Source organism: Paenibacillus sp. 102, from assembly GCF_039549175.1.
Taxonomy (GTDB): domain Bacteria; phylum Bacillota; class Bacilli; order Bacillales; family Bacillaceae_G; genus Bacillus_A.
The window spans coordinates 1-115,343 of the sequence record NZ_JBCGHT010000006.1 but is presented as its reverse complement, the minus strand read 5'-3'; the positions used below and the strand labels follow the sequence as shown (position 1 = coordinate 115,343).

The following is a 115,343-nucleotide window of genomic DNA, read 5'->3' as shown; positions in this document are numbered from 1 at the left end:
ATCTTCTCATCTTTATCTAAACCTAAATCAAAACCAATCTCTCCAATATTTCCTTTCATGCACTGGTCTAAAGTAGAACTTAATTGTATGGCTACATCCGTTAATTTATTTGTGATTCGAACACGCTCTGTCGCATCAGGAAAAATATCTTGGAGTAGTTTTACTTCTCCGCCACTATTTATATGAGTTGTCATACTGCCTTTTCCAGCGATTTTCGCAACGATGGCACTGACTCTCCAATAACCAAACCGATTTTTATTTGTATGAACTCGAAAGTCTACCGGTTGCCCACCTATACGTAATAATACAATTCCTTGCTGGACGATAAATTCTTTTAAATCCTGTCCTTGCATAACGTGATTGATCAATGTTTCTAGAGAGTGATACTTTCGTAATTTGTTTTGTGTCCCTTCACGGTAACGGCAATAATAACAGTTTTCCGTAGTAGAATAAAAAATTTGATAAATGTTTCGCCCAAAACTCCCATGCACAGGTTTCATATAAACGTGTTTGTATGATGATAAGAAATGTTCTACTTGCTCGAAGTGCTGAAATGTTTCTGTTTGAGGTAACAGAGAAGCAACCGTTTTTTCATTTATAAGAAGCTGGTGTATATTCCATTTGTTGAAAAAACCTGGATTGAACCATGGAATGCCGTACTTTGTTTGTAATCGTTTTTTTGCCCTGATAATAGGTTTATAAAGTTCTGCATCTCGATTAGGGAGCCGATCGTAAATAACATTTGGAAAAGGAACTTTACATTGCACCCAGCTTTCCTCTTTGAAAAAGTATCCATCAATCGTTTCTTCGTCCCAGTTGATATGTTGTGCACCAAATAAGAAAACGAATGGATGTAAAGAGTCGGATGGAGTTATTAAATCCTTGAAACCGATAGAACGATTGCCGATGGGATGGGAAGCGGATTCCGTAAAACCTGTTGTAAAAATACCGATTAGTGGTCCAAGTATAAGGGTCTGATTTTGAATGAAAGCATGCATGACGGTTGAAGGTGGAAGCAAGAGTTCTTTCGCAATCTGTTCGCCTATTATAATTTCGTGAGCATAAGTATAATGAATTTCAATATTTTCACATGCCGTATGTCGCGATCCAAAGGAAAGAAATGTAAGGGAAGAAGTACTAGAAAATATATAAGGCAATGTTAGCGACCTTGGATGATCGGTAGAAATTTGTAATGTGTAAATATGATCTTTCAATATAGTCGTCACTCCTTTTTCAGTTACGGTGTAAATAGGTTAAACCGTAATGGGCTGTAGGTAGCTTCTTTGGCCAGTGAATAATCATGCTATTTTCGGATTCGCATGTATAATCTTACGTGCTCTATTCCATCCACTATGTAAAAAGAGAAGAGATAACTGCTTAAACGTTTTTTATTTCTAATGTAAAATTGCGTGATAATGGTTTCAGAGCGGTTTCGTTATATACGTTACAAACATGCTTCCATATCATTATACTGTTGCCTGTATAGCGATATTCTATTTTTGGAGGATCAATGTGTTAGGTGGCAAGTTGAAAAACGAGCAGAAACCCTTTTCTTTTTTGGTGGGAGAGAGAATCCGGCCATGGATAGAAGCGGTCAGAGCCTTTTTTTCCTATGCCAAGTGAAAACAAAGGGGGAAAGTGAGTGTATCTCAAAATGAATGGCTAGTTGCGTATTGTCCTTGTAATAAGTTGTAGTAAGATATAGATATATATTTGGAGAAATGGAAGGCTGGTATTGGAATGAATATGTGGTTAAATATGTTAACAACGACAGGGTTAGGAGCGATAATTGGTGGATATACGAATCATTTAGCGATAAAAATGTTATTCCGCCCGCATCGCCCTATTTATATTGGAAAGTTTCAAGTACCGTTTACACCAGGTTTGATTCCGAAACGCCGTGATGAACTTGCTGTTCAATTAGGGAAAATGGTTGTGGATCATTTGTTAACGCCTGAAGGAATCGGAAAGAAATTAACAGATGAAAAATTTCAGCAAGAGCTTATTCAGTGGGCGCAAGTAGAAATAGAGAAAATGTTGGTGAATGGGCAATCGCTGCGAGAGGTTTTAGAAAAATGGGGTTTGGAGCATGTGGAAGGGGAGACAATCAAAAAAATTGAAAGTATGATTGTCCAAAAAATTGATACGTTTTTATCACAATATGATACATATACGTGGGAACAAGCTTTGCCTCGTTCTGTTCATGAAAAAGTGGAGCAAACCATTCCGAATGTAGCATCATTTATTTTAGAAAGAGGGATAAGCTTTTTTGAAAGCGAAGAGGGAAAAGAGCGGCTTGCTAAAATGATTGATGACTTTTTTGCTTCGCGAGGTACATTATTAAATTTAGTAGGTATGTTTTTAGGGAATGTAAGTTTAGTGGATCGTCTGCAGCCAGAAGTGATTAAGTTTTTAGGACAAGAAGGAACGAAGCAGCTTTTAAGTGATGTCCTGCAAAAAGAGTGGGAGAAATTAAAGGGAAGAGAAGTGAAGGAACTGGAGTCCTTTATCGAGAAAGAAACGGTTGTAAAGTCAATCTTATCAGCAATTAAAATAGAGGAAACTGTAAGTGGATTTTTCAATCAATCTGTTCAAAAAGTGTGTGAACCAGTTAGGGAAACAATTGTACAAACAATGATTCCGAATGTAGTGAAAAAAGGTTTAGCATGGGGTAGGCACAATACCGAACAGATTTTGAAAAATTTCCGTCTTGCTGAAATCGTACAACAAGAAGTAGCTACATTCTCAACAGAGAGATTAGAAGATCTTGTGTTATCGATTACGAAGAGTGAACTGAAGATGATTACCTATTTAGGAGCGTTATTAGGAGGAACAATTGGATTGATTCAAGGTGTGTTGTTGCTTTTCTTAATGTAATGAAATGAATTGAAAAATCTTTCTTTTTTTGAAGGAAGAGAATCCGGCTGTGAAAACAACAGGAGACATTCACTTATGTTCTCCTGTTGTTTTCACATAGCATGGGTTTGATCACTTTTATGCATGAACGTACACTTTCCCACTATCTTAGTTATGGTTATGAAACTAAAAGAAGACCTACTCTCACTTTCTCATTCTGGTTTCATACGGCATGGGGTTAAAAAAGGCCATGACCGCATCTATGCAAGGGCGGATCCTCTCTCCCACCTAAAAGAAAGATTTTTGAATGTCTTATCAATTAGATAAATAAAGTGAAATTTCTTCACATCTTGTGCATAGTTTGTTATTGTAAGAGGGTGCGTATCAAAAGGTACTCAAAGGGCGAGGACAATAGACCAAGCCCGTTAAAGGAGGAAAAATACAATGACAAAAAACACTCATGATGTTGCATATGAATTACAAAAGGCAATTGCAGAAAATACAGATTTCCAAGCTTTAAAAGCTAGTTATGCAGAAGTGCAAGGAGATGCAGCGTCAAAAGAACTATTTGATCAGTTCCGTACAATGCAATTAGAGTTACAACAAAAGATGATGCAAGGTCAAGAAATTACAGAAGAAGATAACCAAAAAGCACAAGAAGTTGTAGCGCTTATTCAACAAGATCCAAAAATCGTAAAATTAATGGAAGCAGAGCAACGCTTAAATGTTGTAATCGGCGACATTAACAAAATTATCATGAAGCCACTTGAAGAATTATATAGTGCATATCAAGCTTAATGTAAGAGGCGTTTCCTGAATGAGGAAGCGTCTTTTTTATGGAATTCATTCATAATTTGGCAGAAGCTCCTTTTCTTAACTAATTGTAGAAAATTAAAGTGATATAAGAAATAAGGAGGGGAATATGTTTCGAAAATATGTGATACGGATGGAAAAATTTATAGTAAATATTATTTCGATATAACAGAATTAATGTAAAGGCTTTCATTCGACATTGTCAAAATACTGTCAAATTCATATTATTGGAAAATTGATATATTCGTAATATAATAACTAACAAGAGGTATTACACTATATTAATTAACTAGGTGTAATATGTTGTGTAGTTTACATAAAAAAGCTCTATTGTACACGATTTTGACATAAAGGGATGATTAGTTTGAGTACAGATGTAAAAGCAAGCAACGTGAAAACAAAAACAACAAAAGGAGCCGATCTTGTTGTCGATTGTTTAATCCAGCAAGGCGTTACGCATGTTTTCGGTATTCCGGGTGCAAAAATTGATTCGGTTTTTGATGTGTTAAGGGAGCGAGGACCAGAGTTGATCGTTTGTCGTCATGAACAAAATGCAGCATTTATGGCAGCGGCTGTTGGAAGATTAACAGGAAAACCAGGTGTATGTCTTGTTACATCAGGACCAGGGACATCAAATTTAGCGACAGGTCTTGTTACTGCTACGGCAGAGAGTGATCCCGTTGTTGCTTTAGCGGGTGCAGTGCCGCGTACAGATCGTTTAAAACGTACGCATCAATCTATGGATAATGCTGCACTATTCGAACCAATCACAAAATATAGCGTAGAAGTAGAGCATCCTGATAATGTGCCAGAAGCATTGACAAATGCATTCCGCAGTGCAACTTCTACTCATCCGGGAGCGACGCTTGTGAGCCTTCCGCAAGACGTTATGACTGCTGAGACGTCCGTTTCATCTATTGGTACGCTTTCTCAGCCGCAACTTGGTATCGCTCCCACACATAAAATTACCGCAGTTGTAGAACAAATTAAATCTGCAAAATTACCAGTTATTTTACTTGGTATGAGAGCGAGCACAAATGAAGTAACAAAAGCAGTTCGTGAGTTAATTGCTGATACACAATTGCCTGTTGTTGAAACGTATCAAGCAGCTGGAGCAATTTCACGTGAATTAGAAGATCATTTCTTTGGACGCGTTGGGTTATTCCGTAATCAACCAGGCGATATTTTATTAGAAGAGGCTGATCTTGTTCTATCTATCGGTTATGATCCAATTGAGTATGATCCGAAGTTTTGGAATAAGTTAGGAGACAGAACGATTATTCATCTTGACGATCATCAAGCTGATATTGACCATGACTATCAACCAAATTGCGAATTAATTGGTGATATTGCATTAACTGTAAATAGCATTGCAGAGCAATTACCGAAACTTATTTTAACAACGAAATCAGAAGCTATTTTAGATCAATTACGCGCGAAGTTATCAGAACAAGCTGAAGTTCCAGCTCGTGATTCAGAAGGGCTTACACATCCGCTGCAAGTTATTCGTACACTTCGTTCCTTAATTGACGATGAAACAACAGTGGCATGTGACATCGGTTCACATTACATTTGGATGGCAAGATGCTTCCGTTCTTATGAGCCGCGCCGGTTATTATTTAGTAACGGTATGCAAACGTTAGGTGTTGCACTTCCTTGGGCAATCGCAGCGACATTAGTGGAACCGGGTAAAAAAGTTGTTTCTGTTTCTGGAGATGGCGGCTTCTTATTCTCTGCAATGGAACTAGAAACGGCAGTGCGTCTTAACGCTCCAATTGTTCATCTTGTTTGGAGAGATGGTACATATGATATGGTTGCCTTCCAACAAATGATGAAATATGGCAGAACATCGGCGACAGAATTTGGTGATGTTGATATTGTCAAATATGCAGAAAGCTTCGGTGCTACTGGACTTCGTGTAAATTCTCCAGAAGAATTAGAAGATGTGCTGAAAGAAGCAATGAAAGCAGAAGGCCCTGTAGTTATAGATATTCCAATTGATTATCGCGATAACATTAAATTAAGTGAAAAATTACTACCAAACCAATTGAACTAGTGGTAAAGGAGTAGAATAGACATGAGTATTGCACAATTATTAGATATTGATGCGAAAAAGATGAAAACGAATAACGAAGTATATCAAACATCGACAATGCTAGCTTTACTAGATGGTATATATGATGGCATTATCAACTTTGAGAAATTAAAAGAGCACGGCGATTTTGGCATTGGTACATTTGATCAATTAGATGGTGAAATGATTGCTTTTGATGGGGAGTTTTATCATTTGCGTTCCGACGGTTCTGCAGAAATGGTAGCACCGGAAGAAACAACGCCGTTTGCCACTGTAACATTTTTTGAAAAAGAAATGAGTTATACAATTGATCGTCCAATGAATCGTGAAGAAGTAGAAGCTTTATTACAAGAACTTATGCCAAGTAAAAACTTGTTTTATGCGATTCGTATGGATGGTACATTCCGTGAAGTAAGAACAAGGACCGTTCCGCGTCAAGCAAAACCATATACACCACTTGTAGAAGTAACAAAATCACAGCCGATTTTTTCTTTCTCTCATACGAAAGGAACAATGGCAGGATTTTGGACACCAGATTATGCGCAAGGTATTGGAGTGGCCGGTTTCCATCTACATTATATTGATGATGAACGAAGCGGAGGCGGACATGTTTTTGATTTTACTGTAGAAAACTGTACGATCCAAATTTGTCAAAAAGCACATCTGCATTTAGCGCTTCCAGAAACAGCTGATTTTATGGCAGCTGATTTGTCGAGAGAAAATCTTGAAAATGATATTGCGACTGCAGAGGGTGCGGAGTAAAAAAGAGACCGATATTTTGAAAAGAGTCTTCTATGTGAAGGTCCTTTTTGCGTTATGAAAAATATAACTTAAGAGTATAACGATGCTTCGCGAGATGATATAAAGAAACTTGTTATATGTGGAATCTGATTGCTTGTTAAGAGTCGGATTGGTGGAAATCTTTGATAAGTGTGACGAAAAGCTTTATTCATTAAAGATCTCTTATATTTTTCTGAAAGGTTTATTGTGACAATAAAAGCGTTTATTATATAGTTGTCGAAAAAACATTGCGTTTAAGCGAATATATTTTTCGGTGAATGAAAGAAGATGATGATGTATACTTATATTTACAGAAGAAGGAGTAATTGGATTTTTATTAGGGATTCAAGTTTCTTCTCTGGCCGCTTAAACGCTATTTATTCCTATATTTTGTTGTCTATAAACCCTATATACCGTAGATTTAATAGCGTGAAAAGTGACAAAAACCTCCTTACGTATAAGGAGGTTTTTTGCTTACCTTTTATTTGAAAGGCACTCTTATATCATATATACGTTTTACTTCGAAATAAATGGATGCTTATGAAAGTAAAAGCGCCAAGGGTAATGAACAGCTTCTTCCGCATAGTCAATATTAATGCGGGGGCCCGCGGTGATCTCATATTGAGAAGATAATTGTTCCTCTTCAGGAACGAGTTCAATATATAATTCATTACCTTGTAAGGATAAGCCGCGTTCTTCTAAAGTAATACCAAGTGCGCGGCATAGTTTCCCAGGGCCATTTGTTAAGTTTTTGTATTGTGCTTTCGTAAGCTCTGTTTTACCGTAGCGTGCCATTTTCATTTCTTCTATTCCATCGACTGGTTCTAATGCCCGGATCAGAACGCCTTGCGGGGTGCCAACTGGAGCAGTGATGACATTAAAACAATGATACATACCATAAATAAGATAAACATAAGCATGTCCTGGTGCGCCAAACATAACTTCAGTCCGCTCCGTTCGTCTTCCCCCGTAGCTATGTGCGGCTTTATCATCTGGTCCTTTATATGCTTCGACTTCTACAATGAATCCACTTCGTTTTATCCCATCGACTATATGTACAAGCTTATGACCAAGTAGCTTTTTAGCAACTTCTAATGTATCGCCCTCATAAAAAGAAGGAGGTGCTTTCATATTGGTATCTCCTTTACTGGTGAGTTACGTATATATTAAACCAAATTTGTGTGCGAGATTCTAACTCGTTCTAATTAATAAATTTCTTTCATAAATTATGGATAGAGTAAAAGCAGCTAAGAGGAGGGAATACGACATGATTTATCGCTTGTTGGCTCTTAATATAGATGGGACACTCGTGCAGAAAAATGGGAAGATACCAAAAGGAACACGAGAAGCTATTGATTTTGTAAAGCGAAAAGGCGTATATGTTACGCTGTTTACAAGTCGGCACTTTCAATCTGCTCATAAAATAGCGAAGTCATTAAAACTAGATTCCATATTAGTTACGCATAGCGGCGCTTTTATTTCTGCTTCATTAGATAAACCGCTCGTCCAAAAACGATTATCAGAAGAAAAGACGTTTAATATTGTGCAAGTACTTGAACATTTTGAATGTAATGTCCGGATTTCACATGAACGTTTTTCTATTGGTAACCGTGAGCGGAATACACCGAATTTAATTGCACGTACTGTATTATCAAGCACAGAACCACTATTTTATCCTGTTCAATTTGTGGATTCATTAGGTGATGCACTTCGCGACCAGCCTGTTGCAGCTCCGAAAATTGATGTTGTGTTTTCAAGTAGAGGAGAAAAAGACCGTGCGCTCAAAACATTGAAAAAAGCATTTGAAAATGTGGAGTATATAGAATCTGGTGGAGGAAGGGTGGAAATTCTTCCGCAACATATATCGAAATTAAGAGGGTTGCAATTATTAGGAGAACATCTTGGGGTAGAACTGAGTGAAATGGTGGCAATTGGAGATAGTTTGGAAGATTTAGATGTCATTGCGAGTGTTGGATTAGGAGTCGCAATGGGAGATGCACCTATTCCAGTGAAGCAAGCAGCAGACTGGATTACGCGTTCCAATAGTGAAAACGGAGTGGAATATATGATTAAGGAACATTTCCGAAAGCAATTTCCAATTCCATTTCTGAAAAATCACTCGCAGGTTCATAAACGATGATAGGGTTTCTAAAAAACGTAGCTTAAAAGCTACGTTTTTTAGTGTCTTTATTCCACAGTTTTGTGAGGTCTTTCCGGGAAAATGAGGTAAAAGCTTCTGTATTGACCTGTACACGCCCTTCAAGTAAACTAAAGAGAGTTTACAAATGAAAAGGTGATAAGTGTTGTTAATTTCAATAAAAACGTTACAAGATGATCGTTTTTTACGTCCGCTGCAAAATATTAGCGGCTTATTTTTTGAAGAAAGCACGATAGGATTTGAGAAAGAGGATGCGAATCTTATTGTTGAAATACAGATAGAAGGAAACGTGACAGCTTCAGCACGTTTAACAGACGTCCAAACTGGCAATGTATACGAAGAAACGTTTTCAAAAGATTTATCTTCTTTCGCAGAAGAAAAAGAACGTATGAAGCAAGTAAAGCATGTCGTTTCTTATGTATATCTTTCGGTTTTACAACAGTTAACAGGATTGGAGCAGAGTTGGGGTATTTTAACAGGAGTGCGTCCAACAAAGCTTCTTCATAAAATGTTGCAAAACGGTATGTCAAAAGAAGAAGCACATAAAGAACTTCGTGAAAGTTATTTAATTCATGAAGAAAAAATTGAACTTCTGCAGCGCATTGTTGATTGCCAATTAGCGGTTGTTCCAGATTTATACCGCTTAAAAGAAGAAGTTAGTATTTATATCGGTATTCCGTTCTGTCCGACAAAATGTGCATATTGTACATTCCCGGCTTATGCGATTAATGGACGTCAAGGATCTGTCGATTCTTTCTTAGGCGGTCTGCATTATGAAGTTCGTGAAATTGGGAAGTTCCTAAAAGAAAAAGGTGTTAAAGTTACAACGATTTATTACGGAGGCGGTACGCCAACAAGTATTACAGCAGAAGAGATGGATATGCTGTATGAAGAAATGTACCAATCGTTCCCGGATGTAAAAGAAGTACGTGAAGTAACAGTTGAGGCTGGTCGTCCTGATACGATTACGCCAGAAAAACTAGAAGTATTAAATAAATGGAACATTGACCGTATTAGTATTAATCCACAGTCGTACCATCAAGAAACGTTAAAAGCAATCGGACGTCATCATACGGTGGAAGAAACGATTGAGAAGTATCATTTGGCACGTCAAATGGGAATGAACAATATTAATATGGACTTAATCATTGGGCTTCCTGGTGAAGGGCTAGATATCTTTAAACATACGTTAGATGAGACAGAAAAGTTAATGCCAGAATCATTAACAGTTCATACATTATCATTTAAGCGTGCTTCTGAAATGACGCAAAATAAGCGTAAATATAAAGTAGCGGGCCGTGAAGAAATTACAGCGATGATGCATGAAGCAGAAGAGTGGACGAAGAATCATAATTACGTACCATATTATTTATACCGCCAAAAGAACATTTTAGGTAACTTAGAAAATGTTGGCTACGCAATGCCTTCGCAAGAAAGTATTTATAATATCGTGATTATGGAAGAAGTACAATCGATTATCGGTCTTGGCTGCGGTGCATCAAGTAAATTTGTTCATCCAAAAACAGGGGCAATTACGCATTTCGCAAACCCGAAAGATCCGAAATCATATAATGATGGTTATATTAAATATACAGAAGATAAGCTTGAGATTTTAAAAGAGCTATTTTCTTAAGAGAAGAGGCTGACCTAAAGGTTCGTATATTACGAAGCTTTAGGTTTCAGTCTTTTTTTATAAAAAATTTTTCTTTTTGGATGGAAGAGAGAATCCGGCCATGGCTAGAAGCGCTTAGCCCAATACCAAGTGAAAACAAAGGTAGAAAATGATTGGACATCTGCTTTTCTTTTCATAGCTGTGATTTGTATGTTAGAAAATCAAAATGAATACATATTTGTAAAACAGTGTCGAGAATGATCAGAAAAAGAAGATAAAAATGTAGAGGAAATGTCAACTTATAGACGAAATGATAGATTTATGAAAGTTAAAAGGGGGCATAGTTTGACATGTATATGACGATTGGGAGGATTTTTGATTTAACAGTTGGCAAGTATCCGAATAAAGAAGCGTTAGTAGAACCGGAAAAGAATATTCGCTGGACATATAAAGAGTGGGACGAACAGATTAATAAAACGGCGCATGCTCTGCTGGCGGAAGGTGTGAAAAAAGGAGATACTGTATCGGTTTATTTATATAATTGCCATGAATTTGTAAACGTTTACCTCGCTTGTGCGAAAATCGGTGCGATTTTTAACCCGATTAACTTCCGTTTAAAAGCAAAAGAAGTAGCTTACATTCTCCAAGATGCGTCTTCAAAAGTTGTTGTATTCGAAAAAGCTGTTGAACAAACAGTTGCGATGATTGAACGAGATTTCCCAAACAGTTCTTTTTGGTACATAGAAGAAAATGCACCTTCATACGCTGCTTCTTATCATGAAAAAGTAAATGCATCGTCATCAGAGCCGGTTGATATTGTCATTGAGGAAACAGATTATTGCTCGATGCTTTATACAAGTGGTACAACAGGTCATCCAAAAGGGGTTCTGCATCGTCATCGTGAAATGGCTGAACATAGTATGATTTGTACGTATTTCTTAAAATATAACCGTGATAGTGTTGGGCTTGCTGTAGCACCGCTGTACCATTGTGGTGAATTAAATGCTGGTATTATACCAAGAATTCAAGTTGGCGGGAAAAATATTATTTTACATCATTTTGATACAAAGACGGTATTACATACAATTGAAAAAGAAAAAATCACGACATTCTTTGGCGCGCCAACGATGTGGAATATGATGTTACAAGAAGATTTGTCACAATATGAATTAAGATCGATGAAAATTGGGATATACGGCGGAGCAGCGATGGCACCAGCACTTGTAAAAGAATGTAAAGAGCGTCTACACATTGACCTTGTTCAAATTTATGGAATGACAGAAATGGGTCCGGTTATTGCATTTTTAGTAGAAGAAGACCAAATTACGAAAGCTGGTTCAGCTGGAACGCCTTGTTTTAGTCACGAAATTCGAATTGTAAAACCGAACGAAGAGGGGCCGGCAGAACCAGATGATGTACTGCCACCGTATGAAGTGGGGGAAATTATTTCACGTGGACCAACGATGATGGCAGGATATCATAATCGCGCGGAAGCGAACGCAAAGTCTATGTATAAAGGTTGGTACCATTCGGGAGATCTAGGTTATTTTGATAAGGATGGTTATCTATATGTAGCAGATCGCGTTGACGATATGGTGATTAGTGGCGGAGTGAATATCTATCCGCGTGAAATTGAAGACTTCTTGCATAGCCATCCTAGCATATTAGATGTGGCTGTACTTGGTGAACCGGATGAGTTATGGGGGGAACGCGTTGTTGCGGTAGTGGTCAAAAAAGATGAACATATTACAGAAGCAGATTTAGAAAGATATTGCAAAGAAAGTGATGAATTAGCTGACTATAAACGTCCGCGTCATTATATATTTGCAGATGAACTTCCTCGTAATGCGAGTGGGAAGTTACAGAAGTTTGTGCTGAGAGAAACTTTAAAAGGTGCTAAGAAATAATAAAAGTGCCTTACTGGTTTGTTTTATTAAAATGTTGTCCATTATATAAGAGATGAAAGAAGGATAGCTGAAGCAGAAGATACGTATGCCTTAGCTATTCTTTTTCGTACTACATATGACCTCATTTACTATGACAACTCTTTCATTTATTACAACAGAATGAACTTAATAAATGAAAGTTTACTTCCAAAAATTTACATTTGTATTGAAATTCATCTCAAATATATATCGTGTCATGTAATGAACAATCACTTATATCCATATATTCTTTTCATAATTCATACAAAAAAGATGGCTGGATACCATCTTTTTTGTACAATATCTTATCTAGGTTACAAACAATCATAACTAAAAGAAATTGGTTTGTTATTAAATGCTATGCTTGTTCTGATTGTTGAACATGCAATGGAGGTGGAATGATCCAACCTTTTTTCTTATTCATACGAAGCAATGTAGCTCCAGCCTGTGCTTTTTTCATATGGAATTGACCAAACATCATTCCTACATCTTCTCGAAGAGATTGTCCCATAGCTTGGCTACATGCTACTAAACCAGCAGCAAGGTCCATAGAAACTTTAGTCGCAATTTCTGCATCATTAATACGAGCGCCAGGGGGAATTGTTTCAATAGATGCAACTGGTCTTTCTGGGGGTGCTGGTGGCAATGCAACACCATTTAACTTCAACAAATTTTTTAATTGTTCAACTTCGGATTGGATATCATTCTCTATAAGATTTTCTAAAAATTTCTTTAAATCCTCATCGCCTGTATGATTAATAAGAACTTGATATCCAGCAATTGCACCTTGTGCTGCCGCAAGATAGCTCCAAATCCCAAAGACTTCTCCGTAGTGCATTGGCTCATGTTGTGGATTTCCGCTTAAAACACCCATTAAAATATTCCTCCTTAAAGAAATTAAATTTCTAACAGCGATGCTTAGTATAGAAAAAATTTTCCCAACCATGTTCAGAATTAGAGAAAATAAATTCTTATAACCCATATGGAACACCTTACCCAAATATAGTAATTACACCTTTTAGCATATACTGTTGCAAAAATTTTATTCTTATGAATAACACATGTATTTTAAGTGCTATAATCTATTGTCATCGGTAGAAAAGGTGCAAATACCTAAGTCTAAAAATACTTTCATAGAATTCTTTGAGTAAGATAAATAGCGATATAAAAGCAGCATTTAAAAACATCCAAAGCTTAATGAAGTAGAAGCTCGAAATGAATGTTTCTTAATATTTCCAAAGTCATATATTTTTTTACCTTCGTTGTATTTGTCAGTATCTTTAGGAATGGAAGCTAAATCCATTTATCGTAAATTTAACCTAAATGGCTTTATATATTCTTGAACGAATACCATTCAAAGAAGCTGGAGACATTATTAAATACGAAAGGAGAGAAAATCATGACAAAAAAATTATCATCTATTTTAGGCGCTTTAGTAGTAGCTATTATGGTTTTTGGTACAAATGTACATGCTGAATACGATGGCAACAATGTGGATAGAGTTAATAATAATAATATTACGACTCGAGTTACTGACGACAATATGAATAGGGTTAATAATGATATTAGAACTCGAAATGTAAATACAACAAATGATTTGAACAATGATCGCGATAATAATAATTGGGCATGGCTTGGCTTATTAGGACTAGCAGGTTTATTTGGTCTTAGGAGAAGAGAAAAAGAAGCGCGTTAATGTAGAACAATGTATGTAGTTTTAAAAATACTTATTTGTCAAAAGAATAGAAAAAGAAGAAATTAAAAATAACCAATTGTGTATATGTTCATAAACACAATTGGTTATTTTTTGTTATGGTAGAGAGAGCTTATCAAATAAAAAGTACACCACTATAAAATAGTGATGTATCCTCATTCATATAATGTGCAATACATTATTTCAGTTATTGTTTTTAAAAACTTTATAACTTGTCTTTCATATTACAGAGTGGAAAGGCATTTTTATTATTTGCGCGAGAAACCTTCTTCATCCAGGTATTCTGCAGCTTCTGGATAAGAATTAAATGTTCCATCTAAATTCACGCCAGCGTATACATTCCACATATCATCTTCTTGGATAAGAGTAAGGATGTGTCCATCTTCATTCTGCCATTCTTCTTCTTTAGCAGGTTCAGCTTGTGCTACAACTTCTTCTGGCTCTTGAGATAGAAGTTCAATTGATTTTTGAATTAGTGAGCGTAGTTCGTCTGCTGAAAATTCACGGATGTTAACCATGCCTTTATCGTCTGTTTTATAACCGCTAATACCGCCTGCGTATACAAAGCCATTACCATTTGGGTGTAAATGATAAACAACGTTCTTTTTGTCTAAGCGGCTTTCTTCAAAGTGAAAGTTCACACGTTTTAATGATACGTTCTTTCTTTCCAGCTCTGGGAAAGATTCGATAATCGATAATTTTTCTTCAAAAGTTAGCATAATGCCTCCAAATATATAGTAAAAGATTTAATCTGTTCATTATAGCACAGTCGCTTATCTTTCCAAAGGTAGAAAAAAGAGAGAGAAAGAAGAATGAAGGGCGATGGCACTATTAAACTTCATGGATCATACGGAGAAAATGGGTGCGAGTGTAACACTTGAACATGTACAACCACATATTGAAAAGACATTGCTCAGCTTGGCAAATGATAAGCAAAGAGAAAAGTTAAACATGGTGAAAGAACAATAGAATTGTAAAGCGTCATTCCGAAAAGGAAGGCGCTTTTTTGTATACAGTGCATAGTAAGGGGATGTATTTTTTTAGCAATATATCCACATTATGAGACACGATGTGCTATCATAAAAGTGGGGATTATCTTTTAAAGTTAGGAGAGAGTTTGATGTACAAACAGTTACCACACGGTGTGAAAATGGGAATTACACGTTCAATAGCTACTTCTTTTACAGAATATATGAAATCAATCGATTGGGATGTAGAAAAATTTGATATGCAGCAATTTGTTGAACAGTGGAAACAGTATTTGTATACAAAATCAAAGTGGATCAATCAAATTGATGATGATGTAAAAGAACATCCAGATTTTCATAAAGAGTTAGCAGATCGGATAAATGAAAAAATTAGCCAATTACTTCAAGAAGAACCAGATGAGCAACTACAATTGCTTCAGGTACAGCATGTGCAAATTAAAGAATCACTTTGTAAATTAGAAGCACAATATCAAATTGATCGCTTAGTAGCGAAATGAAATTTTACATATGAAAAGAGCCTGTTTGGTAAGGTGCTATAACCTTACCAAACAGGCTCTTTTGTTAATATATATATTCAACTCGATTTTCCAACATATATCCATTGTGCCTTTTAAGCACCTAAGTCGCGGATATGAAAACAAAAGAAGATCTCCACTCGCTTTCTCCTTTTGTTCTCACTTGGCATGGGGCTAAAAAAGGCACTGACCGCTTCTATGCATGGCCGGATGCTCTCTCCCATCTAAAAAAATGGTTTGATGTTAGTTTTTTAATGTGGATTTATATAGATTGCTATATTATCCCTGCGAGACAACTACAGACCAAGTAGTTAAATTGATCTCTTTCTTTAAAACAGAAGAAGCTGGGAATACGAATGCCCATGGCTTTGTTGTATTTGCTTTTATTTCAAGGTTTGGTAATGTAAATGCCCCTTTTGCAACAACTTCTTCAGAAGCATCTAGAATTTGAAGAGGAAGCTGCTCAAGTTCGATGCTATGAGAAAATCCATTTCGGATTAGGATCGTTACACTTAGGTCACCATTTTCTTGATGCGTTGCTTGTAACCCTAAGAAATTGATTTCGTCTTCAGCAGGAGGCGTTAAACCTTCTGCGAAATCTCGTAGTTCGTCTTTGTTTTCAACGGATAATTGTTGTTCCCATGTTGGATCCAATTCGAATCGATGTAGTTCTCCTAAGTCAAATGCTAATTGCCAATCTGTTTGGGAGAGGGAGGCCTCTGTTATTGTTTCTTCTTCAAATTGAAATACCCATGGCATATTCGTATTTGCGGGTATATTACCAAGTGCAGAAAGATCAAACGTTTTACGTGCACATAATTGTTCTTCATTATTAAATAGAAGTAATGCAACTTTTTCAAAGTTAATCGGTTTGGAAATGCTGCTTCGTAGAAAAGCAGCTACATGATAGGCACCATCGCGTTTTTCCACGTCAATTCCTGATAAAGAAATTTGATTTTCTTTTAAACTAGGTAAATCTTTATGTAAAAACTGATAGATGTATTTGTGTTCGACTGTAACTTCTCCCCAAGAGGGATGGATGTATAATGTAGGCTTTACACTTGTATGTTGAGAAGTTGCCTCTTCTTGTCCAAATAATTGATCTCCAGAAATGACTGTATCTTTTCCTTTTTTCTTTGCTTTTTTGAAGAATGATAACATGAAAGTTCACCTCATTATACGTTTTGTGGAACGGTTAAATGCCGTGCAACATATAGGCACATTTCTTTTTCAAAATTGCTGTATGTGTATAAGAAAATGTCGAGACCTTCCTTTTGATAAATACGTGTTGGGTCTTCTTGTTGATACTGTCGTAATCCGATGCCTTCTTTTAAATTATGCATCGCATCTAAATGGTTTATCCAGTTTTGATCGAGGTAGTGTAACCCTACTTGTCGCAATGCTTGCTGCAGTTCTGCATGATCATTTAGTGCGTGCACTTTATCCAGATAACTTGCAATCGAATCTTTTACTAATTTGTTTAACTCTTCGATCGAATTGACTGTGTTTGCTGACAATAGTGGTAGTTCTTCTGTTGGCATAATAGATTGTAATTCTTCTATTAATCTAGCAAAATTCCATTCTTCTGGAACCATACCTTCTAGCAGGTGTTTTTTTCCGATCGAATCGATTGTATGCTCTATCATTGGAGTGGTAATTTCTATCATGTTTGTTTCTTCATTTAAGAAATGATTGCGAAGTTTATAGATTACATTCCGCTGATCATTAATCACATCATCTAGTTTTAAATTATATTCACGAATTGAAAAATGACTGCCATCGCAAAGCAGTTGTGTACGGTTTATAAAATCATGTACTTTCGGAGTAAGGATAAGTCCTTTATCATCTGTTTTTAATGATTTCTTTAATTTTCCCACATCTTCTTGAGCAAAGCGCTGAAGCATATCATCTTCTAATGAAAGGAAAAATTGTGAACTACCAGGGTCACCTTGTCTACCAGCCCGACCTTTTAATTGGTTATCGACCCGACGGGATTCATGACGTTCTGTCCCGATAACATGTAGACCTCCAATTTCTGGTATACCGTCTCCTAATAAAATATCGGTACCGCGACCAGCCATATTTGTAGCGATTGTAATTTGACCTTTTTGTCCAGCTTTTGCAATTAAATCGGCTTCTTGCTCTGCGCTTTTTGCATTTAGTAACTGATAGGATAAGTTTGCTTCATCTAAGTAACGAACTGCTAGTTCAGATTGCAAGATGGACATTGTTCCAATTAAAATTGGTTGTCCTTTTGCATGCCGTTTGATAACTTCTTCACGTACTGCTGTATATTTATGGTCAGTAGTCATATAGACTAAGTCTTTTAAATCTTCACGAATGACAGGTCGGTTCGTTGGAATCGGTATAACGTCCATTCCGTATACACGATTAAACTCTTTTTCTTCCGTTTTCGCTGTACCAGTCATTCCAGATAGGGTAGGGTACATACGGAAGAAATTTTGGATCGTAATGGATGCATAAGTTTGGTTTTCTTCGGTGATTTCCAAACCTTCTTTCGCTTCAATTGCTTGGTGTAAACCATCGCTTAATGAACGCCCGTCCATCACGCGGCCTGTAAAAATATCGACAAGCATAATTTTGTTATCATGTACGATATAGTCAACATCGCGTTGGAACGTAACATGTGCACGTAATGCTTGAATCATATAGTGATATAAAGTTTGGTGCTCAATGTCATATAAGTTATCGATATCAAATAAATCTTCAACTTTTGTAATGCCTTCATCTGTAAAGCTAGATGATTTCGTCTCCGCATCGTATGTATAGTGAACAGTATCTTGGAATGACTTAATTACTTTCGCACATAAATAATGTAATCCAGAACTGCTAGATTTTTTGCCAGCGATAATTAGAGGTGTTTTTGCTTCATCAATTAAGACACTATCGATTTCATCAATAATTGCGAAATGATAAGGACGTTGTACTTGTGAGGATGATGAAGCTTCCATATTATCTCTGAGATAATCAAAGCCGAATTCTGTTCCGATGCCGTATGTAATATCAGCCTCATAGGCATGTTTTTTTTGGGTAGGTTCAATATCTGGAATATTTAATCCGACTTGTAAGCCGAGAAATTCATGGACTTGGCCGATTAGTTCTTTATCACGTTTTGCTAAATAGTCATTCACTGTAATAACGTGCACACCTTTTCCTTCTAGGGCACGTACATAAGTTGGTAAGGAAGAGACAAGAGTTTTACCTTCTCCTGTTGGCATTTCTGCAATATTTCCTTCTAATAATACAAGTCCACCGATAAGCTGGACGTCGTAATGGCGTAATCCGAGCACACGCTTCGCTGCTTCACGAACGATGGCAAATGCTTCTACTTTTATGTCATCAATTGTTTTCCCATTTTGAAGCATTTCTTTAAAAATAGCAGTTTTTTGGCAGAGTGCCTCGTCAGGTAGTGCTTCTATTTTTGGTTCAAGTGCATTAATTTCATCAACAAGTAGTTCATATTTTTTTAGCTTACGTTTTTGTGAATCCCCTAATATTTTTTTGAACGAATTCAGCATGCTATTACACCCCTCTTACTGACAATAGCTTCATTATAGCACATGTTTATGAGGAACAAGTAGAAGTAGTAAATAGAAGAAAAATATGGATGGAAAAATTGCTAAGTGTAAATATTACACTTTTTAATTGATTCTTTATTTTTGATGTATAAAAAATAAAGAGAGTATTCAATATATAATAAATTTGTTATGATAATTTAATGAGATAATGAAAAAATGGCATAAAACATTTCTTTTTGGGTGGGAGAGAGGATCCAGCCATGGATAGAAGCGGTCAGATCCTTTTTTAGCCCCACGCCATGTTAAAACAAAAGGAGAAAACGAGCGGAGATCCGCTTTTGTTTTTATAGCGACGATTTATATATAGTGAAAAATCGGCATAAAATCTTTCTTTTTAGGTGGGAGAGGATCTAGCCATGGTCAGGGTCTTTTTTAGCCTCATGTCATTAAAATAGAGAAATAAAACGAGTGGAAATCCGCTTTTGTTTTTATGGCCGCGATGTATATGCCTGCAAATCAAGATGGATATATAGTTTTTGTGAATATATACGAAGAAGGAACAAGAAATATATTTCAGATTTAGATATAGTTCTACATGAATTTAGAATATATGTATAGAAAGAAAAGAGAAGAAATATGAATAAAAAATTTGTAAAAGGGGCAGCCATTTTAACAATTACAACCTTTCTATCGAAACTGTTAGGAAGTTTTTTTCAAATTCCTTTGCAAAATATCGCAGGAGATGAGGTACTTGGTATTTTCAGGCTTGTTTTTCCTGTGTATATGATTGCCCTAACTTTATCAGTAGCAGGAGTGCCTCTTGCAATATCAAAGTTAATCGCAGAACGTAATGAACAAAATGATCAGGAAGGGATCGCTAAATTATTCAGGTCTGCTTCTATTATAGGTGTTATATTTGGGGCAGTAGGATGTGTGATTATTCTACTATGCTCAAGTTCAATCGCAGAAATGCTAGGGGGACAAGAGACAAGATTAGCATTGGTCATTACATCGTTTGCGCTTTTAATTGCCCCATATATGGCAGTATATCGCGGGTATTTTCAAGGGTTTGGTGATATGGTCCCGACTGGAGTTTCACAAGTAATTGAACAATTTGTTCGTGTATTCTTTATGCTGACAATTGCCTATCTATTTGTGACTTGGAATAAAAGCAGCAGTGTTATAACTGGCGGAGCGATGGTGGGTTCTTTTCTAGGCGTTATCAGTTCGCTCATTTATTTAAGAGTGAAATATATAAAAAGCTCGTATTACTATAAGAAAATAACGTATTCACTTCAAGATTTAAAAAGAGATGGAAAAAAGATACTCAGTGTATCGATTCCAATTGCTATTGGGGCATTATCAATGCCATTATTAAATTTAATTGATTCTATAACGATTCCGAATGTATTGGACGGAACAGCAAGCGCGATTCAAGCGCAGTATGGTATTTATAGCCGTGGGTCTGCGTTTACACAATTAATTGTTGTATTTTCTAGTGCGATTGTATTTCCGCTAATCCCGTTATTAACATCTGCTTTAACAAAGAAAGATATGAAATTAGCGAAAGTGACGGTGCAGCAAACAAATCAACTTGCACACGTTATAACAACGCCAATGACGATATGGCTCATTGCATTAACAGTACCATTGAATATTGGTTTGTTTACAGATGCAAAAGGAAGCGGCATGTTAGCTATTATGATTGGAAGTTCGTATTTCACCTCTTTTATGGTATTATCAATAGGCGTTTTACAAGGAATCAATCGTTCTATGCAGGCCGCATGGATTGTCATTGGGGCAAGTGTTGTGAAGGGACTGTTAAACCTTATACTTGTTGGAAAGTTTGGAATAGACGGGGCGGCATATAGTACGCTTATCATATATATAATGATTTGCACTATAAATTACGCCTATATTAGAAAGTATCTTACTTATTCGATAAAAATTGGGGGATTTTTATCGGTAATCATTATATCTTGTATATTTGGAATAGGATTGTATGAATTAACTACTATAATAAATGTAACAACTTCGCGCTTTATCGCATTGCTGTATAGTTTCATTGCATTAGGTGTTGTATCACTTTTATATATGATTTGTGCGCTGAAATTAAACTGGATATCAAGAGAGCGAATCCCATTTTTGCGTAAATAAAGTGAAAGCAAGGGCTGTGCAATGGGAATAGTAATGTAAGGGACAGCGTAGTAGTAAATTGGAACGGATTTATTATAGAGAAGCATTTCAATCCTTTCATTTTATAGAGAGAAAAGTTTTAAGCTATCCGATCTTTTGTAATGAGAGATTGCTGGCAATTTGTAAGTTGATTGCGAAATGTTGGAGGAGATTAAGAGTGCGGTTAGTTTTATCAGGATATTATGGTTTTTATAATGTTGGGGACGAAGCGATTTTGCAATCAATCATTAAAGCATTGCATGATGAGGAGCCTAACCTTGAACTTGTTGTACTTTCAAATGACCCTGACTATACAAAAAAAATGTACGGTGTCGAAGCAGTAAATCGCTGGGATATAAGAGCGATTTATAAAGAGATAAAAAAAAGTGATGGATTGATCAGTGGAGGCGGAAGTCTTCTTCAAGATAAGACCAGTATTAAAAGTATTTTTTATTATACAGGTATAATGCGTCTGGCACGCTTTTTGAAGAAACCGTATTATATTTATGCACAAGGAATTGGCCCGATTACAAAGAGACAAAACCGTCTATTAGTAAAATGGCATGTATCAAAAGCGGAATATATATCTGTACGTGACGAAGACTCTTTTTTATATTTAAAAGAAATCGGTATAAAGAAGGATGTTGAAGTTGTTCCAGATCCAGTACTAGCTTGTAATTGTGATGTGAAATCAAACTGGTTGCAAAAGCATTCTGTACAAGGGAAAGTAATTGCGGTTAGCGTACGGTATTGGGATGCAAAGGAAGACTATATGAGAAAATTAGCTGAAACGTTGAAAAAGTTTAAGCAAGAGGGGTATCATATTTTATTTGTACCTATGCATGGACCATTTGATCAAAGTGCATCACGAGATATCATTAATTTGATGGGAACAGAGGCGCATATGCTCCCATATAAAATGGACGTTCAAGAAAAAATAGCGATTTTATCGGAGTGTTCTCTTCTAATTGGGATGAGGCTGCATGCTCTTATTTTATCTGCAGTGGCAAACACGCCGATGATTGGTATTTCATATGATCCAAAGATAGACTCCTTCTTACAGCAAGTAAATCAGCCGATTATTGGTAGTGTTGATGGCGATTGGAGCGAAGAAACCTTATATAACATGGCGGCAAAACAATTGCACCAAAAAGAGACTGTGAAGCATGCACTAGAGCAACGAGTGAGCGAACTGCGTGTGCAAATTTCAAAAGCATCTAAACATATTATTCAGGATTTAAAAGAAAGAGAATGCCCGAAAAGAAAGGTGAAAGCCAACTCTTAGAGGGCATCCTCTTTTTTTATTTAAAAATGAGTGTCATTTCGTAAACGTTATAGTAATATATAGCGTTTCGATTTTCGTTTATTTTTAGATTGTGGTTAGTATATAATTTATGAGTCAATAAATTGAGTTTTATAGTTTGTAAGGAAGAGGAGGATAACAGTGAAGCGAGTTTCAAAACATATGATTACTTTCGGATTGGTAGGATCGCTACTTAGCTATCCGATATCTAGTTATGCAGCAACGGATGATATAACGGGAAACTTTTTTGAGAATGACATGCGAGTTTTAATTGAAAAAGGTGTAATGAAGGGATACGGAGATCATACATATTTGCCTGAGAAGAATGTGACAAGGGCAGAATTTGCTACTTTTTTAGCGAGAGCATTACAGCTTCCGGCAGCTGATTCACATTTTACAGATGTACCAGCAACATATGTTTTATATGATGGTGTAAGTAAAGCAGCTGGTGCCAATATCATTCATGGACGTGGGGATCATACATTTGATCCGAATGCGAATGTGACGCGTGAAGAAATGGCAATTATGGTGAAAAATGCACTAACGTATAAAAAGGTTCAAGCACCACAAGCACCGTTAACATTTGTTGATAACGATCATATTACATATAAAGAGCATGTTCAATTTGTTGTGGGTGCAGGGATTATTAAAGGGTATGAGGATCACACATTCCGCCCAAGTCTTCCCGCGACAAGAGGAACAGCAGCAGCATTTATTAACCGTATGATGCAAGTGATTGAAAATGGGAAAGTGACAGATACAAATGAAGCATACATACTTACAAGTGTAAATCAAAATGGTGAAGAGCGTGAAGCTGGACGATATCAATCTTATGCTGAAGCAGTAAAGCAGGCACAAAATACAGGTGTAACGGCTGTAAAGCATAAAGGTGAGTTTGTTTGGATCAAAGATGGATTTGCAGTAGCAAAGAAGATAGAAGGAAACACGATTAGTTTATATAATAGCAGTAAAGCTTACGTGAATTATTTCCAGTACGGTACTGAATTTAAAGTATTGCAAGTTGAGGGAGATTGGGTAAAAGTACAAACTTCTGATTACAATGGCTATTATGTAAAGAAAAATGAAGTGACATTATATCCTGCTGGAACGATAAAGCCATCTTATTATTATGTGAAATCAGATGGATATTTATATCATAAATATTATTCCTACTATTCTACTACTCCGAATTACATAGATTATAGATACGGAAAAGCACCATCATTTATGAAGCCTGGTCAGCAAATGTATAGTGTAGATGGTAAGACTTTTGAAAATGAAACATTCTACCAATATTTCAATTATCTATCTTTAAGAAGTAAAACGAGCTACACAGCAGAAGAACTTGATCAATATGTAAAATCAAATAAACCTGATTCTCCATTGATTGGTCTAGGAGCGAAATTTAAAGAAGTTGAAAGTAAATATCATGTAAATGCTCTTTTCTTATATGCTTTAGCAGTGCATGAGAGTAATTACGGAACGAGTGAATTAGCAAGAGAAAAGAATAATTTGTTCGGATTACGAGCAACAGATGATAATCCGTTTGGTAATGGATTACAGTTTAATAGTAAAGAAGATTGTATCGAATATGTAGCGAAAGTGTATATGAATGAAGGATATTTAAATCCGTCGCACTGGCGTTATGATGCGGCATATACAGGGAATAAAGCATTTGGTATTAACTCGAAGTACGCCTCAGATCAATATTGGGGAGCGAAAGTAGCTGGGCATATGTCCCGCTTTGATTCCTCTTTAGGTGAGAAAGATTATAATAAATATAAACTTGTACGTGCTGTAAAAAATGCAGAAGTAAAACGACTGCCAAGTACTGATAGTAGCAAACTTTATCAAGTTCGCCAAGGTGCAGTTATAACGGTTATTGGTGAAGAAATTAGAAATGGACAAGCATGGATAAAAGTCATTTCAGATGAGCCTTCCGTAGCAGATGCGTATATTGCCAAAGAGAACGTTGAATATGTGAATCACTAAAAACAGGTAGTTGTAACTACCTGTTTTTCATTTTTGTTACAATGTAAATTTTGTGTAAACTTAAAATGTTTTTCGATGTACACCATAAAAAAATGGTAAATTATGTCGAAAATAAAGAATGAATGTCAAAAATAGTCTGAAGATTACATGTATTGTAGAAAAGCAGTTGGGATTCATAGGAATTTTTTATGCTATAATTTCCATTGTGAAGATAAATTGTTAATATATTCCTATGATAGAGTCGTATTTTACCAATAAAAGGTATTTAATTAACAGAATTAAAAGAATATGTCGAATCTTCTTTTGATAAAGTACTTGTAACGAATCAAACGAATGTAGTATTATGAACATGTTTCAACAATATGGTAAAAAATACGTTTATTACTATAATAGTTATTTTATGCCATATTACACTTGCTTATTAATATGAGCATTCCTATTTGTTTTCTTTGATTTATGGCTTGATAGTTTGTGAGTAACTAGTTTTCAAATTACATATGATGAAACTAGTGTATATTCCTAAAGGGGGAAATAACAGGATGGCAAAGAATAATTCTTACAAAAAATTAATCGCAGGTACAATGACAGCAGCAATGGTAGCAGGAGTTGTATCTCCGGTTGCAGCAGCAGGTAAATCGTTCCCAGACGTACCATCAAATCATTGGGCTGCTGAATCTATTGATTATTTAGTAGGTAAAGGCGCTGTTAATGGTTTACCAGATGGTACATTTGGTCCTACTCAAGATGTAGATCGTGCATCTGCGGCGAAAATTTTTGCTTTAGTATTAAACCTACCAATCGATGAAAATGCACAACCATCTTTTAAAGATGCAAAAAATCATTGGGCTTCAAAATATATCGCAGCTGCTGAAAAAGCAGGTATTATTCAAGGGGATGGAAAAGAAAACTTCTATCCAAATGGAAAAATTAACCGTGCTTCTATCGCGTCAATCCTTGTAAAAGCTTACGGTTTAAAAGATAAAACAAACGGTACATTAGTAACAAAATTCGATGACTTAAGAGGACATTGGGGAGAAGAATATGCAAATATTCTAGTTAACTTAGGTCTTTCTGATGGTACTGATAACGGATGGAAACCAAATAAATCCGTAACACGTGCAGAAGCTGCTAAATTTATTGCGCAAACTGACAGCAAATATGCAAAACCAGATAACAGCAAGGCAAACGTACAAAGCGTGACTGTTTCTGAACCTACAAAATTAACATTAACAGGTACTGGTTTAAATAACCTTTCCGCTAGCGATGTAACTCTTGAAGGAGACAAAGCGACTGGAATCGAAGCAAGTGCAGACGGTACATCTGCAGTTGTAACACTTGGCGGTAAAGTAGCGCCAAACAAAGATCTTACTGTAAAAGTAAAAGGTCAATCATTCAACGTAAAATTCGTATACGAAGTTACGAAATTAGCTGTAGAACAACTTACATTTGATGACGACCGCGCTGGTCAAGCAGTTGTCTTCAAATTAAATGATGAAAAAGGAAACGCTGACGTTGAGTACTTAAACTTAGCAGGTCATGACGTCAAATTTGTTGCAAATAATTTAGACGGTACACCAGCATACATCTTTGAAGGTGGAAACGCTACTTCAACTACTGGTAAACTTGGTGTGAATATCCAACAAGGTAGCTACAAAGTAGAAGTACAAGTTACGAAAAAAGGTGGCTTAACTGTTTCTAACACTGGCATCGTGAAAGTGAAAAACCTTGATGCACAAGCTACTGCAATTAAAGATGTAGTATTTGCAGTAGATGCTGATAAAAATGGTGTCGTATACGGTAATGGACTTACAGGAAAAGACTTTGCATTAAACAGCAAAACATTAGTTACTGGTGAGAAAGCATCACTTCAAAGCGTTGTTGCGACAATTGCTGGTGAAGACAAAGTGGTTGACCCACTTTCAGTTGAAGTGAAATCTTCAAACCCTGGAATTATCTCTGTTGTAAACAACTACATTACAGCAGAAGCAAGCGGTAAAGCAACACTTACAGTTAAAGTGGGCGATGTAACAAAAACATTCGACTTCACTGTAACAACTGATTCTCGTAAACTTGCAAGCGTAAAAGCAAATCCAGATAAATTACAAGTTGTTCAAGATAAAGCATTACCTGTAACATTTGTAACAACTGACCAATACGGCGATCCATTTGCTGCAAACTCTAATGTAATTAAAGAAGTTCTTCCAAAAACAGGTGTTGTTAGCAACCTAGATGTTGTAACAACTGATGAAGGTTCAATTGGTAAGAAAACGTTAGCTATTACAGGTAACAAAGTTGGCGAAGGTACAATTCACTTCCAAAACGGAAATGGTGACACATTAGGATCACTATACGTAAATGTTAAAGAAGGTAACGTTGGCTTCAAAAACTTCGAACTTGTTTCTAAATATGGTCAATTTGGTGAGTCTCCAAACACTAAACTTGATCTAAATGTTTCAAATACAGTTGAATATCAATTATCTAAGTATACTTCAGAACATGTATACTCTGATGCAGAAGATTTAGCTGCTGGCGGTTATGAAGTAGAATCTAAAAACCCTGCTGTAGCTGAAGCTAAGATTGTTGGTAAGAAAGTTGTCGTAACAGCGAAAAAACCAGGTAAAGTGGATATTCACTTAACTAAAAATGGTGCAACATCTGGAAAAGCAACAATCGAAGTTGTTCAAGAAACAATTGCTATCGATTCTGTTAGCTTCAAACCAGTAGAAGTAGAAAACTTCGTTAATAAGAAAATTAACATCAACACTGTATTAGATTTAACAGCAAGTGATGCTGATGATATTGTAAATGGCATTAACTTAACAAAAGAATCACTTCATAAAGTACGCGTTGTAAAAGCTGGAGCAGAACAAGGTAAAGTTTACCTTGATAGAAATGCGAATGCTAGATACGATCAAGGTGATGTAGCACTTGGTTATGTAACTGTTTCTGCATCAAGCGATTCTAAGTTCAATAACTTCAGCACAGATGTGTATAATGCTTTAACAACTCAATACACTGACAAAGGTACACTTGTCTTCAAAGTATTGAAAGATAAAAACCAACCAACAACTGAGTACGGTTCAAAAGCTGTAACAGTTAACGTTCTTAACAACCAAAAACAATAATTGCGTGATTGTTTTATAAAAAGAAGCCCCGTGTAAGTAGTTTACACGGGGCTTCTTCTGAGGTAAGAAGAACCCCTTTCTAATGTCTCGAAAGGGGTTCTTGCATTTCTACTTTTTAAATTTATACATTTCACCACTTAAGTTAGAGTCACTATATACAAATAACACCATATTAATATGATTGTCTTTTATATATTGATAGACGTCCTTTTCGTGATAGTGACGTAAATCAAGAATGGAAGTTCGTTTGAAATTTTGAGCAAGATGCGGTGCAAGCGCATTTGCGAAAGAATCTTTTAAAATGAGCGCATGAACATCATTAGGCGCATCCTTATTTTCAAAAACAATTTCTGGATAATCGCCTGTGTAATACCCTGAATACGTCGTTGTGTCTTTTTGTTTGTCTACACCGTATATTTCATCCAGTGTATGATAAGTTGTACCAGATTGATCTTTGGCAGTTGCACTTGTAAAGTGAAATCCATCTTTCGGTGTATAGTGGCATAGCTTTTCTCCAGTTGCATCAATAAGTTGATACAATTGATTGTTAAAGCTGCCAATGAGATGTTTGTATTTCGCACATGTCCGTGTATAATTCTCTATTTTCACTTCTTTTCCTTTATATATAGAAGATTCTCGGTTAATTGTATCCATAATATATTGATAACCTTGAAAGGCACCGTCCATATTCCAGTGATGATCTGTTTTAAAGTACATATTTTGTATTTCTTTTTGTGTATAGTTTTTCTCAAAGTATTCCATCATTTTAATTGGTTTTACGCTTGCTGGTAGTTTTTTTAGAAAGTAATCTAAATTTTCCTTCGCATATGTTTGGATATGAGAAGGTAGCTTAAATGATAATGCATTTGTTTTTGACGGTGGTAAAGCAAAGTAAAACTCAATGTTTCGTTCTTTTAGAAATCGCGACAGTTCTTCTACTGCAGGCATGGATTGATCAATTTCAGTATATTTTGGTGACCATGCAGGGTTTTTTAATAACCATTGATCATTTGTTAAGATAATATCGTTAATGAGCGACCTATTCATAGAAATTTGGGCAAGCGTGTATTCTTTAATGAGCTCATCTCTTCCGACTAATTGATCGTTTGTATATGTTTCGAAGTCTTTGAAAAAGCTCCCTGATTTAACGGCTTGCATTGTTAAATCAGGCTTTTGAGCAAGAGGACGATTTTCAACAGGTGAAACGTCCCGGTCTACTTTGAAATAAGATAATATACCAAACGAAAAAATAATGGTGAGAAAACCCAAGAATAGAAGTATATTCCCTGTTTTTTTCATAATGCTTTTCCTTTCTTATCGGTTAAAATCTGAAATAAATAAATGGATTATATGTTGAATTGACAAGGTACATAATTGAAATTATAAATAAGGTCAGTAACAATAATGGACGTACAAATTGAATGGTAACGACATGTACTTTCTGTGAAAGTTCTATCACGTGTTTGATCCAGTTTATAATTGGTGTTGCTGCTAAAAAGGCGATGATAAATATAGCGCCGTATTCATGTATATAAAGCATTGTATTTGCGTCTGTGAGTGGCTGATGCTGCAAGCCGAATAGTGCTTGTAAGTAGTTAAAAGAGTACGTAAAGTTATCGGCACGGAAAAAGACCCAGCCAATCATAACGATGACGAGTACATACATATGTTGCAGTGGCCACCATAATTTACGTAATACCTTTTCTAATCCTGCTTTTTCTAGTGAAATCAGCAGTCCATAGTATAACCCCCAGGCAATAAACGTCCAACTTGCTCCGTGCCATAAACCTGTGAGTCCCCAAACGATAAATAAATTTCGATAGTTAGCTAGTTTTGAGACGCGATTTCCACCGAGTGGAATATAGACATAATCGCGAAACCATGATCCAAGTGTAATATGCCATCTTCTCCAAAATTCAGAAACCGATTTTGCGATGTATGGATAATGGAAGTTACGCGGGAAATCAAATCCAAATATTTTTCCTAAGCCAATCGCCATATCGGAGTAGCCTGAGAAATCAAAATAAATTTGAAGTGTATAGGCAATAATTCCAATCCAAGCTGTGCTGACGCTTAGTTCGGAAGGAGGCATAGCGAAAATTTTATCTGCCACAAACCCAACTTGGTTCGCAATTAATATTTTTTTTGCAAGTCCAATAATGAAAATTTGAATCCCTTCTGCAAAACGTTCAAAAGAATGCACACGCTTTTTAATTTGTTCCGCAACGATATTATAGCGGACGATTGGTCCAGCAATAAGCTGCGGAAAAATCGAAATATAGAGCGCTAAGTTAAGCGGATTTTTTTGTACGTCTCCATCTTTACGATAAATATCAATAACATAAGACATTGCTTGGAATGTATAGAATGAAATTCCGATTGGTAACGGAATTGGTTCTACATGAAGCGATAGGTGCAATGTTTGGTTTAAAATGTCAATGAAAAACGTAATGTATTTAAAGTATGAAAGCAATAAAATATTACCGATAATGGCCATAATTAAAAACGTAACTTTCATATTTTTACGTGTATCATAGTGATGTACAAGTAAACCAAATACATAGTTCAATACGATGGAAAAGAGCATTAACAATACAAAGCGTGGTTCCCCCCATGCGTAGAAAATCAAACTAAATATTAGTAGTACAAAGTTACGTAACTTTGTTGGTACGATAAAATAGAAAAATAATACAATGGGTAAAAAGATAAATAGAAAAATTGAACTACTAAATACCAAATGTCTCTCCTCACTTTTTGTAAAAAATATATCGTAGCATTTATATTCTATAACAGGAAATATGCTCTCGTGAAATGCGACATATCTATTATATAGTCTTTTATAAGAATGTGCTTTCATAGATGAAAATATATTGCTATTTTAGAGAGAAAAATGAGGAAATATAAATAAAAGTGATATCCATAATTTGGATACCACTTTCTTACGTTCATTAGTCTGCTTTCAAATCAACAATGAGATAAGCGAATATGACAACAAAGAAAATACTAACAGCCGGTGCAGTTAATACATGTCCCGCTGTAAAGCCGATGCCGAGTGATAAGGCTAATGCGCTAGCAAGTAGCATATATTTTACCGTTAGAATCGATTTGAAATTTGTAATAACTCGCAACAGTAATCGAATTCCAAAGTAAAGAAATGGTAACAGATAGATTAGAAAACCGAGGATTCCAAAGGAGAAGAATAAGTCATGGAAGTCCATTTCAACTAGTTTAATTTTATCTTTATCTTTATAGTTTCCTGCATAGCCCATACCGAGTAATTTTTGCGACATTGGGGCTTCTTTATAAGATTTTTTATATACTTTTAAAAATCTATCACGGTCACTATAAATTAAACTGTTCATTTCTCCAGCTGTTAGTTTTCCTTCTGCTTCTCTTTTTGCATCTTCAGGATCTTCTTTAATGACTTTCCCTTGTTTTCTTGCTTCATCGTCTCTTACTGATTTCTTATATTCATACATCTGTAAGTGAATCCCCATATTTTTCGCAATCGGAGTAAGCGGTGTTACAACAACTAAACCTCCTAGTACAACGAGAGCAACAACTGTATTTACAAGTTTTGCGAAGCCTTTACCTTCTTTTTTGTGGTTCATCATATATTCAATAAAAGAGAAAAGAAGTGCAACGCCTAGTGTAATGACAATTGCCCCGTAACCAACCTTCGTTCCAACCATAATGCTCGCATACATCGCAAAAATTGTTGGAATCCAGTGGTATACCTTTGAAAATGAAGTTGTTTTATGTACAGAATAAAGTACAACTATCGGGAACGTAATTGCTAAAATGGAACTTAACTCATTTCCCGCAAAGAACCATCCTCTAGAACCGAGTTTTGAATGTGGATAGCTTTGGAAATCTGTTCCAGATACAATTGAGACGAACATAACAATACTTAAAATTAATGTTGTGTATAAGAAATAAGTCATTAATTTATGGTAAGAGTATTGTAAATCTTTTAAAGCTTTGAATGCGAGTATATATCCGAATAATAAACAGATTGGGTATATACTTTTTGCAATGAATTTAATTTCTTCTCCTATATAAAAAGGAGACTTAACTAACACATTGTTTATGAAACCAGCTGCTATCGTTATGCCTAATAAGAATATGTATATAACATATTTCTTATTACCAGGTTGTTTCCAATTGAAAAGTAGATATCCTAGAGCGAGAGTCATAAAGGCAAATCTTACTACAATTCCGACTGTCGCACTCATGTGTAATGTGTAAATAGAAAAAGATGTTAATAAATCTAAAATTGGTTGCAACACGATGAATAGTAACAGGAAATGTGGGAAGTAGTTATTCGTCTGGTTTAACTTGTTAACCATGGTTTCCTCCATTTCTTCATTTTTACATGATAAGGTTCATACATCAAAATAAGAATACACCATTTTATTATAACGGTAAACAAAAGCGGATATGCGACAAATATGTTTTAATTCAGTTGTTTTTTCACATTATAATGGTAAGATTTCTAAAATTCCGGCCTTATTAGACAGAAAATTACGAAAAAAGAAGGGTTTTCTACCTCTTTTCTTTAATTATATAAGTATAATCTTTAAGGAAGAAAGAGGGATATATAATGGAAGTAAAAAGTAAAGCAGAGTCTGTAGTTGTGAAATATGAAGGACGAGTAGCAACGATTATGATGAATCGCCCGGAAGTATTAAATGCATTAGATGAACCTACGCTCAAAGAACTATTAGCAAAATTGAAAGAAGTAGCTGAGAGTTCCGTTCATATTGTCGTATTATGCGGAAATGGACGCGGTTTTTCCGCGGGTGGGGATATTAAATCTATGCTTTCTAGTAATGATGAAAGCAAATTTGAAAGCATCATGAATACTATTTCTGAAATTGTTGTTACATTATATACAATGCCGAAGCTTGTAATTAGTGCCATTCATGGCCCAACTGCGGGACTTGGCTTAAGTATCGCTTTAACAGCTGATTATGTATTGGCAGACATTTCATCTATCATTGCAATGAACTTTATTGGAATCGCTTTAATACCAGACGGTGGGGGGCATTTCTTCTTACAAAAACGTCTCGGTGAAAATATGGCAAAACAAATCATTTGGGAAGGTAAAAAGTTACCTGCAACAGAAGCACTAGAACTTGGGTTAATTGACGAGGTCATCGGAGAAAACTTCCAAGGTGCTGTGAAACAAAAAATCAATGAATGGCTTCAAAAACCAATTCAAGCAATGCTTCAAACGAAACAAATTTTATGCGAAGTCAATCGTTCAAACCTAGAACAAACATTGCAACTAGAAAAGCGTGGGCAATATGCAATGAGAAAAACAGCTGATCATAGAGAGGGGATTGCTGCATTTTTAGAAAAGCGTCCGCCGGTGTTTAAGGGAGAATAAAAGGGAAGAAAGTGTTAACACATTTTAGTATAATTGTGTTAGCACTTTTTTATTAGGAGAAAAAGATGAAAAAAAGAGTCATTATGATTACACTTTTGTTTGCCATGTATATTACGTTACATAGCACCCCTAATTTAGCAATCCGAACGGCCATTTTTCTTTCGGGGCATCCTACTATTGCTTTACAGGGAGAAATTCAAAAGAGACCGAATCCATATCAAGAAGCGATACCAGAATCACTGCGAGTGATATATGGAGAGGAGCAGGAGGATTATGATGTATATTATTTTCCTAGTCCATATGAAAAGGAAAAAGAGCGAGACTGGGGAAGTGTTTACGTAAAGAAAGTATGGTTTATGTACAATGTAGAATTAGATAAATTGTAAAGAATGAGAGGAGCGACAGAGAGACTATGTCAACTTATAACAAGCTAGTTAGAGATTTTGTTCCAGAAAAGATTTTGATGTCTGGAAAAACATATACGTCGAAAAAATTAACAGGTCAAGCATACATAGAAGCATTAGCGAAAATTGGAACAGAAGAAATCCGTGAATTCGCCTCAATGAAGGAACGTGAACACGCATTAGATTCACTTGCGGATGCACTAGAAGTTATTATTTCACTAGCACGTGCAGAAGGTGCAACACTTGAAGATGTTGAACGCATTCGTAAGCAGAAGGAAGAAGAGCGCGGTGGGTTCCAAAGAGGGATGTATTTGATGGATGTTTCGGAGGAGTAGTTAACCATGAATTCTATAGAGAGATAAAATCTTTCTTTTTTGGGTTGGGAGAGAGGATACGCCGATGGTTAGAAGCGGTTAGTGCCTTTTTTCTGCCCCATGCTGTGTTTGAAACAAAGAGGAGGTCTCCTTTTGTTTTCATAGCCGCATATGCAGATGAACAGCTCCCTTTTTAGAAAGAAGGAGCTGTTTATTTTAATTTTTCCGGATTTTTGATTTTAATTGAAACAACTTCCCCACAATCTAAGCAAACGGTATAGATTTTCTGTGAACCAATGCCCATTTTTTTATGTAAAGGACGAAGATTGATATAATCTGTTGCTTGTACAAATGAATTTCCTCCGCAATTTTTGCAATTCATTTCTATTCCCCCTCCATTACTTATGATATTACAAAATTTGTAATTTTAAAACGAAATATACAAAAATCCCCAACGTTATGAGTAGTGGTTTCATGATAATTCCGGTATACTGAATATTAGAAAAATAAAGTGGGGGGAACTACATTGGCACATCATGCAAAAGAAACGATGGAATTAATTAAACAGCTTGTTTCCATTCCAAGCCCATCTGGAAATACAGGTAAGATCATTAACTTTATTGAAAACTACGTAAAAGAGTGGAATATCGAAACGAAGCGTAACAATAAAGGTGCGCTTATCTTAACGGTAAAAGGAAACAATGACGAGCAGCACCGTTTACTAACTGCTCACGTTGATACATTAGGCGCAATGGTAAAAGAAATTAAATCTGACGGTCGCCTTCACTTATCGATGATTGGCGGATTTCGCTGGAATTCTGTTGAAGGAGAATATTGCGAAATCGAAACAGCAAGCGGAAAAACATATACAGGTACAATTTTAATGCATCAAACATCTGTCCATGTATATAAAGATGCAGGCGAAGCAAAACGCGATGAAAAGAATATTGAAGTTCGCATTGATGAGCGTGTATCGTCAGCGGATGAAGTTCGTGAACTCGGAATCGAAGTAGGGGACTTCGTCTCATTCGACCCACGTGTCCAAATTACAGAGAGCGGCTACATAAAATCACGCCACCTAGACGACAAAGTAAGCGTGGCAATCCTACTAAAATTAATTAAAAGATTACAAGACGAAAATATCACATTGCCATACACAACCCATTTCTTAATCTCTAATAATGAAGAAATCGGTTATGGTGGTAACTCCAACATTCCGGAAGAAACTGTGGAATACTTAGCTGTTGACATGGGAGCGCTTGGAGACGGGCAAGCATCAGATGAATATACAGTATCTATCTGTGCGAAAGATTCTAGCGGTCCGTACCACTACGGTTTACGTAAACACTTAGTAGAACTTGCGAAAGAAAACAACATCGAATATAAAGTAGACATCTATCCATACTACGGATCAGATGCATCCGCAGCAATTCGCGCAGGCTTTGACGTGAAACACGCACTAATCGGAGCAGGAATTGATTCTTCTCATGCATTTGAGCGTACACATGAAAGTTCGATTGCGCATACAGAGGCATTGGTGTTTGCTTACGTGTTATCTGATTTAATAGAAGAATAGAAGAGAAATGATTTTCTGAAGGAGTGATTGGTAGTTGTATACCAATCACTTTTTTATCCCGCTATTTTTGGGCGTGATACTCTCACCTCGAAATTCAGCAAAAGAAAAGAAGATAGGTGAGTGTGGATAAAAGTTTCACTTTATTTGAATCATATGATATCATTTAACTTTATTAAAAGAGTATGTGAGCGATTGTAAGGAGTTAGGAATACTAGCTAATTCCTAGAGATAAAGCGTTTTTTACATAAGTAAAGAATCCTATGAAAAGGACTAATAAAAAGAGACAAACTTACCTCGGCTTATTCGTCCCTTTTTCATACATTGCATGTTTATTGCGCCACTGAGCGAATGATATGGATATAGTTCGAGAGGAAGAACAATTTAAAATGATAAAGGATGCGAACAGATTGAATAATCACAGCACAACACCGGCGTTTATATATACGTATGCATTCCGCGAGGATGAACGATCTTTATGTTATATGGAGATGCGCTCTCTTTTTGGAGTGGAGTCTCATGTTAACATTTTAAAAAGTAAGGTCAAAATTGAGCCGAGCCGAAGTCCGTTTATTAAAGAACGAATCGAAGTAATGTATGAAGGAGATGACCTGGCAAATATTTTAGAACAAGTAGACCAAATTGATTTGGCAGGAGCAACATTCAAAGTCATCTTTGTTAAAATCAACGATCTCAATGAGTCGAACAAGATAGAATACGGACAGCGACGTGTAATTGAGAGAGATATTGGTATGGTGATTGAAGGGGAAGCAGACGTGCATCATCCAGAGCGAGTATTTGGAATTGTTCCTCTTGGTGGTCGTTGGTATTTTGGGGAATATATTGAAAGTGAAGCTGTTTGGTATCATCACGTGAAAAAACCACGCAGCTATTCTACGTCACTTAGCACACGTGTTGCGCGAGCTGTTGCGAATATCGCTGTGCCAAATCCTGATGGAGTTAAAGCAATTGACCCGTGCTGTGGTATTGGAACAGTATTGGTAGAGGCACTGTCCATGGGAATTGACATCGTGGGCCGGGATATAAATCCTCTTGTTGTAATTGGATCTAGAGAGAATATTGCGCATTTTGGATTTGAAGGAGACGTAACGGTAGGGCCGATTGCGGATGTCACAACAAATTACGATGTAGCAATTATCGATATGCCGTACAATTTATTTACACATGCGACACCAGAAGATCAATTCTCAATTCTTACACATGCGCGTCGTTTTGCGAAAAAAGTAATTGTTGTAACCATTGAGACAATGGATCACATGATTAAAGAAGCTGGATTTGAAATTACAGACCGCTGTATAGCTAAAAAAGGGACATTTTCTAGAGAAATTCTTGTTTGTGAATAGAGGAAGTCTTTTGTAATGTATAAAGGAAAGTGATTGGTATATATGCCAATCACTTTTTTCTTTATAACCGTAATTCTCAAAAACCACTTAATATATATTCTTACATTAACCTCCTAATGAGAATGCTTTAACATCAATATCTCTTAATATATTACCGCAATTCCCCTGTAATAAATATTTAATATTTGTTATCAATATACGTATTTACTCTAGGATAGTAATGGCATAAACTAATTTAGTTGCTATTGAATAGTAGATTAGTAGAAGGGAAATGATCCCTTCACTTTTTTATTGTTTGATAGAAAGTATTTTTATGTTTAAAAGATTTGAGAGGAGAAAAGTTTTAATGAAATACGGAATAATCGCAGCAGGAATTCTAGCAGTAAATTTATTATCTTCCCCATTAAGTAGTGCAGCGGCAACTCAAACATTTCCGGACGTTCCAAACTGGGCCGAAAAATCCGTGAATTATTTAGTTGATAAAGGAGCGCTTCATGGAAAGCCTGACGGCACTTTTGCGCCAACTGAAACGATTGATCGCGGTTCAGCTGCAAAACTAATGGCGATGGTACTAGGATTAGAGATTAATCAAAGCGCAAAACCAACTTTCAAAGATTCACAAACTCACTGGGCAGCGCCATACATCGCAGCTGTAGAAAAAGCAGGTGTCATTCAAGGTGATAATAAAGGGAATTTTAATCCGTCCGGCAATATCGATCGTGCTTCTATGGCATCTATGCTTGTGAATGCTTATGGATTAGAAAACAAAATGATCGGAGAATTACCAACACAGTTTAACGATTTAAAAGGTCATTGGGGCGAAAAACTAGCTAATATTTTAGTTGGTTTGGGGATTTCTAACGGAACTGATAACGGCTGGAAACCTGATGGAATTGTAACGCGTGCCGAAGCGGCTCAATTTATCGCACAAACAGATATAGGAAAAGCAGATACATCGAAAAGAATGTACATGAATAGAAACTTTATTACATATCATCAGCCATCACTATCATCAGGTATCACGTCAAACCAACATGCTCCGCAAATCATTGTCGTAAAAGAACAACGTACAGATGGTTGGTTAAAAATCGCAACGGATAAAGGTGACAAATGGACGCCGTTAAAAGAAAAAACAGAGTATATTGATAAAGCATTTACTACATATCAAGAAGCATCACACTCATCTAAAGTATTAGGGAAATATGGGGCGCAAACTGTAACGATAATTGAAGAAAAAGGAAACTGGATTCGTATTCGTACAGGTGCGACTTTCCAATGGCTTGATAAAAATCAATTAAATCAAGCAAACTTCTTAGAAGGAAAATCGATTATTATTGATCCAGGGCATGGCGGCGTAGACCCAGGCCATGAAGGTGTAAACATGGATGAAAGTAAAATCGTATTAGATACATCGCTGCGCGTACAGAAACTATTTGAACAAAAAACACCATTCACTGTATTGCTAACACATGAAACTGACGTAAGACCAGGAACAGATTCAAAAGACTCTTTAAAAGAACGTGTTGAATTTGCACAGGAAAACAAAGGGGACATTTTCGTAAGTATTCATGGTAATGGCTATGATGGAAGTGTTCAAGGTACAGAAACATTCTATTATAGATCAACGACAAGCGAAACAAATCCACATGTAGACGAAAGCCGCATGTTAGCAGAAAAAATTCAAAATCGTCTTGTGAATACACTTGGAACACGTGACAGAGGCGTAAAAGAAGGCGACCTATATGTTGTGCGAGAAAACACAATGCCCGCTGTACTAACAGAACTCGGATTCGTTGACAACCAGATCGAGGGTGAAAAACTATCTTCTCCAGAATGGAGACAACGTGCTGCAGAAGCAATTTACTCCGGAATTTTAGATTACTATGAGTGGAAAGGTAATGATGTTTCGGCTTACCGTTTATAATAGATAGAAAGGCTCCCGTGGTGAGGAGCCTCTTTTTTGTGTGGCAGGGCGAGATGAAGTGTGGCGAACTTTGTCGAGCGATCGATATCCTATGTCGAATCGCTGATATCTTTGAAAGAACGATCGATATCGTCTTATCGATGAACCCTAATAGATTATTTTTCTTTAAGTTCTTCTTGCTTGGCTGCTAATAAGTTACGTAAAACATGGGCACGATAGTTTTCTAATTTTCTTCCTTCCAAATAACGGACGCCTAATTTTTTCAGTTCCGCTACGTACCATCCTTTTGTTCCAAAATACATGGAGATCACTTCCTTTTTTACTTTTAAACAGTATATGTTTTAGAATTTATAAATTTCGCTTTTCACACTATATGAATGAATTTTAAATAAATGTCGAATATTCAGTCTATTTGTATTATTATTAGCTTATTATCCGATGACAGCGATTAGCCTCTCTGCATACCCGGATACAATTTCGTTCAGTTTAATAGAAGATGATTGGCTTCTTTCCACTTGAACTTCCTTAGCAGGAAGACGAGCCATAGGGATAGAGACAGTAAAATCCAATGTAACTCTTTACATTGTTTTTCTGGCTCTTTTTATTTTTCCTATAAATAGGAAAAGAGGGAGTGTGGCGTGTGCTGAGCAGGTGGCTCATTTGTAGAAGAATTTAAAGAAAGCGTTATCAATAATAGTGATATTTCAACCTTATATATGCTCACTCGTAGGATTTATGAAAATAAATACGTATAGGTTGGTGATCTTTTGGCAAAAGAAAAACAAGAATTGCAAAAAGACTTAAAAACCAGACATATCACGATGATTTCAATTGGCGGGGTAATCGGGGGCGGATTATTTGTAGGAAGTGGGGCAATTATTCAATCAACAGGTCCAGCTGCCATTTTGTCCTATATTATTGGGGCTTTAATAGTTGTGCTTGTGATGCGGATGCTAGGGGAGATGGCTGCGGTAAATCCTGATAGTGGTTCTTTTTCGACATATGCACATAAAGCAATTGGGCCTTGGGCAGGGTACACAATCGGTTGGTTATATTGGTTCAATTGGCTTATCATTATCGCAATTGAAGCAGTGCTATTAGGGGTGATGATTAACAATTGGTTCCCGTCCATACCGACATGGATTGCGAGTTTGTTTATGATTCTCCTGATGACAATGACAAACGTTTATTCAGTGAAATTATACGGGGAGTTTGAATATTGGTTAGCGTTTATTAAAGTTGTAGCGATTCTTGCATTTTTAGTTTTAGGAACTGCAATGATTTTTGGATTTGTTCCTGGTGTAGATAGACCGAATCTTTCGATTCTCTCGGAAAACGGGGGCTTTTTTCCAAAAGGAATGATGCCAGTGCTACTTAGCGTTGTGTTTATTTCTTTCTCTTTATCGGGAAGTGAAGTAGCTGCGATTGCGGCTGGAGAATCTGAAAATCCAGAGAAGAATGTAATACGAGCAATTAACAGCGTTGTATGGCGCCTTATGATTTTCTTCGTAGGTTCTGTATCGATTTTGGTTATTTTTATGCCGTGGAACAATGCAGAATTATTGAAGTTGCCGTACGCAAGTTTATTCCAGATGGCCGGAATCCCTGCGGCTGCGGAAATCATGAATGGAGTTGTGTTTCTGTCGCTTCTTTCGGTTATGAATTCTGGAATATACACGAGCTCTCGTATGTTATTTTCGCTTGCGAAAAAGGGAGATGCCCCTCTTATATTCTCCAAGTTAAATAGTAGAGGGACACCAGTTTGGGCGATCTATGCAAGTATTGTATTTGGATTTATTTGCGCCATGCTAAAGTTCATATCTCCTGATAAATTATTTGCCTTTTTAGCGAATAGCTCAGGCGGGGTTACGATGCTGATGTATATGTTTGTTGCTATTTCACATATTCGGTTAAGAAGAAAAGCTGAAAGAGAAGACCCAGGGAAACTAAAGGTGAAAATGTGGTTGTTCCCATATCTCACATACGCAACGCTTGCGATGATTATTACGATATTTGTTGCACAAGCATTTATCGCGGATATGCGTATGCAATTTTATATGACGATTTTGGCGACTGCTATCGTAATCGCAATCTATTTCCTAAGAGATAGAAATAAACGAATACCAATAAAAGAAGAGTTTTCGATTATAAAAGATTCAAAGGTTAGCATAGAGAAGGAGTAAGAAAGGGGTATATTCCATGTTAAAAGAAAAGCAAAATATTGTAACGACAAAATCTAATAGTCTACATGAAAGAAGAAATAATGCGGTTCCCGGGGGTCCGTATAATATTACGCAGTTATATGTTCAATCGGCAAAAGGGGCAATTATCACGGATGTAGATGGCAATGAATTAATAGATTTTGCAGGCGGGATTGGTATGCAAAATGTTGGACATTGTCATCCGAAGGTCGTACAAGCAATTCAAGGCCAAGTGGAATCTTCTATTCATAGTTGTTTCCATGTGACGCCGTATGAAAGTTATATTGAGCTGGCTGAGAGAATGAACGAATTAACGCCAGGAGATTGTAAGAAAAAAACGATGTTCGCTAATAGTGGAGCAGAAGCGGTCGAAAATGCGATAAAAATCGCGAGAAAAGCGACTGGGCGCAGCGCGATTGTTTCATTTGAGCGTGCCTATCACGGGCGGACACTGATGACGATGTCTCTTACGAGTAAAGTAAAACCTTATAAGCATGGATTTGGTCCATTTGCGTCAGATGTTTACAAACTACCCTATCCATATTATTACCGCGCAGAAAACGGTTTGACGCAAGAAGAGGTAGATGCGCAAATTTTAGCGTATTTCGAACGCTTTATGTTAGAAGAAGTAGCAAGTGATAATATTGCTGCCATTATTTTGGAACCACTTCAAGGTGAAGGTGGATTTATTGTCCCGAGTGCTACGTTTATACAAGGCGTCAGAAATCTTTGTGATAAATATGGAATTGTCATGATTGCTGATGAAATTCAAACTGGATTTGCTCGTACAGGAAGCTTGTTTGCAATGGATCATTTTGGCGTGGCGCCTGATTTAATGACGTTTTCGAAATCGATTGCTGCTGGGATGCCACTTAGCGCAGTAACAGGAAGAGCGGAATTGATGGATGCCCCTGGACCAGGACAACTTGGTGGCACTTTCTCAGGAAGTCCAGTTGCTTGCGCAGCTGCACTCGCTGTTTTAGATGTAATTGAAGAAGAGCAGTTAGTAGAACGCGCTAGAGTAATCGGCAGTCGTATGATGGAAGTGTTCAATAGTTGGAAGGAGAAATATGAGTGTATTGGAGATATCAGAGGCCTTGGAGCGATGACGGCGATTGAACTTGTCAAAGATCGCAATACGAAAGAACCAGCAACAGAAGAAGTAAAAGTGATTATGCAAGAAACACATAACAAAGGTGTAATCACAATAAGCGCTGGTATTTATGGGAATGTCCTCCGTTTCTTACCGCCGCTTGTTATAACGGATGAGCAGCTTGAAGAAGGACTTGCGATTCTTGAAAGTGCGATTGCGAATCTATCAAAATAAGAAACAATGATGGAGGTAGAGGAATGAAGTTTTTAAATTATATAAATGGCCAGTGGAAAGAGCCATCTACCGATCAATATTCAAAAAACTACAATCCGCATAATGGAGAAGTATTAGGGGAATTTCCATTAAGCTCAAAGGAAGATACTGGGTCTGCGATTGCATCAGCGAAAGAAGCGTTTCAAAGTTGGCAACGGTTATCGTTTCATGAGCGCGCTATTTACTTATGGAAAGCAGCCCAAATTTTAAAAGAACGAGTGACAGAAGTCGGTCAAGATTTAACAAGTGAAGAAGGAAAGACACTTGCGGAAGGAATCGGCGAGACGAAGCGAGCAATCAGCATTTTGGAATATTATGCAGGAGAAGCAAATCAGCCGATTGGAGAAATGATCCCTTCTGCAAATCCGAAAACGATGCTCTACAGTAAACGTGTAGCAGTTGGACCAGTCGGACTCATTACGCCGTGGAATTTCCCAATTGCGATTCCAACTTGGAAAATGGCGCCGGCACTGATTTATGGGAATACGGTTGTCATTAAACCTGCTGAAATTACGCCAAAATCAGTGTATCATCTTGTAAATGCTTTTCACGAGGCAGGAATTCCTGCTGGCGTGATCAATTGTGTATTTGGGAAAGGTTCAGTTGTTGGGACCGAATTAACAGAAAACCTTGATATAAAGGCGATCTCTTTTACAGGTTCGAATGGCGTTGGAAAAACGATTCAGCAAGCAGCGATTGCAAGTGGAAAAAAAGTGCAGTTAGAAATGGGAGGGAAAAATCCATTAGTCGTATTAAAGGATGCCGATATCAAGAAGGCAGTCGACATTACGATCAGAGGTGCATTTATGTCAACAGGACAAAAATGCACAGCGACAAGCAGAGTCATTATTGAAGAGGACATTTATGAAGAATTTCGAAATGAGCTCCTGTTACGTACCGAGGCTCTAAAAGTTGGAAATCCATTGAAACAAGATACATTTATGGGGCCATGTGTATCTGAAAATCAACAGCAATCTGTTTTATCAATGATTGAAGTAGGAAAGAAAGAAGCTTCTTTACTTTGCGGAGGCAGCGCGTCAGAAGATGATGAGTTAAAACGAGGATATTATGTCCTGCCGACTATTTTTGAAGACGTACCGCAAGATGCACGAATTGCGAAAGAAGAAATTTTTGGCCCTGTTATCTGTTTGTTTAAGGTGAACAGTTATCAAGAAGCGATTCATGTAGCAAGTGATACAGAATATGGACTGAGCGCATCTGTTTGTACAAATAATCTTAGCCTAGCCCAGCAGTTTATTGACGATATGGAAGTTGGGATGGTCCATGTCAATTCAGAAACGGCAGGAGCAGAGCCGCAAGTTCCGTTTGGAGGAATGAAAAATTCTAGTGCGGGACCGCGTGAACAAGGAAAAACAGCTGCAGAGTTTTATACAAGAGTAAAAACAGTATATATCGATCAAGTATAAGTTATAAAATGGGGGATGAACATGCGTAAAGGAACTTTTTTCATGGCAGGACACTCAAGACTTCCGAAAGGGATGGCTGTGCGCAGTGTCTATGAAACATTAACAATTACAATAGAGGCAGATCACAAATATCATGTTATTATTGAGGCGTCATGTACCCTTGCTACTGAACATGGGAGGGACTTTATTGCTCAAATGTTAAGAGGACATAGTTTACGAGATGGCATTGAAGAGATCACGCAAGAAATCTCGTATCACTACCAAGGAAAAGCACAAAATGCGATTATTAGCGCGGTAAAAGATTTATATCGCCAATATACAAGCTATGTAAACGGCGAAAAACCGCAAGAAGAATATGAAGAAACAAATCTATAACAAACTGCCCAGTTTATCGTACTTTATTTCCTAAAGTACATTCATAAACGAGAGCCAGTTATATTTCAGCTTATTTGGTGAGCGGAATATAACTGGCTTTTTATTTTTAAATTAATGAGGAGGCTAAAAAAATGTCAAAATTAAATCAAGGTGGAAAACAAAAAAGAAGATGTACGGAAAATGATGTGGTGAAAACCTGTAAGATGTGTAAAGCGTGTACAGCGGTAAAGGAACTACAACATGAGAAGAAATTAAAATTGACGAAATAAACTTATTGACAGTGCGAATATTTTGAATTATAATTTAATTGTAAAGTGATAAGATCCATATGAGAAATTAGCCTTCTCTATATCCGATCTTCATTTTCTGTCTGCCCATATTAAAATAACAAACTGTCTATTATTACTGTACTTTAAGAGATTAAAGAACACTCGTAATTTAAAGCCAGTTGTACGTTTTCTACGATTTGTATAGTAGATGCGTATGACTGGCTTTTTTGTTTACTTAAACTAAAGGAGGAAATAACATGTCAGTGATTACGAAGCAAGAAGTGAAGATGAAGTTCGCAAAGAAATATGAGGGGTATGAAATTGTTCCTCATCCAGAACATAAACGTTTGTATCATATTGTGTTAGACGGGGAGTTGCTTCAGCAATTTTTCCAAGAGGTAAAAGACCATTCTGAGCAATCACTGCAATATATTCCGTATTCCCGCTTTATTATCGCAGATCAAATGAAAAAACGATTTGGTGATTCGTTTATGGAAAATATTCGCGGTATTATTCATGACCGTGAAACAGGTGGATTTACAATTGGGGTACAAGGCGAAACGACAGATGCAGGAGATTATGTGAAATTCGCAACGGCATTAACACATTTAATTGGGACGTCTAACTTTGATGCGATGACAGGAACATATTACGCAAGATTTAATGTGAAAGATACAGACGGCAGTGATTCTTATCTTCGCCAAGCGTATCGATTATTCACGCTCCATACAGATGGAACATTTGTTGACGAACCGACAGATTGGCTTCTGATGATGAAAATTGAAGAAAAGAATGCAGTAGGGGGCGAATCAAGATTACTTCATTTAGATGATTGGGAAGAGCTTGATAAGTTCCGCAACCATCCACTTGCATCGGTAAAGGTTACGTACAAAGCACCGCCAAGTAAAAATGCGCAGGAAATTGTATATCGTGAAACATTTTTTGATGTGAACAATGCACCGTGTATTTGCTTTATTGATCAATTTGCTTATCCTGATAATATTGAACAAGCAACATACTTGAAGGAATTATCACACTCTGTGGAGAACTCTCCAGCAACGCACGCATTAAAATTACCAGTTGGAGATTTAGTTCTTTTAAATAATCTATTTTGGATGCACGGACGCGCGGCTTTTGAGAAAAATAAAGATTTATATCGCGAGCTTATGCGTCAGCGCGGTTGCTTTTCTAAATAATAGATTTGGCGGGTCTTTTCACAAGGCCTGCCTTTCCTAGTATAGGGGATACAGACATAAGGGGGAAGTTACATGTATGATTTTCTAATTATCGGCGGAGGAATTGTCGGTCTTTCAACAGGAATGGCCTTAACGAAAAAATTTCCACATGCTAAAATCGCAGTCATCGAAAAAGAAAATGAACTTGCGCATCATCAAACAGGACATAATAGCGGTGTCATTCACTCCGGCATTTACTATAAGCCAGGCAGCTATAAAGCGAGATTTGCGAAAGAAGGAAACGCAGCGATGGTCGAGTTTTGTAAGGAGAATGGCATTGCCTATGACATGTGCGGCAAGGTGATCGTTGCGACAGAACAAGAAGAAATCCCTCTTTTACATAACCTGTATGAAAGAGGTTTGCAAAATGGGTTACATATTTCGAAAATCGATCAAGAGGAACTAGCGGAAATCGAGCCTCATGTAAATGGACTCGGAGCCATCCGCGTTCCGTCTTGCGGCATTGCCGATTATAAAGGAGTCAGTTATACATTTGCCCGTTTTATAGAAGAGAGCGGGGGAGAAGTACATTTAGGTACAAAAGCAGAACGGATTTTTGAATATAAAGATTTCGTTACAGTCGAAACAAACAAAGGCACATTTGAAACAAAATTTCTCATTAATTGCGCAGGATTACATAGCGATCGAATCGCCAAAAAAACAGGAATACTAACAGACATGAAAATCGTCCCATTCAGAGGTGAATATTATGAACTTGTTCCAGAAAAGCGCCACCTTGTAAAACACTTAATTTACCCTGTTCCAAACCCGGACTTCCCATTCTTAGGTGTTCACTTCACAAGAATGATAAATGGGGACGTACATGCAGGGCCAAACGCCGTATTAAGCTTCAAGCGAGAAGGCTACACAAAAAAAGACTTTGACATAAAAGACTTCATGGAAACAATGACATACGCAGGCTTTTGGAAAATGGCGATGCCAAATATGAAAGAAGGCTTAAAAGAAATGGTTCGCTCTTTCAGTAAACAATCCTTTCTCAAAAGCTTACAGCGCCTAATACCGGAACTCACAGAGAAAGATATCGTTCCAACTCACGCTGGTGTAAGAGCACAGGCGATTTTATCTAATGGAAATATGGTAGATGATTTTTGCATTATCCCTGGTATAAACTCGATGCATATTTGTAATGCACCGTCTCCAGCGGCAACAGCGAGTTTGAAAATTGGAGAGGAAATTGTGGGCAAAGTGCCAGACGTGATCTTGGACCGAATTTCTTTGTCAAAAGCTACTTTTTAAGGTAGCTTTTTAATTTTTTTTTGGTAAATAACAAAATTGGTTGAATTACGGATATATATTGAGAAACAAGCGATATATTTGAAAAATAATTAATATGAAACAAGAATGCTCAATATTTCTGTATGAAATAGGAGGTATCCGGATATTTTCGAAATATTAATAAGGTGTAGTTCCTTTCGTGAAAGCGCTTTATTTGTTAACCTATAATCCATATCGTTAGACAGGGAATTAATTTTATGAAACAATAGTAACAGGTAAGGAGAGGGTGCTTTTCCTTAAGTGCTTCGTATTGAATTTATTCTATAAGAGAAAGTGTGCTTAATGATTTTAAATGAAATAAGGAGCTGTTTTTATTATATGCAACAAAAAAATGATTTAGATTTTGGACCTCAAGATGTAAATGTAGTGAACCCAAAACAAGCCAGGAAAGCCGTTATTGCTACTGGTATCGGGAATGCGATGGAATGGTTCGACTTTGGATTATATGCGTATTTAGCGGTTATTTTAAGTCAATTATTCTTCTCTGGTGTTCACAATAGTGGCTTACAGCTTGTACTAACATTTGGTACCTTTGCTGCCGCCTTTCTAGTTAGGCCAATTGGTGGTATTTTCTTCGGTAGAATTGGTGATAAACATGGCCGAAAGATTGTGCTGAGTACAACGATTATTTTAATGGCACTTTCTACATTATTTATCGCGTTATTGCCAACATACGAACAAATTGGAATTTGGGCACCGATTTTATTATTAGTTGCTCGTATGGTTCAAGGATTTTCCACAGGAGGCGAATATTCAGGAGCGATGGTGTATATCGCTGAATCGTCCCCCGATAAGAAGCGTGGTATACTCGGTAGTGGCCTTGAAATTGGGACGCTTTCTGGTTACATCGCCGCTTCGGTAATCGTTACTGTTTTGACAGTCGTGTTAACAGATGAACAAATGCTTAGCTGGGGATGGCGTATCCCGTTCTTAATTGCTGCACCAATTGGTTTGGTCGGTTTATATTTACGCCGCCATTTAGATGAATCTCCTATATTCCAAGAGATGGAAAAAGCACAAGAAGATTCTGAAGAAGATGAACAATTTTCGTTCATTGATATTTTGAAATATCATAAAAAAGACTTTCTTTTAAGCACAGTCATTGTTGCCTTCTTTAATATTACAAACTATATGATCCTTTCTTATATTCCTTCTTATCTAACACAAGTATTAAAAGTCAAAGAAACGACTGGTTTAATCATTATTTCAATTACGATGGCACTCATGATTCCACTGGCGCTTTATTTCGGGAAATTAAGCGATAAAGTTGGTAATAAACGTGTAGTACAATTCGGATTACTCGGTTTGACATTATGTTCAATTCCTGCCTTTTTACTAATCGGTAATGGACATATTGCAGCAATTTTTATAGGTATCTTTATTTTAGGTTTCTTCCTTAGTGTTTATGAAGGAACACTGCCTTCTTTATTACCATCTCTCTTTTTCACAGATGTACGTTATCGTGCACTCTCGATATCATTTAATATCTCCGTATCCATATTTGGTGGAACAACACCGCTCGTATGTTCATATTTAGTTCATGCTACTGGAAATGCACTAGCACCCGCATTTTACTTAACAGGTATAAGCTTAATTGGGTTAGTTGTATTTAGCCTACTATTTATCACAACGTCAGGTCGCGCCTTGAAAGGTTCGTACCCGACTGTAGAAACGAAAAAAGAAGCACACGAAATAGCGAAGCAAGACCCTGAAGAAGCACTTTGGTGGCACGAAGAATCTTTAGGAATTGAAGAAGTGAAAAACTCATAATACATGAAAAGCAACTTATATTTTTGTAATATTTTGAATTATTTAATTGAATAAGTAACAGAGCGCACTTTTCTCTCATTCAAACGAGCACAAAAAAGCCCCCTTATTACAGATTGAATTGTAATAAGGGGGCTTTCTCATGGTAAGAAATCGGATTGGATTTCTTTTACTATACAGCTTGTTTTTCTTCTTCTGAATTATCTTTTTCCCAACACTCTGTGTTCTGTAAGCCAGGAATAGAATCAGCTTGGAAAATAGGTGTCTTTCCAGTCTTCTTTTGCTTGATATAGTCTGCTAAAGCGGCGTATGCAAATTTACCAAGAAGGGTAATGGCAATTAAATTTGTAAATACCATAAGACCCATAAATAAATCCGCCATATTCCAAACTGTTTGAAGCGTCGCAACGGATCCGAATACAACCATCGCAACCACCGCAACACGATAAATCATTAACCATGTTTTACTTTCTTTAATGAATGCAATATTTGTTTCACCATAGTAGTAGTTTCCTAGTAATGAACTAAACGCAAATAAGAAAATAATAATAGCTAAGAAACTGCTTGCCCATGGACCAATTTGTGAACTTAATGCGTTTTGTGTTAACTCAATTCCTTCTAAATTCGCTTGCTTATATACCCCGGAACATAAGACGATAAATGCTGTTGAAGTACATACTAAAAACGTATCAACGAAAACGCCAAGCGCTTGAACAAGTCCTTGCTTTACAGGGTGTGAGACATCTGATGTAGCGGCAGCATTTGGTGAACTACCCATACCAGCTTCCGTTGCGAATAAACCACGCTGAATACCGAACTTCATTGCTGCCCCAATACCACCCGCAATTGCTTGATCTAAACCAAATGCTCCTCTAAATATTTCTAGAAAAACATCCGGTAAAATATAGAAATTTTTAATCACAACAAAAACAGCTACGGCAATATAAACAATAGCCATTGGCGGAACAATCGTTTCTGTAATACGTGCAATACTTTTAATACCACCAAAAATAATAATCGCAACGAGTGCAGCCATTATAATTCCTACGATGTAACGCTCTAAACCAAAAGCGTTTTCAAATGCTAATGTTACTGTATTTGCTTGTACAGAGTTGAAAATTAACCCATAAGTAACGGTAATCAGAAGTGAGAACCAAACGCCCATCCAGCGTTTATTTAGCCCCTTTTCCATATAATAAGCGGGCCCCCCGCGGAATCCACGCCCGTCTTTTACCTTATAAATTTGTGCAAGCGTACACTCTACAAAACTGGTAGCGGCTCCAATAATCGCGATGAACCACATCCAAAATACCGCACCAGGTCCTCCCATTGAAATCGCTAGTGCTACACCAGCTAAATTTCCGATACCAATACGAGCTGCTGCACTTAAACAAAATGCTTGGAAAGGAGAGATACTATCCTTTTTCTTTCCTTTTTTGTTAAACCCATTACTGATTAACCGTATCATGTCACCAAAATGGCTAATTTGTACAAATTTTAATTTAAAAGAAAAATAAAGCCCGAGGCCGATTAATATTACAATAAGAATATATGACCATAAAATGTTATTCGTTATCTCAAGGAATCTACTAAAAGTATCGATCATGTAATGCACTTCCTTTTTTAGTTATAAGAAAAGTATATGCAAAAAATATCTTAGAATCAAATTCAGTATGAAATAACTTGTATTAATATCGTTTTAAGTAACATTATATTAATTATTCTTATTATTTTATTTTTGTGAATAATTTAAGCGTGAGGGGGAAACCCTTTTTTGTTTGGAATGAGATGGCGAAATTTTCCGGTTGGTCGATAGGGTGTGCCGAATCGCTGATATATGGTGAGAAACGGTCGATATATTTGGGAAATCGCTGATATATTCGCGGGAATGGTTGATATCGTTTTATCGATTGATAAAGATGTCACATAATTAATAATATCGAAGAATGAACAAAGGATTCTTTGTCTATTCCTTTTCTGTAGAGATGCTGTATAAGTATCGTACGGAAAAAAGGTGTAGAGGGAAATGATTGGGAGAATAAAAGGTTTATTACCTGAACAATCCCTTGATAAACAAGGGATTGTTAGGATAAATTATGATATTTAAGAGCGCCTAGAACCAGACTTGCGAGCAGCTAATGTACTTTCATCATCCAGTTCGGCTTCAATGTGAGAAGTTTTTGAAGACTCCCCCATGCGCCAATAAGTGATAAAGCTTATAGCAATACAACCAGCTACATAGAAGTAGAAAAGCGATTCGTGTCCAATACTCTTCAGCCATAACGCGATGAACTCCGCTGTCCCGCCGAATACTGCAACAGTAATTGCGTAAGGGAATCCCACGCCAAGGGCACGGATTTCCGTTGGGAAGAGCTCCGCCTTCACGATGGCATTGATGGAAGTATAACCTGTAACAATAATGAGACCGACCATCATAAGTAAGAAAGCAACGATAGGATATGTCGTTTGCTCCATAATTAGGAACAGTGGCACTGTCAGTAAAGTTCCCAATATGCCGAAACCAATCAATAGCGGACGGCGTCCAATCCGGTCAGATAACATACCGGCAATCGGTTGAAGTACGACGAATACCAGTAAGGCGATAAAGTTAATCCAGCTAACGACTTCTTTAGGAAGGCCTACAGTATTTACCATGAATTTCTGTAAATACGTCGTGTAGGTATAGAAGGCAACAGTTCCACCGAGCGTTAGCCCGACTACTGTCAATACTGCCTTAGGATGTTTCATCAGCACCCGAATGGTTCCAGCGCTCTCACGACTTTCAGAATCCATTTTTGAGAACTGCTCCGACTCATCCATCGTACGGCGCAGCCACAATACAGCTACTGCTCCCATTGCTCCGATGATGAAGGGAATACGCCAGCCCCAAGACTTCATATCCGGCTCGCTCAGTATTTGCTGGAGAACGATCTGAACACCAAGTGCGACCAGCTGTCCCGCAACAAGTGTTACGTATTGAAAGCTCGAGTAGAAACCACGTCGGCCACTGCTGGCCATCTCGGACAAGTATGTAGCGGAAGTTCCATACTCTCCACCTAATGACAATCCTTGAAGCAGACGTGCGAGAACGAGAATAATAGGGGCCATTATACCAATAGTGCTATAACCTGGGGTACAGGCAATAATGAGAGAACCACCAGCCATGATAGTGATAGAAAGCGTCAATGCAGCACGTCGACCATAACGATCAGCATAACGCCCCATTAGTAAGCTTCCGAGCGGGCGCATCAAGAAGCCGACGGCAAAGATGGCTGCCGTATTAAGCAATTGACTGGTCGGATCTCCCTTAGGGAAGAACTCTGCTGAGAAATACACGGCGAAAGCAGAATAAACGTACCAGTCGTACCATTCAATCAGATTTCCAATTGAACCTTTGAAGATGTTTCCTGTGATGCGTTTTGTATTTGCGCGATTGGTGGATTGAGACATGATTAAGACCCTCCTTTGAACAAATTTCTTTTTTTTACACTTGAAAACTATAGAAGTAATTTGAAAAACAGCATTATGGACAAAGTATGAAAGCGTAAATAAATTATATCTTTTTGTTTGAAAAGTCTCAATATAATGAAAAAATCACCCTGTCGTCCCAACGCATGCTGGTGTCAGAGTTACGGCTATTCTATTACATGGGTAAATCTAGTGGTGGATCGAGTGAGTCTTTCGGTGGCTATCTTTTGAGGGGGCTTGTTTGCTTGGAGTGTATTGAAGTTGTGAAATGTGTGGGGTTACTATTTTATATTGAATTGCTGATATATTTGAAGGGTAATATAAAGGATGAAATATAAGACGTAAATAGTGCTACATTGTAAGGTATAATTCAGTTATAATAACTCTTTTGTTTTATAAACTTATAAATGGTGGTGCTAGAAATGGATTACAATTTTGAGATTTTATCGCTTTTAGATAATTCCATTGAGTTTGAGAAGTTGCACAGTAAGTTTAATCGTTTTAATCCTTTTAAAATATTAAAGGTAGATAAGTTTGAGATTAGGCATTCTAACATGATTTCTTGGTTACTGGATCCAAAGGGGAATCATCATTTAAGTTCGTTTTTTATAAATAAGTTGCTGTCTAAAACGTTTGTAAAAATAGAAAATGAAGATTTAATTAGTGAGTATAATTTTATTAAATTACATAAGCAGTCACTTCAAGATTTGGAAGTTTTTCGCGAAGTGCAGACAAGTAAAAATAAGCGGATTGATATTTTAGCAATATCAGAATCACAAAAGATCGTAATTCTCATTGAAAATAAATATAAGTCATCAGAATCCGATGGACAATTACAAAATTACTTAGATTTTGTTAATAGTAAATATGAAGGTTATACTATCATTCCAATATTTTTAAGTTTAGATGGTAGTGCACCAAGTCATAAAGAATATTTTATTTTAGATTATGGAGATATATTAAATATATTAAAAGGACAACTCGAAATTAACAGTGAATATACGTCTAGTACGATTAAAGATTTTCTTTCCTATTATATTGATATATTAGAAGGCGAACTTGTTCGTGATGAGGAAGATATTGAACTAGCATTAACTATATATAAAAATCATAAAGATGCTGTTGATTTTCTATGCCTAAACGGTGATGGGAAAGTAGCTGGAAAGTTTGCCAATAATAATTTGTTAGATGCGGTGAAAGGTTTAAGTGCGGAAGAGAAAGAGGACCTTCGTAAAATTTACATGAATTACGCTGAAACTCTCACCTTTATACGTGAAGCAGGAAATAGTGTCATGAGAGAGGCATTTTTACAATTTGTAAACCAAAATCAAATTCGGACTGACTGTTATCATGAACATATTCGTATTCCGTCTTTTATTTTCCCAGAATGGAAACAACTTGATGATGTTGTCGGCATCCCAACTCATGAGTGGTGGCTAAATAACGCTCTCATTACATGGTTTGAAAGAAAAGCAGATGGGCGTATGAAACTGATTGTCGAAGTTGGACCGCTAGAATACAAACAGAGATTAAAGTTATTATGTAAGCTAGAAGAAAATGGAATCAATATTAAAGGAAGATCTAAAGAATCCGGATCCATGTACACAAGAATTTATGCAGGGTATGAAAAAATAAGTGATTGGGCAGATCAAGATGAGATTCTTCGTGTCATGAATAAAATGTATAACAGTAATAATTTTAACAAAGTAATTGAAGTGATATCGGAAACGATAGAAGGTCTTATATATGGAGAAGAGACACCTTCTTCTGAAATTGTTGAAGTAGAACGTAATCAACAGGAAGTAGATACTTTAGCGAATGCATTTCAATTATTTGTTCAACAACAAAGTTTTCAAAGAGATTTTTACAATATCCATCATAGACTTCCATCATTCATTATGCCAGAGTTTCGATTGCTTGAAGAACAATTTGGTGTACCAAAATGGAATTGGTGGTTAAACAACTGTGTAATTATGTGGTTTGAACGTTTAAAAGACAACCGTTTGAAGTTCATAATAGAAGTTGGGCCGTTAGAATCTCATAAAAGAATATCCTTATTAACAATGCTAGAGAGTAAAGGGATAAAAATAAGTGCAAGGGCTAAAAAACCAGAAGCAGCTTATACACGAATTTATACGAGTACATGTAACGTTGATGAATGGTCAGATGAGGAAGAAGTAGTGGGTGTAATGAATGAGTTGTTTGGTCATAAGGAATGTCAGGGTGTTATAAGTTTATTAACTGAGGTAGCGGGGAGTAAGGTGCTTGGGTAAGATTGTGAGAAAAAGGGTGGAAGTTGTAAAGTAACCTTCTATAAAATGAGTGAGAGGGAGAATACCATTGAAAATCTTAACATGGAACATCCAGCAAGGTGGATCTGATAAACGTATACCTCTAATTGCAGAGCAGCTTCAGAAACATGCACCTGACGTTTTGGTTGTAACGGAATATTGGGAAGGAAAAAAAGGTGACAGACTGCAGGAGCTATTGAGAGATGCTGGATATGTACATATGGAGACAAGCGGAGGGGAATTCAAACAAAATAGCATCCTTGTTGCATCTTTGCACCAATTTGAAGTCGTACCCTCTTTTTATAAAAGAGAAATGAACAAAGAACGCTGGTTAGAGATCAAACTCGTTAAACAGGATCTACATATCCTTGCAGTTCACATTCCTACGAATAAACCTAACCCGCAAGAAAAGCTAGATTTTTGGAAGGAAGTTAACGCATTTGCTAGAGAATACAGCAATACGAAATCTATTATTATTGGAGACTATAACACCGGATTGCCAGAAGATACGCAAGGTGCTCCTTTTTATGGTGCCAATTATATGAAGGAGCTAATTGATCTTGGTTGGACGGATGTGTGGCGACATACGCATGGATCGTTTAACGGATATTCATGGTACAGCAATACGGAAAATGGTTTCCGTATCGACCACGCTTTTGTGTCTTCCTCTTTAAAGGATGCAATTTTGGAAGGATATTTTTCACATCGGGAGCGGTTGCTTGGATACTCAGATCATTCGGTGTTGGTGGTAGAGGTTCTACTTGAGGATAACAAATAAAAAATTTCAGAAAGATGATAACTATCTTTTAGTACATCCAAAAATGGATCAAAAAAAAGAAATAGGAACTGTGTCCATCGAAAACTTAGGGTAACGCTTCGTAGCGATTACCTCTATTTGTCGTGTGTCTGTAACCATAGGCTGAGTAGTTACAAGGAGGTTTATATAGATATATAATGAGACTTACAGCAGCTTGATCTTAAGAAATTTCTCAACCAATACACTATAAATGGAGATGAGATTATGACTTCAAACGTTTTTAATATGTATTCTTCACGAGAGTTTGAAGATAAAGAACTGGAATAAAAAACTGCTGATTAGTTGTATCGTAATTTAATTCGTCCAGGAAAACGCCCCATCTACTTTTGTTTTGTAGCTAACCTTTCCTTCATTCTATAGTCATTACCAGTATGGAAGATATATAATATTAGTGGGCTAATTAATATTAGATAGTGAATGAGATAATAATATCTGTAAAGGTTTGGTTCCATTGATTAAAAAATATATTAGTCGTATATATTTTTTATATGATAGAGTTTCTGTTAAATTAAGGAGGAAGCAATGAAAAAGAATATTAATGTTGTTGGAGCAGTGATTGTTGAAGAGGAAAAGATCTTATGTGCACAAAGAGGGCCAACTAAATCACTACCTTTAATGTGGGAATTTCCAGGTGGGAAAATAGAAGAGGGAGAGTCACCTCAAGAAGCATTACAGCGTGAAATTAATGAAGAAATGCATTGTAAAGTGGAGATCGGTGAAAAAATCGAGTATACAGCTTATGAGTATGATTTTGGTATTGTTCATTTGACAACTTTTTACTGCAAGCTTATTGAGGGAAGACCTGTTTTAACCGAACATGTAGCGATAAAGTGGCTATATCCAAACGAACTTGCATCTTTAGAATGGGCACCTGCTGATATTCCGGCTATTGAGAAGTTATCAAAGGAGTCTTTTGTAAATTAATGTTATAAAAAATATATGAAGCTATTCACCATATGTGAATAGCTTTTTAAAATTCATAGTAAATTTGCACTCTAAAATAGTGAGTATTACAATTAATATAAAAATCTGTCAAAAATGGTGATCAGATAGAGAATTTTATTGGGAAATTAGAAGCATCCTTATATAAGGGATTTATTGATCAAAAACATAGTCAATCTGGAAATTATAAACCTAAGCTACTAGTAAACAATACAAAGAACAATGAAAATGTTTTAACGTCACTACTGGAAGAGCTTGAAAATAGTACATCTTTTATTTTTTCTGTTGCTTTTATTACAGAAAGCGGTCTGGCTACTCTAAAATCGCATCTTCTTGATCTTAAGCGAAAAGGAATTAAGGGGCGTATCTTAACATCAACGTTTTTAAATTTTAATCAACCAAAAGTATTTAGAGAACTAATGAAAATTGAAAATGTAGAAGTAAGATTAACAAATTTAGCTGGTTTTCATTCAAAAGGATATATATTTAATCACAAAACTCATTATTCATTGATTGTTGGGAGTTCTAATCTAACAGCGCATGCTTTAAAAGTAAACTATGAATGGAATATAAAGTTAACATCGCATGAAAATGGAGAAATTGTTCAGCATTTCAAAAGTCAATTTGAAGAAGTATGGAAAGATGCTCAAGTATTAAATGCAGAGTGGATCGATAATTATGAAAAAACTTACAAGCCAATCGATAATAAAGTAGCTAATCAAGTTATAGAATTACCTAGTCAATATAGTAATTCTATTGAGGATGCTTTAAAAATTGTTCCGAATAAAATGCAACAGGCAGCACTACAAGAAATACAAACTGTTAGAGATGCCGGAAAAGAAAAAGGATTGATTATTTCAGCAACAGGAACGGGTAAAACATATCTGTCCGCATTTGATGTGAGACGTTTTGCACCTAAGCGTATGCTATTTATTGTTCATCGTGAACAAATATTACATAAAGCAAAATCAGATTTTCAAAAAGTTCTTGGTGGGATTGAAGAGGATTTTGGAATCCTATCAGGTTCGAATAAACAAACAGACGCGAAGTATTTATTTGCTACCATTCAGACCATTTCTAAAAAAGAAAACTTATCTCAATTTGATCCAGAAGTATTTGACTATATTTTAATAGATGAGGTTCATAAAGCTGGAGCTAAATCCTATCAGAATGTAATCGAGTATTTTAAGCCTAAATTTTTAATGGGGATGACAGCTACACCAGAACGTACGGATAACTTTAATATTTATGAGCTATTTGATTACAATGTTGCATATGAAATTCGTTTGCAAGAAGCTCTTGAAGAAGATATGCTTTGTCCTTTTCATTACTTTGGAGTAATGGATTTTGAATACAATGGAGAAATCATTGATGATGCTGTAGTTTTGTCTAAGCTTGTTACTGAAGAACGTGTAAATCATATAATTGAAAAAGTTCAATACTATGGTTTTTCCGGTGAAAGAGTAACAGGGTTGATGTTTTGCAGTCGAAAAGAAGAGGCAGAACAACTATCTCGTGCACTAAACGAAAAAGGTTTCCGCACAGTGGCATTAACAGGTGATCATTCTCAAGAAGAAAGAGCGCTTCGAGTAAACCAATTAGAAAACGGTATTCTTGATTATATTTTAACTGTAGATATATTTAACGAAGGAATTGATATTCCTAGTATTAATCAAGTAGTAATGTTAAGACAAACACAATCGAGTATCATCTTTATTCAACAGCTTGGACGAGGGTTGCGTAAGCATAATTCGAAAGATTTTGTTACGATTATTGATTTCATTGGAAATTATAAAAATAACTACTTAATTCCAATAGCTCTTTCAGGTGATAAATCACAAAACAAAGACAATATACGTAGACGTACAAATGATACAAGTTATATTAAAGGTATTTCGACGGTTAACTTTGAGGAAATAGCAAAAAAACAAATTTTTAAAGCGATTAATGATAGTAATTTAACAGAAATGAAAATTTTAAAAGAAGCTTTTTTGGAATTGAAAAATAGAATAGGGAGAGTCCCATATTTATACGATTTTGTATCAAACCATTCTATTGATCCTGTTGTGCTTGTTGAAAAGAGTTCCAATTACCATCAATTTTTACTAAAGATGAAAGAAGAAGTTCCTGTATTAACAGATTATGAAAATAAAGTTTTAACAATGCTTTCATTAGAAGTATTGAATGGAAAACGTAAACATGAAATTATTTTGCTAGATTTGTTACTACACCAAGAAAAGGTTAGTCAGGATGAGTATATTAAATATTTACTGAATTCTAAGTGTCAAACAGATGATGCTACGATAGCTTCAGTCCAACATATTTTTGATTTATCATTCTTTACACAAAATAGTAAGAAAAAATATGGAGAAAAACCAATTGTTATTTATTCCGAACGTAAGGATTATATGTTTAATGATTCAATCTGTGAGAGTTTACAGCGAAATAATTATTTTAAAGAAATGATTATTGATATTATTCGAAGTGCAAAAGAAAAAAATAAAATTTATCAATGCAATAAACCGCTTACTTTGTACAAGAAATATTCAAGGAAAGATGCTTGTAAATTATTAAATTGGGATAATGATGAACACTCAACGATGTACGGATATAAAACTAAACATCATACTTGTCCAATATTCATTACGTATCACAAAAAGGATGAGGTGGAGTCTAGTGTGAACTATGGCGATGAGTTTCTCAACCAAGAAGTTCTTAAATGGTATACCAGAAGTAATAGAACATTGAAGTCTCCAGAAGTCCAAACGATCATTGAGGCAGAAGAAAACAACATTAGTATTCATATTTTTGTAAAAAAGGATGATGGTGAGGGGAGTGACTTTTACTATTTAGGTAAAGCAATTCCTGATAAAAAAAGCGTGGAACAAACAGAAATGGAAGATACGAAGTCTGTTGTGACAATGAATATGATTATAGAACATGCTGTTGATAATAAAATTTATTCTTATATTAAGGAAGGGCACGCTTTGCGTTGAATTTAAGCGGTATGAGTATTCAAGGTAAGAAGCTGTCAAATAATTAAGGAAAAGGCCCCCTAATAAATTTGTTAGAGGGCCTTTCTGAGTTTTTTGATGCTATATGGATGTATATAGGAGAATAAGGTTCGTGTTAAAATTGAAAAAAGCCAATTGGAGGTAATTTAATTGCCAACCCACAACAAACTAATCCGCGACCGCATCCCAGAAATAATCAAACACAACGGAAAAACACCAATAACAAGAATACTAAATGAAAAAGAATACATAGAAGAAATAGGTAAGAAAATAGGAGAAGAGCTAACCGAGTATTTAGAAGCAAAAAGTAAAGAGCATAAAGTAGAAGAACTAGCAGACTTATTAGAACTCATAAACGCACTAGCACAACACGAAGGTGTAACGCTTAAAGATGTGGAAAAAGCACGGAAACAAAAAGCGGAAAAACGCGGTAGTTTCCAGGAGCGAATTTTTTTAGTTAAGACAATGAAATTATAAGAACAAAACAGCCTCTTAACAGTCTTGTTCCTAAACAGGCGAGTTTCATTCTTTATTTTTGTTGCTCATTATTTTTATGCTTAATGCAACAAAGACAATTCCTATTATTTTCATTATGGTGTTACCTATGTCTCCGAGACTATTAACTGTTAAATTCATTAAAAAAGCTCCCAATAGACAGAGGAATATACCAAATAACATTTTCAATATATGTAGCACCTAAATTCTTTATAATATTTTTGGGGATTTTATCAATCACTTTATTGATTGGATATTTTTACCTAATGTCCTTCTTGTACTTTAGTTGAGGTACATGATGACTAATGTTCAGCTTAACTTCTGAAGCATATATTGGCTCGAAATTGTCCAAGTACTTCACCAACTGTTATAAAATAGATATATGAGATGCGAGAAAGAGCAAGATTTAACGGGGAGGCTTCCAAATGTATATGGACGAAGGCGGAAATTTGCAGTTAACGAGTCAAGCTCTTCAGGTAATAAATAACGGAATCGCAATCACAAGCCATAATGGAACAATCACATTCAGCAATCCATCATTCTGCAGCATGTTAAACAAAACAGAAAATGAAGTAATAGGTAAGCACATATCAATGATTATTCCTAATCGTAAACAGCTAGTAGTAAATCAAAATGATAGTTTGCATCAGTACGAGTGTAAGGTTGGAAACCAAGTGTTCATCGTGAATGAATCCCCTGCATACCAGGACGGAAAAGAAGCCGGAACAATTGTCATTCTAGAAAGCAAGGAAAAAAGCGTGCAATCCTTAGAAAGAACTATCAGCCGATATGAAAATGCTTTGAATTTACTGTCGGAGTGTATTATAGGGGTGGATGAGCAAGGGGTTATTAATTTTTTTAGTGGTGCTTATGCGCAATTTTTGGGGATTGATGATCCGAAGGAAGCGATTGGGAAGCATTGTACGGAGGTTGTTGAGAATACGCGGATGCATGTTATTGTGAAGACGGGGCAGGTGGAAATTGGGCATATTCAGCGCGTGAATAGTCAGAATGTTATTGCAAATCGTATTCCTGTTATGAAGGAAGGGAAGGTTATTGGTGCGATTGGTAAAATCATGTTTCATGATATCCAGCAGTTTAAAGTTTTGGCGGATCAGATTGGCGTAATGGAATCGAAGTTATCATATTATCAAACTGAGTTAAAGCGGCTACAAGAAGGTAGGTTTTCGTTTCAAAGTATTGTAGGTGAGAGTGCGAAAATGGAAGAAGTGAAAACGATGGCTTTGAAGGTTTCGAAAAGTCGGTCTACGGTTTTGATAAGGGGAGAAAGCGGAACGGGGAAGGAGCTTTTTGCCAATGCAGTTCATCATGCGAGTCCGCGTGCTGATGGTGCATTTATTCGGTTGAATTGTGCGGCGATTCCGAGGGATCTTTTAGAAGCTGAATTGTTCGGGTATGAAGAGGGTGCTTTTACCGGTGCGAAAAAAGGTGGTAAGCCCGGGAAGATTGAGCTAGCTCATAAAGGAACGTTGTTTTTAGATGAGATTGGTGATATGTCTTTGGACATGCAGGTGAAGTTGCTTCGAGTTTTGCAAGAGAAAGAGATTGAAAGAATCGGCGGCACGAAAATTCAAAAGGTTGATGTCCGTTTTATTGCGGCAACGCATCGAAATCTCCGTGAAATGGTGCAAAGGAGAGAGTTTAGAGAGGATTTATATTATAGGTTACATGTGTTTGCGATTGATATTCCTCCGCTAAGAGAACGAAAGGAAGATATGGTACATTTAACGGAATTTTTAATTCGGAAATTGAATGAGGAGCTTGGTAGTAGCGTTCTTTCATTAGACGCGAGGGTAAGGGACATATTCATGGAGTATGATTGGCCAGGGAATATTAGGGAACTGGAGAATGTACTAGAGAGAGCGATGAATGTTGTGGAAGGAACGGTTATTCACGTGCATCACCTTCCTGTCTATTTACGGCAAAAAGATTTGGAAGAAGAGCTATATCATGAGGGATATCAGGAGGAGAGTGAGCTGAGTTATTCCCTGCAGGCGGAAGTGGAATCCGCTGAGAAAAGGGTGATTGCGAGGGCTTTGGAAAAAACAGATGGAAATAGAAAAGAGGCAGCTGAGCTTTTGGGGATCCATCGGGCTAGCTTATATCGAAAAATAGAAAGGTACGGAATCTAAAGGGCGAATGGGCCCTTTTTTTATTTGTCGCGTTTTTGCGACGCTTTCTTATATATGCGACATAGTTGTTATTATTTGTAGCATAAATGCGACATGTGAAGGTGGGCATGCAAGGGAGATTGGGGGCTTGTCCTTGAAGGAATAAGGAAATGGGGAATGAGTCGATTTTTGGCATAACTCTTGCTATATAAATGAAAAGAATTGTAATAGGAAGGGGATGGAATCTAGTGCTGGAGAATCAGAGTTTGCCACATTTTCTTATGCAAAGTATCGAAAAATCGCCTGATAAGGTGTATTTACAATTTGAAGAACAAAGGGTTACGTATGAGGAGCTCTATCACCGAATTACAAGAGCTGCGGCGGGACTTTGTGAACTCGGTATTCAAAAAGGTGACAAGATTTGTATTATGCTTCATAACAACCCTGAATATCTGGATGTATGGTTTGCTTTATCTTTTATGGGAGCAATTGCGGTACCTCTTAATGTGCATTTAAAAGGAGAGGGTTTGCAGTATATTGTATCCCACTCCGATTGTAAGGTAATGATTATTGATAAGGAATTTGTTCCTCAAATTGCTTCTTGTTTACCGTTTATAAAAAGGGAAATCCAGGTTGTTGTTTACGGTAATAATGAAAGCGCGATCACTATGAGTGATGGTAAAGAACGGCCGGTAATTGGATTGAAAGATGTATTGCATACAAATCATCATTATCTTCCAAATGAATCTGTTTCCTCCTCTTCTATCAACAGTATCCTTTACACCTCTGGAACGACTGGATTACCGAAAGGGGTCATGTTAAGTCATTCTGCTTATGTCAATTCTGCACAGTCATTCGCTACCTATATGGTTGGCGCAAATTCGCAAGATATTTTATTTACAGCGCTGCCGTTATTTCATATTAATGCCCAGGCTCATACAGTGCTCGGTGCTATTTCTTCCAATGCGACGATTGCTCTTGGAAAGCGGTTTAGTGCTTCTCGTTTTTGGGATGAGATTCGCGGGCATGGCGCAACCATCTTCAATTCTTTAGGATCTATGATTCCGATTCTCTGTAAGCAACCGGAAAAGGAAAACGATTATGAAAATCCTGCAAGGGTGACAGCTTGTGCCGCTACGCCTAAGGAATTTTGGAAGCCGTTTGAGGAGAGATTTGGCGTCCGGATTGTGGAAGGCTACGGATTAACAGAAACGACAGGCTTTTGTGTAACGAATCCATTGAACGCTAATAAGCCGCCTTCTATCGGAAAACCGTATTCCTATGTCGAGACGAAGGTTGTAAATGAGGGTGGAAATGAAGTGCGGACTGGTGAAGTCGGAGAGATTTTTATCCGTGCTTTACAGGGGCAGACATTCATGGACGGTTACTATAAAATGCCGGATAAAACAGAGGAAGCGATGGAAGGAGGATGGTTCCATACAGGAGACCGCGGTTACCAGGACGAGGAAGGTTACTTATACTTTTGCGATCGAATTAAACAGTGTATTAGGAGACGTGGAGAAAATATCTCTTCTTGGGAAATTGAAAAGGTTGTGAATAATCATCCGAAAGTGCTTGAATCGGCTGCCATTGGTGTCCCGTCAGAAGTGGGAGAAGAGGATGTCAAATTATATGTAATTGTAAAGCAAGGGGAAACGATGTCTCATGAAGAGATTATTGATTGGTGTCAAGAACGCATGGCTTACTTTATGGTGCCGCGATACGTTCAGTTTCGTGAATCTTTCCCAAAAACTGCGACGGAACGGATTCAGAAGTTTAAGCTACAGGAAGAAGGAATCGGTATTGCTTGGGATCGCGAGCAGGCGGGATATGTCATTAAAAGAACGAGTTGAAAGTTGTCTCATTACATATTGGAAAGAAGGGATTGTATTGGAAAATAAGCGAGTTGTTTCATGGTCCAAAGAAAAAGGAATCGCGACTATTATCATTGATAATCCTCCTGTGAATGTACTGAGCTATGCGGTGATTGAAGAGTTGACGGAGGTTGTTGATGAAATTGAAAGAGATGATGAAGTCATTGTTGTAATCCTAACTGGCGCTGGGGAAAAAGCATTCGTTGCCGGAGGGGACATCAAGTCATTTCCAGAGTGGATTGGAAAAGGAAGTGAATATGCAGAAGAAAAAGCATTGTGGCTCCAGAACCCATTAAATAAAATAGAAAGACTGCCGAAGCCTGTAATCGCTGCGATTAATGGATTAGCGCTTGGGGGCGGGTGTGAATTGGCCCTATCATGTGATTTACGGATTATAGAAGACCAGGTCAAAATCGGGCTTCCGGAAGTGACGCTAGGTTTGTTTCCAGGTGCGGGAGGAACGCAACGTTTGCCTCGCTTAATCGGAACTGCGAGGGCAAAAGAAATGATGTTTACTGGTGAACCGCTCGGTGCCGAAGAAGCCCTGCAAGTTGGGCTAGTAAATCATGTTGTTTCGCGCGGCGGGGCGCTGAATAAGGCGAAGGAACTGGCTGCGAAGATGGCTCGATTCTCTCTTCCTGCTTTATCGTTGATGAAGCAATCTATCAATAAAGGATTATCTTATTCTCTTGAGGAAGGGCTAAAAATAGAGGCTGAAAATTTTGGCCATGTATTTCAAACGAGTGATGTAAGAGAGGGAGTGGGTGCTTTTATAGAAAAGAGAGTACCACTTTTTCAGCATAAATAAAAAGAATACGATGTCTGCCTTTGGTAGGCATCGTAACAACATATGTAAGCGTAACACAAATTTGAGAGAATTGAGGGGGGACTAGGGGTTATGGAATTATTGATTGTACTGTTATCGCTTGGCTTGCTTATATTTGTTGCTTACCGGGGATTCTCAGTTATTTTATTCGCTCCGTTATGTGCGTTGCTGGCTGTGTTTTTGACTGATCCAGCGCACGTTTTACCGTTCTTTTCTAATGTCTTCATGGCGAAGATGGTCGGATTTATAAAATTATATTTTCCTGTGTTTTTGCTTGGAGCGATATTCGGTAAGGTGGTTGAAATCACTGGAATCGCAGAAAAAATCGCGAAAATTATCATCCATTTTATAGGGGTGAAAAGAGCGATTCTCTCCATCGTGTTGATGGGGGCGATTCTTACATACAGCGGTGTAAGTTTATTTGTCGCAGTATTTGCGATTTATCCATTTGCAGCGCAATTATTTCGCGAAGCAGATATTCCGAAACGTCTTATTCCAGCGACAATCGCATTTAGTGCATTCACGTTTTCGATGGATTCTCTTCCTGGATCACCTCAAATTCAAAATGTTATTCCAACTACGTTCTTTAAAACAGATATTTATGCAGCACCTACATTAGGAATCATTGGAGCATTATTTATTTTTACATGCGGCATGCTGTATTTAGAAAGGTGTAGAAAGAAGGCAGCGGCTAAAGGAGAAGGTTATTTCGGGAAAGGTGATGCTGCTTCTGAAATGGCAGCGACAACTAGCGCGCAAGCGGCACCAACGCCAATTGTTTCAGGTGCTGCGATTCCAGCTCGTTACTGGTTGGCGTTTCTACCGCTTGTACTAGTTGGAGTGATGAATAAAGTCTTTACAGAATTTATCCCTGTTTGGTATACAAAGGGATTTGATTTTGCATCCATCGGTTTGAAAGAGTACGGAACAATTGATATGGGACAAGTCATTGGTATTTGGTCAGTGGAAATCGCGCTTCTTATCGGTATACTAAGTGCTATATTATTAAACTTCCAAGCGGTAAAAGAACAGTTTCAATCGATTACAAGCGTGGGTGTAAGTGGTTCAATCTTAGCTGCGATGAACACGGCAGCCGAGTATGGATTCGGTGCTGTTATAGCAGCTTTGCCTGGCTTTGTGATGATCCAAAATTATTTAACTGGGACATTTTCCAATCCTTTAATCAACGGAGCGGTCATGACGAATATATTGTGCGGGCTAACGGGATCAGGATCAGGCGGAATGAGTATTACGTTAGGTTTAATGGCAGAACAATATATTGAAGCAGCAGCGAATTTTGGTATTCCATTAGATGTACTGCATCGCGTTATCGCAATGGCAGCGGGAGGTATGGATACTCTTCCGCATAACGGAGCAGTTATTACGTTACTTGCAGTGACGGGATTAACGCACCGAGAAGCGTATAAAGAGATTTTTGGTATTACGTTAATTAAGACAGCTGCTGTTTTCTTCGTTGTTGGCGTGTATTTGATGTTTTCTATTGTATAGGCGAGAATACCATAGCCATCAAGTTATGTATAATTGTAAACAAGCCATCATTCTATGAATGGATGGCTTGTTTGTATGTCTTCAATGACATCCTTTAGTGTTGCTTTGGAATAAAGTTTGATCATTTTCTCCCTGTGTTGCTCCACAATCGCGCCCTTTAATGGAATAACTAGAACGTTCAGTCAACGATTTGATGGCCATGACCCCTGCATTTTCCTTAATTGAATAATTTGGCCTGTATGATAAGCATCATGAAGCATGATGTCCAGTAATTTCCCCTCAAGAGAATTTTGCTCAAGCTCTTTTTCGGAAATTGCACTCAATACCTGTCTTAAATTACGTTGAGCGTTTTCAGAACGTTCAACGACTTTCTTCCATTCCTTATCATCATTAGATTGATTGGTAAGATAAAAGGTTTCATCACCGTCGAGATTATGTGTCCATTCACGGCCTTCCAAGTTTGCAGCAAGTCTCTCTTTGTAATAAATGAGATGATTAACGTTCTCCCAAATGGTTTTAGTTGCCTTCCCAGATGGTTTCCAGATAGCCTGTTCGGCTGTAATTCCTTCTATAGCATGTTTAAACGGTGCATACCAACTCTCTTTATCGAATGTTGAATCTAGCACGTTTAAAAGCAAGTCAATTCGTTTCAAAGTAATCTCCTCCCTAAATAGTTAGAATTTCAAAAAAATCCTTATAACTCTGTTGAGATTCTACATTTTCAAATAAACTTCCTGCTTTTTAACTACCCTGCTAATCTTATTCCACAATATGGCCCTTTAAAAGTAAAAGAGCACTACCCTTTTTATTCAAGGATAGCGCCTTATAATTGAATAACTGATGGTTTTCTTACAGCAAGTTTACGAAGATTTCAGTAAATTAGTAAAGTAAAGAAGAGAATATCCAAACTAACATTCTCTTCTTGAGGTTTACCCGTTTAAAAAGAAGGGAAGTTATCTAAGTTATTTTCTTTAATACCATCAGGTTCACTACGTATAATATCCCTGCCATACTTATGAAATACGTCCACATGAGCTAACTTCCCTGATTTTGCTTTATCAAGAGCAGTAATATAATCTATTTCTCTTCCACTACTTGTTTTAAAAGCAATAATATCATCCTCATCATTTTTACGAACTGCAACAATTTGTTCTACTCCTGAATCGACTTCCTCAACTACTTCCAATTGAGCTTGGTCTTCTCCTTGTTGTAAGTATTCATTATAAATTTTTTCAAAGTCTTTTTTATTCATAAAACCCACCTCCAAAACATTTTATTAGTATGTTCGGAAACTATTAGTTTATGTACTATAATCCTTAACAAAATGAATTGTTTTTACAGTTTTTCATACTTCCATTCCATAAATGCGAACCTATTCCAGCTTTTCAGCCTTATTCAACATAGTGGCCCAATACATAAAGATCAAGGACAATTCTTGCTACAGAATTGCGCCCTTTAGTTCAATAAGGTATGGAAAAAAACTTTAATTGTTCCACCAATCGGAATATGTATTCCCCCATTTTTCTGCTTCGTCAATGAGGACGGGGGGGTTAGGAATCATTGTGAAATCTTACAGAAAGGGTATAATTGTAGCAAAAAGGTTTGGAGGCAGTATTATGAAACCGTCGGTATCCAAGATTTTTGAGCAAAAGCCTGAAGTATGGGGACTTAGAGGGGATCCTTATTTATGGGATGAACTTCAACAGGCTTTCACCACGATTCCATTACCTTGCTCGAAAACGTGTTTTATCCACCATTTTGAACAGTTTTTTCAGGAACTCACAAATCACCCGTTGAAGACGGAATCCGCTTTTTGGGTAGAAAAATACGCCCATGGGGGTATTTCAAGTGGGGGTATTAGTGTAGAGTTTTGGCAAAAAACCGCTCTACCGCTTTTAATCACCCGATTACAAAAAGTAAGTAAAGAATAATAGAAGCAATTCTAAAAGCACTAAGAAAATAAAAATAAGAAAAAAGCTGCCAGAAAATTATGATTCACTTATCAAATACTGTACTTATTGGGATGTGATCACTGAACTTGATCCATTTTTCAAAGGAACCTATCTCAAAAAAGCTTAATTGTTTAAGGATTATCTCAGAAGCAAACAAAAAATCAATATGAAAAGGTCTAGCCTTTTCTTTTCTAAAATAATGGGTCGGTATGGATTCTTGCCCGTGTTCTTCATTAAAATAATAATGGTAAGCACTCATAATGCCTAAACTTTTAAGAAGTTCAACAACCTCTGAGTGTGTTCCAACCCTTTTGATATGATCAAATATCTTATTACTGTTCCAGTCACCTATAATGATACATGGCTCCTTTAGTAAAGATTCGTAGTGTTTTAATGCTAAATATATTTGACCTATGTAACTATCATATCGGTTTTTAGTATTTTGTGACCAAACTGCAAATAAAATGAAATCTTGTTCACCAGAGACTATCAAAGGAATTATATAACGAAAATCCTTTTTATAAGATGGATGAAGTTCGATTTGATAAGTATTATTTAATGTAATTATTCCAATTCCCTTGTTTAGATTGGCTCCGAACCAAAGAAACTGATTGATAGCTTTTAGATGATTGCTTGCTCTCCATTTTTCAGGAGCTTCACATTCAGGAATGACTAAAATATCTGCTGTAAAAGGGAATATTTTTTCAATCTTATCTCTGAATCGCATTGCTGCATTCCAGGTAACTAGTTTCATTTATTAGACCTCCTTATTTAGACAAATAAAATACATATAAAATACAATGAGATACTAGTTTTCACTATAAAATTCGCTGCTTATATTAATTCTTCCTTTTTCAACTAAATGGTGCTCCGTTAGTTAAGTGTAACACTTCACAAACAATCTTTAATTAGAATTCTTACTCTTCCTATTTCCTCAAGAATATGGTCCGATTGCTGAACAAGAAAAAGTCTTGCATTTCAAAACAGGATTTTTGATCAAGCTTTATTTCAAAGCTACATTTAGAAACATACACAGCACTGTCGACCATGTACATATGAAAATAACCCCTCCCAACCCCCTTACAACCTCCTCCCAACCCCCTACCAATAAATAAATCACTAAAAAGAAACAAAATAAAAAACAAAAAAACTACTACAAGCATTCCTTCGAAGTAAAGTAGTCGTAGTCATTTTTTTTAAAAATATAAAATAAACCCGCCAAAATTCCTTTCTCACTCCTATATACATCATGGAACCGCAAATTACATATGTTTCATTAAGGGAATGGGAGGAATACACATGGCAGTATACCGTAATGTACAGGTGAATTTTTGGCAGGATGATTTTGTACTCGATTTAACGCCGGAGGAGCGATATTTTTATATTTATTTGCTGACTTGTTCGAAGACGACGCAGTGCGGGATTTATCCGCTTCCGAAGCGTTTGGCGGAGATGGAGACAGGTTATAACAGGGAGACTGTTGAGAAGTTGCTGCAGCGCTTTGTTGAGTATGGAAAGATATTATATGATGCGGAGACGAAGGAGTTATGCATCCTAAATTGGCTGCGTTATAACCCGATTACGCATACGAATGTGGAGAAATGTGTATTGCGTGAGCTGAAGGCTGTGAAAAGTAAAGAGTTTGTCCAAATGTTTCTTCGGAAGTGTTTGGAGGACGAGATGAGTATTCCGCTACTTTTAGAGCAATTCGGTTCACCTTATGATGTGTCTGATATTGTTACTGAGGAACTGATTGATCAGTATGGGGCAGAGGAACAAGGTGAGGAAGAGGAGGAAGAAACGGGAAATGGTGTATTTCTGTTTTATGAACAGAATTTCGGTAGTTTGTCGCCTTATGTGGGGGAAGAATTAAATGAGTGGGTGACAGATTTATCGGAGGAGCTAGTTTTAAAAGCGCTTCAGATTGCTGTTGAAAATAATAAGCGGACGATTGGTTATGTGAAGGGAATCTTGCGGGAGTGGCATAGAAAAGGCTATATGAAGCTTAGTGAAGTGGAACAGGCGGAAGTGAAGTTTCGGAAGAAGGAGCCGCCTGGTATGCAAGAGACGGAGAAGTTTTTGGCGGAGTGTGAAGAGTGGGAGAAGAATACTCCGTCTGAAGAAGAGTTGCAGAAGTTCTTGCAGGAGCATGGATGGCGGCCATGAGCATTCAAAATATCGAGGCTGAACAGACGGTATTGGGATCTTTGCTGCTTGAGGGGGAACTCATTAAGGAATGCCAGTTAACTGAACAGCACTTTTCTACGGCGATGCATCGAGCGATATTCAAGTTGATGCGGGAGATGGACGAAGAAGGGCAACCGATCGATCTTGTTGCGCTTGTTTCTAAGATGGACCCTGGCTTTTTGAAGCAAGTTGGTGGTATTGAGTATTTTGTAAATATCATTGAGAGCGTTCCTACTACAGCTAACTTCTCGTATTATGAGGGGCTTGTTCGGAGTGCGTGGAAAATGAATCAGGCGGGAAGTGCGGCACACAACATGTGTGAACGGCTTCTTGCGGAGAAGGATGAAAACGTCATTCGTGAGACGATTACGAGACTTTGTGAACTAGAAGAAGGGAATTGTACACTTGATTTTGATTTAAAGGATACGTTAGTCGATCTGTATGAAGAGCTTCATCAAGATACAGATGAGATAACGGGCATTGAGACAGGTTTTACAGCTTTAGATAAAATGACATGTGGCTTGCAGGAAGGTGACTTCGTTGTGATTGGAGCGCGGCCTTCGATCGGAAAAACAGCGTTTGCTTTAAATATTGCGCTTCATGCGGCGAAATCGGAAGCGGCAGTTGGATTGTTTTCTCTAGAGATGAGCAATAAGCAATTGCTGAAACGAATGCTTTCTTGTTTGGGCGGTGTATCAGGGGAACGGCTGAAAAATCCGACGCATCGTTTTACGATAGACGATTGGGGGAGAATGAGCCGGGCATTTGCGGAAATTGGGGATCTGCCCATGGAAATCTATGATAAGGCTGGGGTTACAACGCAAGAGATTTGGGTACAAGTGCGCAAATTGAAGCGAAAGTATGAGGATAAAAAATTGCTTGTAATTATTGATTACTTGCAGCTTATTACAGGTGATTCAAATTATAGAGGAAACAGGTTTCAAGAAATGAGTGAAATCTCTCGTAAATTGAAGTTAATGGCACGTGATTTAAACGTGTGTGTAATCGCACTGTCACAACTCTCCCGCGGTGTAGAGTCACGTCAAGATAAGCGCCCGTTTTTATCTGACTTAAGAGAGACAGGACAGATTGAGCAGGATGCGGATTTGATTATGCTCATGTATCGGGAGGACTATTATGATAAGGATACAGAGCATAAAGATATAACAGAAATTCAAATAGCGAAGCATCGAAATGGACCTGTAGGGACGATGAAGCTGAGATTTTTGAAGGAGTTTGGGAAGTTTATGGAGAGGGAAGGGTAGACATGTTTTTGAGGTTTTTAACAGTACCCGGGCAGAAGTCCACTTCCTCAAGCACGTGCAGGACATAATCTGGTGGTAGGGAGGGGATGAATGTTGGCTACAATATTGTCGTCAAACCTATAACTCTGCTCTTCAGAAAAACGGCTGCTCAGATTCAATTCTAAAAGCCGATATGAAACGCGATAATTATAATAGTATCAAAGGTTTTAAATCATTATAGGAAGAAAATACAACACTTTAAACAACAACATCAAAATTTCGAAGTTAAAATAAGGTGTTATTTGAGTTTTCAGGAACTTATACGTACAGATTAAGACGATTTGTTGGTAGGACTCCTTTTGTAGCTATGTCTAACGGCGTTGACGAAATTTTAAATTTAGGCTATTATGTACGTATATCATTGGAATTGGGTAGTAATTGTTTAAATACAAGCTAAGCCTATTCATTAGTTTGCGTAGAAGATTTTAGGTACTTCTATGCATTGTAATGGATTGGCTTTTTTTATTATATTGGGATAATAGATAACCCCTCTAACATGAAATATATAGTGAATCCATACTAAAATATCCTTGATGGGAGTGAAATATATGGAAGTTAAAAGGAATCTAAATAACAATGTCGTTATTACGGAAGATAAAAACGGTAAAGAGATAATTGTTATGGGAAAAGGAATAGGCTATCAAAAATCAAAAGGTGATGTGATTGATGAAAGTAAGGTAAACAAAATATTTCGCATAGCCAATCAAGATATATCTACTAAATTACAAGAACTGCTAAATAATATACCTATTGAACATATGAAACTGTCAGATGAAATTATTGGATATGCCCAAAGCAAATTAGGTAAAAAACTTAATGAAAGTATTTATATTTCATTGAGTGATCACACCCATACTGCAATTCAAAGAATTAGAGAAGGAATTCAGATAAAAAATGCACTTCTTTGGGAAATAAAACGATTTTATAAAGATGAATTTAATATTGGAATGAAAGCACTGGATATTATAGAAAAAGAAACACATATCCGTTTACCTGACGATGAGGCAGGTTTTATTGCTTTTCATATTGTAAATGCTCAGTTGGATAAAGAACAGCCAATCGTACAAGAGATTACACAGTTGATTCAAGAAGTGCTGACAATTGTAAGATTTCATTTTGGTATTGAGATTATGGAAGAATCGGTTTCCCTTTATCGTTTTATTAGCCATTTAAAGTTTTTCGCCTCTAGGCTAATTACGAATAGCACCTACAGTAGTGATGGATCTGATGAAGAGTTACTTGAGATCATTAAAAACAAGTATGCGAAAGAGTTTGAATGTGTTTCGAAGATTCAACTATTTATCCATAAGAAATACGGATACGATTTAACCTCAAATGAAATAATTTATCTGACCATCCATGTAGCAAGGGTGGTTCGGGAGTCAAGTAGATAGGTAAAGGGACATTAAAGGTGGTGATGACTGTAAACGTGCAATACATAGCTGGATGGTAACATTAAGTTGGCCAAACCTTCACTATTTCTGTTAATAAATACAAGAAAAAATGGAGGATTAAAAAATGGGGAAATACAACGAATTAGCAAAAAAAATTATTGAAAATATAGGTGGAAAGGAAAATATAAATAGCTTAACACATTGTGTAACTCGACTACGGTTTAAATTGAAGGACGAGGACATCGCAAATGATGACATCCTAAAAAATATAGATGGTGTTGTCACGGTTATGAAAAGTGGTGGTCAGTACCAAGTCGTTATCGGAAACCATGTGCCACAAGTCTATGATGATATTAGTGCACTGATTGACGTAGATCAACTGAATGCATCCCAACAAGGTGAGCAAAAGCCTGAAAAATTACTAAATAAGGCAATTGACATTATATCAGGCATATTCCAGCCAATATTAGGTATTATGGCTGCATGTGGTATGTTGAAAGGACTAAATGCGCTGTTCATTGCTATAGGATTATATAGCCCAACTTCGGGTGGCTCAATGGTCATTAATGCAATTGGTGATGCTTTATTTACTTTTCTACCATTGTTTTTAGGTTATACTTCAGCGAAAAAGTTCGGTTTAAAACCCATGTTAGGCTTAGTTGTAGGGGCTATTATGTGTTACCCAAACATACAAGCTAGTGTTGTTTCTTCAAGTACTAATGCAATGTACACATTATTTCAAGGTTCCATGTTTGAAGCGCCGATTTACCTGGACTTCTTTGGCATACCTTTAATTTCGATAAATTATACAGGGACAGTTATTCCTGTTATTTTAGCTGTATATTTTGCTGCAAAATGCGAAAAAGTTTGTAATAAGTTTGTACCAGATTTACTTAAATTCTTCTTTGTTCCGATGCTTACATTATTAATTGCATTACCAGTTGCTTTTGTTGTAATTGGCCCACTTGCAACATTTGGCTCAACGGTTGTTTCTGAATTTGTATTTGCAGTTAGAGACTTCAGCCCAGTGTTTGCTGGCATCATCGTAGGAGCTACGTGGCAAATACTAGTTATCTTTGGTATACACTGGGGATTCATACCAGTATATCTAAATAACATTATGACTATGGGATACGATAATGTGATGATGCCTTTCTTTGCTTGTACTTTTGCAACTGCGGGAGTTGTCCTAGCAATTTTACTTAAAACAAAAGACAAGAAGATGAAGGAAATGTCTTTACCAAATTTCCTATCCAGTATATTCGGGGTAACAGAACCAGCTATTTATGGAATTCTATTACCCTTAAAGAAACCGTTTATTATTAGTTGTATTGCTGGTGGGATCGGTGGAGGCTTCTATGGATTCTTTAATTTAAGAAAGTTCATGGCTGGTGGAATGGGTATTTTTGAATTACCTGCAATGATTGAACCGGATGGAGCAATGGGGAATTTAATTGTCGCGGTTATTGGTATTGCAATTTCGATGGTAGTCGCATTTATATTGACGATGATTGTCTATAAAGATAAAGAGACTGTTTACGCAGATGTGAAAGAGGCTCAAATTGAAGTTAACCAAGATGAAAAGAAAAGTAGATTAGCGAAAGAAATAATTGAAAGCCCAATAAAAGGTGAAGTGATTCAATTAAAAGATATAGAAGATGCAGCTTTTTCATCAGGTGTATTAGGTAGTGGAGTTGCAATTGTACCTGCAGAAGGAGTGGTTGTAGCCCCTGTTAGTGGGGAAGTAACAGCGTTATTCCCTAGTTTACATGCGATTGGAATTATATCGGATAATGGCGTGCAGATTCTGATTCATGTTGGTTTAAACACAGTCCAATTAGAAGGTAAAGGATTTAAAGCTTATGTAAAACAAGGCGATAAGGTAAAAAAAGGGCAACATTTGCTAGATTTCAATATTGAAGAAATAGAACAGGCTGGTTACAGTGTTGTTACTCCAATAGTTATTACGAATTCCACAGATTATTTGGAGGTTGCGGAGAATAAAGAAGGTAACGTGGATAGAGGAACGAATTTAATTACGGTTATATTTTGATACCAAAGACGGCCTAATCTAGGCAAAAAGGTTTTCTATACATGGTTATTAGGAATAATACTTCGATATTGGAGGAATGAGTGATGAAATTTAGTGATGATTTTTTATGGGGTGGTGCTACCGCAGCCAATCAATGTGAAGGGGGATATGACGAAAATGGGAGAGGACTTTCGAATGTTGATGTATGCCCAACAGGAGAAATTCGATCTTTAGTAATTACAGGAAAGCTGAAAATGTATGATTTTGATGAAAATTACTATTATCCAGCTAAAAAAGGCGTTGATATGTACCATCATTTCAAGGAAGATATTAAACTATTTGCTGAAATGGGCTTTAAGGTTTATCGAATGAGTATTGCTTGGACTAGAATCTTTCCATTAGGTGATGAAGAAAAACCAAATGAAGCGGGACTTCAATTTTATGAAGATTTATTTAAAGAATGCCGTAAATATAATATAGAGCCCCTCGTAACTATTACTCACTTTGATTGTCCGATGCACCTGATTAAAGAATACGGTGGCTGGAGAAACCGTAAAATGATCGATTTCTATATACAACTATGCCAGGTTGTTTTTAAAAGATATAAGGGTTTAGTTAAATACTGGTTAACATTTAATGAGATTAATATGATTTTACATGCGCCATTCATGGGGGCGGGAATTTATTTTGAAGAAGGTGAGAATAAAGAAAAGATAAAATATCAAGCTGCACACCATGAACTTATTGCAAGTGCCAAGGCAACTAAAATGGCTCGTGAAATAGATGAAAATAATGTAGTCGGCTGTATGTTTGCGGCAGGGAGTGTATATCCTTATAGTTGTAATCCAAATGATGTTTGGGAAGCAACAAAATTAGATCGGGAAAGTTATTTCTTTGTTGATGTACAAGCAAGAGGAAAATATCCGAACTATGCTCTAAAAGAAATGGAACGTAATGGGACGATGCCAATAATGGAGAAGGGGGATGAAGAGCTCCTCGCAAAATATACAGTAGACTTTATTTCCCTTTCTTATTATAACAGCCGCTGCGTAAGAACAGATGGCGATGAGGGAGATAATGCAGAAGGAAATTTATTTACATCCACAAAAAACCCTTATTTGGAGTACAGCCAATGGGGATGGCCCATCGATCCATTGGGGCTAAGAATTACTCTAAATCATGTCTACGATCGTTATCAGAAGCCATTATTTATTGTAGAAAATGGGTTAGGGGCAAAGGATGAAGTGGACAAAAATGGTTATGTGGAAGATGATTATAGAATCGATTATTTAAGAGAACACATCCAAGCGATGAAAGATGCGATTCAGGTTGATGGGGTAGATATTTTAGGATATACAACATGGGCACCTATAGATTTAGTGAGTGCAGGATCTGGCGAGATGGACAAGCGGTATGGATTTATTTATGTTGACCAGGACAATAAAGGAAATGGAACATTAAAAAGAAGTAAAAAGAAGAGCTATTATTGGTATAAAAAAGTTATTTCCACGAATGGCGAAGATTTAGATTAACTAGTGTAGATGGCTTAGTCACAGGGTTGCAGTTATGATAGCTTCTCCGATAGGTAAGTCATTTTAAAATATCTAATAGTGGTCCAAAGGGACAATTTCCATTTAACTTAGAGGAATTGTCCCTTTGGTTATTGAGCTTTCTTTTAATTGTTTAGATGAAATATATATTTGTAGCCTTGAAATAAATTTTGATTGAAAAAATGCTATTAATACTGATAAACTAGCAAAAGAAAAGAGCCTGTTTTGAAAAAAAGTTCAACCAAAACAAGCTCTTCCTATATTAAATTAAATAGTTGTTTTAAAAAAGTTTGACCATTTTATGTTCTTCCTTCAACCAATGTACCTGTTAGCTTAATAGTCAGCTTTGAACATTTTTAGGTTTTTCAACATATAAACCTAAAGCATATCCACAATTTGAACAGAAATATGAAGATATTGGTGAAGATTTGCCTCTTGGATTGTTATAGGGAAACATATGCACCACTCCGTTACCTGCGTTTATAATCCCTTTCTCAATTTGATTATCACTACATTTAGGACATACTTTCTCTTCTAGCATTTTATCTCCCCAATCTTTTATTCAAGTTTCATTTTCATATATATTTTAACAAAAATTTGAAATGTATTGTTCCACTAAACAGCTCCTTTAGTTCCATAAAAAAACGGAAATCACACATAGTTTTCGGTTAAACTTATTTCAAAAAGGTGCGACTTTTTTATAAACAGTTCAAATTCAAGAAGGTAACCATGATTCTAGTAAGTAGTGCAATATCAGCAGCAAATGTTTTTATTGAATGCCATGGAGATCCTATACTATAAATTAGTAATGGAATAATAGTAATAGATATAACTAAAAGTATAATTCCGGATATACGCCATAAGCTTCTTTTACGAATCTTTCCTGATTTGGCCTTTACTAATTGATAAATAAAGGTTCTGGTTCAAAAAATTACCATTAAATTCTTCTATATCATTGTTATGATAGAAGGGATATGTTAATGTATGGAAGGGGGTGGTTTTATGAAGTTTGGTAAAAAAGGATTATTGATTGCAGCAAGTTTAAGTCTTTTTGCTTTATCTGCGTGTGGAAAATCTGCAAAAGAAACAGTCGTTTCTTCAACAGAAAGCATTTTAAATGCAAAACAAATGGAAGCAAGCGGTTCAGTTTCTTTTAAATTCGATTCTAATGCGAAAGATATGAAACCAGAAGATAAAGCGGCAATGGATATGTTAAAAAACGTATCAATTACAGTTGATTCAAAAACAGATAAAGATGCAAAAAAAGACGAAATAACAATTGGTGCAAATATTAAAACAGATGGAATGAAAATGGATGTATCGATTCCAATGTTTATGGATGAAGGGAAAAAGGCTTTATATGTAAAAGCGAATAATGTAAAATCACTATTACAATTAGCTGGCATTCCTGGTGATAGTTTTTCTACGCTAGAAGGAAAAGTTATCAAAATGGATATGAAAGATTTAGGAGAAGTAGATACAAAAGAATCTATGGAAATCCAAGAGAAAGTACAGAAAGCGTTATTAGATGCAATCAAAGCGCTTCCTGAGGACAAATTTACAAAAGAAAAAGATGTATATACTGTGAAATTAACAGGTAAAGATTTAAAAGCAGTGATTGAAAAGGTATTTGATGAAATGTCTAAAATGAAAAACTTCACTGGAACAAAACAAGAAATTGCAGACTTTAAGAAAGAATTGAAAAATGCAAATTTCGGTAAATCTTCTATTTCTTTAACTTATACAATGGATGGAAACACAATTAAAAAACAGGATGCAGTAATTCATATCGAAGCAAAAAATCCTAAAGATGAAAATGAAACAATTAAATTTGATATGAATATTCATTCTAATATCAAATCTATCGATAAACCAATCAAATTCACATTCGATACTTCTGAAAAGAACATTGTTCCAATGGATGAGTTGCAAAAAATGATTGGTGAATTTATGAATCAATCCATGATGAATGGTGGAATGGATGGCGGGAAAGTAACTCCTCAACCAGCTCCAATAGAACCTGCAGCATAAAAAAGAGCACTACTAGTGCTCTTTTTTATTTAGGCAAGTGAATGTATATTTTACACTTTACTTATTTCTGCCTCCCAATCACAACACCACTCACCATATATAAAACGGAAGCAATATAAAAAATGGTACCAATCGTTAAAAAGTCGACTAGATAGCCTGTTAAGATGACAGCTACTGCACCGCCAATTGAAGTCCATACGTGGTATTTTCCTATTTCATAGCCTGCTTCTTTACTTTCTACTTTTCGGGCCAGCGATGTTTTTTCTGTGTTTCGTTGCACGGCACCTAAGCAACCCATAATAATTTGTAGAATGTAAACGTGCCAAACTTCTGTAGCAATGGGAAAACAGAGCATTAATACCGCCATAGACCAAGCGTATACAATTAATAGCTTTTTATCTCCAAATTTGTCAGAGATCTTTCCGATTAGTGGATAGACTAAAGCTGAAGTTAACGCAAATAAGCCATATGCCCAGCCAAATTGAGAGAAACTATCTCCAACATTTCGAAGCAGTAGTATGTAAAAGGGGAATACCATACTACCGGCCATCATGATGATGCTTTGTGAAGTTACAAATCTTTTATAGGTCATTCACGGTACTCCTTATAAAATAAATTTACAAAACGTTCTTGCGGATCGATTTCTTTCTTCTTTTGAAGGAATTCTTCTATACGAGGATATGCCTGCTTAAGTTGCTGCTTCGTTGGATAAGAATAATACGGTAAATAATAACTTCCATTGTGCTTTAAAGTAACATCTATCATCTTTCCTAACACTGCTTTTGTTTTCTTTATTTCACTCTCAGAACGTCCTTGATTAATAAGGAGCACAAGTGCGAACATATCATCTTTTGTATAGGATAAAACAGCATTCTCGTTTTTTTCTACATAACGGATCGTAATGTTAAGAAGGTTTAATTCTTCTTTGTTTAATACATTTCGTAAATCATCTATATACGCTGTAAAGTGATTGATAGGTACGAAATATTCTTGTAAAACCTCTGTGCGATTTGGGTTTTCGTATTCCATAAAAGTACTATCTGATCGCATCACATTATTTCGAGTTTCATATGTTCCATTTATGTGCTCAATGTAATTCCTTTGTATATCCCAAAATATATTTTTTCCCCAATCACTATACCTTGATAATCCAAGGAAAAGTTTTGGCGCAGCAATAATATTTTCTTCTTTTAATTTGCTGTATTCTTTCCGTTTATTTTGGTTCTCTGCTAAAACATAATCTGTCACATACATTTCTTTTAAAAATGAGGTTGGAGCTACGGAAATACGTGCTAGGTGCATTCGAACATTCTCGTCCTTTTTTACCTTTTCTTTAAAATATGATGTATATTCCTTGTAATCTAGCGTTCTCGTTTTCATTTCATATAGTTCGTCTTCGGTTAACTTAAGTGTCACATCTAAGATCACGCCGAATAATCCATAACCGCCAATCACATAAGGAAACAAATCGGCATGTTCTTCTCTGCTTACATTCTTAACCGTACCATCTGCCATTAACAATCGAAAGGATTCTACCGTATCAATAAGTGCTTCATGACGAATATCACGTCCATGTACATTTACACTTAATGAACCGCCAACTGTAAAAATATTTTGAGACTGCATCACTTGCACAGCAAGGCCATATGGATTTACTTTCCTTTGGATATCATCCCAGGTCACACCGCTTTGCACGCGAATTCTCTTTTTCTCTGGATCAAACTCTACTATTTTGTTATATCCTTTCATATCAAGCACCGTACCATTTGGATAATAAGTTTGTCCGCCTTGGCTATGCTGCATTCCTGCAATTGAAATTTTCTCACCTGAAACATTAGCATCTTTCACTAGCTTCTGTAAGGCCTGCTCATCCACTGCATTTTCAACCCGTTTAATCTTTGTAGGAAGCAATCTACCTACATCGCTCATAACAGGATTGGTTGTTTGTTTTGTATATGTATATACAGATGTCATACATAATAAGCTATATACAGTAATGCCTATTATTATTGTTCGTTTTTTCAACATACACTCTCCTTTTTAGTTGTCATGTATATATGAGATTTATATTATATCTTTTTATACAACGAAGGAACATGGTGTAAATAAAAAAGCAAGTTATAATAAGAAAAATCTCCTCTGTGATAACGTGCTCGTTCACATGTATAGAACTAGAATTGTAATACCTTAGGATTCTCTCTATGCTCATCAACTTAAGAATATTTATTATCCCCTTTTGTGAAAAACGTTATTCCTTCTAAACAAGATAGATTAATGTGTTTTCTGTTGACACTTCCGACGTGAATCTGTAAGGAAAAGAAATACACCTTTTGCTTGCAAAAAACATCTATCTGCACGAAAATAAAAGAGGTAAGAGTTGTAAAAAATGTTATAAAATCCAATCGGTATCTTTTAGTGAAGTTCCCCTATCAATAAAGTTTAAAACAGCCTTGTTCAAAGGAGTTTTTTTATACTTTTCTCGCTTAGGGGAGGTCATATCAGTTCTTGAGGAATGTATGGTAGTCTTTTTACCTTTTAATCTTGTTTTATGAAAGTATTAATATTTGAAGACAACAATAGAGTATTCATATATAACGAACCGAAGAGAGGAAACTAAATATGAGGATGAGTACGATGAAAAAAATGATTGGTTTAATCTTCTTAGGTATAGCACTCGTTATTTTTGTTTTTTACTATCAGAAGCATTCTAATTCAGAGCGAAAAGAGAAGATATACGTTGAGGATTTTAAAGAGAAAAATGATTCTGATAAAATTCAATCAGCAATCAATAAAGCAAAGGATAATAAAATAAAGACTGTTTTGCTTGATGACAGAAAGTACAAGATTACTTCCCCTATCGTTGTAAAGCAAGGTGTTAAGTTATTATTCGGATATGGAACGCAGTTCATTGTTGATGGTAACTTCAGGGTGATTGAAATAGAGAAGAATGCTTCAATTGAAGGGGCCTATATTACCATTGATGATGCGAATTTTAACTCGGAAGTAATCTATTTAGATGGTAAACATAAATATTATAACACTTGGAACAAAACATATATAAAGGATATAAATATTATCAATTGGTCTGAAACGAACAAGGGAACAGGTATATCGTTATACGCTGGTGGAAGAGAACATGAGATTTCTTTTGTTAATTTTGAAAACGTTAAGGTAGTAGGAATGAAGAATGGAGTAAAGTTAAAAGTAGATAGACCGAATTCTGGAGATGCTTGGATAAATGCGAACCGGTTTTTGAATTTCTCTTTAGAGGATTGTGTAAACATGATTTACATGGATAGTCATTCAACGATACCGAATGAGGCGAGTGGGAATCAATTTACTAATTTACAGATACAACCTTCAAGTAAAACAAAAAGTGTTTTGAAGGTGAGCGGACAACACAATGAGTTTCATGGGATGGTGTGGGATTTGAACCAGATTAAGCATGAGAGGGCTATTATTGAGCTTACGGATAAGAGTATGGATACGACCATTGATGTTTCTTCGGTGCCTACGAGCAGAATCTCTGATAGGGGACAAGCAAATAAAGTGGAACAGTAATTGTAATGTTCTCTCAATCGGACATTGCGAGCCCCCTATGAGGCAATTATAACGTATAAGTTGAATGGGGCATGATGATGTAAAGTGGAGCGTTTTCGAATCCTCTAAGTGGTAGAAGATGAATCTTAGTTTGTTGTATTCTCATAGTTTAGACGTGTTAATTTGCCCTTGATCATTTATACTCAATTTCCATTTTGTTCCGTTTGGAGAGGTCAACGTCACGGCATTCCCCTTTTGGAATTCTAAATCTCCATATAATGTGCCGCCAGTAGTTGGCAACCATGAGGAGCCATGTTGTAAAGATGATTTTGCGAATATTCTATTTATACGAAATCTCTTGTGATCTTGTGTATATCCGCTTAGTGTTAGTTTAACTTTATACAACGTAGTTGCTCTTACGTCTGAAATTACGGTGTTTCCGACATTAAATTGGAGATCTTTAGCAACCTCCCATGCTCCGTTTGGGCTCCGCTGATATTCAATTAAAATACGACTTGGACTTTCATTCCATCCAAAATAGATGCCAATACAATTCAGCATTTTAATAGGCTGCTTAAAAAAATCTAACTCGATTACAATTGGCTGAGTGTTAGGAACATCTAGGTAATTCACACTTTGTTCATCGAGTAGGTTAAAACAATTACTAATATGTCCTCCGTAAGGGGCTTTTCCAGAAAGTTGGCGTATTGTATAGCGGGTATTTGCGTTTACTAAGATATCATCTTGATTTCCAACTAGATGCGCTTTTCCTAATGCAAGAGGAGGGTATATAGGAAGAGATGCTTCATGTGGTGAGGTGCAATGGTTGTATAGGCCACGATCAAGAATAGATGTGGAGGCTTGATTTGAGAATAGGTAGTTATGATGAGAAGTGGAAGAAAATTCGATAACGAGAGGGGGAGCATCCATACGAAAGACGTCCCATATTATTCCATCAAACATATTATAAGCACCGGAACATCGGATTACTTTCTTTGTTTGTTTCCGGCATTGTACTTGGATTCCGGTAAAGGTGTTCCCAGAAATTTCGTAAGGTAATTCACCATTTCCTACAATCTCGATACCGTACTGACAACCATCTATGAAGATAGAGTGGAAGGAGTTTGCATTAATCCAGCAAGGATTGTTTATATCCTCGAGTTTTTCTGTTTTTAAATAGATGGCCGTATGAAAGTTTGTGATTTGAATTGAGTATGCCTTAACGAAACTTATGAAATCCCATGCTTTTGTGCAAGAGAAATGAATTGCAATACCTTGGTAAGTGGTTGTACGGTTTATTATATTAATATTTGATATACAAGTATGATTATGAATTTCTATTTGCTGGGCACCAGAAAGAAAAAGAACGGATGAGTTAAAGCTGTTGTCCACGATTTCAATCGAGCCACCAGAGATTGAAGAGTTTTTTTGAAGTTCAAACACTTGGAAATTCCCTTTGGCGATTAATGTTACAGTGGGATCCATTTCAAGATGTACATTTGATTTCATAACAATAGGAGAGGATATAGTGTATTGTTTCTTCCCGGTGATAACAACTTTGGAATAATTGTTGGCCACGCAATAATCAATGGCTTCTTGAATAGCTGGGGAATTATTGAGTAAATCTGGACTGGCACCAAAACAATCAATATTAACAACACTTTGATTTTGGCAGTCTTCAGCAAAGTTATGAGGTTCTGTCAACTTATAACACTCCTTATATAGTGGGGTATTATATAATATGCATGTTAAAAAAAATGCATATGTATAAAAGAAAAAACAAACGATGACCTCGTTTGTTTTTTTAATATTGATAGGTTTCAAGTGTAGAATGAATCATATTTGAGAGGGAAAAGGATGTTTCTACTTTTTCTCTTGCCGCTTTTCCTAAATATTTTCTTAAGTCTTGATTGTCATGAAGGAACTGGATTTTTTTTGCAAATTCTTTTTCAGAATGATGGGAAATAAGAATTCCGGTTTCTTCATCTATAATCGCCTCTTTGATACCGCCAACATCGACAGAAATAATAGGGGTTCCAGAAGCCATTGCTTCAAGGACTACCATCGGAAACACTTCTCTTTGGGACGTTAGAAGCAACAAGTCCATATTGCAAATAAATTCATATGGATTAGATGTATTACCTAAAAGCTTCACCTTATGATTTAACTTGAAATCACGAATCGTGTTTTCAATAAAGTCCCGTTCAGGTCCATCTCCAGCAATATAAAACATTACGTTACGTACATCTTTTAACTCATTTGCAATTTTTAAAAAAAGTTCATGGTTTTTCTCTTTTGATAATCGGGCTAAAATTCCGATATTGAGGGTTTCTTTAGGTTGTATTTGTTGAAAAGAAAAATGTTTTACATCAACACCATTGTAAATCGTTCGAATAAGGTCTTTTTTTATACCAAATTGCAGTAATCTCTCTTTTTCAAAGTTACTAACTGCGATAATTTGATCAACATGTTGATTTAACACTTTTTTAAATAGCGCGGGCAACTTTTTTTCAAGTATTGTAACATTGTGTTTTGTATAAACCAGCTTAATTTTTCTCCCTGTGATTTTTTTTATTGCGATGGAATACAGTAACATTCTGAGACTATTTGCATGGATCACATCAATGTCCAATTTCATTACTTGTTTACTTAATGTATAGAGGTTAGCAGGGTGATTTTTTAAGCTTAACGGAATAAAATGATGCTTCTTATGAATTTGTTGATATAACTCACCTGTGGCAGCTGCTGAATAAAACGTCATGTTTTCATCTTTGAGATGGTTTTCTAATTTGCAAAAATACATCTCAGCGCCACCTGTTATGAGTTTATCGGTTAATAATAGAATATTGTTCATTTTTTATTTCCCCCCACTGGATATAGAAGTAGGTCGGCCTCCTCTGCTTTTCTTGTATGCATGATAGGCATATTGACTAAAATAAAAGTTGGCTTTTACAAAGTTTAACTTTTCTTGGTTTCGTAACAGTTTCCAATATCGGTAGGCAGCTTTTAATTTATTTCTTGAAGTAGAATTACTTACAATGCGATATTTAGATAAAATCTTTTGTAAGCCATAGGCTTGATATCCTAGCCGTAATAATACTAGCCATAGGGCAGTATCTTCAGGTTGGATAACGGGCATTTCAATTTGTTTCAATTGAAGCCGATCTAATATTACCGTTAAACATCCTATCGTTGTATTTCCTAGAAGATATTTGTAATCTACGACTTTTGGTGCATGAACTTGCACATTCATTGCATTTCCTCGTTCATCAATTAAAGAATACGAGGTAAAAGAAAAGGCTAGATTACCTTTTTGCATAAAAGTGACTTGTTCTTCTAGTTTGGTAGGTAACCAGAGGTCATCGCTGTCTAAAAAGGCGATATAATCTCCTTGAGCTTCTTTTAATGCTATATTTCTAGCCCTAGCAGCACCAGTATTTTGATTTAAAGTAATAAGTTTAATTCGCGGGTCTTTTTCTATATATTGTTTGATGACATGAACGGAATCATCCTTCGACTGATCATCAACGATAATCATTTCCCAGTTAGCATATGATTGAGCCTGAACGGATTCAATGGTTTCTTTTATAAAAGGAGAGCTGTTATAAGAGGGGGTGATAACGGAAACCAATGATTCGCTATTTTTTTTTGTGTATATCATAAAAACCAGCCTCATTTCTTTCATATACAGAAATGTATTTTAAAGCAATTGCTAAAAAGGAGAAAAGCGCTTCATTAATCATGAGAGAAAGGGATATCATCTGCAATAAAAAAGCAAACAGTGTAAGAACAATAAAGGGTTTTTTATTATGCAATTTCGTTCTAAAGAGCTTGATAATGAACAGTAATATAAAGGAAAAGTAAAAAAGAAAACCAATAATGCCTGCCTCTACTAAGATTTCTAGATATGTATTATGAACATATAGTTTTTCATTATGTTCAAATGCGTAATAATCTGAAAAGTTAAAGGCGCCGATTCCCAATAGGGGGTGAGACATAAAATAGTGAATCGCCTGTTTCCATAATTCAAATCGACCACTTCCTTTATCAGCAGAAAAGTCATTGATACGGCTGGAAATGATCTGATTCAAATCGATTTGAATCAAAGAGCATGCGGCGTAGACGACAACTAGGCATAACAGAGCAATCATTATCATTTTTACCTTTTTTAGAAAATCCGCTAATAGGATATACAAAATGATAACGAGTATTAGGGCGACAATACCGCCCCTGGAAAAAGTAAGAAGGTTGGTAATAATACATAAGATGAATCCAAATGAGTTTTTAAATCCTTTTAAGTGTGTTAAGTAAAAACAAAAAAATAATGTATTATAAAAAATGAAGATGTTTGGGTCATCAAGTAGTCCAATTAATCTTGGATAATCCCTATCTAATAGTAATCCGTAAGAGGTAATCTCAACGCCTGTTGGGGATCCTCCGGTTATCTGCAGTCCAATTATGTACAATAACAAACTAATCACGTTAAATAGTATCCCGACATTTGCAATGGAAGATTCAATAGCAAGAATTGAAGCTTGCTCCATCATATATCTCATGATGAAGTAGCAAATAAGGACAAGGATTACTCCTAGAATGACGCGAATACTTGATTCTGGATACTGTGAAAAAGCACCGCTTAGACAATAGGTAAAATAAAATAAAAACAATAAAATTTCATAATGATAAAGGGGGCGAAAGTAAAAATCTCGAAAATAAATACAGAAAAAAATGGCTAGAAAAATCATGTAAATTTTTAATGAAAAACCGATGGACAAATTATATTTACTAAGTGTGATAAAAAATAGCAAAAGAAAAACTTCTAAAGTAGAAGTATTTCTTTTAATTTGTAATCTTTCCATTCTCCCGTTGTCCCCCGTCTTTTAAATGATTGATATTCTGTTGTTTTTTCTTTCTTATAAAATCTTCAATCAAGTCCCGGATTGTTCGATCAAATAGTAAAACCATCGTAGACATTAAGATAATGGTAGAGAACATTGCTATAAAAGGAAACTTATATAATAAGTAGTGTAATAGGATAAAACTTATCGAAAAGTAGGATCCATATGGAATAATGACTTTATTTAATACGGCTCTTCTGATTGGATTAGCTAATATATAACCAATCAATGATACGATTTCCATCGTTAAAACAGAAAAAGCTGCTCCCGCTATTGCATAAGTAACACTCAGATAATAAAAAGACACTAAGCCAATAGAGATGGTTATAAATTGAACGATAGTACGGCGGTTTTGCAGTCCTCTTGTTGTGAGACCATCAGCTATGGCGATGTTAAATCCTTGTAAGACAATAATAAAGGATAATATTTTTAACGGTTGAACCGCAGATCCCCATTTATCTCCAAATAAAATCGTGATCAGATAGGGAGATAAATAGAATAAAGATATTGTCATGCACATCCCAATCAAGGACATAAATTTCATTTGCAGGATATTTAATTCTGTATGTTTCTTTACCTCCCCATGACTATAATGCTTAAATAACAGTGGGAAAAATGCACCTGCAATAACCCCTGGTATTTGATAGAGGGCTGAGGGGATCCGGTAAGCTACTGCAAAGAGCCCAACAAGTCCTAAGGGAAGTGTTTTTTCTAATACTAATGGACCTAGTTGTGGAGTTAAGATAATAAATAACCCACTCATTAAGAACGGACTAATATGGATCAGTAATTTTTTTTGAAAAGGGACTTTCCATTGAAATTCCATGTTTTTTCTGAGTAAATACAGACAGTAAATCCCACCGACTAAATAAGAAAAACCATATAAAAAGGCTGTTACATGTATATCCACTTTGAAGCTTATGCACAAGATGGTTAATATGACTAAGACAATGGACGAGAAGATTTTTATAGATGCGATAAATTGCATTCTTTCAGCTAATTGAAAGTAGGTTATTCCTATGCTTTGTAGCATGAGTCCGATGATTAAAGGAATCATTAAACTATACATCATATAAAGAATTTGTTGTTCATGGTAAAAGATATGGATACCGAAAGAAAAAATAATAAATGTTAACAGTAAACATACTACTCGAACTTTTATATAAGAAAAAAATGTAGCATGAAGGTTTTCTTGTTTTGATCCTTCACGAAGGAACGTATTACTAACTCCTAAATCTGTAAAAAAATGCGTGACCATGGAAAGAGCTAGTGCTACACTAAATATTCCATAGTTCTTTGAGTTAAAGTAATTTGCCAATAGTATGAGCGTACTTGCATTTAAAACATTAGCTAAAATTGTGCTGTAAAGTAAGTGGAATATATTTTTAATAATTGAGTTTGTTTTCTTATTCACTTATTTCTCTCCCGATTTACAACTGTAAAGTCACTTAAGTACAGATGTAGGTTCTTTTCCACTAGGTAAAATAGAATCTTTTTGCTTAAGGTAATAATCATATGTATTCGTAAGACCCTTTTCCAATGAATATATAGGTTGCCAGTCTAATTTTTGAATGCTCTTTTTATTGCAGAGCAAACTTTCTTTGAGATCACCGTCTTTTGCAGGTTGGTAAATGGGGGATACATTTTGTTTTCCAATTGATTGAATCTTCGAGAATACTTCATTGATACTTGTACAAGTTGATGATGATATATTGAAAGTACCGCTCCCATTGTATTTCAATGCCTGAAGATTGGCACTTGCTACATCGTCTACATAGATAAAATCTCTTGTTTGTAAACCATCCCCGTAAATAACAGATTGCTCCTCTTGCATTACATGATTGATGAAGATTGAAATAACTCCGCCTTCACCGCTTACAGTTTGCCTTGGACCATAAACATTGCTATATCGAAGAATAACATAGTCTATATCATATAATTCTTTTGCGAGTTTTAAATACTCTTCAGCTGTTTGTTTAGAGACGCCATAAGGTGATAAGGGATGAGTAGGGTGTGAGACTGGAATAGGCATGATTTTAGAATTGCCATATACAGCTGCTGAAGAAGCAAATATGATCTTTTTAACACCATATTTCTGAGAGAGTTTTATGATATTTGTTGAACCTATTATATTGATTCTTGCATCATTTGTTATATTTGAAACGGAGTTTTGTACGCTAATTTGTGCGGCTTGATGAATTACAAAGTCAGGCTTAAATGTTTTCATCGCTTTTTCTAATGCCCCTTCATCTTCTACGCTATCAAAGAAAGCGAGCCCTTTTGAATGGACATTATTTATGGATCCGGTGGATAAGTTATCATACACAGCAACTTCATAATTATGATGAACTAATTTTTCTACAATATGGGATCCGATAAATCCGAAGCCCCCCGTTACTAGCACTTTCTCCATTTTTTCTTCGCCCCTTCAATATTTATCTAGCTCCATTTCCAGTAAATACAATGGCCAATGTTTGACATAAAATCTTGATTTCCATAGCGAATGATCGATGCTGAATATAATATAAGTCAAATACTAATTTTTCTTCGGGAGTTAAATCATATCCACCATTTACTTGTGCCAACCCTGTTATTCCAGGTGTTACAAGTAAACGATGTTTAAAATTAGGTAATAACTTATCAAACTCTTTATAGAAATATTCTCTTTCAGGTCTAGGGCCAATGAGAGACATATTTCCTTTTAACACATTAATAAATTGAGGGATTTCATCAATTCTTGTTTTTCTTATAAACGCACCTATTCTTGTAACCCTAGGATCCTCTTTACTTGCCCACTGAGGGCCGTTTTTTTCAGCATCTAAAAACATGGAGCGTAATTTTATTAATTTAAAGTCTCTGCCATCTTTTCCTAGACGCCATTGATAAAAGAAAGGAGAACCGGTTGATTCGATTGGAATAAGGATGCAAAAAAGAACTAAAATGGGTGATAAAAGTAACAGCATGAATAACGAGACAACAAAATCTACAAGCCGTTTAACAAGAAGGTAAGATGAAGTTGATAGAGGTTTTGCTTGTATTTCTACCTGTCTATCAATCTTTATTTTTGAGTCCAAAAGTTACCCCCCTTTATGAAATAATAACTGCACCGATTATTTCATGTTTGCTATGCTCGAGTTGTTTTCTTACACTCGCAATTTTTTCTAACTTATCACGACCTTCCTGTATCATTAAAACAACGCCATCACAATGTTTTGCGAGGATTTGTGCATCTGGAGTGTTTAGGAAATCGGATGTGTGAAATAGAATGATATCAAAATGCTCTTTCCACTCATCAATTAGGATTGGAAAGGTCTCAAATGTTAACAATGTCATTGGTTCATAAGGGCCTTCGCCTGTAGATAAACAAGATAGATAATCCGTTATTTCTATTGTAGTATCTTTATTTTGCTCTCTTAAAAGTAAGTTGCTTAGGCCAAATGAATGATCGATATTAAACGCATGGTGTAAAGAGGGTTGACGCAGATTCGCGTCCACTACCAACACTCGTTTTCGTTGTTCTGAAAAAGCTAGGGCCAAATAAGCAGTAGCATTCGTTATATTTTGTGTTTGTGCAAGTGAAGTAATCATTAAGATTGACTTTTCCTTTTGAAGGCTCGGTTCAATCTGGTTACATATGCTATAAAATTGTTCTTTGATGGTGATATCGTATGGATTAAAGAAATATTTCTTCTTAAATTTGATGGCCATTCTGTTCACCTCGTTTCATAGAAGGTAAGGTTTTATAAGCTATTTTTTGTTTGTTTTTTCTTTTTTTTGTATGTAAGTTCACTCTTCCTAATAATGGGAGACCAAGGTGTTCAAGTTCTCGATTGTTGTAAGTGGAATCATCAAAGTGTTCTCGTAGCATTGCCAAGCCAATTCCGGCAAAAAAGCTGATTATGATTGAAATGGCTATAATGAATTTAGGTTTGGGAAAAAGTAATTCAGCTTCTTCTGTTACCTCAGAATTATTAAGAATATTAAGTTGATTTGCATTCGCATAGTTTTTAAATTTAGATATGGATTGATTTACGACAGATTTTGCAATTTTTTTAGCTAATTGTGGATTAGAATCTTTCACTGAAATCGTAATAATCTGTGAATCATTTCTATTTGTAACGGAAACCTGCTTAAGCAAATCATAGCTTGAACGAGTTAGGTTTAACTCTTTTTTTACGCCTATCATGATATATGGGCTTTTTATAATATCCATGTATGACAGAGCGAGCTGTCTGTTATCTTGTACTCTATTTACTGGATTTTCCTCTTTTTCTACGCCTAAAGATCCAGCAAGAACTTGGGTGGAGTACTGGTAAATCGGTTTCATAAGGTACATGGATGAAATAATAATGAACCCGCTAGTACAAATTGTCGTAAGTATAATGATTAAGAATCGCCTTTTTAAAATTTGTATAAACTCTTTTATTTTTACTTTTTCATTCATTTAGTTCACCACTTTTTCAATTTAATAGTAGAGTTTTGGCGTGATTTTCCGAATGGGAATGATCACCTTTGATTTTGAAAAGGTCCTTATAACATGTATACTAGGGCGAAAAAATTATAAACCTAGCATTTGAACAAAGCCGAAACAAAATTTTTTCGACCGAATTTTTACTATGCAGGGCATAGCCATATCGTCATCAAGTTAAGAGTGTCAAGAGGGTATATGTAAGTATGTTTTTGAAATTTTTATGACTACACGAAAGGTGTGCCTAACAAATAAACCAATCAAATGGATACTTAAATAAAGAGGTTGCTCATTATGATATTGCTTCTTATGAATCTTAATAATAAGTGTTTTTTCTGAATATTTATGGTAAGATTTTGATATAAATTGTATTTTTTTGAAATTAATAGAATTTTTTAGGGGGATTTAACTCTTCACAATGTATTTATAAATTCATAAATGTATTACATAAATGTATGAAATAAAATGTTTGGTTTTTTATATGCAGCTTTATTATCTTATTTAGTTAAAAGGAGAATATAATGAATCATTCTATGGATATACAATATTTGTGTGATATCTTATATCAAACATTTCAAGTATCTATTCAATTTGTATCTACAGATGAAAAAGTCTTATATAAATCCATTTCTGATGATATTTGCAGCCCTTTTTATTCTTCTAAGGAAGAACAACTTAGTGAACTTTTTCAAGAAAATGACCTTTATAATTTTCCGCTTATGAGAGGAAACAGTTATCTAGAAAATTTCGTTTTCATTCGCGTAGTAGACCATGAATATATAAAAGGAACCTTTGTTATTGGACCTTCTACATGTCCTAAAGTATCAGAAGATATGGTCATTAGACTTATGAATGAGTTTGGAAAAAATGCTAGCATACAAGACGGAATTGGCTACTACCATTCCATACCTGTAATAAAAAAAATAACTTTAATTGATATAGGAATTTTATTGCATTACATGATTTTTAAAGAAAAGTTAGATGTCGGTGCTGTTTGGAGAGAAAATAAATTATTGGAGAAAACTTCCTATGAAATTGCGAATCCTGATTTATATATTTCAGCCCGTCGTCAAAATAGTCCTAATCATTACGATATAGCATTGGAACGGAAATTTTTCACATGTATTAAAGAAGGGAACAAAGAAAAATTAATACAATATGCATATGCATTTCCACAAGAAGATGCTGCAATTTCGTCAAAAACAAATCAACTAAGAAATCAAAAAAATAATGGCATTATGGCCATTACTCTAGCTACTCGTTATGCGATAGAGGGAAATCTCCCATCAGACATTGCGTTTTCGCTTAGTTCTCTCTATATGGAGACGATTGAACAACTAGATAATATGTATTCAGTCAATAGATTAATTGAGGATGCTTTATGCGCTTTTGCTGATCGTGTTAAAGAATATAGTATTCAAAGATATTCGCATACAATTACTACATGTTTAAATCATGTTAGCAAAAACATTTACCATGAAATATCTCTCAATAATCTCGCTACGCTGCTTGATATTAATCCTACTTATTTATCTAAATTGTTTAAACAAGAAGTGGGAATCCCTTTTAGTGAATATATTCAAAGGGAACGAGTAGAAGAAGCGAAAAAACTATTAACATTAACTACATATCCACTATCAGATATTTGTGCTTGGCTTAACTTTTATGATCAAAGTTATTTCACAAGAGTGTTCAAAAAAATATGTAATATGACTCCTAGGCAATATCGTGAAAGACATACAGTGGTATAGGATACACCAACTTAATTTACCTCTTCATTTATGAGTAATAATACTTTTGTTTTGAATTTTTTCCATGTGTTAAAAATATATGATCTATTTCTTTATGATTTTGCTAACCATATGAACATAATAGGGAAATGGATTTTAAATAAAGAATTTATTTGAATGAGTATAAGAATAGAACACAATAGTTAAGAGGTTTTTGCTTTGTCATGTTCGTCCCTTTTTAACGTGGATTAAATAAATGTTTGAAATAAAAAAGAATCCTATATTTCTTGTGGGACTCTTTTTTATTTTGTATAGAATTTGTTGACTTCATTATAAAGAGTAGTCAAAGGTATAGTTTGAATTATTTTACCTAACAAAGATATGTCATGTGATTTGCATTTTCTCTTTTCCATTATATTAAATTCCCTGTTTCATAGTTGAGAGATTTTAAAAATTTTTAATCATCGAGTGTTCAATAATATTTTCATTTATTATGAGAGCGTGTTATATTTTGTAGCAATAGATAGTTAGAGGAGGCTGGTGTGTGTTCGTATATACCAAAGTGAAATGAGTATATATTAGAACTTTATAATTCTTCTGCAACAATAAATACTGCGATAATTCTTTGAATAGGAAAATGGAAGATATCCTATATTTTAATAAAAATCTTTTTAGTAGGAGTAATATGATGAAAAGGTATGAGGAGTTTGACTCTCTCAGAGGATTAGCAGCACTTCTTGTAATAATCGGGCATCATATGATGTTATTGCCTGCGTATGAAAATTATCAATATAAGTTAAACAGTCCCTTTATCATTTATTTATTCAAGGAAACTCCTTTACGTCTTGTTTTTAGTAGCGGCAACGAATCTGTCATTCTCTTTTTTGTATTGAGTGGTTTTGTTTTGTATTTATCCATTCATAATGAGAAATTTCATTATGGTGTATACATAATAAAACGGATTTGTCGAATTTATATACCATATCTAGTGGCAATCAGCATTTCTATTATTGCTAAAATGCTTTTTAGTCATAATGATATGCCATTTATTAGCGATTGGTTTAGTAAATCATGGACGGCTGAAGATACACTAGTTTTATTCTTACAACATCTTGTTTTTATCGGTGAATATAACACGGACGCATATAATAATGTTATATGGTCTCTTGTCCATGAAATGAGAATTTCGATTGTATTTCCATTTCTGACTTTCTTTTTTATTCGAAAAAAACTCAGATATTCCTTAGTGTGGTTTATAACTTTAAGTCTTTTTTCGACTCTGGGTCTGTATTTGTTTGATGCTGGTAGAAGCATAACTAGTAGTTTTTTAAGCTTTCACTACATCACTCTTTTTTTTATGGGAGCTCTATTAGCCAAGTATCGTTATTTTATTTTCCATTATGCATTAAAGATGAAAAAAACAGTGAAAATCATATTACTGCTGACTGCAATTATTTGTTTTATGTATGAAGGAATGATTGGCGAAGTGGATTTTTTGAATAACTATATATTGAGAGACTACGTTGTCTCGTTCGGGGTTTGTATAGTAATGATTATGAGTATCTCTTCATGGACATTTAGTACGTTATTAAGAAGAAAAGTCTTTATTTTTCTTGGAAAGATTTCTTACAGTCTTTATTTATATCATCTTGTTTCTTTATTCACAGTTATGTATTTATTTTATGATCAACTACCTACCATATTAGTAGTCTTTCTTTCTTTTTTTCTTTCTTTTTTACTGTCTTCATTAGGATATTTATTTGTTGAAAAACCCTGCATAAAACTTGGGCGGTATTTAACTAGGAGAGGATGAACAATCTAAAGCTTTCGATTTCCTAAATGGTGTTGAAATTAAATCACAAGAAGAATTAAATGTTATGAAAAAAGCATTAGGTGATTTTCCTAATGGTTTCATGACGGCTAAGTTTATGTATGAGGAACAAATGAAGGCAAAGAGTAAGCAGGAATAATGAATGATAAAAAGGTTCCTTAACAAACTGAGTGTAAATGTTAAGGAACCTTTTTATGTATCCGGAACCCCATAAGTAAGAGGGGAGGGGATCAACCTTCACTAATTAAAGTTTCGCTCTATTGTACCCCACTCTCCAAAATCGAAAACGTCTTCTTCTCACAATCAATCTCCGCCATAGCGCCATAAGGCAAAATAAACTTAGGTTCGGTATGACCAAAGTTTAAATTATATAGAATGGGTAAATCTTCTAAATGATATTCTTTCATAACGGTTAGAATTTCAGTTTTATATTCTTCATAATACTTTTCGTCTTTCGGTTTGCCGAAAATGATTCCGTTTGTGTTTTGTAAAATGCCCTGTGCAGCATAATTTCGTAACCAATACTTTATATAATTAGGTTCCGGTTTTTCTTCAGATGTTTCAAAGAATAGAATGCTATTTTCCCAATATTTTTTCTCAGGCCAAAGCTCTGTTCCTTTTGCGAACTCGAGTACTTCTATACACCCTCCGATTAAACGACCTTGTTTGATGCCTGAGCCTTGAAGGAGTTCATATCCAGTATTTTTCTGCATGGTGCGACGTGTATTTTTGTTTGATTCAATCCACAGTAAACGCTCACTTGTCCATTCAGTAGCGGGCCCGATTTCCCCAATCGTCTCATTTGAAAAGAGCGTTCGATTCACCATTTCAATTGTATATGGATCCATCTCAATATTTTCAGCAAAATCGGTTAAAATGGCTGGACCGTAAAAAGAAGAGATGCCTGCTTTATGACAAAATAAATGTGAAATCGTCACATCAGAGTAACCCATAAAAACTTTTGGGTTTTCACGTATCACATCAAAATCAATATAAGGAAGCAGGCGAATGCTATCTTCGCCGCCAATATTCGCAATGATTCCTTTAATACTTTCGTCTTGAAATGCCGTCATTAGATCCATCGCACGAGCTTGTGGATTCTCGTAAATATAATCTGAACCTTTTAAACTGTTGGGCATAGGTACAACGATAAGGCCAAACACTTCTTCTAACCTTTTTACTCCTTGTTCATAACGCCACCTGAGTTCTGGATCGCCTGCGCCTCCCCAAGAAGGACTAATTGTTGCGACGCGATCACCACGTTGTAATCTTTTTGGTTTTCTTAACACAGTAACTCCCACCCTTAATCATTCGATTCACTATACGATTTGTATAGCATGTAATCTTTTTCTACATCATGAAAAAAATCCCTGCCAGTAAGCAAAAAGGAGAGTACATGTTTACAAGATAATAAATTCCAAAATTATCCTTTCTTTTATGGATAACTAAAAATATAATGAGAATGATTATCAAGCAGTTGTTAACGAACCTTTCGTATTATATCAAAATGAAAAAGGTTGAAAAAACTTTTGTTGATTAAAGTTTCACTTTATAAACATTTGGTATACTATTATCATATTAATATGATAATACATTTTTAGATTTGTACATAACAGTTTAATACTCATGAAAGAAAAGGGGACAAAATGATGAGTACGAAAAAAACAGTCGCAATCTCTACACTAGCTTTAGCGATGATAGCAGGCGCTAATACAAGTTATGCCGAAGTTAATGAGGCCGCTCCAACACACGATTCGATTAAGCAACATGCAGAGGAGAAGTTATCAGAACTTAAGCAGGCGCGGCAGCGTGCAGAAGAGCGAGCGGCGGAATTAAAACAAGCGAAACAAAATGCAGAAGAAAAAGTAACGGAAGCGAAACAACATGTAGAAGAGCGAGCATCGGAATTGCAACAGACGAAACAACATGTAGAAGAAAAAGTAGCAGAAGCGAAGCAACATAGAGAAGAGCGAGTATCGGAATTGCAACAGACGAAACAACATGTAGAAGAAAAAGTAGCAGAAGCGAAGCAACATAGAGAAGAGCGAGTATCGGAATTGCAACAGACGAAACAACATGTAGAAGAAAAAGTAGCGGAAGCGAAGCAACATAGAGAAGAGCGAATATCGGAATTACAACAGGCGAAACAAAATGCAGAAGCGAAATTGACAGAATTAAAACAGACGAAACAAAATGTAGAAGAGAAAATAGCAGAATTAAAGCAGATTAGGAAAGACGCGGAAGCGAAAGTTTCTGAAGCGAAGCAACATAAAGAAGAGATAGCATCAGACTTAAAACAAATGCACGAGACAATCGAAAGTAAATTAGCAGAATTACTCCAGGCGAAACAAGTGATAGAGGGAAACGTATTAGAGTTAAAACAAATGAAACAAACGCTGGAAGATAAATTAGCAGAATTACTCCGTACAAAACACACTGTAGCGGAAGAGAAACTAGTAGATGTGAAACAGACAAAGAAAAACATAGAAGAGAAATTAAATGAATTAACACGTGCGAAACAAGATGTAGAAGCAGAGATAGCGGAATTACAAAAGGCGAAGCAAAATGTAGAAAATAAAGTAAACGAACGAAAACAAACGAGTACTCCTCTTAAAGTGGAAAACGATAAGAGAGAACTTCCTAACGCCGGGGGAACAGAATCTAATACAACCGCTCTAGGAATGTTATCGATTTTAGGTGGAATTGTATTAGCGATGCGAAATAGAATGAAAAAGATGTTGTAATAAAGTGTATGAAAACTGTTTTTTTGCAATAATTTATATTCCTAAGGAGTGTCTCATAAGTCAAGTTTTTGACTATGAAACACTCCTTTTTGTTGTTTTATAGATGGATAGGTTGAATTATTCTAGTTTGATGAATCAGAACTATCACCGCCAGTGTCTGAATCATGATCAACACTTTCGTTTTCACTAGCACTTTTCATAGATGCAGTAACAAAAGTTGCTGTCATCACGGCGTCCATCCACTCTGTTTCGGCATCTTTCGTAAGTTATATTAGAGTTTTTATGTCCTGCTGTATCGGTTGTGGAAGAATGTTTTTTAGTTCTTTTCTTCAACTAAGAGTGCGGATTCATACAGTAAGAATTATTTTTTCAATTATTAAATAAGAAAAAATGGACCCATATTATAATTGACAGAGGTATGTTATAGTCAGAATAAGGGTCTTACCCTTATTTACTTTTTATAGGAGAGTGTTTAACATGATTATCAAGTTCATTCGTTTACGTTAATTTTAAACACAATTCGTTATGCCCAGCTATTTTTTTCAAAACATGTGGGTTTATTTGAGTGTGTCTTTTTTATTAACTAAATACGAATGAAATGAGGAGTTAATCATGACTGAAAAGATTATTAAAATTAATGAAATTGATATATGTACAGAGAGCTTTGGCAATTCAGCAGATCCAGCAGTTTTACTGATTATGGGAGCAATGTGTTCAATGGTTTATTGGGATGAGGAATTTTGTCAACAATTAGCTGATATGGGCCGATATGTTATTCGTTATGATAATAGAGATGTCGGACGGTCAACTACTTATGAACCGGGGAGTTCCCACTATACTGTGGTAGATATGGCTGATGATGCGATTGGGGTACTCGATGCATATCATATTGACGAAGCACATATTGTTGGAATGTCATTGGGTGGAATGATTGCTCAAATTGTAGCCTTAAGGAACCCTCAGAGAGTTCTAAGTATAACTTTGATTGCATCAGGTATTTTTGGTTCTGAAGACAACAACCGGAATTTGCCTCCAATCGATGAGAAGATACTCGCTTACCATGCTAATGCGGCCAAACTAAATTGGTCGGATGAAGAATCTGTTGCAAATTACTTGGTTGCAGGATCAGCTTTACTCTGTGGTTCAAAGCATAAATTCGATGAGAAGAGGGCTAATAAGCAGGTAGAAAAAGAAATAAACAGAGCAAATAATCTACTGAGTATGTTTAATCACTCCCTTCTTAAAGGCGATGATTCTTATGAGGGGAAGTTAAAAGGAATCAATATACCTACTTTGGTTATCCATGGTACAGAAGATACAGTGCTTCCATACGAGCATGGTCTTGCTCTTGTTAATGAAATTCCGCATGCTTTGTTACTAACCCTAGAGGGATCGGGACACGAGATTCACTGCGACGATTGGGATCATATAATCAACGCTATTTCGAACCATACTTCAGTCATGTAATCATTATAGGAATCGTATAAAACAAAAAACACTTGGAAAAAGGGCTACAATCGAATTTGTAACCCTTTTTTTCTATTAAAAATCAGTTTTGGAACTGTTACTCAGTTAAAGAATACTAATCACTTCGTTTTCCTGGTTCAATTTCCACATCGGAAAATTTTCCACTCAACAAGTCATGCTCTAGTTGAATCTTCACACCAGCTGTATGATGTGAAATATCCGACGCTTATGTAGGAATGACTAATAAAGTACCAACTCGTGTGATTGTTCATCGCCTAACAAAAGAACAACAACAAAAACGATTACAAGATCAAACTGTAAGAGAAAGAAAGAAAGGAATGAAGTATTCTGCTCGTAGTAAACGACTTAGTGGTATCAATATAGACATGAAAACTAAGATGTTTTTAAAGTAGAGGTACAGTCTTAAAAATGTGCATGCCAAATAAACTTAGATAGGCATTATTATTAGCTTGATAGCGATGTGGTAATACCCAACAGCCTTACAAATTTCTGAGTACACAGAAGGGCAATATATTCTTATATAAATTTTATATTAATTTATTATTAATAATATATTATCCATATTAAAATATGGTCTTTATAATGAAGATATCACTTTTAAAGGGAGGTACTAGAATGGAGTTTAGTAAACTTGGCAATAGCGGATTAACAATAAGCAAGATTGCATACGGAAACTGGATAAATCATGGGGGTAAAGTAGATGAGGATACTGCAAAAGAGTGTGTTAAAGCAGCACTAGATGTCGGTATAACAACATTTGATACTGCTGATGTTTATTCAGACACTAAAGCTGAAGAAGTACTCGGCCGGTCTTTACAAGGTATACGACGGGAGAGCATTGAACTATGTACAAAGGTGTGCCATCCGACTGGGAATGGGCAAAACGATAAAGGTTTATCACGAAAACATATTCTAGAAAATTGTAATGCATCTTTGCGTCGGTTACAGACCGACTATGTTGATGTCTATTATGCACACAGATTTGATCCAACTACTCCTCTTGAAGAAACGATGTTAGCTTTCGCAGATCTTGTAAGGCAAGGTAAAGTGCTTTATATCGGTGTAAGTGAGTGGACAGCAGAACAAATCACCCGTGGTGCAGCACTTTCACGGGAATTGAATATTCCGCTCATCGCTAGCCAACCCCAGTATTCAATGTTGTGGAGAGTTATCGAAACCGATGTGATACCAACCTGTCAACGTGAGGGACTTGGGCAAGTAGTATGGTCGCCTCTCGCACAAGGCGTTCTCACTGGAAAATATCAACCCCAAAAACCAGTACCAATTCAATCACGTGCTAATTCTCCTGCTGGCCAACCATTTTTTTATAATCTTGCACAACGTTGGATGAACGACAATGTGCTCACTGCTATCCAAAATCTCAAACCCATCGCACAAGAGATTGATCTTACCCTCGCTCAACTCGCAGTAGCTTGGGTACTACAAAACCAAAATGTTTCCTCAGCAATTATCGGTGCCTCGAGCCCGGAACAGGTAAGAGAGAATGCGTTCGCTTCTGGTGTCAAACTGGAACCTGAAATAATGAATCAGATTGACAAAGTACTAGAAGGTTTCGTTGAGTACGATCCGAGTAAAACAGGTTAAGTTTTTGCACGTGACTTAACCAGAAATATATACAAAATCTTTGTAGTCTTCCTTTGTAATATTTTACTACCCATCCCATCAGGATGGGCTTTTATTCTTGGTGATCAAGTTGTAAAATCGAATACACCTCTCTAACAACTGTTAAGAAATGATCTACTACTGCAGATTTTTCATCTTGTCTCCATCCAACATATAGATTTACTTTTGGTGTAGTCTCTTGGATTTTTTTATAGATAACCCCAGGACGTTTATAACTTTCCACCGACGATGGAACGACAGAAACTCCCATTCCTGTTGCAACTAAATTAACAATAGTTTGCATTTGGATAGCTTCTTGAATAACATTTAAACTTACACCATGATCCCAAAAGTAGCTAATAATTAAATCATAAAAATTTGGGCCCAAATGACGCGGAAACAAAATAAATGGTTCATCAATTAACAATTGGAGTGGAATTTCGGGCAATGAGGCGAAAGGGTGATCTTGATGTAAAACCAATCTTAAAGACTCTTCAGAACAAACTTCAGAAGTGAGTGTCTCGTTGCTCTGTTTAGAACGAATAAATCCAATATGAATTTGTTTCTCATAGAGTGCTTTTAGTTGCTGCTCCGTTGTCATTTCAAGTAAGATAAGATGGATTTTAGGAAAGCGTTCTCGAAATTTATTAAGAACTTCTATAACGATTTCTGTGGAATCGACAAAACCGATTATTAAGTTCCCTATTTTTCCTTCAGCTGCAAGTTGTGTTTCTTTTATGGCTCTTTCTAATTGAAACAGTGTTTTTTGAGATCCTTCTAAAAATATCTTCCCAGCATCCGTAAGTTCAACCATTCTTTTTGTTCGATGAAAAAGTTGAACTCCCAATTCTTCTTCTAATTTACGAATTTCTTGGCTTAGAGGAGGTTGTGCCATCCTAAGACGTTCTGCTGCACGACTAAAATTCAATTCTTCTGCCACCATTATGAAATATCGCATTTTCCTGAGATCCATTTTAATCCATCCCTTCTACTAAAATCCAATAATGACTTTTCTTTTATTATCAAACTCATTTAGGTGCCTAGTATTTTCGTAGCCATGTTTTTTATGTTTTACGGCTCTTTGGTATTAGGGAGAGAAGATGTTTTAGAGTTTATCGACCTGTTCCATAGATAAGGGAAAAAATACCTTTCTTCAAATAGCCTGTCAGTTAGTTAAGTAATTACACAAACTCATTTTAACATAATATCCCATTTCAGAATCGAAATTTTCTGAATAGGGGATGTTCAATAGAAATGAAAAAAGCCGATTTCCATCGTTAATAGGAGAACGGCTTTTTTTGCGTGGTATTTGTGGTTAAAATATCACTAAACGAGTTTATACATAAGAATATCATCTACATATTCATTATCATTCATTTTAAATTCTTTAATCTTACGGCCTTCTTCAATGAAACCCATCTGTTTGTATAAAGAGATTGCATGATGATTTGTTGAAAAAACTCCTAAACTGATTTTCTCAATAAGAGGATTTTTCTCTGCCCAATCTAATAAAGCTTGTAGGAGCATTTTTCCGATTCCTAGTCCTCTGTGATTTTTACTGATCATAATTCCAAAGGAACCTGTATGAGATAATCTCTCTTTATTCTCGTTCATAAATACAATCCAACCAACAACTTCACCATCTTTTTCAGCAACAAGTAATGTTTCTCTTTCATTCTCCAATACGTTCTGTACCCATTCTCTTTGCTCGGATGATGTTTTTTTAAACTCTTCAGGTAACGAAATGAGAAAGTGGCCTTCAGAAACGACAGATCTCTGTATGTCTAAAGTTGCTTCGGAATCTTCTATTGTTCCTGTACGAATCATGTAACTAACAGTCTCTTTTGAAATTGACAATGATATTCCCCCTTATAAAAATATTTTGTTAATATTCTCTGCCACCCTGATAATCTCCTACTTATATTTTAGAAGGAAGTTTTAAAGTATTGTCGTATCTATTAAGTTGTCATCAGGTTTCAGAAACCTTGGCGATGGAAAGGCACAGGTATTTACTTAATATAAGGGAGTGGGAAGATCTATGATTCATAGAGTTGGCCAAATTATGTTGTATGTAAATAACCAAGATGAGGCAGTGGAGTTTTGGACAGAAAAAGTAGGATTTCGTGTCGTTGCTGAAGAAGATAACGGGCAAGGAATGAGATGGATTGAAATTGCTCCAGCAAAGGGCGCAGAAACAAGCATTATTTTGCAGAATAAGGAATTCATTGCTAAAATGTCACCTGGATTAAATCTTGGGACACCTTCTTTAATGTTTTTCACGGAAAATCTCGATGAATTACGTAACGACCTATTAAATAAAAATATTACAGTCGGAAAAATTGTGAATATGCCTTTTGGCAGAGTATTTAACTTCGCTGATTATGAAGAGAATTATTTTGCTGTGATGGAGAAGAAATAAATTATCAAAACCTCCTGCTTGTTGAACAAAAAGCAGGGGTTTTTCTATGTTTCAGAATCGACAAGTGTTTTTGGACTCTAATGATGCAGCCTACGAGTCCACGCCATCGAATGAATCACCATGACCTGCTGCATCGGAACTATCGCTGTCAGTTCCTGAATCATGGTCGGTATTTGCATGTTCATTGGCATTTTTCATAGAAGCAGTAAGAAAAGATGCTGTCATCACTGCATTCATCCAATTCGCTTCCGTATCTTTCGTGGCTACATTAGCGTCTTTATGTCCTGCTGAATCTGTTGTTGAAGAATGTTTTTTTAATTCTTTTTCAACAGAACGATGTTTATTCATTGGTTTTCTAAAAATCCTCATGAGTACCATTAAGATGAAACAGATTACGGATAGGATGAGGATAAACAAGATGAAGTATAAAGATAAATCTAATATCTCTGTCATATGTATACCTTCCTTTATTCATTGAGTAAAGTTTAAGAATAACAAAAAATTCGGCACTATGAAACAGCAAATGTATATAGAAACACAAATAGTAATGGAATCGATTCTGAATCAAGTATCAATTTCCATCTTGAATTAGGGGGAACATATCTCTGTCGAGTTAGTGAAAATAGCTATATTTGTAAAATGCAAAAACCCTCAGATGTGTTTATAGGTCCACACCTGAGGTTAATCTCGGCTACCAGCTAGCCACTTTAACATCCGCTTTCAACCATTTCTCCCAAAGCGGGTCTTCTATTTTCAGTAAGCTTAATGACGCACCTTGCATATCTAAAGAAGTTAGATGGGTACCAACTTTTACAACTCGAATATCCAATCCTTCAAGTTCACATAAACGGCGAATGTCGTTTGCGAAGATATATTGTTCCATTAATGGAGTAGCACCTAATCCATTAATGAGGATGGCGAATTTGTCTCCTTTTTTCCAGCGATAAATACTTTTGAGTTTATTCATTAGTTCAATCGCCAATTTTTCAGAAGAAGATAATATTTCTTTCCGGTACCCTTTTTCGCCGTGGATGCCGACTCCGTAGAAAACTTCATTGTCTTGCAGTGTAAAAGAAACGTTGTCTTGAGTAGGATTGGTTGCTGGAGAGAGCGCGACTCCTAATGTATGCAGATTACGGATAACAAAATGGCCGATGTCTGTTAATTGTTGCAGAGAATGGCCTTCAAGAGCTGCTGCTCCGAGTATTTTATGAACGAAAATTGTCCCAGCTACTCCTCGTCTTCTTTTATTGAAGGAAGCATCATCTTCAATGGAAACATCATCATGTACAATGACATGATCAATCCGTCTTCCTTCTTGTTTTGCTAAAGATTCAGCAGTTAAGAAGCTTTCTACGTCAGCTTTGAAGTTTTTAATAATGAGTAGGATACTTTTGTCCTTGGGCACAGAGCGAACTGCCGCTACGATTTGTTCTGGCGAAGGGGGAGTGAAAATCTCTCCATTGACTGCTGCTGAAAGCATGCCTTTTCCTACATAACCAATATCAGCTGGCTCATGCCCGCTACCACCACCGCTTATGATGACAACATCTTGCTCGATTTCGGAAAGGTCTTTCTGATAAATGATGTTGTAGTCTTTGTTATAAGATATTCTATCGCTATGTTCAAAATAAAAGCCATGTAACATATCCTGAACAATATTTTGAACATCATTTATAATTTTTTTCATTGTTTTTTCCACCTTATGAATTGTTTACTGATTGCTTTAGTAAAAGCACTAATTGATTGTTTATCATATTTTTCATCATCGAAGACATGATAGACGGATCAATAGCGCAATGATTCTCAATCCAATCTTTTATTGTCCCAACAAATCCGTGACTATAAAAAGAGGCTAAGGTATCTTTTTTTACCTCAGAAATGTCTAATTTACAGCCAATTAATAGCTCATCGATAATTTTGATATATAAGTTTTTCGTATGTTCAAACAGATAGTAATTAAATGAATTTTGCTCGATTACTTTAAATGCATTTCGGTAGAACCCTTGATTTTGATAAAAGTAATGGAATAATAGGTCGAAAATATTTTCCCATTTTTCATAATCAAGAAAGTCCATAATATTTTCCTTCGTTTCTTCTTTATAAATCCAACTTAGCAATTCGAATTTATCTTTAAAATGATAATAGAATGTTTGCCTACGCATCTGACAATTCAACATAATATCACTCACAGATATTTTATGAAAAGGTTCTGTTTCCATTAATTGTTTTAGTGAGTTGGCTATGATTTTTTTGGAAATGATAGAAGAGCTCATGATAATCATCCCTACAATTTTATTCGTTTTTCATAATAGTAACATCCTATCTCTAAATGAAGAGGGTGTCTTTGGACAAATCGTTCATTTTGTCCGTTTACCATAAAACGCTTTCATTTTACTATAGTTAATAAGAAGACGCTTTCAAATATATCATAGTTCAGAAGAGAATGTATTGCGAGCGTTAATAGGTTCACGAAGAATGTAACAAAGCTTACAGAGGAGGAATAACAAATGAAAAAAATTATAAATCAACCTGAAACACTCGTTATGGAGATGTGCAATGGGATGGTTATGGCTCATCCGGAACTAGAGCTTTTGAAAAAGTATAAAGTAATCAAGAAAAAAGAAATGAACGAAAATAAGGTAACTTTAATTAGCGGTGGCGGTAGTGGACATGAACCGGCACATGCGGGGTTAGTAGGAAAAGGAATGCTGGATGCGGCGGTATGCGGAGACGTGTTTGCTTCTCCTTCGCAAATCCAGGTGTATCAGGCGATTAAAGCAACAGCTAGCAAAAAAGGGACGCTGCTTATTATTAAAAATTACAGCGGAGATATTATGAACTTTAAAAATGGTGCTCACTTAGCTACTGAAGACGGAATTCAAGTTGAATATGTTCGCGTAGATGATGATATTGCGGTAGAAGATAGTCTGTATACAGTGGGCCGTCGCGGCGTTGCAGGAGTTGTGCTCGTGCATAAAATTGCTGGTGCGGCAGCAGAAGAAGGTATGGATTTAATGCAAGTCAAAGCTGTAGCGGAAAAAGCAGCGGCAAATGTTCGAACAATTGGTCTGGCGCTAACTTCTTGTACAGTTCCGGCTAGTGGATCGCCTACTTTTAAATTAGGTGAAGATGAGATGGAATATGGCGTTGGTATCCACGGAGAACCAGGAAGAAAACGTGAAAAAATTATGACTGCAGATGAACTTGCTTTACGTATGACAAATGATCTTGTGAAAGATTTAGGGCTAGATGAAGATGCTGAAATTGCTGTTCTAGTAAACGGATTTGGCGGCACACCGCTTCAAGAACTATATCTGTTTAACAATGCAGTTACGAGAGAGTTAAGCAAAAGAAATATACGAATCAATAGAACGTTTGTCGGTAATTACATGACAAGTATTGATATGGCTGGACTTTCTTTAACTGTCATGAAACTAGATGATGAGCTGAAAACATTGCTATCGAAAGAATGTAATACACCTGCGTTTAAAGTAGATGGACCAGTTGAGAGTGTAGAATATGTTGACATTGAAGAACAGGGGGAAGAGAAACCTGTTTCCTTTGAGACAGAAACAGCAGAAGAACACAGGGTCATCAAGAATGAGGTAATCACATTAGATAACATGATGTATCTTGTCGATAAAATGAGCGAAATCATTATTAAGAACGAAGTACCTTTCTGCGAATTGGATACGCATGCAGGCGATGGTGATTTTGGGATGAGTGTCGCGAAAGGATTTAAACAATTAAAAAGAGAATGGAGCTCGATTTTAAATCAAGAGCATTTAAATATTGGGACTTTCCTTGATGCGTGCTCTATGGTAATTATGGAACATTGCGGCGGGGCTTCTGGTCCAATTTGGGGCGGAGCTTTCCGGGCTGCAGGTAAGGCTGTAGAAGGAAAAATGGAATTAACAGTCGGAGAGTTTGCTGAAATGTTGGAAGCTTCACTGAAAGGAATACAGTCCATTGGAGAGCGATCTTTCGGAAGAGGGGCAGAAGTAGGCGATAAAACGCTTGTAGATGCGCTTGCGCCTTGTGTCAATGCTTGGACAGAAAGTGCTGCAACTGGTGCGGATTTTAAAACTGCTTTTGAAAAAGGGGCAGAGGCTGCTGTTAAAGGAGCAGAATATACAAAAGAAATCGTTGCTCGAATGGGCCGCGCTGGTACAGTTGGCGAAAGAAGCTTGGGGTATCCCGATGCTGGTGCTTATGCGTTAGGGGTTATCTTTACAGAACTATCTCGTAGCCTCAAATAATGGAAGTTTGTGTTTCTGGATACTGGAAATTTCAAAGTATGTAGATAAATAGAAGGAAAATAAGAAAGAGAAAACGCTAAAAAGGTACCTGATGAAGCAATAGGTACCTTTTTTATTATTATTCTTTTCTATGTAGATATCTTTAATGGATTCTATATTGTCCCATTAGTTTTTCTTGACCCATTCGAACTAAACGCTTTGTAATTTCTCCACCAACAGAACCATTCGCGCGTGCAGATGTCTCTGGACCAAGTGTAACCCCAAATTCGTGTGCAATTTCATATTTCATTTGCTCAATCGCTCCTGCTGCACCAGTTATAAGAATCTCATTTGAATTATAATTATGTCCCTGGATATTCAATTTCAGCACCTCCATTTAATTTGTATATAATGTTATTATAATTTTGGTTAAGTGTGTATACCAATATATGGGTGTTTTATAATTAGATTTGATAACGATGTTTCCATATTCCTAATAAACGAAAAATAAAAAAGGTAAGATCGTAGAATGCGATCTTACCTTTGAGATCAGGAGAATGAAATAGGATGACAATTGTTACAAGTGTATCGGATTTCTTGTAAACTTTAAATGAAGGGTCTTATCTCATAACCATCAAGCTAAAGAATCACATCCCAAAAACCACGATGTGATTGGAATAGAAGATTTGCAAGTATCCAATATGTTACAGAATCACAAGCGATTTAAGAAGTATCTTGGTCACAATTCAGAGCGATGCTTGCGTATAAGGCAGAGTGGTATGGGAAACAAGTCGTCGTGGTATCTAAAACATTCGCTAGCTCTTAACTTTGTTCGCATTGTGGCAATAAAAATAAAGATGTGAAAGATCTGAAAGTACGTGAATGGAAGTGTCCTTCTTGTGGTACGCATCATGATCGAAATGTCAACGCAAGAAAAAATTTGAGAAAAGAGGCCTTAAGGCTTCTAACCGTAGGGACTACAGGGATTGCCTACTCATAAAGCTGAGGGATACTTTGGTGTTCGTAGGAATCTCCCACTTCAGATAGTTTGTTAGACTGTTAAGTGGGGGTAGTTCAAACTGCTAGTGATGTATATAAAGGGCTACGCATTAGTGATAGCACGTTAAGAAAGTACATGGAAGTGTTGCAGTGAGAAGGATTTACAGTAAAAAAGGATAAGCACGGTAGACGGGAATACACAGAACAGGGCATTATGGTCATTGAGAAGCTTATTGAGCTAAGTAAGCATGACGGTATGACACTAGAGAAGGCAGCGAAGATGATTGCGCGGCAATTGGAAAGTATTGATCCTGAATTGATTGAAGAAGAGACAGAGGAAACAGATTTAATACCATTTCACATTAAACAAAAATTACAGCAACAATACAGCGTTATGGCGTAAGAAATGAATCAGAGTATGTTAGAGATGGAAAAACGATTAAGTGAACAGGCAGAGCAAAGAAGTATACGAATTGAGGAAAGTATAGACAACATAACGAACGAGTTGAAAACGATTAGAAGCACGGGATGAGCACCTTATGAAAACGTTTCGTGAGATTCAGGAGATAAAGAAATTAATGCAAGAATTTCGGCAGAGATTGCAGCTGCAAAAGAGAAGAAAAAGCCGTGATGGAAGTTCTGGTAAGGGATTAAAAATATAACGATAATATCCGTAAAGTAAATTTAGATATCTAAGATAATTGAATTATACGAACACTGACAGCTCTAAAGAATGGAGGAATACTTCTGAATGTAGTAGGACCAGTAGGTGCTTGATTAAACACCTCTAAAGTATTTAGAGTATTACCGGTTGTATTAATGATGGCTCCTCCTGATGCTCCTACTGGAAGTGGAGTAGGTGATATAAAATTAAAATCATTAGTTGCTTCACTAAAGGGAAGCACTGTAGCTCCATTTAAACGAAGAGCAACGTTTAAACCACTACCTGCTGGTGCAGAACCATATACAGAGTATTCAACTGAATAAGTGTGATTAGGTGCAAGTAAAATGATAGGCGATGGTGGGATATGTGAGATTGTAGTTCCATTAATTAATTGATCTGTGTCTAAAGGTATCGGCGTATCAGGGTTTACTACTGTAACAGGAGCAGTATGACCTATTAAAGCGTTACTTGCAGTGACAGCAGGTTCTGGTGGCACTGGAGGATTTGGAATACCTTGAATAGGAATACTGACAGTGTTAGGGATAGGACAAGCAATTGCATGAGGATTACAATTATTTTTGTTATTTAGGTTCAAGAATAACCAGACTCCTTTACGTATCATATTTATTATTATATATAATGCAAAATAAGTCTTTTTTCTTGTATGTCTGCCTATACGTATTTAAGGTATTGGAGAATACATTGTAGAAGATACATAGGGATATTTCTATGCGGAATTTCGCTACCTTTATGATGCCTCCTACTTGTTAGGTACATCTTCATTATTCTTAAGAATATAAAGGATATCTAGCGAACAGTTCCGCATTTTTGTATATAGTGATTCAATTAAATTCAGTATTTGAAAAGTGAAAAATCTATCTTGCTATAGTTGTCTATGACAGTGCATTTTTTCGTTTTGGAAGGTTATTCATTTTCTTAAGCTGATGGGCATGGGGTCTTACCCAAAGTTGAGAAAAATCCACATATCCAAAATATTTCATCTTAATATTCGTTAAATCTGATGAAAAAGGAATCTGGCGTTTATCATAGTATAAGGGAATCATAATAGAGGATTCTATCAGTTCTTTTTCAACCCTTTTATTTAATGTGGCCCACTTCTCAAAATGTGTATGTTTGTATGTAGCGAGTTGCTTTTTAATGTTTTATTTGTTTTTAAAATCTTAGCCAAACCAATTGCTTATAAAATTTGGCTAGTTGCGGAAGTGAAAGAGTGCTTAGAAAAAAATCATGAAAATATAGTACTTGATCTCATTCAAAATTATAAAGTTGCGATTCAAGATAGAGCATTTTTAAAAGTTGTAATAGGGTCTACCTGCATATTTGCGGCAGAGTTCTCTTTAAATAGTTATATTGATGTACGACTTTCCGAAAGATTTCATACAATAAGTATTGGGAACTTTGAAATAGTAGGAGTAAGGATGCTCAGTCTTCTTAACATACAAAATATGCTTTTAGTAGTATGTTTAACGTTTGTTGTAAATAAATTTACAGATCGTTTAAGTGGGAAAAAAGCGTTACTTTTAGGTCTTGTACTCTATGGGATAGGCTATGTGACAGTAACATCTGCAAACACTTGGTACGTACTGGTTATTTTTAATCGCATTGCTACTGTTGGTGAACTTGTCTACTCTCCAATCAGAAATGCAGAACAAGCTAATATGATTCCAGCTGATAAAAGAGGATCGTATTCAGCTTTTGCTGGTCTATCAGATATTGGCGCGGATCTAATTGCAAGAATGACTATTATCGTTGGTGCATTTTTGGCTCCTACGATGATGTCCGTTTACATCGGTATCATTGTAATAATGGGGACATTCCTCTTATACACTGGACTGTTTGTTAGAACCAATATTCAATCTCAAGAAAGGCTGAATAAAATGTCATCGTAATAGCGTTTAAGGTGAAAAAGTTGGCTTCGATATTGCATCGAAGCCATTTTTTTCTAGGGAAATTCATCGATTTTTGATACATTAATAGTTGAGACATACAAATAAGGGGTAGAGATGCAGAAATGGAATTATTTGATTATTATAAGCGGAAAGGGAGATTTAAACTTCTAATCGGAACAGTTATTTTTCTATATGTACTATGGTGTGTATATGGAACGTGGGGAATGGTGGATTGGGGACAGGTTATCTTTATTTTGATTGTTTCTTCTGTTTTCCTCGGAATTGGATTTTGGCAACTGCGAAAAGGAAATACGATTGAGAAGAATTCGGTGAAAAGTGATGTAACGTTTTGGGATGTTGATACGTTTGTCGTATTGGAATTGCCGAAACGAAATACACAATTTGGTTTATACCATCCAGATGGAGGGTATATTGCTGGAACAAAGATTATGTCATCTAACATTCTGTTTTCAGTGATCCCTTTTTTAGGGAATAGAGATGTGTATGGATTAGAAACGAGTAGTGGGGAAATTCTTGCATATTTTCATACGGAAGTTGATGGGTATGATTGGGTAATCTATGATTCGAATTATAACCAGATTGGTATGTTTAAAGAAAAGATGATACAAGGATTTGGCTCGATACGTGGTTCTTTAATGGCGGATAAAGAAACGAAGTTGTCCGATGTAGAAGTGGAGTTTGATTTTATCCAAAGTACGCTGCGTACAACAGATGGACGTACATTAGCAATCGGTAAGCAAGGGTATATGCCGATAGAATGGAGCGAAAGGTTTATGGGACTCAATGTGCCTACTATTACATTAGGTTCCAATGCGTCTAAGAATGAAAAAATATTAGGGCTAGGGGTGCTCCTTTATAGTTTACGTACAATTGAGATTCGAAAAGATAGAGCGAGTGTTTAATAGGAAGGTGCTTTTGATCTATTTATTTATATATCTTACAAAGATGTCACATTTCTGTAAGGTTATTAGATAGTTTATTTCGTTTTGCGATGCCATAATAAAAGCATAAGAAACGTCAATACATAATAGGAGAGTGTCAGTAATGATTATAACAACAACTTCTGGAATTCAAGGAAAAGAAATTATTGAGTATGTGGATATTGTAAATGGTGAAGCAATTATGGGGGCCAATATTGTTCGTGATTTATTCGCCTCCGTTCGTGATGTTGTAGGTGGACGCGCTGGTGCATATGAAAGTAAATTAAAAGAAGCACGTGATATTGCGATGGAAGAGATGAAACAACTTGCGAAGCAAAAAGGCGCAAACGCAATTGTTGGCGTTGATGTAGACTACGAAGTTGTTCGTGACGGCATGTTAATGGTTGCGGTAAGTGGTACGGCTGTTCGTATATAAACAAAGAAGTATTTTATAGAATGATAGGATTCCCCCTTAGAGTAAACATATTCTGAGGGGGTTTTTGGTACTGTAGTAGAGCCGTTTGTTATTTTCTCAACATCGCATGCAGATAAATATGATAGAGTGGTAATTGGATGGGAGTCCAATTACATATTGTTAAAATTAAGGTGGTTATCAAGTCGGAGAGGGCACTCATGAGAGTGTCTTTTCTTTTTGATTGAAAGTAAATATTTATCCTGCATTAATTATAGGTGAATATTACCATATAAAAATTTGGCGGGAGATGAATCTTTTTATAGAACATATGTTTGTTTTGGTGTATAATGATCTTATCAAATAAAATGAGGTAAAAGCAGGAGAATCTCTAACCTCAAGCTTGTTTAGAGGTAGTTCAATCAGTAAAAGAAGGTTATTTTGGCTTCCTTTTAATTGCATAAGGATGGATGTATTCTCCTTTACTCTGAATCACAGGCAGATTACCTGTGATTTTCTAATTTGAAAGGAAGCAGTATGGTGGTAAAAAATAAAAAGTGCAGAGAACGTGATGGATTGATAATTAAGGTTGTGCCTTGTCCTAATTATTTGAAAGAACTAAGAGAAGGAGCTGGGATAAATAAGGAATGATGTGAAATATTTTTGCGTTTTATAAGGAATTAGAAAGGTATATTATCTGTAAAATAAACAAGTCATGGCAAATGAGGCTATTTCAGAAGGTATTTTAAATAATGGCTTCCTGCTCGTTATATTTGTTTATGGTAGAAATATCGGAGGAACTTTATGGAAAAGAAAATTAATTCTAGAGTAATATTAATAACTTTCATCATTGGTGCATTTTTTGTCATATTAAACGAAACCTTATTGAATATTGCTTTAACGAAGCTAATGACTGTATTCAACGTTGATGCGCCAACTGTTCAGTGGCTGGCAACTGGGTTTATGCTTGTTATGGGTGTTTTAATGCCAATTTCTGCATCATTAATTCAATGGTTCACGACAAGACAATTGTTTATAGGTGTTATGACTATTTTTTTAATCGGAACAATAATTGCTGCTTGTGCAGTGAATTTTCCAATGTTGTTAATCGGTCGTATGGTACAAGCTATTGGTACAGGGGTGTTAATCCCTGTTATTATGAATGCTTTGCTTTTACTTTATCCGCCTGAAGTCCGCGGGAAAATTATGGGGACCTTTGGTTTGGTTATCATGTTCGCACCTGCAATGGGGCCTACTCTATCGGGGGTAATTGTTGATCTATTCGGTTGGCGATGGCTATTCTTATTTGTTATACCTTTCGTGTTATTTTCAATTGTATTTGCGTTAAAATATTTGCAAAATGTTGGAGAGGTTACACGTCCTAAGATAGATATTATATCGATTATTCTCTCAACTATTGGTATTGGTGGAATGATTTATGGTTTTAGTAGTGCTGGAGAACATGCAGGAGGTTTCTTATCAATCACAATCATTTCTATTATCGTAATTAGCATAATTAGCTTAGTTCTATTTGTTCTACGCCAGTTGAAATTAGAGCAACCACTATTGGATGTTCGTGTATTCAAATATAAAAATTACACAAGAGGCGTTAGTCTTTTTGTTATTGTTATCATGGCGATGTTTGCATCTGAAATTGTAATGCCAATGTATTTACAAGGACCTCTCGGATACACTGCGAAGGTAGCTGGACTATTGTTATTGCCAGGTGCGTTATTAAACGGATTAATGTCGCCAGTAATGGGTACGTTATTTGATAAATATGGTCCTCGAAAATTAATCATTCCTGGTACAATTATGTTGATTGGGGTCATGATATTCTTTAGTAATATCACGCCTTCCATACCGATATGGTCTTTCATAATGGTATATATCATATTGATGCTATCTATTTCAGCAATTATGATGCCAGCTCAAACAAATGGATTAAATGAATTACCGAAGCATCTATATCCACACGGTACAGCTATTGCAAATACTTTGCAGCCAATTGCAGGAGCACTTGGAGTCTCTATCTTTGTAAGTATTATGACCCAAAGTACTCAAAGTCATATTGAAAAACAATCAACTCCAGTAACAGAACAGTTAATGAATGAAGCCATGACAATCGGTGTACATCATGCCTACTGGTTTGCCTTATTCTTATGTTGTATTGCTTTCGTTATTGCGTTATTTATCAAAAAGGCAATTGCTCCAGAATCTGATATGGAGTCTTGAAAGTAAGGTTTTCATTCGATAAGTTAATAGATTTATCATATATTGTTGAATAATTAAAACCTCATTTTTTAGTGATGCCACTGAAAAATGAGGTTTTTATTTTAATCACAATGTCTAAAGTACTACGAAAAATAAAGTGATTTGAAAATGAAAGTCGATATTCTCAACTACGAGGATATAGACTTTTTCCATTTGTGGACTTGAAATAGAGTCACGATGTTTGATCCCTTTAAATTAATAAATTTTCCGTTTGATTTTTCGCTTTTTCTTAAAGCCTCTTCTTGCTTAGTTATCTTTATTATATGAGAGATGAAATGTGATAAGAGGTAAATAGTAAAAGTATTAAAGACTAAACAAAAGCGTTATTTGAATAGAAAGTGAGGGATACGGAATGTCAAAGTATGAAGTGAAATATGTCCAAGAAGCTGTATTTACTATGGTTAATGGTGAAAAATTAATATTAGTAATTTGCCATATCAATTAGAAGAGAAAGTAACGTGAAAAAGCATCCGAAGCGAGTGCCTTTTTCTTTGTTATGAATATGTAGGGTTATATGTTAATGAACAATGCTAGGATAATTAACCCAAATAGAAATAATAAGAATCCTAAAATAAGCCACATTCCATTGAAATTAGACATAGTTGAGTTCTCCTTTTGATATAGGATTAGTTTAATATATGATAGCACCAATTGAAAAGGATAAGCATATATTATAGTGTAGGACAAGCTAGCTTAGTCTTATACTAGGGAAACTCCACTCTCAAAAGAGCATCCACTGTGAAGTGAACCCAAAAAGTTAGACACATATTTTTAAGCAGCTTGCGAGAAATGAGTTCTGTATTGTACAGGACTCATTCCTTTTAGTTTTATTTTAATACGATCATGATTATAGTAATGAATATATT

At 36.0% G+C, this 115,343-nt stretch carries 92 protein-coding genes and 6 pseudogenes (1 of these 98 running past the window's edge); 59 read left to right on the top strand and 39 right to left on the bottom strand.

The window, feature by feature from the left end:
- Window positions 1–1,214, bottom strand: the 5' portion of a protein-coding gene (locus AAIE21_RS15850) for a YheC/YheD family endospore coat-associated protein (protein WP_343267652.1). 175 nt of this gene lie to the left of the window's left edge; only the first 1,214 of its 1,389 coding nucleotides appear in the window; its start codon is at window positions 1,212–1,214; its stop codon lies off the left edge, out of view.
- A gap of 526 nt (window positions 1,215–1,740) precedes the next feature.
- On the opposite strand from AAIE21_RS15850, the gene AAIE21_RS15845 reads away from it, so the two are divergent.
- The 4 genes from AAIE21_RS15845 (at window position 1,741) to budA (ending at window position 6,505) form a co-directional block, all read left to right on the top strand.
- Window positions 1,741–2,877 (top strand): DUF445 domain-containing protein, encoded by a 1,137-nt coding sequence (locus AAIE21_RS15845; RefSeq protein WP_343267651.1) that lies wholly within the window; start codon window positions 1,741–1,743, stop codon window positions 2,875–2,877.
- 423 nt (window positions 2,878–3,300) lie between these two features.
- Window positions 3,301–3,654 carry a YlbF/YmcA family competence regulator gene (locus AAIE21_RS15840; protein ID WP_343267650.1) on the top strand — a complete coding sequence of 118 codons (354 nt, stop codon included), beginning with the start codon at window positions 3,301–3,303 and terminating at the stop codon, window positions 3,652–3,654.
- Between the two features lie 379 nt (window positions 3,655–4,033).
- The gene (gene alsS / locus AAIE21_RS15835) at window positions 4,034–5,725 is read left to right on the top strand and encodes an acetolactate synthase AlsS (protein ID WP_343267649.1); all 1,692 of its coding nucleotides are present in this window, start codon (window positions 4,034–4,036) and stop codon (window positions 5,723–5,725) included.
- Between the two features lie 21 nt (window positions 5,726–5,746).
- Window positions 5,747–6,505: an acetolactate decarboxylase gene (budA, locus tag AAIE21_RS15830; RefSeq protein WP_343267648.1), complete on the top strand. Its 759-nt coding sequence runs from the start codon at window positions 5,747–5,749 to the stop codon at window positions 6,503–6,505.
- 534 nt (window positions 6,506–7,039) lie between these two features.
- Here budA and AAIE21_RS15825 read toward each other — a convergent pair.
- Window positions 7,040–7,654 (bottom strand): DNA-3-methyladenine glycosylase, encoded by a 615-nt coding sequence (locus AAIE21_RS15825; RefSeq protein WP_343267647.1) that lies wholly within the window; start codon window positions 7,652–7,654, stop codon window positions 7,040–7,042.
- A gap of 136 nt (window positions 7,655–7,790) precedes the next feature.
- Here AAIE21_RS15825 and AAIE21_RS15820 point away from each other — a divergent pair, with 136 nt between their 5' ends.
- The 3 genes from AAIE21_RS15820 (at window position 7,791) to AAIE21_RS15810 (ending at window position 12,200) form a co-directional block, all read left to right on the top strand.
- Window positions 7,791–8,663 (top strand): Cof-type HAD-IIB family hydrolase, encoded by an 873-nt coding sequence (locus AAIE21_RS15820; RefSeq protein ID WP_343267646.1) that lies wholly within the window; start codon window positions 7,791–7,793, stop codon window positions 8,661–8,663.
- 160 nt (window positions 8,664–8,823) lie between these two features.
- The gene (locus tag AAIE21_RS15815) at window positions 8,824–10,314 is read left to right on the top strand and encodes a coproporphyrinogen III oxidase (RefSeq protein WP_343267645.1); all 1,491 of its coding nucleotides are present in this window, start codon (window positions 8,824–8,826) and stop codon (window positions 10,312–10,314) included.
- A gap of 329 nt (window positions 10,315–10,643) precedes the next feature.
- A complete protein-coding gene (locus AAIE21_RS15810; protein WP_343267644.1) occupies window positions 10,644–12,200 on the top strand; it encodes a fatty acid--CoA ligase in 1,557 nt (518 codons plus the stop codon).
- Between the two features lie 376 nt (window positions 12,201–12,576).
- Here the strand turns inward: AAIE21_RS15810 and AAIE21_RS15805 are convergent, their stop codons facing one another.
- Window positions 12,577–13,092 carry a DUF3231 family protein gene (locus AAIE21_RS15805; RefSeq protein WP_343267643.1) on the bottom strand — a complete coding sequence of 172 codons (516 nt, stop codon included), beginning with the start codon at window positions 13,090–13,092 and terminating at the stop codon, window positions 12,577–12,579.
- A gap of 525 nt (window positions 13,093–13,617) precedes the next feature.
- Between AAIE21_RS15805 and AAIE21_RS15800 the strand changes: the two genes are divergently transcribed.
- Entirely contained in the window at window positions 13,618–13,914 is a 297-nt protein-coding gene (locus AAIE21_RS15800) for a WGxxGxxG family protein (RefSeq protein ID WP_343267642.1), read from the top strand.
- 266 nt (window positions 13,915–14,180) lie between these two features.
- Here the strand turns inward: AAIE21_RS15800 and AAIE21_RS15795 are convergent, their stop codons facing one another.
- A complete protein-coding gene (locus tag AAIE21_RS15795) occupies window positions 14,181–14,651 on the bottom strand; it encodes a hypothetical protein (protein ID WP_343267641.1) in 471 nt (156 codons plus the stop codon).
- A gap of 100 nt (window positions 14,652–14,751) precedes the next feature.
- On the opposite strand from AAIE21_RS15795, the pseudogene AAIE21_RS15790 reads away from it, so the two are divergent.
- Window positions 14,752–14,901: pseudogene (locus tag AAIE21_RS15790) on the top strand (SulP family inorganic anion transporter); the annotation flags it as partial.
- 151 nt (window positions 14,902–15,052) lie between these two features.
- The gene (locus AAIE21_RS15785) at window positions 15,053–15,418 is read left to right on the top strand and encodes a hypothetical protein (protein WP_343267640.1); all 366 of its coding nucleotides are present in this window, start codon (window positions 15,053–15,055) and stop codon (window positions 15,416–15,418) included.
- A 297-nt stretch (window positions 15,419–15,715) separates the two neighbouring features.
- Here the strand turns inward: AAIE21_RS15785 and AAIE21_RS15780 are convergent, their stop codons facing one another.
- Window positions 15,716–16,597 (bottom strand): accessory Sec system S-layer assembly protein, encoded by an 882-nt coding sequence (locus AAIE21_RS15780; RefSeq protein ID WP_343267639.1) that lies wholly within the window; start codon window positions 16,595–16,597, stop codon window positions 15,716–15,718.
- Between the two features lie 14 nt (window positions 16,598–16,611).
- On the bottom strand, window positions 16,612–18,975 hold the full coding sequence (gene secA2 / locus AAIE21_RS15775) for an accessory Sec system translocase SecA2 (RefSeq protein ID WP_343267638.1): 2,364 nt from the start codon (window positions 18,973–18,975) through the stop codon (window positions 16,612–16,614).
- A 636-nt stretch (window positions 18,976–19,611) separates the two neighbouring features.
- On the opposite strand from secA2, the gene AAIE21_RS15770 reads away from it, so the two are divergent.
- The 4 genes from AAIE21_RS15770 (at window position 19,612) to AAIE21_RS15755 (ending at window position 27,570) form a co-directional block, all read left to right on the top strand.
- Window positions 19,612–21,132, top strand: a complete 1,521-nt coding sequence (locus AAIE21_RS15770) for a putative polysaccharide biosynthesis protein (RefSeq protein WP_343267637.1) — start codon at window positions 19,612–19,614, stop codon at window positions 21,130–21,132.
- Between the two features lie 196 nt (window positions 21,133–21,328).
- A complete protein-coding gene (csaB, locus tag AAIE21_RS15765) occupies window positions 21,329–22,435 on the top strand; it encodes a polysaccharide pyruvyl transferase CsaB (protein WP_343267636.1) in 1,107 nt (368 codons plus the stop codon).
- Between the two features lie 159 nt (window positions 22,436–22,594).
- On the top strand, window positions 22,595–24,445 hold the full coding sequence (locus AAIE21_RS15760; RefSeq protein ID WP_481858687.1) for an S-layer homology domain-containing protein: 1,851 nt from the start codon (window positions 22,595–22,597) through the stop codon (window positions 24,443–24,445).
- Window positions 24,446–24,984: 539 nt separating this feature from the next.
- Window positions 24,985–27,570, top strand: a complete 2,586-nt coding sequence (locus AAIE21_RS15755; RefSeq protein WP_343267635.1) for an S-layer homology domain-containing protein — start codon at window positions 24,985–24,987, stop codon at window positions 27,568–27,570.
- A 108-nt stretch (window positions 27,571–27,678) separates the two neighbouring features.
- Here the strand turns inward: AAIE21_RS15755 and patB1 are convergent, their stop codons facing one another.
- The 3 genes from patB1 to AAIE21_RS15740 form a co-directional block, all read right to left on the bottom strand.
- Window positions 27,679–28,869: a secondary cell wall polysaccharide O-acetyltransferase PatB1 gene (gene patB1 / locus AAIE21_RS15750; RefSeq protein WP_343267634.1), complete on the bottom strand. Its 1,191-nt coding sequence runs from the start codon at window positions 28,867–28,869 to the stop codon at window positions 27,679–27,681.
- Between the two features lie 22 nt (window positions 28,870–28,891).
- Window positions 28,892–30,307 (bottom strand): MBOAT family O-acyltransferase, encoded by a 1,416-nt coding sequence (locus AAIE21_RS15745; protein WP_343267633.1) that lies wholly within the window; start codon window positions 30,305–30,307, stop codon window positions 28,892–28,894.
- A gap of 211 nt (window positions 30,308–30,518) precedes the next feature.
- The gene (locus tag AAIE21_RS15740) at window positions 30,519–31,919 is read right to left on the bottom strand and encodes an O-antigen ligase family protein (RefSeq protein WP_343267632.1); all 1,401 of its coding nucleotides are present in this window, start codon (window positions 31,917–31,919) and stop codon (window positions 30,519–30,521) included.
- A gap of 254 nt (window positions 31,920–32,173) precedes the next feature.
- Here AAIE21_RS15740 and AAIE21_RS15735 point away from each other — a divergent pair, with 254 nt between their 5' ends.
- The 3 genes from AAIE21_RS15735 to AAIE21_RS15725 all read left to right on the top strand — a co-directional run bounded on the left by AAIE21_RS15735 (window position 32,174) and on the right by AAIE21_RS15725 (window position 33,701).
- Window positions 32,174–32,962: an enoyl-CoA hydratase gene (locus tag AAIE21_RS15735; protein ID WP_343267631.1), complete on the top strand. Its 789-nt coding sequence runs from the start codon at window positions 32,174–32,176 to the stop codon at window positions 32,960–32,962.
- Window positions 32,963–33,027: 65 nt separating this feature from the next.
- Window positions 33,028–33,348, top strand: a complete 321-nt coding sequence (locus AAIE21_RS15730; RefSeq protein WP_343267630.1) for a hypothetical protein — start codon at window positions 33,028–33,030, stop codon at window positions 33,346–33,348.
- A 26-nt stretch (window positions 33,349–33,374) separates the two neighbouring features.
- Entirely contained in the window at window positions 33,375–33,701 is a 327-nt protein-coding gene (locus tag AAIE21_RS15725) for a nucleoside triphosphate pyrophosphohydrolase (RefSeq protein ID WP_343267629.1), read from the top strand.
- A 190-nt stretch (window positions 33,702–33,891) separates the two neighbouring features.
- On the opposite strand, the gene AAIE21_RS15720 is transcribed toward AAIE21_RS15725, so the two are convergent.
- Window positions 33,892–34,062: a hypothetical protein gene (locus tag AAIE21_RS15720; RefSeq protein WP_343267628.1), complete on the bottom strand. Its 171-nt coding sequence runs from the start codon at window positions 34,060–34,062 to the stop codon at window positions 33,892–33,894.
- Between the two features lie 144 nt (window positions 34,063–34,206).
- On the opposite strand from AAIE21_RS15720, the gene AAIE21_RS15715 reads away from it, so the two are divergent.
- The 3 genes from AAIE21_RS15715 (at window position 34,207) to AAIE21_RS15705 (ending at window position 38,541) form a co-directional block, all read left to right on the top strand.
- Complete coding sequence (locus AAIE21_RS15715) at window positions 34,207–35,256, top strand: M42 family metallopeptidase (RefSeq protein ID WP_343267627.1); 1,050 nt, start codon at window positions 34,207–34,209, stop codon at window positions 35,254–35,256.
- Window positions 35,257–35,663: 407 nt separating this feature from the next.
- The gene (locus AAIE21_RS15710) at window positions 35,664–36,617 is read left to right on the top strand and encodes a TRM11 family SAM-dependent methyltransferase (protein ID WP_343267762.1); all 954 of its coding nucleotides are present in this window, start codon (window positions 35,664–35,666) and stop codon (window positions 36,615–36,617) included.
- A 346-nt stretch (window positions 36,618–36,963) separates the two neighbouring features.
- Entirely contained in the window at window positions 36,964–38,541 is a 1,578-nt protein-coding gene (locus tag AAIE21_RS15705) for an N-acetylmuramoyl-L-alanine amidase (RefSeq protein WP_343267626.1), read from the top strand.
- Between the two features lie 155 nt (window positions 38,542–38,696).
- On the opposite strand, the gene AAIE21_RS15700 is transcribed toward AAIE21_RS15705, so the two are convergent.
- Together AAIE21_RS15700 and AAIE21_RS15695 are read right to left on the bottom strand one after the other, a co-directional pair.
- Window positions 38,697–38,843, bottom strand: a complete 147-nt coding sequence (locus AAIE21_RS15700; RefSeq protein WP_343267625.1) for a YflJ family protein — start codon at window positions 38,841–38,843, stop codon at window positions 38,697–38,699.
- Window positions 38,844–38,972: 129 nt separating this feature from the next.
- On the bottom strand, window positions 38,973–39,110 hold the full coding sequence (locus AAIE21_RS15695; protein ID WP_343267624.1) for a hypothetical protein: 138 nt from the start codon (window positions 39,108–39,110) through the stop codon (window positions 38,973–38,975).
- Window positions 39,111–39,308: 198 nt separating this feature from the next.
- On the opposite strand from AAIE21_RS15695, the gene AAIE21_RS15690 reads away from it, so the two are divergent.
- The 8 genes from AAIE21_RS15690 to AAIE21_RS15655 all read left to right on the top strand — a co-directional run bounded on the left by AAIE21_RS15690 (window position 39,309) and on the right by AAIE21_RS15655 (window position 48,480).
- Window positions 39,309–40,724, top strand: a complete 1,416-nt coding sequence (locus tag AAIE21_RS15690) for an amino acid permease (protein WP_481858686.1) — start codon at window positions 39,309–39,311, stop codon at window positions 40,722–40,724.
- Window positions 40,725–40,740: 16 nt separating this feature from the next.
- The gene (gene gabT / locus AAIE21_RS15685; RefSeq protein ID WP_343267623.1) at window positions 40,741–42,069 is read left to right on the top strand and encodes a 4-aminobutyrate--2-oxoglutarate transaminase; all 1,329 of its coding nucleotides are present in this window, start codon (window positions 40,741–40,743) and stop codon (window positions 42,067–42,069) included.
- 23 nt (window positions 42,070–42,092) lie between these two features.
- Window positions 42,093–43,535 carry an aldehyde dehydrogenase family protein gene (locus AAIE21_RS15680; RefSeq protein WP_343267622.1) on the top strand — a complete coding sequence of 481 codons (1,443 nt, stop codon included), beginning with the start codon at window positions 42,093–42,095 and terminating at the stop codon, window positions 43,533–43,535.
- 21 nt (window positions 43,536–43,556) lie between these two features.
- Window positions 43,557–43,910, top strand: coding sequence for a DUF3870 domain-containing protein (locus tag AAIE21_RS15675; protein ID WP_003206024.1), 354 nt, complete (start codon window positions 43,557–43,559; stop codon window positions 43,908–43,910).
- A 131-nt stretch (window positions 43,911–44,041) separates the two neighbouring features.
- Window positions 44,042–44,179, top strand: a complete 138-nt coding sequence (locus AAIE21_RS15670) for a hypothetical protein (protein ID WP_343267621.1) — start codon at window positions 44,042–44,044, stop codon at window positions 44,177–44,179.
- 257 nt (window positions 44,180–44,436) lie between these two features.
- A complete protein-coding gene (glaH, locus tag AAIE21_RS15665; RefSeq protein WP_343267620.1) occupies window positions 44,437–45,375 on the top strand; it encodes a glutarate dioxygenase GlaH in 939 nt (312 codons plus the stop codon).
- Window positions 45,376–45,447: 72 nt separating this feature from the next.
- Complete coding sequence (gene lhgO / locus AAIE21_RS15660) at window positions 45,448–46,671, top strand: L-2-hydroxyglutarate oxidase (RefSeq protein ID WP_343267619.1); 1,224 nt, start codon at window positions 45,448–45,450, stop codon at window positions 46,669–46,671.
- A 357-nt stretch (window positions 46,672–47,028) separates the two neighbouring features.
- Entirely contained in the window at window positions 47,029–48,480 is a 1,452-nt protein-coding gene (locus AAIE21_RS15655; RefSeq protein ID WP_343267618.1) for an MFS transporter, read from the top strand.
- Between the two features lie 169 nt (window positions 48,481–48,649).
- Here the strand turns inward: AAIE21_RS15655 and AAIE21_RS15650 are convergent, their stop codons facing one another.
- Together AAIE21_RS15650 and AAIE21_RS15645 are read right to left on the bottom strand one after the other, a co-directional pair.
- Window positions 48,650–50,083, bottom strand: a complete 1,434-nt coding sequence (locus AAIE21_RS15650; RefSeq protein WP_343267617.1) for an alanine/glycine:cation symporter family protein — start codon at window positions 50,081–50,083, stop codon at window positions 48,650–48,652.
- Window positions 50,084–50,580: 497 nt separating this feature from the next.
- Window positions 50,581–51,927, bottom strand: a complete 1,347-nt coding sequence (locus AAIE21_RS15645; protein WP_343267616.1) for an MFS transporter — start codon at window positions 51,925–51,927, stop codon at window positions 50,581–50,583.
- Window positions 51,928–52,367: 440 nt separating this feature from the next.
- Here AAIE21_RS15645 and AAIE21_RS15640 point away from each other — a divergent pair, with 440 nt between their 5' ends.
- The 9 genes from AAIE21_RS15640 to AAIE21_RS15600 all read left to right on the top strand — a co-directional run bounded on the left by AAIE21_RS15640 (window position 52,368) and on the right by AAIE21_RS15600 (window position 65,845).
- Complete coding sequence (locus tag AAIE21_RS15640; RefSeq protein WP_343267615.1) at window positions 52,368–54,218, top strand: PDDEXK-like family protein; 1,851 nt, start codon at window positions 52,368–52,370, stop codon at window positions 54,216–54,218.
- 67 nt (window positions 54,219–54,285) lie between these two features.
- Window positions 54,286–55,014: an endonuclease/exonuclease/phosphatase family protein gene (locus AAIE21_RS15635; protein WP_343267614.1), complete on the top strand. Its 729-nt coding sequence runs from the start codon at window positions 54,286–54,288 to the stop codon at window positions 55,012–55,014.
- A 561-nt stretch (window positions 55,015–55,575) separates the two neighbouring features.
- Window positions 55,576–55,977, top strand: coding sequence for a (deoxy)nucleoside triphosphate pyrophosphohydrolase (locus AAIE21_RS15630; RefSeq protein WP_343267613.1), 402 nt, complete (start codon window positions 55,576–55,578; stop codon window positions 55,975–55,977).
- 125 nt (window positions 55,978–56,102) lie between these two features.
- Complete coding sequence (locus AAIE21_RS15625; protein WP_343267760.1) at window positions 56,103–58,991, top strand: DEAD/DEAH box helicase; 2,889 nt, start codon at window positions 56,103–56,105, stop codon at window positions 58,989–58,991.
- 168 nt (window positions 58,992–59,159) lie between these two features.
- The gene (locus tag AAIE21_RS15620; protein WP_343267612.1) at window positions 59,160–59,486 is read left to right on the top strand and encodes a pyrophosphohydrolase domain-containing protein; all 327 of its coding nucleotides are present in this window, start codon (window positions 59,160–59,162) and stop codon (window positions 59,484–59,486) included.
- A 443-nt stretch (window positions 59,487–59,929) separates the two neighbouring features.
- Entirely contained in the window at window positions 59,930–61,657 is a 1,728-nt protein-coding gene (locus AAIE21_RS15615; protein ID WP_343267611.1) for a sigma 54-interacting transcriptional regulator, read from the top strand.
- Between the two features lie 227 nt (window positions 61,658–61,884).
- Complete coding sequence (locus tag AAIE21_RS15610) at window positions 61,885–63,489, top strand: ATP-dependent acyl-CoA ligase (RefSeq protein ID WP_343267610.1); 1,605 nt, start codon at window positions 61,885–61,887, stop codon at window positions 63,487–63,489.
- Window positions 63,490–63,526: 37 nt separating this feature from the next.
- Entirely contained in the window at window positions 63,527–64,318 is a 792-nt protein-coding gene (locus tag AAIE21_RS15605; protein WP_343267759.1) for an enoyl-CoA hydratase, read from the top strand.
- A 90-nt stretch (window positions 64,319–64,408) separates the two neighbouring features.
- A complete protein-coding gene (locus AAIE21_RS15600; RefSeq protein ID WP_343267609.1) occupies window positions 64,409–65,845 on the top strand; it encodes a GntP family permease in 1,437 nt (478 codons plus the stop codon).
- 182 nt (window positions 65,846–66,027) lie between these two features.
- Here AAIE21_RS15600 and AAIE21_RS15595 read toward each other — a convergent pair whose 3' ends face one another.
- The gene (locus AAIE21_RS15595; RefSeq protein WP_343267608.1) at window positions 66,028–66,498 is read right to left on the bottom strand and encodes a DinB family protein; all 471 of its coding nucleotides are present in this window, start codon (window positions 66,496–66,498) and stop codon (window positions 66,028–66,030) included.
- Between the two features lie 284 nt (window positions 66,499–66,782).
- Window positions 66,783–67,097 carry a DUF3892 domain-containing protein gene (locus AAIE21_RS15590; protein ID WP_343267607.1) on the bottom strand — a complete coding sequence of 105 codons (315 nt, stop codon included), beginning with the start codon at window positions 67,095–67,097 and terminating at the stop codon, window positions 66,783–66,785.
- 364 nt (window positions 67,098–67,461) lie between these two features.
- On the opposite strand from AAIE21_RS15590, the gene AAIE21_RS15585 reads away from it, so the two are divergent.
- A complete protein-coding gene (locus AAIE21_RS15585; protein ID WP_343267606.1) occupies window positions 67,462–67,776 on the top strand; it encodes a hypothetical protein in 315 nt (104 codons plus the stop codon).
- 64 nt (window positions 67,777–67,840) lie between these two features.
- Here AAIE21_RS15585 and AAIE21_RS15580 read toward each other — a convergent pair whose 3' ends face one another.
- On the bottom strand, window positions 67,841–68,551 hold the full coding sequence (locus tag AAIE21_RS15580; protein WP_343267605.1) for an endonuclease/exonuclease/phosphatase family protein: 711 nt from the start codon (window positions 68,549–68,551) through the stop codon (window positions 67,841–67,843).
- A 545-nt stretch (window positions 68,552–69,096) separates the two neighbouring features.
- Here AAIE21_RS15580 and AAIE21_RS15575 point away from each other — a divergent pair.
- The 5 genes from AAIE21_RS15575 (at window position 69,097) to AAIE21_RS15555 (ending at window position 76,246) form a co-directional block, all read left to right on the top strand.
- Window positions 69,097–69,963 (top strand): DnaD domain-containing protein, encoded by an 867-nt coding sequence (locus AAIE21_RS15575; protein ID WP_343267604.1) that lies wholly within the window; start codon window positions 69,097–69,099, stop codon window positions 69,961–69,963.
- Window positions 69,960–71,249 (top strand): replicative DNA helicase, encoded by a 1,290-nt coding sequence (dnaB, locus tag AAIE21_RS15570; RefSeq protein WP_343267603.1) that lies wholly within the window; start codon window positions 69,960–69,962, stop codon window positions 71,247–71,249. Before AAIE21_RS15575 ends, dnaB begins: the two co-directional genes overlap by 4 nt.
- 587 nt (window positions 71,250–71,836) lie before the next feature.
- The gene (licT, locus tag AAIE21_RS15565; protein ID WP_343267602.1) at window positions 71,837–72,682 is read left to right on the top strand and encodes a BglG family transcription antiterminator LicT; all 846 of its coding nucleotides are present in this window, start codon (window positions 71,837–71,839) and stop codon (window positions 72,680–72,682) included.
- Between the two features lie 124 nt (window positions 72,683–72,806).
- A complete protein-coding gene (locus AAIE21_RS15560) occupies window positions 72,807–74,735 on the top strand; it encodes a beta-glucoside-specific PTS transporter subunit IIABC (RefSeq protein WP_343267601.1) in 1,929 nt (642 codons plus the stop codon).
- A gap of 83 nt (window positions 74,736–74,818) precedes the next feature.
- Window positions 74,819–76,246: a 6-phospho-beta-glucosidase gene (locus AAIE21_RS15555; protein ID WP_343267600.1), complete on the top strand. Its 1,428-nt coding sequence runs from the start codon at window positions 74,819–74,821 to the stop codon at window positions 76,244–76,246.
- 358 nt (window positions 76,247–76,604) lie between these two features.
- On the opposite strand, the gene AAIE21_RS15550 is transcribed toward AAIE21_RS15555, so the two are convergent.
- Window positions 76,605–76,805, bottom strand: a complete 201-nt coding sequence (locus AAIE21_RS15550) for a ZPR1-type zinc finger protein (RefSeq protein WP_343267599.1) — start codon at window positions 76,803–76,805, stop codon at window positions 76,605–76,607.
- Window positions 76,806–77,266: 461 nt separating this feature from the next.
- On the opposite strand from AAIE21_RS15550, the gene AAIE21_RS15545 reads away from it, so the two are divergent.
- Complete coding sequence (locus AAIE21_RS15545; protein WP_343267598.1) at window positions 77,267–78,295, top strand: hypothetical protein; 1,029 nt, start codon at window positions 77,267–77,269, stop codon at window positions 78,293–78,295.
- Window positions 78,296–78,356: 61 nt separating this feature from the next.
- On the opposite strand, the gene AAIE21_RS15540 is transcribed toward AAIE21_RS15545, so the two are convergent.
- Window positions 78,357–78,887, bottom strand: a complete 531-nt coding sequence (locus tag AAIE21_RS15540; RefSeq protein ID WP_343267597.1) for an MFS transporter — start codon at window positions 78,885–78,887, stop codon at window positions 78,357–78,359.
- Window positions 78,884–80,323 carry an FAD-binding oxidoreductase gene (locus AAIE21_RS15535; protein ID WP_481858685.1) on the bottom strand — a complete coding sequence of 480 codons (1,440 nt, stop codon included), beginning with the start codon at window positions 80,321–80,323 and terminating at the stop codon, window positions 78,884–78,886. Before AAIE21_RS15535 ends, AAIE21_RS15540 begins: the two co-directional genes overlap by 4 nt.
- A gap of 606 nt (window positions 80,324–80,929) precedes the next feature.
- On the opposite strand from AAIE21_RS15535, the gene AAIE21_RS15530 reads away from it, so the two are divergent.
- Window positions 80,930–81,856: a hypothetical protein gene (locus AAIE21_RS15530; RefSeq protein WP_481858684.1), complete on the top strand. Its 927-nt coding sequence runs from the start codon at window positions 80,930–80,932 to the stop codon at window positions 81,854–81,856.
- Window positions 81,857–81,997: 141 nt separating this feature from the next.
- On the opposite strand, the gene AAIE21_RS15525 is transcribed toward AAIE21_RS15530, so the two are convergent.
- The 9 genes from AAIE21_RS15525 to AAIE21_RS15485 form a co-directional block, all read right to left on the bottom strand.
- Window positions 81,998–83,539, bottom strand: a complete 1,542-nt coding sequence (locus AAIE21_RS15525) for a glycoside hydrolase family protein (protein ID WP_343267594.1) — start codon at window positions 83,537–83,539, stop codon at window positions 81,998–82,000.
- 100 nt (window positions 83,540–83,639) lie between these two features.
- On the bottom strand, window positions 83,640–84,689 hold the full coding sequence (locus AAIE21_RS15520) for a glycosyltransferase family 4 protein (RefSeq protein WP_343267593.1): 1,050 nt from the start codon (window positions 84,687–84,689) through the stop codon (window positions 83,640–83,642).
- Window positions 84,690–84,692: 3 nt separating this feature from the next.
- On the bottom strand, window positions 84,693–85,496 hold the full coding sequence (locus AAIE21_RS15515) for a glycosyltransferase family 2 protein (RefSeq protein WP_343267592.1): 804 nt from the start codon (window positions 85,494–85,496) through the stop codon (window positions 84,693–84,695).
- Window positions 85,474–86,694: an O-antigen ligase family protein gene (locus tag AAIE21_RS15510; protein WP_343267591.1), complete on the bottom strand. Its 1,221-nt coding sequence runs from the start codon at window positions 86,692–86,694 to the stop codon at window positions 85,474–85,476. Before AAIE21_RS15510 ends, AAIE21_RS15515 begins: the two co-directional genes overlap by 23 nt.
- Complete coding sequence (locus tag AAIE21_RS15505; protein WP_343267590.1) at window positions 86,675–88,147, bottom strand: oligosaccharide flippase family protein; 1,473 nt, start codon at window positions 88,145–88,147, stop codon at window positions 86,675–86,677. The genes AAIE21_RS15510 and AAIE21_RS15505 overlap by 20 nt, the downstream gene beginning before the upstream one ends.
- A gap of 30 nt (window positions 88,148–88,177) precedes the next feature.
- Window positions 88,178–89,146: an NAD-dependent epimerase/dehydratase family protein gene (locus AAIE21_RS15500; protein ID WP_343267589.1), complete on the bottom strand. Its 969-nt coding sequence runs from the start codon at window positions 89,144–89,146 to the stop codon at window positions 88,178–88,180.
- Window positions 89,147–89,168: 22 nt separating this feature from the next.
- Window positions 89,169–89,807 (bottom strand): sugar transferase, encoded by a 639-nt coding sequence (locus AAIE21_RS15495; RefSeq protein ID WP_343267588.1) that lies wholly within the window; start codon window positions 89,805–89,807, stop codon window positions 89,169–89,171.
- A gap of 13 nt (window positions 89,808–89,820) precedes the next feature.
- The gene (locus AAIE21_RS15490) at window positions 89,821–90,441 is read right to left on the bottom strand and encodes a CpsD/CapB family tyrosine-protein kinase (RefSeq protein WP_343267587.1); all 621 of its coding nucleotides are present in this window, start codon (window positions 90,439–90,441) and stop codon (window positions 89,821–89,823) included.
- The gene (locus AAIE21_RS15485) at window positions 90,425–91,177 is read right to left on the bottom strand and encodes a YveK family protein (RefSeq protein WP_343267586.1); all 753 of its coding nucleotides are present in this window, start codon (window positions 91,175–91,177) and stop codon (window positions 90,425–90,427) included. Before AAIE21_RS15485 ends, AAIE21_RS15490 begins: the two co-directional genes overlap by 17 nt.
- A gap of 545 nt (window positions 91,178–91,722) precedes the next feature.
- On the opposite strand from AAIE21_RS15485, the gene AAIE21_RS15480 reads away from it, so the two are divergent.
- Both AAIE21_RS15480 and AAIE21_RS15475 read left to right on the top strand, forming a co-directional pair.
- Entirely contained in the window at window positions 91,723–92,952 is a 1,230-nt protein-coding gene (locus AAIE21_RS15480; protein WP_343267585.1) for a helix-turn-helix domain-containing protein, read from the top strand.
- Window positions 92,953–93,616: 664 nt separating this feature from the next.
- Window positions 93,617–94,744 carry an acyltransferase family protein gene (locus tag AAIE21_RS15475; RefSeq protein WP_343267584.1) on the top strand — a complete coding sequence of 376 codons (1,128 nt, stop codon included), beginning with the start codon at window positions 93,617–93,619 and terminating at the stop codon, window positions 94,742–94,744.
- 275 nt (window positions 94,745–95,019) lie between these two features.
- Here AAIE21_RS15475 and AAIE21_RS15470 read toward each other — a convergent pair whose 3' ends face one another.
- Window positions 95,020–96,051, bottom strand: coding sequence for a S66 family peptidase (locus AAIE21_RS15470; RefSeq protein ID WP_343267583.1), 1,032 nt, complete (start codon window positions 96,049–96,051; stop codon window positions 95,020–95,022).
- 360 nt (window positions 96,052–96,411) lie between these two features.
- On the opposite strand from AAIE21_RS15470, the gene AAIE21_RS15465 reads away from it, so the two are divergent.
- From AAIE21_RS15465 to AAIE21_RS15450, 4 genes and pseudogenes are all read left to right on the top strand, one after another.
- On the top strand, window positions 96,412–97,506 hold the full coding sequence (locus tag AAIE21_RS15465; RefSeq protein ID WP_343267582.1) for an LPXTG cell wall anchor domain-containing protein: 1,095 nt from the start codon (window positions 96,412–96,414) through the stop codon (window positions 97,504–97,506).
- Window positions 97,507–98,118: 612 nt separating this feature from the next.
- Entirely contained in the window at window positions 98,119–98,973 is an 855-nt protein-coding gene (gene mle / locus AAIE21_RS15460; RefSeq protein WP_343267581.1) for an alpha/beta fold macrolide esterase, read from the top strand.
- 209 nt (window positions 98,974–99,182) lie between these two features.
- Window positions 99,183–99,362 (top strand): annotated as a pseudogene (locus AAIE21_RS15455) (IS4 family transposase); the annotation flags it as partial.
- Window positions 99,363–99,609: 247 nt separating this feature from the next.
- Window positions 99,610–100,599: an aldo/keto reductase family protein gene (locus AAIE21_RS15450; RefSeq protein ID WP_343267580.1), complete on the top strand. Its 990-nt coding sequence runs from the start codon at window positions 99,610–99,612 to the stop codon at window positions 100,597–100,599.
- 91 nt (window positions 100,600–100,690) lie between these two features.
- Here AAIE21_RS15450 and AAIE21_RS15445 read toward each other — a convergent pair whose 3' ends face one another.
- Window positions 100,691–101,590: a LysR substrate-binding domain-containing protein gene (locus AAIE21_RS15445; protein WP_343267579.1), complete on the bottom strand. Its 900-nt coding sequence runs from the start codon at window positions 101,588–101,590 to the stop codon at window positions 100,691–100,693.
- A 353-nt stretch (window positions 101,591–101,943) separates the two neighbouring features.
- The gene (locus AAIE21_RS15440) at window positions 101,944–102,474 is read right to left on the bottom strand and encodes a GNAT family N-acetyltransferase (protein ID WP_343267578.1); all 531 of its coding nucleotides are present in this window, start codon (window positions 102,472–102,474) and stop codon (window positions 101,944–101,946) included.
- Between the two features lie 181 nt (window positions 102,475–102,655).
- Between AAIE21_RS15440 and AAIE21_RS15435 the strand changes: the two genes are divergently transcribed.
- Window positions 102,656–103,036 (top strand): VOC family protein, encoded by a 381-nt coding sequence (locus AAIE21_RS15435; RefSeq protein ID WP_343267577.1) that lies wholly within the window; start codon window positions 102,656–102,658, stop codon window positions 103,034–103,036.
- Between the two features lie 90 nt (window positions 103,037–103,126).
- On the opposite strand, the gene AAIE21_RS15430 is transcribed toward AAIE21_RS15435, so the two are convergent.
- The 3 genes from AAIE21_RS15430 to dhaS form a co-directional block, all read right to left on the bottom strand.
- Window positions 103,127–103,489, bottom strand: coding sequence for a hypothetical protein (locus tag AAIE21_RS15430; protein WP_343267576.1), 363 nt, complete (start codon window positions 103,487–103,489; stop codon window positions 103,127–103,129).
- 238 nt (window positions 103,490–103,727) lie between these two features.
- Window positions 103,728–104,726 carry a DhaKLM operon coactivator DhaQ gene (gene dhaQ, locus AAIE21_RS15425; RefSeq protein WP_343267575.1) on the bottom strand — a complete coding sequence of 333 codons (999 nt, stop codon included), beginning with the start codon at window positions 104,724–104,726 and terminating at the stop codon, window positions 103,728–103,730.
- Between the two features lie 13 nt (window positions 104,727–104,739).
- A complete protein-coding gene (gene dhaS / locus AAIE21_RS15420) occupies window positions 104,740–105,312 on the bottom strand; it encodes a dihydroxyacetone kinase transcriptional activator DhaS (RefSeq protein ID WP_343267574.1) in 573 nt (190 codons plus the stop codon).
- Window positions 105,313–105,546: 234 nt separating this feature from the next.
- On the opposite strand from dhaS, the gene dhaK reads away from it, so the two are divergent.
- A complete protein-coding gene (gene dhaK, locus AAIE21_RS15415; protein WP_343267573.1) occupies window positions 105,547–107,298 on the top strand; it encodes a dihydroxyacetone kinase subunit DhaK in 1,752 nt (583 codons plus the stop codon).
- Between the two features lie 142 nt (window positions 107,299–107,440).
- Here dhaK and AAIE21_RS15410 read toward each other — a convergent pair whose 3' ends face one another.
- On the bottom strand, window positions 107,441–107,659 hold the full coding sequence (locus tag AAIE21_RS15410) for an alpha/beta-type small acid-soluble spore protein (RefSeq protein WP_343267572.1): 219 nt from the start codon (window positions 107,657–107,659) through the stop codon (window positions 107,441–107,443).
- Window positions 107,660–107,933: 274 nt separating this feature from the next.
- On the opposite strand from AAIE21_RS15410, the pseudogene AAIE21_RS15405 reads away from it, so the two are divergent.
- Both AAIE21_RS15405 and AAIE21_RS15400 read left to right on the top strand, forming a co-directional pair.
- Window positions 107,934–108,277 (top strand): annotated as a pseudogene (locus tag AAIE21_RS15405) (RNA-guided endonuclease TnpB family protein); the annotation flags it as partial.
- Window positions 108,278–108,340: 63 nt separating this feature from the next.
- Window positions 108,341–108,907 (top strand): annotated as a pseudogene (locus AAIE21_RS15400) (DUF3967 domain-containing protein).
- 61 nt (window positions 108,908–108,968) lie between these two features.
- Here the strand turns inward: AAIE21_RS15400 and AAIE21_RS15395 are convergent.
- Window positions 108,969–109,535 (bottom strand): hypothetical protein, encoded by a 567-nt coding sequence (locus AAIE21_RS15395; RefSeq protein ID WP_343267571.1) that lies wholly within the window; start codon window positions 109,533–109,535, stop codon window positions 108,969–108,971.
- Window positions 109,536–109,833: 298 nt separating this feature from the next.
- Window positions 109,834–110,129: pseudogene (locus AAIE21_RS15390) on the bottom strand (hypothetical protein); the annotation flags it as partial.
- A 1-nt stretch (window position 110,130) separates the two neighbouring features.
- Here AAIE21_RS15390 and AAIE21_RS15385 point away from each other — a divergent pair.
- The 4 genes and pseudogenes from AAIE21_RS15385 to AAIE21_RS15370 all read left to right on the top strand — a co-directional run.
- A pseudogene (locus AAIE21_RS15385) lies at window positions 110,131–110,850 on the top strand (MFS transporter); the annotation flags it as partial.
- 122 nt (window positions 110,851–110,972) lie between these two features.
- Entirely contained in the window at window positions 110,973–111,773 is an 801-nt protein-coding gene (locus AAIE21_RS15380) for an ABC transporter ATP-binding protein (RefSeq protein ID WP_343267570.1), read from the top strand.
- A gap of 142 nt (window positions 111,774–111,915) precedes the next feature.
- On the top strand, window positions 111,916–112,227 hold the full coding sequence (locus AAIE21_RS15375) for a heavy metal-binding domain-containing protein (protein ID WP_343267569.1): 312 nt from the start codon (window positions 111,916–111,918) through the stop codon (window positions 112,225–112,227).
- 780 nt (window positions 112,228–113,007) lie between these two features.
- Window positions 113,008–114,438 (top strand): MDR family MFS transporter, encoded by a 1,431-nt coding sequence (locus AAIE21_RS15370; RefSeq protein WP_343267568.1) that lies wholly within the window; start codon window positions 113,008–113,010, stop codon window positions 114,436–114,438.
- Window positions 114,439–115,248: 810 nt separating this feature from the next.
- On the opposite strand, the gene AAIE21_RS15365 is transcribed toward AAIE21_RS15370, so the two are convergent.
- A partial coding sequence (locus tag AAIE21_RS15365) for an IS3 family transposase (protein ID WP_343267758.1) occupies window positions 115,249–115,343 on the bottom strand: 95 nt, incomplete at its 5' end.

Excerpts from the sequence above, each read along its gene's own strand:
- AAIE21_RS15845 (WP_343267651.1), top strand. The coding sequence starts at position 1,741 with ATGAATATGTGGTTAAATATGTTAACAACGACAGGGTTAGGAGCGATA.
- AAIE21_RS15840 (WP_343267650.1), top strand. The coding sequence starts at position 3,301 with ATGACAAAAAACACTCATGATGTTGCATATGAATTACAAAAGGCAATT.
- budA (WP_343267648.1), top strand. The coding sequence starts at position 5,747 with ATGAGTATTGCACAATTATTAGATATTGATGCGAAAAAGATGAAAACG.
- AAIE21_RS15825 (WP_343267647.1), bottom strand. The coding sequence starts at position 7,654 with ATGAAAGCACCTCCTTCTTTTTATGAGGGCGATACATTAGAAGTTGCT.
- AAIE21_RS15820 (WP_343267646.1), top strand. The coding sequence starts at position 7,791 with ATGATTTATCGCTTGTTGGCTCTTAATATAGATGGGACACTCGTGCAG.
- AAIE21_RS15810 (WP_343267644.1), top strand. The coding sequence starts at position 10,644 with ATGTATATGACGATTGGGAGGATTTTTGATTTAACAGTTGGCAAGTAT.
- AAIE21_RS15805 (WP_343267643.1), bottom strand. The coding sequence starts at position 13,092 with ATGGGTGTTTTAAGCGGAAATCCACAACATGAGCCAATGCACTACGGA.
- AAIE21_RS15800 (WP_343267642.1), top strand. The coding sequence starts at position 13,618 with ATGACAAAAAAATTATCATCTATTTTAGGCGCTTTAGTAGTAGCTATT.
- AAIE21_RS15795 (WP_343267641.1), bottom strand. The coding sequence starts at position 14,651 with ATGCTAACTTTTGAAGAAAAATTATCGATTATCGAATCTTTCCCAGAG.
- AAIE21_RS15785 (WP_343267640.1), top strand. The coding sequence starts at position 15,053 with ATGTACAAACAGTTACCACACGGTGTGAAAATGGGAATTACACGTTCA.
- AAIE21_RS15780 (WP_343267639.1), bottom strand. The coding sequence starts at position 16,597 with ATGTTATCATTCTTCAAAAAAGCAAAGAAAAAAGGAAAAGATACAGTC.
- secA2 (WP_343267638.1), bottom strand. The coding sequence starts at position 18,975 with ATGCTGAATTCGTTCAAAAAAATATTAGGGGATTCACAAAAACGTAAG.
- AAIE21_RS15770 (WP_343267637.1), top strand. The coding sequence starts at position 19,612 with ATGAATAAAAAATTTGTAAAAGGGGCAGCCATTTTAACAATTACAACC.
- AAIE21_RS15755 (WP_343267635.1), top strand. The coding sequence starts at position 24,985 with ATGGCAAAGAATAATTCTTACAAAAAATTAATCGCAGGTACAATGACA.
- patB1 (WP_343267634.1), bottom strand. The coding sequence starts at position 28,869 with ATGAAAAAAACAGGGAATATACTTCTATTCTTGGGTTTTCTCACCATT.
- AAIE21_RS15740 (WP_343267632.1), bottom strand. The coding sequence starts at position 31,919 with ATGGTTAACAAGTTAAACCAGACGAATAACTACTTCCCACATTTCCTG.
- AAIE21_RS15735 (WP_343267631.1), top strand. The coding sequence starts at position 32,174 with ATGGAAGTAAAAAGTAAAGCAGAGTCTGTAGTTGTGAAATATGAAGGA.
- AAIE21_RS15730 (WP_343267630.1), top strand. The coding sequence starts at position 33,028 with ATGAAAAAAAGAGTCATTATGATTACACTTTTGTTTGCCATGTATATT.
- AAIE21_RS15725 (WP_343267629.1), top strand. The coding sequence starts at position 33,375 with ATGTCAACTTATAACAAGCTAGTTAGAGATTTTGTTCCAGAAAAGATT.
- AAIE21_RS15720 (WP_343267628.1), bottom strand. The coding sequence starts at position 34,062 with ATGAATTGCAAAAATTGCGGAGGAAATTCATTTGTACAAGCAACAGAT.
- AAIE21_RS15705 (WP_343267626.1), top strand. The coding sequence starts at position 36,964 with ATGAAATACGGAATAATCGCAGCAGGAATTCTAGCAGTAAATTTATTA.
- AAIE21_RS15700 (WP_343267625.1), bottom strand. The coding sequence starts at position 38,843 with ATGTATTTTGGAACAAAAGGATGGTACGTAGCGGAACTGAAAAAATTA.
- gabT (WP_343267623.1), top strand. The coding sequence starts at position 40,741 with ATGTTAAAAGAAAAGCAAAATATTGTAACGACAAAATCTAATAGTCTA.
- AAIE21_RS15680 (WP_343267622.1), top strand. The coding sequence starts at position 42,093 with ATGAAGTTTTTAAATTATATAAATGGCCAGTGGAAAGAGCCATCTACC.
- AAIE21_RS15675 (WP_003206024.1), top strand. The coding sequence starts at position 43,557 with ATGCGTAAAGGAACTTTTTTCATGGCAGGACACTCAAGACTTCCGAAA.
- AAIE21_RS15670 (WP_343267621.1), top strand. The coding sequence starts at position 44,042 with ATGTCAAAATTAAATCAAGGTGGAAAACAAAAAAGAAGATGTACGGAA.
- glaH (WP_343267620.1), top strand. The coding sequence starts at position 44,437 with ATGTCAGTGATTACGAAGCAAGAAGTGAAGATGAAGTTCGCAAAGAAA.
- lhgO (WP_343267619.1), top strand. The coding sequence starts at position 45,448 with ATGTATGATTTTCTAATTATCGGCGGAGGAATTGTCGGTCTTTCAACA.
- AAIE21_RS15655 (WP_343267618.1), top strand. The coding sequence starts at position 47,029 with ATGCAACAAAAAAATGATTTAGATTTTGGACCTCAAGATGTAAATGTA.
- AAIE21_RS15650 (WP_343267617.1), bottom strand. The coding sequence starts at position 50,083 with ATGATCGATACTTTTAGTAGATTCCTTGAGATAACGAATAACATTTTA.
- AAIE21_RS15645 (WP_343267616.1), bottom strand. The coding sequence starts at position 51,927 with ATGTCTCAATCCACCAATCGCGCAAATACAAAACGCATCACAGGAAAC.
- AAIE21_RS15640 (WP_343267615.1), top strand. The coding sequence starts at position 52,368 with ATGGATTACAATTTTGAGATTTTATCGCTTTTAGATAATTCCATTGAG.
- AAIE21_RS15630 (WP_343267613.1), top strand. The coding sequence starts at position 55,576 with ATGAAAAAGAATATTAATGTTGTTGGAGCAGTGATTGTTGAAGAGGAA.
- AAIE21_RS15615 (WP_343267611.1), top strand. The coding sequence starts at position 59,930 with ATGTATATGGACGAAGGCGGAAATTTGCAGTTAACGAGTCAAGCTCTT.
- AAIE21_RS15600 (WP_343267609.1), top strand. The coding sequence starts at position 64,409 with ATGGAATTATTGATTGTACTGTTATCGCTTGGCTTGCTTATATTTGTT.
- AAIE21_RS15590 (WP_343267607.1), bottom strand. The coding sequence starts at position 67,097 with ATGAATAAAAAAGACTTTGAAAAAATTTATAATGAATACTTACAACAA.
- AAIE21_RS15585 (WP_343267606.1), top strand. The coding sequence starts at position 67,462 with ATGAAACCGTCGGTATCCAAGATTTTTGAGCAAAAGCCTGAAGTATGG.
- AAIE21_RS15580 (WP_343267605.1), bottom strand. The coding sequence starts at position 68,551 with ATGAAACTAGTTACCTGGAATGCAGCAATGCGATTCAGAGATAAGATT.
- AAIE21_RS15575 (WP_343267604.1), top strand. The coding sequence starts at position 69,097 with ATGGCAGTATACCGTAATGTACAGGTGAATTTTTGGCAGGATGATTTT.
- dnaB (WP_343267603.1), top strand. The coding sequence starts at position 69,960 with ATGAGCATTCAAAATATCGAGGCTGAACAGACGGTATTGGGATCTTTG.
- licT (WP_343267602.1), top strand. The coding sequence starts at position 71,837 with ATGGAAGTTAAAAGGAATCTAAATAACAATGTCGTTATTACGGAAGAT.
- AAIE21_RS15560 (WP_343267601.1), top strand. The coding sequence starts at position 72,807 with ATGGGGAAATACAACGAATTAGCAAAAAAAATTATTGAAAATATAGGT.
- AAIE21_RS15555 (WP_343267600.1), top strand. The coding sequence starts at position 74,819 with ATGAAATTTAGTGATGATTTTTTATGGGGTGGTGCTACCGCAGCCAAT.
- AAIE21_RS15550 (WP_343267599.1), bottom strand. The coding sequence starts at position 76,805 with ATGCTAGAAGAGAAAGTATGTCCTAAATGTAGTGATAATCAAATTGAG.
- AAIE21_RS15545 (WP_343267598.1), top strand. The coding sequence starts at position 77,267 with ATGAAGTTTGGTAAAAAAGGATTATTGATTGCAGCAAGTTTAAGTCTT.
- AAIE21_RS15540 (WP_343267597.1), bottom strand. The coding sequence starts at position 78,887 with ATGACCTATAAAAGATTTGTAACTTCACAAAGCATCATCATGATGGCC.
- AAIE21_RS15535 (WP_481858685.1), bottom strand. The coding sequence starts at position 80,323 with ATGTTGAAAAAACGAACAATAATAATAGGCATTACTGTATATAGCTTA.
- AAIE21_RS15530 (WP_481858684.1), top strand. The coding sequence starts at position 80,930 with ATGAAAAAAATGATTGGTTTAATCTTCTTAGGTATAGCACTCGTTATT.
- AAIE21_RS15520 (WP_343267593.1), bottom strand. The coding sequence starts at position 84,689 with ATGAACAATATTCTATTATTAACCGATAAACTCATAACAGGTGGCGCT.
- AAIE21_RS15515 (WP_343267592.1), bottom strand. The coding sequence starts at position 85,496 with ATGATATACACAAAAAAAAATAGCGAATCATTGGTTTCCGTTATCACC.
- AAIE21_RS15510 (WP_343267591.1), bottom strand. The coding sequence starts at position 86,694 with ATGGAAAGATTACAAATTAAAAGAAATACTTCTACTTTAGAAGTTTTT.
- AAIE21_RS15500 (WP_343267589.1), bottom strand. The coding sequence starts at position 89,146 with ATGGAGAAAGTGCTAGTAACGGGGGGCTTCGGATTTATCGGATCCCAT.
- AAIE21_RS15490 (WP_343267587.1), bottom strand. The coding sequence starts at position 90,441 with ATGGCCATCAAATTTAAGAAGAAATATTTCTTTAATCCATACGATATC.
- AAIE21_RS15485 (WP_343267586.1), bottom strand. The coding sequence starts at position 91,177 with ATGAATGAAAAAGTAAAAATAAAAGAGTTTATACAAATTTTAAAAAGG.
- AAIE21_RS15480 (WP_343267585.1), top strand. The coding sequence starts at position 91,723 with ATGAATCATTCTATGGATATACAATATTTGTGTGATATCTTATATCAA.
- AAIE21_RS15475 (WP_343267584.1), top strand. The coding sequence starts at position 93,617 with ATGATGAAAAGGTATGAGGAGTTTGACTCTCTCAGAGGATTAGCAGCA.
- AAIE21_RS15465 (WP_343267582.1), top strand. The coding sequence starts at position 96,412 with ATGAGTACGAAAAAAACAGTCGCAATCTCTACACTAGCTTTAGCGATG.
- mle (WP_343267581.1), top strand. The coding sequence starts at position 98,119 with ATGACTGAAAAGATTATTAAAATTAATGAAATTGATATATGTACAGAG.
- AAIE21_RS15450 (WP_343267580.1), top strand. The coding sequence starts at position 99,610 with ATGGAGTTTAGTAAACTTGGCAATAGCGGATTAACAATAAGCAAGATT.
- AAIE21_RS15445 (WP_343267579.1), bottom strand. The coding sequence starts at position 101,590 with ATGGATCTCAGGAAAATGCGATATTTCATAATGGTGGCAGAAGAATTG.
- AAIE21_RS15435 (WP_343267577.1), top strand. The coding sequence starts at position 102,656 with ATGATTCATAGAGTTGGCCAAATTATGTTGTATGTAAATAACCAAGAT.
- AAIE21_RS15430 (WP_343267576.1), bottom strand. The coding sequence starts at position 103,489 with ATGACAGAGATATTAGATTTATCTTTATACTTCATCTTGTTTATCCTC.
- dhaQ (WP_343267575.1), bottom strand. The coding sequence starts at position 104,726 with ATGAAAAAAATTATAAATGATGTTCAAAATATTGTTCAGGATATGTTA.
- dhaS (WP_343267574.1), bottom strand. The coding sequence starts at position 105,312 with ATGAGCTCTTCTATCATTTCCAAAAAAATCATAGCCAACTCACTAAAA.
- dhaK (WP_343267573.1), top strand. The coding sequence starts at position 105,547 with ATGAAAAAAATTATAAATCAACCTGAAACACTCGTTATGGAGATGTGC.
- AAIE21_RS15380 (WP_343267570.1), top strand. The coding sequence starts at position 110,973 with ATGGAATTATTTGATTATTATAAGCGGAAAGGGAGATTTAAACTTCTA.
- AAIE21_RS15375 (WP_343267569.1), top strand. The coding sequence starts at position 111,916 with ATGATTATAACAACAACTTCTGGAATTCAAGGAAAAGAAATTATTGAG.
- AAIE21_RS15370 (WP_343267568.1), top strand. The coding sequence starts at position 113,008 with ATGGAAAAGAAAATTAATTCTAGAGTAATATTAATAACTTTCATCATT.